Annotated in this window: 99 protein-coding genes and 6 pseudogenes; 20 read left to right on the top strand and 85 right to left on the bottom strand. The window is 54.3% G+C overall.

Translation table 11 applies throughout. The features are described from left to right. On the top strand, positions 1 to 1,187 hold a 1,187-nt coding region (locus C816_RS20255; protein ID WP_016324278.1), incomplete at its 5' end, for an ABC transporter permease. 186 nt (positions 1,188 to 1,373) lie between these two features. Further along, positions 1,374 to 2,144 carry a response regulator gene (locus tag C816_RS20250; protein WP_016324277.1) on the top strand — a complete coding sequence of 257 codons (771 nt, stop codon included), beginning with the start codon at positions 1,374 to 1,376 and terminating at the stop codon, positions 2,142 to 2,144. Positions 2,145 to 2,151: 7 nt separating this feature from the next. On the opposite strand, the gene C816_RS24650 is transcribed toward C816_RS20250, so the two are convergent. Beyond that, a complete protein-coding gene (locus C816_RS24650; protein WP_207636965.1) occupies positions 2,152 to 2,325 on the bottom strand; it encodes a hypothetical protein in 174 nt (57 codons plus the stop codon). A 298-nt stretch (positions 2,326 to 2,623) separates the two neighbouring features. On the opposite strand from C816_RS24650, the gene C816_RS20240 reads away from it, so the two are divergent. The 4 genes from C816_RS20240 (at position 2,624) to C816_RS20230 (ending at position 7,190) form a co-directional block, all read left to right on the top strand. Then, a complete protein-coding gene (locus C816_RS20240) occupies positions 2,624 to 3,094 on the top strand; it encodes a sigma factor-like helix-turn-helix DNA-binding protein (protein WP_002578907.1) in 471 nt (156 codons plus the stop codon). Between the two features lie 501 nt (positions 3,095 to 3,595). After that, positions 3,596 to 3,769, top strand: a complete 174-nt coding sequence (locus C816_RS24395; RefSeq protein WP_002578908.1) for a hypothetical protein — start codon at positions 3,596 to 3,598, stop codon at positions 3,767 to 3,769. 135 nt (positions 3,770 to 3,904) lie between these two features. After that, positions 3,905 to 5,569 (top strand): recombinase family protein, encoded by a 1,665-nt coding sequence (locus C816_RS20235; RefSeq protein WP_002578909.1) that lies wholly within the window; start codon positions 3,905 to 3,907, stop codon positions 5,567 to 5,569. Beyond that, positions 5,553 to 7,190, top strand: coding sequence for a recombinase family protein (locus C816_RS20230; protein ID WP_016324276.1), 1,638 nt, complete (start codon positions 5,553 to 5,555; stop codon positions 7,188 to 7,190). The genes C816_RS20235 and C816_RS20230 overlap by 17 nt, the downstream gene beginning before the upstream one ends. A gap of 140 nt (positions 7,191 to 7,330) precedes the next feature. Here the strand turns inward: C816_RS20230 and C816_RS20225 are convergent. The 3 genes and pseudogenes from C816_RS20225 to C816_RS20215 form a co-directional block, all read right to left on the bottom strand. Next, positions 7,331 to 7,738 (bottom strand): annotated as a pseudogene (locus C816_RS20225) (recombinase family protein); the annotation flags it as partial. 51 nt (positions 7,739 to 7,789) lie between these two features. Next, a complete protein-coding gene (locus C816_RS22160; protein WP_016324274.1) occupies positions 7,790 to 15,568 on the bottom strand; it encodes a DUF6908 domain-containing protein in 7,779 nt (2,592 codons plus the stop codon). A 74-nt stretch (positions 15,569 to 15,642) separates the two neighbouring features. Continuing rightward, positions 15,643 to 16,008 carry a TnpV protein gene (locus C816_RS20215; RefSeq protein ID WP_016324273.1) on the bottom strand — a complete coding sequence of 122 codons (366 nt, stop codon included), beginning with the start codon at positions 16,006 to 16,008 and terminating at the stop codon, positions 15,643 to 15,645. Between C816_RS20215 and C816_RS20210 the strand changes: the two genes are divergently transcribed. Continuing rightward, the gene (locus C816_RS20210; RefSeq protein ID WP_040656262.1) at positions 16,007 to 16,798 is read left to right on the top strand and encodes a hypothetical protein; all 792 of its coding nucleotides are present in this window, start codon (positions 16,007 to 16,009) and stop codon (positions 16,796 to 16,798) included. The genes C816_RS20215 and C816_RS20210 overlap by 2 nt on opposite strands. Before the next feature lie 158 nt (positions 16,799 to 16,956). Here the strand turns inward: C816_RS20210 and C816_RS20205 are convergent, their stop codons facing one another. The 30 genes and pseudogenes from C816_RS20205 to C816_RS20075 all read right to left on the bottom strand — a co-directional run bounded on the left by C816_RS20205 (position 16,957) and on the right by C816_RS20075 (position 42,700). Beyond that, positions 16,957 to 17,235 (bottom strand): hypothetical protein, encoded by a 279-nt coding sequence (locus tag C816_RS20205; RefSeq protein WP_016324272.1) that lies wholly within the window; start codon positions 17,233 to 17,235, stop codon positions 16,957 to 16,959. A gap of 4 nt (positions 17,236 to 17,239) precedes the next feature. Next, on the bottom strand, positions 17,240 to 17,650 hold the full coding sequence (locus C816_RS23190; RefSeq protein ID WP_016324271.1) for a DUF4316 domain-containing protein: 411 nt from the start codon (positions 17,648 to 17,650) through the stop codon (positions 17,240 to 17,242). Between the two features lie 4 nt (positions 17,651 to 17,654). After that, positions 17,655 to 18,056 carry a helix-turn-helix domain-containing protein gene (locus tag C816_RS20195; protein ID WP_016324270.1) on the bottom strand — a complete coding sequence of 134 codons (402 nt, stop codon included), beginning with the start codon at positions 18,054 to 18,056 and terminating at the stop codon, positions 17,655 to 17,657. Positions 18,057 to 18,058: 2 nt separating this feature from the next. Next, positions 18,059 to 20,179, bottom strand: coding sequence for a DNA topoisomerase 3 (locus tag C816_RS20190; protein WP_016324269.1), 2,121 nt, complete (start codon positions 20,177 to 20,179; stop codon positions 18,059 to 18,061). Next, a complete protein-coding gene (locus tag C816_RS20185; RefSeq protein ID WP_242832295.1) occupies positions 20,176 to 20,628 on the bottom strand; it encodes a sugar-phospahte nucleotidyltransferase in 453 nt (150 codons plus the stop codon). Before C816_RS20185 ends, C816_RS20190 begins: the two co-directional genes overlap by 4 nt. Positions 20,629 to 20,699: 71 nt before the next feature. Continuing rightward, complete coding sequence (locus C816_RS24390; RefSeq protein WP_016324267.1) at positions 20,700 to 20,876, bottom strand: hypothetical protein; 177 nt, start codon at positions 20,874 to 20,876, stop codon at positions 20,700 to 20,702. Beyond that, positions 20,873 to 22,102, bottom strand: a complete 1,230-nt coding sequence (locus C816_RS22150) for a DUF4366 domain-containing protein (protein WP_016324266.1) — start codon at positions 22,100 to 22,102, stop codon at positions 20,873 to 20,875. The genes C816_RS24390 and C816_RS22150 overlap by 4 nt, the downstream gene beginning before the upstream one ends. A gap of 4 nt (positions 22,103 to 22,106) precedes the next feature. Beyond that, on the bottom strand, positions 22,107 to 22,352 hold the full coding sequence (locus C816_RS20175) for a DUF4315 family protein (protein WP_016324265.1): 246 nt from the start codon (positions 22,350 to 22,352) through the stop codon (positions 22,107 to 22,109). Further along, positions 22,345 to 23,253, bottom strand: a complete 909-nt coding sequence (locus C816_RS20170) for a radical SAM protein (RefSeq protein WP_016324264.1) — start codon at positions 23,251 to 23,253, stop codon at positions 22,345 to 22,347. Before C816_RS20170 ends, C816_RS20175 begins: the two co-directional genes overlap by 8 nt. 31 nt (positions 23,254 to 23,284) lie before the next feature. Beyond that, entirely contained in the window at positions 23,285 to 24,043 is a 759-nt protein-coding gene (locus tag C816_RS25770; RefSeq protein WP_371254435.1) for a peptidoglycan DD-metalloendopeptidase family protein, read from the bottom strand. 261 nt (positions 24,044 to 24,304) lie between these two features. Next, positions 24,305 to 25,000, bottom strand: a pseudogene (locus C816_RS25765) (CD1108 family mobile element protein); the annotation flags it as partial. A gap of 1,472 nt (positions 25,001 to 26,472) precedes the next feature. Beyond that, complete coding sequence (locus C816_RS20160; RefSeq protein WP_051147126.1) at positions 26,473 to 27,270, bottom strand: DUF6674 family protein; 798 nt, start codon at positions 27,268 to 27,270, stop codon at positions 26,473 to 26,475. A gap of 24 nt (positions 27,271 to 27,294) precedes the next feature. Beyond that, positions 27,295 to 29,775 (bottom strand): VirB4-like conjugal transfer ATPase, CD1110 family, encoded by a 2,481-nt coding sequence (locus C816_RS20155; RefSeq protein ID WP_016324261.1) that lies wholly within the window; start codon positions 29,773 to 29,775, stop codon positions 27,295 to 27,297. Further along, on the bottom strand, positions 29,702 to 30,121 hold the full coding sequence (locus C816_RS20150) for a PrgI family protein (protein ID WP_040656260.1): 420 nt from the start codon (positions 30,119 to 30,121) through the stop codon (positions 29,702 to 29,704). The genes C816_RS20155 and C816_RS20150 overlap by 74 nt, the downstream gene beginning before the upstream one ends. After that, the gene (locus C816_RS20145) at positions 30,122 to 30,931 is read right to left on the bottom strand and encodes a DUF3848 domain-containing protein (protein WP_016324260.1); all 810 of its coding nucleotides are present in this window, start codon (positions 30,929 to 30,931) and stop codon (positions 30,122 to 30,124) included. Between the two features lie 15 nt (positions 30,932 to 30,946). Then, positions 30,947 to 31,387, bottom strand: a complete 441-nt coding sequence (locus C816_RS20140) for an XF1762 family protein (protein ID WP_016324259.1) — start codon at positions 31,385 to 31,387, stop codon at positions 30,947 to 30,949. Position 31,388: 1 nt separating this feature from the next. Then, positions 31,389 to 31,808 carry a SpoVG family protein gene (locus C816_RS20135; RefSeq protein ID WP_016324258.1) on the bottom strand — a complete coding sequence of 140 codons (420 nt, stop codon included), beginning with the start codon at positions 31,806 to 31,808 and terminating at the stop codon, positions 31,389 to 31,391. A 21-nt stretch (positions 31,809 to 31,829) separates the two neighbouring features. Beyond that, positions 31,830 to 32,426 carry a VirB6/TrbL-like conjugal transfer protein, CD1112 family gene (locus C816_RS20130; RefSeq protein ID WP_256378442.1) on the bottom strand — a complete coding sequence of 199 codons (597 nt, stop codon included), beginning with the start codon at positions 32,424 to 32,426 and terminating at the stop codon, positions 31,830 to 31,832. Between the two features lie 90 nt (positions 32,427 to 32,516). Then, a complete protein-coding gene (locus C816_RS20125; protein WP_016324256.1) occupies positions 32,517 to 34,436 on the bottom strand; it encodes a recombinase family protein in 1,920 nt (639 codons plus the stop codon). A 90-nt stretch (positions 34,437 to 34,526) separates the two neighbouring features. Further along, the gene (locus tag C816_RS20120; protein ID WP_016324255.1) at positions 34,527 to 34,706 is read right to left on the bottom strand and encodes a transposon-encoded TnpW family protein; all 180 of its coding nucleotides are present in this window, start codon (positions 34,704 to 34,706) and stop codon (positions 34,527 to 34,529) included. Positions 34,707 to 34,718: 12 nt separating this feature from the next. Then, on the bottom strand, positions 34,719 to 35,585 hold the full coding sequence (locus C816_RS20115; protein WP_016324254.1) for an ATP-binding protein: 867 nt from the start codon (positions 35,583 to 35,585) through the stop codon (positions 34,719 to 34,721). After that, positions 35,582 to 36,334: a phage replisome organizer N-terminal domain-containing protein gene (locus tag C816_RS20110; protein ID WP_016324253.1), complete on the bottom strand. Its 753-nt coding sequence runs from the start codon at positions 36,332 to 36,334 to the stop codon at positions 35,582 to 35,584. The genes C816_RS20115 and C816_RS20110 overlap by 4 nt, the downstream gene beginning before the upstream one ends. Positions 36,335 to 36,449: 115 nt before the next feature. Continuing rightward, the gene (locus C816_RS23185; protein WP_081646443.1) at positions 36,450 to 36,812 is read right to left on the bottom strand and encodes a cysteine-rich VLP domain-containing protein; all 363 of its coding nucleotides are present in this window, start codon (positions 36,810 to 36,812) and stop codon (positions 36,450 to 36,452) included. 8 nt (positions 36,813 to 36,820) lie between these two features. Further along, the gene (locus C816_RS20105; protein WP_016324251.1) at positions 36,821 to 37,162 is read right to left on the bottom strand and encodes a hypothetical protein; all 342 of its coding nucleotides are present in this window, start codon (positions 37,160 to 37,162) and stop codon (positions 36,821 to 36,823) included. Then, a complete protein-coding gene (locus tag C816_RS20100) occupies positions 37,152 to 38,000 on the bottom strand; it encodes a ParB N-terminal domain-containing protein (protein WP_242832294.1) in 849 nt (282 codons plus the stop codon). Before C816_RS20100 ends, C816_RS20105 begins: the two co-directional genes overlap by 11 nt. A gap of 17 nt (positions 38,001 to 38,017) precedes the next feature. Continuing rightward, complete coding sequence (locus C816_RS20095; RefSeq protein ID WP_016324249.1) at positions 38,018 to 38,338, bottom strand: DeoR family transcriptional regulator; 321 nt, start codon at positions 38,336 to 38,338, stop codon at positions 38,018 to 38,020. A 32-nt stretch (positions 38,339 to 38,370) separates the two neighbouring features. Next, positions 38,371 to 39,783 carry a MobQ family relaxase gene (gene mobQ, locus C816_RS20090; protein ID WP_242832298.1) on the bottom strand — a complete coding sequence of 471 codons (1,413 nt, stop codon included), beginning with the start codon at positions 39,781 to 39,783 and terminating at the stop codon, positions 38,371 to 38,373. Between the two features lie 234 nt (positions 39,784 to 40,017). Further along, positions 40,018 to 40,299 (bottom strand): DUF3847 domain-containing protein, encoded by a 282-nt coding sequence (locus C816_RS20085; RefSeq protein ID WP_016324247.1) that lies wholly within the window; start codon positions 40,297 to 40,299, stop codon positions 40,018 to 40,020. A gap of 221 nt (positions 40,300 to 40,520) precedes the next feature. Beyond that, positions 40,521 to 41,267, bottom strand: coding sequence for a winged helix family transcriptional regulator (locus C816_RS22145; protein ID WP_016324246.1), 747 nt, complete (start codon positions 41,265 to 41,267; stop codon positions 40,521 to 40,523). A 101-nt stretch (positions 41,268 to 41,368) separates the two neighbouring features. Continuing rightward, entirely contained in the window at positions 41,369 to 42,700 is a 1,332-nt protein-coding gene (locus C816_RS20075) for an MATE family efflux transporter (protein WP_016324245.1), read from the bottom strand. 88 nt (positions 42,701 to 42,788) lie between these two features. Here C816_RS20075 and C816_RS20070 point away from each other — a divergent pair, with 88 nt between their 5' ends. Continuing rightward, positions 42,789 to 43,610, top strand: coding sequence for a MerR family transcriptional regulator (locus tag C816_RS20070; protein WP_016324244.1), 822 nt, complete (start codon positions 42,789 to 42,791; stop codon positions 43,608 to 43,610). Between the two features lie 83 nt (positions 43,611 to 43,693). Here C816_RS20070 and C816_RS20065 read toward each other — a convergent pair whose 3' ends face one another. The 15 genes and pseudogenes from C816_RS20065 to C816_RS20005 form a co-directional block, all read right to left on the bottom strand. Continuing rightward, a complete protein-coding gene (locus tag C816_RS20065; RefSeq protein ID WP_016324243.1) occupies positions 43,694 to 44,053 on the bottom strand; it encodes a TnpV protein in 360 nt (119 codons plus the stop codon). 99 nt (positions 44,054 to 44,152) lie between these two features. Further along, a pseudogene (locus C816_RS20060) lies at positions 44,153 to 44,431 on the bottom strand (VirB6/TrbL-like conjugal transfer protein, CD1112 family); the annotation flags it as partial. Positions 44,432 to 44,444: 13 nt separating this feature from the next. Further along, positions 44,445 to 44,540, bottom strand: a pseudogene (locus C816_RS20055) (Maff2 family mobile element protein); the annotation flags it as partial. A gap of 79 nt (positions 44,541 to 44,619) precedes the next feature. After that, positions 44,620 to 46,242, bottom strand: a complete 1,623-nt coding sequence (locus tag C816_RS20050) for a recombinase family protein (protein WP_016324241.1) — start codon at positions 46,240 to 46,242, stop codon at positions 44,620 to 44,622. 133 nt (positions 46,243 to 46,375) lie between these two features. Next, positions 46,376 to 46,573: a transposon-encoded TnpW family protein gene (locus C816_RS20045; protein WP_016324240.1), complete on the bottom strand. Its 198-nt coding sequence runs from the start codon at positions 46,571 to 46,573 to the stop codon at positions 46,376 to 46,378. Further along, positions 46,570 to 47,421: an ATP-binding protein gene (locus tag C816_RS20040; RefSeq protein ID WP_016324239.1), complete on the bottom strand. Its 852-nt coding sequence runs from the start codon at positions 47,419 to 47,421 to the stop codon at positions 46,570 to 46,572. Before C816_RS20040 ends, C816_RS20045 begins: the two co-directional genes overlap by 4 nt. Before the next feature lie 63 nt (positions 47,422 to 47,484). After that, the gene (locus C816_RS20035) at positions 47,485 to 48,249 is read right to left on the bottom strand and encodes a phage replisome organizer N-terminal domain-containing protein (RefSeq protein WP_016308249.1); all 765 of its coding nucleotides are present in this window, start codon (positions 48,247 to 48,249) and stop codon (positions 47,485 to 47,487) included. Positions 48,250 to 48,363: 114 nt separating this feature from the next. Beyond that, on the bottom strand, positions 48,364 to 48,750 hold the full coding sequence (locus C816_RS20030; protein WP_016324238.1) for a cysteine-rich VLP domain-containing protein: 387 nt from the start codon (positions 48,748 to 48,750) through the stop codon (positions 48,364 to 48,366). Then, positions 48,740 to 50,371 (bottom strand): relaxase/mobilization nuclease domain-containing protein, encoded by a 1,632-nt coding sequence (locus C816_RS20025; RefSeq protein WP_016324237.1) that lies wholly within the window; start codon positions 50,369 to 50,371, stop codon positions 48,740 to 48,742. The genes C816_RS20030 and C816_RS20025 overlap by 11 nt, the downstream gene beginning before the upstream one ends. Next, complete coding sequence (locus C816_RS20020) at positions 50,343 to 50,738, bottom strand: plasmid mobilization protein (RefSeq protein WP_016324236.1); 396 nt, start codon at positions 50,736 to 50,738, stop codon at positions 50,343 to 50,345. The genes C816_RS20025 and C816_RS20020 overlap by 29 nt, the downstream gene beginning before the upstream one ends. A gap of 144 nt (positions 50,739 to 50,882) precedes the next feature. Beyond that, positions 50,883 to 51,137, bottom strand: coding sequence for a hypothetical protein (locus C816_RS24050; protein ID WP_022741168.1), 255 nt, complete (start codon positions 51,135 to 51,137; stop codon positions 50,883 to 50,885). A gap of 186 nt (positions 51,138 to 51,323) precedes the next feature. After that, a complete protein-coding gene (locus tag C816_RS23180) occupies positions 51,324 to 51,743 on the bottom strand; it encodes a pyridoxamine 5'-phosphate oxidase family protein (protein WP_196803672.1) in 420 nt (139 codons plus the stop codon). Between the two features lie 79 nt (positions 51,744 to 51,822). Then, positions 51,823 to 52,035 (bottom strand): helix-turn-helix domain-containing protein, encoded by a 213-nt coding sequence (locus tag C816_RS20015; RefSeq protein WP_016324235.1) that lies wholly within the window; start codon positions 52,033 to 52,035, stop codon positions 51,823 to 51,825. Then, complete coding sequence (locus tag C816_RS20010; protein WP_016324234.1) at positions 52,007 to 52,465, bottom strand: RNA polymerase sigma factor; 459 nt, start codon at positions 52,463 to 52,465, stop codon at positions 52,007 to 52,009. The genes C816_RS20015 and C816_RS20010 overlap by 29 nt, the downstream gene beginning before the upstream one ends. Before the next feature lie 136 nt (positions 52,466 to 52,601). Continuing rightward, positions 52,602 to 53,498 carry a cation transporter gene (locus C816_RS20005; protein ID WP_016324233.1) on the bottom strand — a complete coding sequence of 299 codons (897 nt, stop codon included), beginning with the start codon at positions 53,496 to 53,498 and terminating at the stop codon, positions 52,602 to 52,604. A 160-nt stretch (positions 53,499 to 53,658) separates the two neighbouring features. Between C816_RS20005 and C816_RS20000 the strand changes: the two genes are divergently transcribed. Then, complete coding sequence (locus C816_RS20000; protein WP_016292402.1) at positions 53,659 to 54,216, top strand: TetR/AcrR family transcriptional regulator; 558 nt, start codon at positions 53,659 to 53,661, stop codon at positions 54,214 to 54,216. Positions 54,217 to 54,505: 289 nt separating this feature from the next. On the opposite strand, the pseudogene C816_RS23175 reads toward C816_RS20000, so the two are convergent. Further along, positions 54,506 to 54,634, bottom strand: a pseudogene (locus C816_RS23175) (Maff2 family mobile element protein); the annotation flags it as partial. 244 nt (positions 54,635 to 54,878) lie between these two features. Here C816_RS23175 and C816_RS19990 point away from each other — a divergent pair. Then, a complete protein-coding gene (locus C816_RS19990) occupies positions 54,879 to 55,352 on the top strand; it encodes a hypothetical protein (protein WP_051147054.1) in 474 nt (157 codons plus the stop codon). Here the strand turns inward: C816_RS19990 and C816_RS19985 are convergent. From C816_RS19985 to C816_RS19845, 30 genes are all read right to left on the bottom strand, one after another. Beyond that, positions 55,310 to 57,082 carry a VirD4-like conjugal transfer protein, CD1115 family gene (locus C816_RS19985; protein WP_016324230.1) on the bottom strand — a complete coding sequence of 591 codons (1,773 nt, stop codon included), beginning with the start codon at positions 57,080 to 57,082 and terminating at the stop codon, positions 55,310 to 55,312. The genes C816_RS19990 and C816_RS19985 overlap by 43 nt on opposite strands. Further along, positions 57,079 to 57,558, bottom strand: coding sequence for a PcfB family protein (locus tag C816_RS19980; RefSeq protein WP_016321583.1), 480 nt, complete (start codon positions 57,556 to 57,558; stop codon positions 57,079 to 57,081). Before C816_RS19980 ends, C816_RS19985 begins: the two co-directional genes overlap by 4 nt. A gap of 39 nt (positions 57,559 to 57,597) precedes the next feature. Next, entirely contained in the window at positions 57,598 to 58,575 is a 978-nt protein-coding gene (locus tag C816_RS22140) for a hypothetical protein (protein ID WP_016321584.1), read from the bottom strand. 86 nt (positions 58,576 to 58,661) lie between these two features. After that, entirely contained in the window at positions 58,662 to 59,456 is a 795-nt protein-coding gene (locus tag C816_RS19965) for a phosphoadenosine phosphosulfate reductase domain-containing protein (protein ID WP_016324229.1), read from the bottom strand. Between the two features lie 82 nt (positions 59,457 to 59,538). Then, complete coding sequence (locus C816_RS19960; RefSeq protein ID WP_016324228.1) at positions 59,539 to 67,443, bottom strand: SpaA isopeptide-forming pilin-related protein; 7,905 nt, start codon at positions 67,441 to 67,443, stop codon at positions 59,539 to 59,541. Between the two features lie 85 nt (positions 67,444 to 67,528). Beyond that, complete coding sequence (locus tag C816_RS19955; RefSeq protein WP_016324227.1) at positions 67,529 to 68,482, bottom strand: CAP domain-containing protein; 954 nt, start codon at positions 68,480 to 68,482, stop codon at positions 67,529 to 67,531. A gap of 104 nt (positions 68,483 to 68,586) precedes the next feature. Beyond that, complete coding sequence (locus tag C816_RS19950; RefSeq protein ID WP_016324226.1) at positions 68,587 to 69,408, bottom strand: class D sortase; 822 nt, start codon at positions 69,406 to 69,408, stop codon at positions 68,587 to 68,589. Next, positions 69,405 to 70,364, bottom strand: coding sequence for a hypothetical protein (locus C816_RS19945; protein WP_016324225.1), 960 nt, complete (start codon positions 70,362 to 70,364; stop codon positions 69,405 to 69,407). The genes C816_RS19950 and C816_RS19945 overlap by 4 nt, the downstream gene beginning before the upstream one ends. Positions 70,365 to 70,459: 95 nt before the next feature. Continuing rightward, complete coding sequence (locus tag C816_RS19940; RefSeq protein WP_016324224.1) at positions 70,460 to 70,801, bottom strand: DUF3846 domain-containing protein; 342 nt, start codon at positions 70,799 to 70,801, stop codon at positions 70,460 to 70,462. Positions 70,802 to 70,828: 27 nt separating this feature from the next. Continuing rightward, positions 70,829 to 71,854, bottom strand: coding sequence for a DUF6017 domain-containing protein (locus C816_RS19935; protein ID WP_016324223.1), 1,026 nt, complete (start codon positions 71,852 to 71,854; stop codon positions 70,829 to 70,831). A 167-nt stretch (positions 71,855 to 72,021) separates the two neighbouring features. Then, entirely contained in the window at positions 72,022 to 72,468 is a 447-nt protein-coding gene (locus C816_RS19930) for a DUF5348 domain-containing protein (protein ID WP_016324222.1), read from the bottom strand. Between the two features lie 15 nt (positions 72,469 to 72,483). Further along, positions 72,484 to 73,395, bottom strand: a complete 912-nt coding sequence (locus tag C816_RS19925; protein ID WP_016324221.1) for a ParB/RepB/Spo0J family partition protein — start codon at positions 73,393 to 73,395, stop codon at positions 72,484 to 72,486. Further along, complete coding sequence (locus C816_RS19920) at positions 73,392 to 74,177, bottom strand: ParA family protein (protein ID WP_016324220.1); 786 nt, start codon at positions 74,175 to 74,177, stop codon at positions 73,392 to 73,394. The genes C816_RS19925 and C816_RS19920 overlap by 4 nt, the downstream gene beginning before the upstream one ends. Positions 74,178 to 74,214: 37 nt before the next feature. Then, entirely contained in the window at positions 74,215 to 74,487 is a 273-nt protein-coding gene (locus tag C816_RS19915; RefSeq protein WP_016324219.1) for a hypothetical protein, read from the bottom strand. Positions 74,488 to 74,493: 6 nt separating this feature from the next. After that, positions 74,494 to 75,054 carry a recombinase family protein gene (locus C816_RS19910; protein WP_016324218.1) on the bottom strand — a complete coding sequence of 187 codons (561 nt, stop codon included), beginning with the start codon at positions 75,052 to 75,054 and terminating at the stop codon, positions 74,494 to 74,496. Beyond that, the gene (locus tag C816_RS22135; RefSeq protein WP_016324217.1) at positions 75,051 to 75,902 is read right to left on the bottom strand and encodes a recombinase family protein; all 852 of its coding nucleotides are present in this window, start codon (positions 75,900 to 75,902) and stop codon (positions 75,051 to 75,053) included. Before C816_RS22135 ends, C816_RS19910 begins: the two co-directional genes overlap by 4 nt. Then, complete coding sequence (locus C816_RS19900) at positions 75,899 to 77,488, bottom strand: recombinase family protein (RefSeq protein WP_016324216.1); 1,590 nt, start codon at positions 77,486 to 77,488, stop codon at positions 75,899 to 75,901. The genes C816_RS22135 and C816_RS19900 overlap by 4 nt, the downstream gene beginning before the upstream one ends. A gap of 77 nt (positions 77,489 to 77,565) precedes the next feature. Continuing rightward, positions 77,566 to 77,712, bottom strand: coding sequence for a hypothetical protein (locus tag C816_RS24385; RefSeq protein WP_016324215.1), 147 nt, complete (start codon positions 77,710 to 77,712; stop codon positions 77,566 to 77,568). Between the two features lie 19 nt (positions 77,713 to 77,731). Further along, complete coding sequence (locus C816_RS19895; protein ID WP_016324214.1) at positions 77,732 to 78,100, bottom strand: type II toxin-antitoxin system PemK/MazF family toxin; 369 nt, start codon at positions 78,098 to 78,100, stop codon at positions 77,732 to 77,734. 517 nt (positions 78,101 to 78,617) lie between these two features. Then, positions 78,618 to 79,271, bottom strand: a complete 654-nt coding sequence (locus C816_RS19890) for a hypothetical protein (protein WP_242832293.1) — start codon at positions 79,269 to 79,271, stop codon at positions 78,618 to 78,620. A gap of 210 nt (positions 79,272 to 79,481) precedes the next feature. Further along, positions 79,482 to 79,715, bottom strand: a complete 234-nt coding sequence (locus C816_RS19885) for a hypothetical protein (protein WP_016324212.1) — start codon at positions 79,713 to 79,715, stop codon at positions 79,482 to 79,484. A gap of 21 nt (positions 79,716 to 79,736) precedes the next feature. Further along, positions 79,737 to 80,447: an ImmA/IrrE family metallo-endopeptidase gene (locus C816_RS19880; protein ID WP_242832291.1), complete on the bottom strand. Its 711-nt coding sequence runs from the start codon at positions 80,445 to 80,447 to the stop codon at positions 79,737 to 79,739. A 321-nt stretch (positions 80,448 to 80,768) separates the two neighbouring features. Further along, positions 80,769 to 81,521 (bottom strand): leucine-rich repeat domain-containing protein, encoded by a 753-nt coding sequence (locus tag C816_RS19875; protein WP_016324210.1) that lies wholly within the window; start codon positions 81,519 to 81,521, stop codon positions 80,769 to 80,771. A gap of 39 nt (positions 81,522 to 81,560) precedes the next feature. After that, positions 81,561 to 82,691, bottom strand: a complete 1,131-nt coding sequence (locus C816_RS19870) for an amidase domain-containing protein (RefSeq protein ID WP_016324209.1) — start codon at positions 82,689 to 82,691, stop codon at positions 81,561 to 81,563. Positions 82,692 to 82,811: 120 nt separating this feature from the next. Continuing rightward, positions 82,812 to 83,054 carry a hypothetical protein gene (locus C816_RS24645; RefSeq protein ID WP_016324208.1) on the bottom strand — a complete coding sequence of 81 codons (243 nt, stop codon included), beginning with the start codon at positions 83,052 to 83,054 and terminating at the stop codon, positions 82,812 to 82,814. Then, the gene (locus tag C816_RS19865; RefSeq protein ID WP_016324207.1) at positions 83,051 to 83,368 is read right to left on the bottom strand and encodes a hypothetical protein; all 318 of its coding nucleotides are present in this window, start codon (positions 83,366 to 83,368) and stop codon (positions 83,051 to 83,053) included. The genes C816_RS24645 and C816_RS19865 overlap by 4 nt, the downstream gene beginning before the upstream one ends. Before the next feature lie 200 nt (positions 83,369 to 83,568). Next, positions 83,569 to 84,153, bottom strand: coding sequence for a hypothetical protein (locus tag C816_RS25255; protein ID WP_016324205.1), 585 nt, complete (start codon positions 84,151 to 84,153; stop codon positions 83,569 to 83,571). Positions 84,154 to 84,318: 165 nt separating this feature from the next. Further along, a complete protein-coding gene (locus tag C816_RS19855; RefSeq protein ID WP_016324204.1) occupies positions 84,319 to 85,566 on the bottom strand; it encodes a hypothetical protein in 1,248 nt (415 codons plus the stop codon). 152 nt (positions 85,567 to 85,718) lie between these two features. Beyond that, positions 85,719 to 86,474, bottom strand: a complete 756-nt coding sequence (locus tag C816_RS19850; RefSeq protein ID WP_016324203.1) for a hypothetical protein — start codon at positions 86,472 to 86,474, stop codon at positions 85,719 to 85,721. Between the two features lie 30 nt (positions 86,475 to 86,504). After that, positions 86,505 to 87,065 carry a hypothetical protein gene (locus C816_RS19845; RefSeq protein ID WP_016324202.1) on the bottom strand — a complete coding sequence of 187 codons (561 nt, stop codon included), beginning with the start codon at positions 87,063 to 87,065 and terminating at the stop codon, positions 86,505 to 86,507. Between the two features lie 337 nt (positions 87,066 to 87,402). On the opposite strand from C816_RS19845, the gene C816_RS19840 reads away from it, so the two are divergent. From C816_RS19840 to C816_RS19830, 3 genes are read left to right on the top strand one after another with little or no spacing between them, the layout of a single operon-like run. Further along, a complete protein-coding gene (locus C816_RS19840; protein WP_016324201.1) occupies positions 87,403 to 87,774 on the top strand; it encodes a PadR family transcriptional regulator in 372 nt (123 codons plus the stop codon). After that, on the top strand, positions 87,764 to 88,219 hold the full coding sequence (locus C816_RS19835) for a hypothetical protein (RefSeq protein WP_016324200.1): 456 nt from the start codon (positions 87,764 to 87,766) through the stop codon (positions 88,217 to 88,219). The genes C816_RS19840 and C816_RS19835 overlap by 11 nt, the downstream gene beginning before the upstream one ends. Positions 88,220 to 88,221: 2 nt before the next feature. Then, on the top strand, positions 88,222 to 88,656 hold the full coding sequence (locus C816_RS19830) for a hypothetical protein (protein ID WP_016324199.1): 435 nt from the start codon (positions 88,222 to 88,224) through the stop codon (positions 88,654 to 88,656). 296 nt (positions 88,657 to 88,952) lie between these two features. On the opposite strand, the gene C816_RS19825 is transcribed toward C816_RS19830, so the two are convergent. Together C816_RS19825 and C816_RS19820 are read right to left on the bottom strand one after the other, a co-directional pair. Beyond that, positions 88,953 to 89,486, bottom strand: coding sequence for a hypothetical protein (locus C816_RS19825; RefSeq protein WP_016324198.1), 534 nt, complete (start codon positions 89,484 to 89,486; stop codon positions 88,953 to 88,955). A 12-nt stretch (positions 89,487 to 89,498) separates the two neighbouring features. Continuing rightward, positions 89,499 to 90,389: a hypothetical protein gene (locus C816_RS19820; protein WP_016324197.1), complete on the bottom strand. Its 891-nt coding sequence runs from the start codon at positions 90,387 to 90,389 to the stop codon at positions 89,499 to 89,501. Between the two features lie 92 nt (positions 90,390 to 90,481). Here C816_RS19820 and C816_RS23170 point away from each other — a divergent pair, with 92 nt between their 5' ends. The 3 genes from C816_RS23170 to C816_RS25760 all read left to right on the top strand — a co-directional run bounded on the left by C816_RS23170 (position 90,482) and on the right by C816_RS25760 (position 91,592). Further along, positions 90,482 to 90,688, top strand: a complete 207-nt coding sequence (locus C816_RS23170) for a helix-turn-helix domain-containing protein (protein ID WP_334306237.1) — start codon at positions 90,482 to 90,484, stop codon at positions 90,686 to 90,688. A 151-nt stretch (positions 90,689 to 90,839) separates the two neighbouring features. Next, positions 90,840 to 91,169: a helix-turn-helix domain-containing protein gene (locus C816_RS19815; RefSeq protein ID WP_016324196.1), complete on the top strand. Its 330-nt coding sequence runs from the start codon at positions 90,840 to 90,842 to the stop codon at positions 91,167 to 91,169. Positions 91,170 to 91,361: 192 nt separating this feature from the next. After that, complete coding sequence (locus tag C816_RS25760; protein ID WP_040656367.1) at positions 91,362 to 91,592, top strand: helix-turn-helix domain-containing protein; 231 nt, start codon at positions 91,362 to 91,364, stop codon at positions 91,590 to 91,592. Positions 91,593 to 91,645: 53 nt separating this feature from the next. Here C816_RS25760 and C816_RS19805 read toward each other — a convergent pair whose 3' ends face one another. Next, positions 91,646 to 92,782, bottom strand: coding sequence for a DUF4317 domain-containing protein (locus C816_RS19805; protein WP_016324195.1), 1,137 nt, complete (start codon positions 92,780 to 92,782; stop codon positions 91,646 to 91,648). A 312-nt stretch (positions 92,783 to 93,094) separates the two neighbouring features. Here C816_RS19805 and C816_RS19800 point away from each other — a divergent pair, with 312 nt between their 5' ends. From C816_RS19800 to eis, 4 genes are all read left to right on the top strand, one after another. Next, positions 93,095 to 93,535 (top strand): hypothetical protein, encoded by a 441-nt coding sequence (locus tag C816_RS19800; protein ID WP_016324194.1) that lies wholly within the window; start codon positions 93,095 to 93,097, stop codon positions 93,533 to 93,535. A 21-nt stretch (positions 93,536 to 93,556) separates the two neighbouring features. Then, a complete protein-coding gene (locus C816_RS25250) occupies positions 93,557 to 94,735 on the top strand; it encodes an ATP-dependent DNA helicase (RefSeq protein ID WP_242832290.1) in 1,179 nt (392 codons plus the stop codon). After that, a complete protein-coding gene (locus tag C816_RS25245; protein ID WP_242832288.1) occupies positions 94,617 to 95,708 on the top strand; it encodes an ATP-dependent DNA helicase in 1,092 nt (363 codons plus the stop codon). Before C816_RS25250 ends, C816_RS25245 begins: the two co-directional genes overlap by 119 nt. A 115-nt stretch (positions 95,709 to 95,823) precedes the next feature. Next, positions 95,824 to 97,104 (top strand): GNAT family N-acetyltransferase, encoded by a 1,281-nt coding sequence (eis, locus tag C816_RS19790; protein WP_016324191.1) that lies wholly within the window; start codon positions 95,824 to 95,826, stop codon positions 97,102 to 97,104. Between the two features lie 133 nt (positions 97,105 to 97,237). Here the strand turns inward: eis and C816_RS19785 are convergent, their stop codons facing one another. After that, the gene (locus C816_RS19785) at positions 97,238 to 97,492 is read right to left on the bottom strand and encodes a helix-turn-helix domain-containing protein (RefSeq protein ID WP_016324190.1); all 255 of its coding nucleotides are present in this window, start codon (positions 97,490 to 97,492) and stop codon (positions 97,238 to 97,240) included. Beyond that, positions 97,492 to 99,021 (bottom strand): annotated as a pseudogene (locus C816_RS19780) (type IV secretory system conjugative DNA transfer family protein); the annotation flags it as partial. The gene C816_RS19785 and the pseudogene C816_RS19780, both read right to left, overlap by 1 nt. Positions 99,022 to 99,272: the final 251 nt, after the last annotated feature.

Below are 99,272 nucleotides of genomic sequence, written 5' to 3'. Positions count from 1 at the left end.
CTGTTTCAATGGGAATTGCGAATTTTAAGCGTGACCGCAAAAAGACAATCTCTATTATAGCGTCTTTGAGTTTGGGTGGAATTATCCTGCTTGTGGTATCCTCCATTGTTTTGCTGCGTTCCCCAGAGGCGCTTGCAAGACAATATTTCCCGGACGGTGACTATAAAATTTATTTGGATTCTAAGTTGACGGAACAAGAAGTTATGGCAGCAGGAAATCCACTGAATGAGGAACTCAAACAGGAAATTTTGTCTATTGACGGTGTAACCGATGTGATTGCAAAAAGGCAAAGCCTTCATATAAATTATAACGTCAACGGAATTGAATATGGTGGTATGTGTGATATACTGACTGATCAAAATTATTCTAAGGTTGAAGCTTCATTGATAGAGGGCACTATGCCGACGGATACACACAGCATCCTAATTGATTCGGCAACAAGTAACCGTGAACATATAGGTGTCGGAGAAACAGCTGAACTTATCTCCGGGAAATCAACCATTCCGGTTACTATATCCGGGGTGTTTAACAATAATCTGGATAATGGACATGGAACACATCACTTTGACGGTGTATTGGAATTTGCACCGGAAGCATTGTTCCATGAGCTGCACCCGGAAATCACCTCTTTCGATTATTCATGGAGCATTGTAAGTGATCCCCAAAAAGCGGATCATGTGAGGGATGAATTAAAAAATATTATATCCGCTCATACGGATATTGCATTAGATGATATTAACACTGTAATTGAGTATGAAAAAAATATAAATTCTTTTGTATTTGGCAGTATGGAGGTACTTTCATGGCTGGTATTCCTCTTTGGCGTTATCAACCTAATTAACACGACCCTCTCTAATCAAATGTCCAGAAAACAGGAAAACAGTGTTTTGCGTTCCATCGGACTGACCCAAAAGCAGCTATGTAAAATGAATATCTGCGAGGGGCTGTGCTATGCATTCTTTGCAACATTGGCGACGCTGATCGTTGGGCTTCCGGCTTCCATCTTTGCTTGCAGCAAATTTAGTGTAGGAGCTTTTGCCGGAAAAGTAGTGCCTTACAAATTCCCGGTTTTGGAAATGGGTCTGTTCATTCTGGTATTGTTCGGAATGGAGCTGATTTTGTCTGTATGGACAGTCCGCAGACAGAAAAAACAATCTCTGATTGAACAAATGCGGGCGATGGAATAATAGTATGGGATCGGCGGGGCGGCGTGTGCTGCTCCGCCTTTTTCGTCTTTTCTCAAAAAAATTTTTGAAATGTCCGAGCGTTGTAACAATTCAGCCTGTTTTTTTTCAAAATCAAAGGCACCTCGGACATTTGTGTAACATTTGTAGTTTATGCTTGTGGTAAATCAATATTGGGGGTGAGGACACATGAAAAAGATACTGCTGATCGACGACAGCGACACCTATACATGGTGTCTGCAAAAATACTTACAGCACCGGGGCTACCCGGTGAAAACGGCTTGTACACTGAAAGAAGCGCGGGCCGCCATCCAAGAGGAAATGCCGCTGGTGGTCTGCTGTAATCTCGACCTGCCGGACGGTTCCGGCATGGACTTTCTGGACGAGGTGCGGGCCGCAGATAAGGAGCTGCCTTTTATTCTGGCGTCCTGCTATGACAAGGACGACTACGAACAAGAGGCTATGCGCCGGGGCGCGACGCTGTGCATGGACAAAATGAAAGGACTGCTGCTGCAAGATAAGCTGGTGGAATACGCCTACCGGCAGTTATCCGGCGAACCAGATTCAACTTTTCATAAGCTGCTCTTTGTCCATGCGGAAGATACCAGCGCCGGAGTGCTGCGGGCTGCTATGCTGCAAAAGGGCCTTGACCTGATTCTGGTTTCCTCGATTGGGGAGGCCAAGTGCCGGATTTTTGAGGATGAGGAAATAGACCTGATCTTGTGCGATCTGGAACTGCCGGATGGCACAGCAATGGAGCTGTTTCATACGCTGCGGCGGGTGGCAGGGATGTTCCAAATGAAGAATCCCCCTGTCCGGCTTCTGCCGTTCTTTATCCTCACCGAGAACAACGACCTTGCCACGGAATATGAATACCGGCATGAGGGCGTGAACGACTATATAACCGCCCCGGTAAATATCCCGGAGCTGGCCCGGCGGGTTCTGTTCTTTGTGGAATGAAACGAGCCTACATATCCAAACATCTGCCTCCACAGCGGGGAAAAGAAAAAAACCGCTGACGGGCAGAGGATTTCTTGCGCTTTCCTGTATCATTGACGGATACGGCGGTTTTGAGTAGATCAAGGCCGCCGTTTCTTTTTGCTAAAAAGCAGACCTCCAGATGACCCTCAGCAATCAGCATGGGCGGTGTATAGGAGGATACCGCCATGTCTGCAATATTCATTTGTAATAGCTATGACATATATCAATTAAAAAAAGCATAGGCCCTCCTCCGGGATATTATAGTTATCTATCAGTATTATCAATCCATATAAATCAGCATAATCATGGTGTTTTTTGTTGCGCCAGTTTCTCATTGCGAGAAGCTGGCGTTTCTTATTGTCGATTTTTAGGAAAACCTCCCGATGTGTACCGCTGCCGGTCCCCACCTCCATTCGATTCACCCGTCAACCACGCCTGAATCGAAATGGAGGAAAACTATGGGATTTCACTATGGATATGAGAAAAGGAAGTTTGATGCAGAATGGACCCGGCTGGAACAGGAATACCGCGCAGCCGGTATGGACGATAGGCAGATCGCGGCCATGAAGGAATATGACTGGACCTGGTTTTGCAGCCAGCGGACCTATCAGAACCGCGTACAGGCCCTTCCCAGCGAACAGTGTGAGGACGAGAGCGAGCAGTCCTGCCTGTTCCGAAAATTTGAATCCCTGTCCTGCACCTGGGACACCGGCGATGTGGATTCCCGGCGGTTTGGCTGGCTGTCCTCCCTGGAGGATGAACTGCTGTACCGGCGGCTCTGCAAATTGCCGGAGGACGATCTGGAACTGCTGACCCTGCTCATTGTGGACGGATACCGGCAGGCCGATGTCGCAAGGCTGTGGAACTGTTCCCGGAGTGCAATCACACAGCGAATAAATAAAATCAAGATTTTTTTGAAAAAGGCTTAACAAATCGCCTTTCCCAATGCCTACACATTGAAGGGACAAGTCCTCTTGCCCCTCATTGCAGCTTGACAACTGAATATACGGCATAACAGGTACATAACCCGTATCGAAGCGGAAAAGGCGCGCCGCCAGGACGGTTGCTTGCAGGAGGTGATGACAGACAGGCAATCCGAGCGATCTACGTCCAGCCTTAAACCCGGAGATGGCGTTCCGGGCGCGATGATGGTGCGGGGGCTTAAAGATACTTCCTCACGGCCCGCCAAAGACTTGGGGGGAACCCTGCGGCGCACGAGTAAAACGGCACTGCGGAGTTATGACAGCTCTGCCGGGAGCGGCCTGTTATGTCCCCATCGTCAGGGGGCGTGGCAAATATGACGAACCATCCAAACAGAATTGCAGCAGCCGTACCGGACGGTATCCAGCGGCAACCGCCGCCCTTATCTTTCGATACGGCTGCTTTTTAACCATAGAGTAAAAACAATTTTTGAACGGAGGTGCGTCTTTATGACCAAACAGACAACCCCGACAAGCTCCTACAAAGAGGTGCGGATCGGGAAAACCATTTATCGCGTCACCAGCTTTTTTTCGGGAGAAAAGGACCTGGGAAAGACGCTGGAACAGCTGGCAGTCAGACGCGCCATGTCGGAAGCCATTCCAGCTGCCAGCGGTTCCAAATAACAGAAAGCCTCGCGGCCTGCCGTATCATTGCGCGGCGGTGGATTCTCCGGTAAGATATTCATGCAGGGTAAAACCTGCGGAGCCATTTTGCCGCACGAGGTATGGATTCTGAGATGGTCGGGAGGTAAAACAAAGATGATGGATACAACATACAACGTGGGCATCTACTGCCGGTTAAGTAACGACGATGAACGTGATGGGGAATCGGTCAGCATTGAGAACCAGAAATTGCTGCTTCAAAACTATGTCAGGCAGCGCGGCTGGAATGAGGTCGATGTCTATATCGACGACGGATACTCCGGCACGAACTTCAACCGCCCAGGCGTCAGGCGGTTAATCGAGGACGCAAAGGCCAAGCGGATCAATGTGATTCTGGTGAAGGACCTTTCCCGTTTTGGCCGCAACTACATCGAATTTGGGCAATATACGGATTACCTGTTCCCCTCTCTTGGATGCCGGTTCATCGCGCTGAACAACGGCATTGACACCATGAGTGACAACGGAAGCACCGATGTCATGTGCTTTTTGAACTTATTTAATGAGTTTTACAGCCGGGACACCAGCAAGAAGGTCAAGGCGGTCAAGAGGGCCTGTGCCGAAAACGGAAAATTCATGGGAACCTACCCCGCCTATGGCTACCGGCGCGACCCGCTGGATAAGCACCATCTGGTGATTGACGAGGAAACCGCGCCGGTTGTCCGCCGTATCTTTGAGATGCGGGCATCAGGCATGGGATTTCACGCCATCGCGGTGGCGCTCAATGAAGAAGGGATTCAGCCGCCCGGTGTGCTGTACTACCAGCGCAAGGGCCAGAGCGACCCCCGCAGGGTCAACCACAAGTGGGCCGACCAGACGGTAAAAAACATGGTCCGCAACGAGGTCTACATCGGGAACATGGTACAGGGCAAAAGCGGCACACTCTCCTATAAATCCCGCAAGCTCGTCAATAAATCGGAGGACGAGTGGATTCGGGTGGAGGGGACCCACGAGGCCATTATTTCGCGGGAACTGTGGGATACCGTAGCCAGTATCGGCAAAAAGAAGGTGCGGAAAAGCGCCCCGTCCGATGGCTGCAAGAGCATCTTCACCGGACTTGTGTACTGCGCCGACTGCGGTTTCAAAATGCGGAACCACATCGAAAAATTCACCTATAAGGATGGCAGGCCGGGACGGTACAGCTCTTTCATCTGCGGCAACTACTCCCGCAGCGGAAGGGGCGCGTGTACCATCCACACCATCTATGAAACGGTGCTGACCCAGCTGGTATTGGAGGACATCCGGGAAAAGGCCCGCTTTGCGGAATATGACCCGGACCGGCTGATGGGCGAGATTCTCCGGCTGAAGGAGAAGGAATCCCACACCCGGCTTTTCTCCTATGAGCAGGAATTAAAATCCTCCTTAGCCCGTATTTCCGATTTGGAGCGCCTGATGCAGAATCTCTACGAGGACAAATGCACCGGCTCCATCCCGCAGACGGTATTTCAGACCCTGATGCAGAAATATGAAGCGGAACGGGCAGAAAAGGCGGAGGCAGTCCCGGAACTGGAAAGGAAAGTCCGGGCGCACCTGGAAAACCAGGTGGATACCGACCGCTGGCTGGAAATTATCCGGCGCTATACCGAAATCTCGGAACTGGACGAAACCATTCTCTTTGAACTGGTAGACCGGATCGAGGTTGGCGATACCCAGAAGGTCAACGGGCAGCGGATTTGTGAGGTCAAGGTCTACTACCGCTATGTCGGGAATGTGGACGGGGCGCTGGCACAGGAAAGGGGGCAGGATTATGGCGAAGCAATATAAAGTCGGTATCTACTGCCGCCTGAGTGTGGATGACGCCTCCAATTCCGCAAAAGCGAAGGGCTATATCCCCAGCGATGAATCGGTGAGCATTGAGAACCAATATGAAATCCTCTCCAAATTCGTCATGCTCAACGGCTGGATCGAGGTCAAGACCTATCAGGACGATGGGTACAGCGGCGGCAATTTTCAGCGGCCCGGATTTTTGGAAATGCTGGAGGACGCAAGGCATGGCCTGATTAACCTGATTCTGGTAAAGGACCTTTCCCGTTTAGGCAGGGATTTTGTGGAGGTGGGCCGTTATACGGATGTCATTTTCCCCTCCCTCGGATGCCGGTTCGTATCGGTTCTGGACTGCCTGGACAGCGAGGGGGACAACACCGATATGCTGCACTTCCGCAGTCTGATGAATGACTACCATCTCAAGGACCTGTCCAGCAAGGTCAAGTCGGTGCTTCATGCCAAGAAGAAAAGCGGCCAGTATCTTGCCGCCTACGCTCCCTACGGATACCGCAAGAGCGAGGAGGACAGACACAAGCTGGTCATTGACGGGGAATCCGCCGCTGTTGTGCGGCAGATATTCCAGATGCGTCAGTCCGGCATGGCCTATGGGAAAATCGCTGCTGCTTTGAATGAGAAAGGGATTCTCCCTCCCCGCTGGTACTGGGCGGTCCATTACGGAAATGGCAGCTGCAAGTATTCCCGGTTGTGGGCTTACGCAACCGTCCGAAGCCTTCTGAACGATGATGTTTATGCCGGTACGCTCACACAGAATTGCACCGGTTCCCGTTCCTATAAGGATAAGACCATGATAAGGAAACCGGAATCGGAATGGATTTCCCATGAGGGCGCGCACGAGGCAATTATCGGGCCGGAGCTGTGGGAGGCTGTCCAGAAAATCAATCAGGCGGCGAAACAGATTTCCGCTAACAATACGCCGCCCCAAGCATCTCTGTTTACCGGAAAGCTGGTCTGCGCGGACTGCGGGCATCCTCTGGTTGCCGCCCGCGAAACACAGCGCCGGAAAAATGGCACTGTCAAGCACTATACTTCTTATTTCTGCTCCCGGTTTGCCACTACCGGGCACAGCATCTGCTCCTGGCACCGGATTTTTGAGATCAGCTTGAAAAACCTGGTGCTGAGTGAAATCCGGGCGCATGGAAAAGCGGTAGCAGCCGATGAAGCTGCTGTACTGGATAAGCTGAAACAGCATATACAATCCGCAAGCGCCGCACAACCGGAGGACAGCCGACAGGAAATCAGCCGTTTGCGGCGGCGTTTGGAGGAGCTGGAAGGGATAACCGCAAAACTTTATGAAGATAAGGTGAGCGGGGCAATCAGCGGCGATTCCTTCTCGGTTCTGATTCAAAAGAACGAGCAGGAACGCATCCAGAAATCGGAACGCGTGGACAGTCTGTTAGCCGGGGAACGAAAAGCCCAGCAGGACATCGCCAATATCCACCAGTGGGCCGGAACCATACGGCAGTATCTGGACTTGCAGGAACTGAACCGGGAAATCATTGAAGAACTGATTGACCGCATTGAAGTTGGAGAACGAACCATCATAGACGGTCAAAGACACCAGGACATTAAAATCTACTACCGTTTTGTTGGGCTGGTGTGATCGGGCAAAAAAAGCACCTGACCGCATCAGCAGCCAGACGGAAACATTCTGTAACAGCAGCGATATTTGATTGTTGCACACTGATTTGTCGAATTGGAGAGAAATTAGCAGTTTACCCCTCCCAAATGCCTCGTGTTCTTCATTATATTCAAAAACGGGGCAAAATCGTTCTCAGAGGTGCTATTACTGTCAATGCCGTTGTTTATGGCAATAAAGCGCACATCTTTCTGAGGGAGCAGGATTTCCGTATAAAATCCTACTTGCAGGTAATTTCTTCCAAACCTGCTCATGTCTTTTACGATAATCGTGCCGATGTTCCCGGCCTCCGCTTCGGCTATCATTTCCATGAAGCCAGGACGGTTGAAATTAACTCCAGAATAACCGTCATCCGTAAAATGGCGAATGGCGGTGAAGCCATTTTTACGGGCGTAATCCTCCAGATATTTCTTTTGATTGGTGATTGAATTTGACTCCCCAACCAGGTCATCATCTCTTGAAAGGCGCTCGTAAAGGGCTGTAATCCTCGCTTTTCCTGCCTTTTTTGACATTTTTTACACCTCCGTTTCTGTATGTAGATTTTCAGTTTAGAGAAGTTAGTTTTACCGTCTGGAAAAAGTATATCCCTCCGGCTTCAGCTCCATAGCCGTGACCTTCTCGCCAAAATCCGCCGCCCAGTTGTCAAAATGGCGGTGTCCGTTTTCCACCAGCGTGTCGAACTGGAGGTAGCGCATCATGGTATATAACTCTACCATACTGTTGGAGATCGGGGTCCCCGTGGCGAAAGTAATACCACGCCCGCCGGTGATTTCGTCCATGTAGCGGCATTTGCCGTACATATCGCTGGACTTCTGCGCGTCCGTTTGAGCAATGCCCGCCACACGGCTCATTTTGGTGTGGAGGAACAAATTTTTGAACGAATGTGCTTCATCCACAAACAGACGGTCTACGCCCAGTTCCTCAAACGTCACCACATTGTCCTTTTTCTCCTTCGCCGCCAGCTTTTCCAGTTTAGCCTCCAGATTTTTCTTGGTTTTTTCCATCTGCTTGACGGTAAAGTGGTCGCCATCTTCCTCTTTCGCGCTCTCAATCGCGGTTATAATTTCGTCAATCTGGTCCCGGATGACGGCGCTCTGCCGTTCGGGAGAGAGAGGAATCTTCTCAAACTGGCTGTGGCCGATGATAACAGCGTCATAGTCTCCGGTGGCGATCCGGGCGCAGAACTTCTTGCGGCGGTGGGGTTCAAAGTCCTTCTTGGTGGCCACCAGCACCTTCGCGCCGGGATACAGGCGCAAAAAATCGCCGCCCCACTGTTCCGTCAGGTGGTTAGGGACGACGAATAGGGATTTCTGGCACAGGCCCAGGCGTTTGCTCTCCATGGCGGCGGCAACCATTTCAAAGGTCTTGCCCGCGCCGACACAGTGAGCCAGCAGCGTATTCTTGCCATAGAGGATATGGGCCACGGCGTTTTGCTGGTGGGGCCGCAGTGAAATTTCCGGGTTCATGCCCGCAAAGCGGATATGGGAGCCGTCGTACTCACGGGGCCGGGTCGCGTTGAAGATCGAATTGTACCTCCGGCACAGCGCCTCCCGGCGCTCCGGGTCCTTGAAAATCCACTCCTTGAACGCCTCGCAGATCGCCTCCTGCTTCTGCTGGGCAAACGTGGTTTCTTCCTCGTTGAGAACGCGGGTTTCCTCGCCGCCTATCCATTTTTTATCGAATACCCGCACGTCCCGCTGGTTCAGCGCGGCCTCAAAAAGCTCATAGGCGTTGACGCGCTTGGTGCCGTAGGTAGTGTGGACACGGACATTATCCCGGCTGTCCTCGTTCTTTCCTTGGACCCGCCACTCGCCGGAGGAATCGGAATAACGGAGCTGAATCTTCTTCTCACGCAGACGTTCCGATGTTCCCAGCAGCTCAAACATGAACTGCTGGTAAATCTCCGGGTCAATCCAGGACGCGCCCACCCGGACGCTGATCTCCGTGGCGGTCAGGTCCTTGGGCTGTACCTGTTCCAGCTTCTCCACGTTGACGGCGAACTGCGGGTTATCCTCTGCGGCGGCACGGGCCTGAGCCAGTTTCACCCGGACATTGCCGGAGAGGTATTCGTCCGCCGCCTGCCAGCCCCGTGACCAGTTTTCGCCGCCCCCGGCAAAATCAAAGGGGCCGGTGGCGGGGTCCTTGAAGATAATGCCCTTCAAATCCTCCACGATCTGCGGAATTTTCTCAGGTCCGCCCATCAGCCCCGCCATATACTCCAGGTCCACGCGGGCCTTCTCGCCAATGGATACCGCCAGGGCCTCCACCGCCGTGTCCACGCTGGTGACGGCCTGCCGGTTCTGGATGGTGCGCTTGGTGAACATATCCGCCTTGCGCTCCAAATTTCCTTCATCGTCCAGCACTTCCAGGGAACACAGAAGCGGGTAGGAGGAATCCTGTTCAAAGGCCCTCCTGTTGCCCAGGCTGCTCAACAGGCCGTGTTTTTTCGTGAAAGCGTCATAAAAGCGGTTGAGCTTGGCCTGCTCCGCCTTGATTACATCGTCCCCGGCGTTTTCCAACTGCAAATCAATGAGCTTCCGGGCACAGTCCCGAATGGCGATCATGCCCATGGCCCGTTCCGTGGGGGTCTTGCCCAAGTCCACGGACTTCATGCGGGAATTTTCGCGGAAATACAGCTTTCCATCCGAGAGCGCGTAGCTGAAATTCCGCACAGAGGGATCGGCGGGAATGGATTCCAGCTCCCCCTCCTGTTCCGGTTCAATCTCCAGCAGCTCCCGGTCAGGCGGGGCAAGGTTCTGAATGGCCCCGGCAAGCTGCCGGGAGAGGTCCGCCCCGGCAATGGGCGCAACGGTGTAATCCTGCCTGCCGTACTGCGTATTCTCCGAGGTGGCCGTGCCCAGCACCATATCCGGGTGTTCCAGAAAATAGCTGTTGATCTTGAATCCATCTTCATTTTCACCCACCTGCACCCATCCCGGCTGCTCAATGGCGGGGCGGTCCCGCTTTTGCAGGAAAATAATATCGGACACCACTTCGGTCCCGGCGTTGGCCTTGAAAGCGTTGTTGGGCAGACGGATCGCGCCCAGCAGGTCAGCCCGCTCCGCCAGATACTTCCGCACGGTGGAATCCTTGGAATCCATGGTGTAGCGGCTGGTGACAAAGGCCACGATGCCGCCCGGACGTACCTGGTCCAGCGCCTTGGCAAAGAAATAGTTGTGAATGTTGAAGCCCAGCTTGTTATAGGCGGGGTCGTTGACGTGGTACTGACCAAAGGGCACGTTGCCCATGGCCAGATCATAGAAGTCCTTCCGGTCTGTCTGTTCAAAACCGGCAAGGGTAATATCGGCGTTCTGATAAAGCTGTCGGGCAATGCGCCCGGTCAGATCGTCCAGCTCTACGCCGTACAGCTTCGCCGACGCCAGAGAATCCGGCAGGAGGCCGAAAAAGTTGCCGATGCCCATGGACGGTTCCAGCACGGTCCCCGGCTGGAAATTCATATTCTCCACCGCCTGATACATGGCCTTGATGACCGTGGGGCTGGTATAGTGGGCGTTGAGGACCGTGGCACAGGCGGATTTGTATTCCTCCGGGGTCAGCAGTTCCTTCAGCTCGGCGTATTCTTTCGCCCACTTGGGGTCATTCTGGTCAAACGCCCCGGCAATGCCGCCCCAGCCAACATAGCGGGAGAGAATCTCCTGTTCTTCCGGCGTGGCAAGGCGGCTCTCCGCCTCGATCTGCTTCAAGGTACGGATAGCCGCCACATTGTACTGATATTTCGTTTTTTCGCCGCCAACACCCAGGTTATCATCGGTGATCTGGAAATTATGACGTTCCCGGCGCGGCTGGCGGGAAGCTGGCGGAGGGGGCGGAACCACCTGCCCACCGTCAATCTCCACCTGTTCCGGCTCCGGTTCGGGGGGAGGCGGGGGAGGTACGGAATCATCCACGCCCAAAACGGCGGCGCGTGCTTTGGCAACAAGGTCCCGCACGGCTTGGATGGACCGCTGGAGATAGGAATAGGCCGTATCCAGAATTTTCAGGCGGACAACATCATGCTCCGCGTCTATGCTGTGGATTTTTACGCGCTGTCCGTTCACCGTCAGTTCCATGCCTATGGGGATTTCATCAGCGGCCTCCATCCGTTGACGGTGTGCCGCCACCTCCGCAATGGTGTATTCCTCTCTTCGCTGGGCTTCCTCTATAAATTCCCGGACAAAGGGAATCGGCTCTGAGCGGAAAATGGGAAACCAGCCCTTCATATCCAAGTCCAGCAGACTGACGGTCCCCGCCTGGAAGTCCACGCTGTCGATCTTCATGCGCCGCCCGTCCATGGTCAGCTCCATGCCCAGGGGGATGAACTCCGCCGCGCTCCGCTCCTTGATGATCTCATAGGGCGCGTCCGGGCCGCGTTCGGGGTCGGGCTGGGCCAGAACCACACTATGACCATGTTCCAGCAGGTCCGTCAATGCGGACTGCCAGCCCAGGGAGGTTCCGGTGACAAAGGTGCTGCCCAGGCCGGGAATATCCCGCGTCAGCAGGTCCTTCCCCATGGCGGGGGCCGCTGCTTCGGCGTCCTTCCCGTAGAACAGCATATAGTCCCCCACTTGGACGCCAACGAGCTTGTCCGGGTATCGGGCCTTCAAGTCCAGATATTCGTCAACATTGGGCGTGAGATTGGGTTCAGACTGGACAGCGGCAGGGGTTTCCGGCTGCTCCGGCGCACCTACCCCGGTTGGTTCCGGCACTGTCTCCGGCGCGGGGGGTATCTCTACACCGGCCTCCGCTTGTTCCGGCTCCGAACGGTCCGCAGCGGGGACAGCCCGCGCCCAATCCGGTGCGTCCGGGCTGTCGGCATACCGTTCCGGCGCAAGGCGCGGGTCCGTAATCACGTCCTGATAACGGCGCTCCATGAGGTCCTCTACCAGCCACTCCCGGAACATCGGGAGAGAATGGAACGCGGCAAGAATGTCGGGATAAGCCCTCGCCGCCTCCATGAGATCGGGCATTTCAGCATTCAGCGTGTCCGCCGCTTCATTGTAATCCAGATCACGGTCCCGCAGATATTGGGAAAGGCTGCTGTTCCCGATTGCCCGGTCCAGTATTTTCAATGCCGTTTCATAGAGCGTAACCGGAGTGACCACCCACTCTGCGGAAGTCTCCGGGGGAACCGCCCGCCCGGTGACGCGGTGGATATTCGCCAGATAATTCTCCGCGCTGCCCCGCTCTACGAATTGGAGCGTTTGGGTTCCTTCCGCATAGAAGCGTTCCAGTGCATTGTCATAAATACCAAAGGGGCCGTTTCCCCAAAGGCGGACAATTTCAAACCGTTCCGGGGAATCCATAGAGACGGGTGCTTTTGCGGCCTGCTCCGGCTGGGACTGGGAGATTGTGGAATAGGTTTCGCTGATAATCTCCTGATGGAGCCGGTTACGGAAAGCGGTATTATCATAATACTGCTTCAACAGCGGTGTCTCATTGATCGCCAGCACCGCCCGCTTGATTGCCTCGTTACCCTCCAAACGGGCAAGGTCCTGGTCGGAATTGGCGCAGGCGTTTTGATACGCCGTATCCGCCAGAACCATATTTTTGACTATGGGCGTGTAATGCTCATATATCTGCCTGACAGTAGGATTATCGCCTAAACTGTCATTTTCCACCGCCCTGCCGTCCTGGTCAAAGGTCAGGCGCACGTCCTCGCCGTCCCGGACCATGACGGCCTCCCGCTTGTGGTAGCCCTGCTCACTGATATTCTTCAGCCATTGTTGGGCAAAGGTGTTCAAATCCCGGTGCAGCTTGGGAATCCACTTACCGGGTTCCGGGTAGACCTCCTGATAAATCTGAATAGAGCCGTCCTGCCGGAAGGTCAGCGGTTCCATGGTTCCCTTCTCCCGGTCCACCCGGAAGGTCATTTCCGGGTCGCGCATGAAGTCGCCGTTCTGCGTATAGGTATGGCTGACGGCGATCACGTCCGTGTCAATCCATTCCAGGTGGAGGGGCATCATAGCCCCGCCGTCCTCGCCTGCCTCCATGCGCAGATAGCGGTACTCACCGCTGGCGATTTCCGGGAACAGCTTCACAAAATTGCGGTAATTCAGCTCCACCTTGGTCCGTCCGGGCTTTTGGGGCTTGGTAGTGGCGTAACTTGCCGCCACCGCCTTTTCCAGTTCCGCCCTCAGTTTTGCGATCAGATTTTCAACCGCGTCCCGGTCCGCCGCCGGGAAGCTGAATGTAACTTCGCCGTTCTCATGGTTAAACTGCGCGGCACTGATTTCATTGGTCTGCATGAGCCTTGCCAGAAGCGGCGCTTCTTCCGCAGTTACCGTGGTCTGATAGTTGCGCTCGGCAACGGTAGTTTTCCAGCCCTGTTCACCGCTGTCTTGAATCGCCTGTTCCTGCCGGGAGAGCAAGGTGCTGGACCGACGCTCCCCGGTCTGCGCCTCAACGGGCGCAAGGGTCACAGAATGAAATTCCCGCAGCTTTTCAACATACTGCTCCACCGCATGGGCGGGGATGCCGCACATCTCCACACGCCCGACACCGGCGATGGGCCGGGTAGTCAGGCTGAGGTCCAGCAGGGCAGCGGCGGTTTTGGCATCCTCACCGAACATCTCAAAGAAATCGCCCACTTGAAACAGCACGATATTGTGGGGATTTGCCTCTTTGATCTCCTTGTAGCCATCCCACCACGGAGAGCGGGAGGTTTCCTCATGCTCTGCCGCCTGGGGAGGGGCAGAGGGTTCCGGTTCCAGCGGGGCGGGCGCTGCCGGGGAGAACAAGCTGAATTGGCCGCTCTGGTCCTCCTGGGCCGGGGTGCGCCGCTTGTTCGCCAGGGCACGGGCCGCAGCCGCCAGCCGGTCCCCGGAAGCAGGCGGGGCCTCGGAAGTTGTGCGTTGGGGCGCGGGGGCTTTTCGCTTGACCTCTTTTGCCACCTGCTTCTTCTGGCGCTCCGCCTGCAAAACAGCTTCCGGCAGAGGTTCATACAGAGAATATTCACCCCGCGTGAACGTCTCCATATCCCGCAGGGCGGGGATCATCCGCCGGTACTCCGGGCTGTCCGGGGAAACAGCAGCCATAATGGTGAACATTTCGCCGTACAGTTTAGAGTGTTTTTTGGAATCATCAGCTTCCAGAATGGCCCGGATTTTCTTCACGGCGGCGTCCATATCATTGCTGGGGGGATTGGTTCGGTTGGGGTCCATACTGTAAAAATGATAAATCCTCCGGGCAAGGGTTACTTTCTCATAGGCCGGAAGGTACGCCTTTTCCTGATCGTTGAGGTACTGCCCGCTGTCAATCAAGGCTCGGACACGCTTTTGCACCTGGTTCCAGTTCAGCGTGACCGTATCATAGCCCTTATAGCCGGATTCCTCATCCGAACGGGTGAAACGGATTCCCTTGGTGCCATAGTTCTCGTCATAGCCGGTATAGCAGCGTCCACCTTCGCCATAGCTGCTTTTCAGAAAATCAGCGCACTCTTTGGCGTTGTGGCCCTGGACAAAATAGGAGTATATTTGCAGCTTGCTCTCGGCAATGCTGGGGCCTCCGGTCAGCAGGCGGGTGATCTCGTCCTCCGTGATGAAGCTGGCCTTTGCCGGGGCGAACCCCTCTACCGCCTTATATTGCTCTTTTACCGCAGATAAACGGTCGATACTTGTGAGCAGGTAAACCGGGTCATGAATTTTATGAAAGCGCAGGAGGTTCGAGTTAAATCTGTACTTATCCAGAAATGCGTCCACTTCCCGCCAAATTTGCTGCCGGTGAACCGGGAGCTTCAGCAGTTCAGAAATCTCCTTTGTATCGTCCGGGAAACCTTTACCCAAGAAGTGCTGAGAAATGATGGGCATAAGGTTCAGTTCCTTTGCACTGTCGCTGAAATCCTGGCGGAGATACCACAGTTTCTCCGCCAGTTCCCGCACTTCGTTGTCGGGAGCTGCGTCAATTTTATCCTGCGTAGCAAATGTTCCATCCCGCAGGAGGTTGGAGGTCATAGCGGCGGCGCTCACCCAGGATATGAGTGTGCTGCCAGGGCCAAATGCAGACCGTCCCGGCGCGATGCGGAAGCCCTCGCTGTTAAACCACAGAGAATATTCCTGCCCGCCAATGGTAACGCCCTTGCCGCCCTCCCCAAACTCCTTTTTCATAAAAGAGGCAGCATCGGAGCCGGTGGGACCCTTCTGGAAAAATGCTACAATACGCTCAATGCTGTGCTTCTCGTTGCCGCCGCAGGTGAGGGTGCGGCCAATGACCGCAGACTGCACCTGACCGGAAGGAGTAGACGTATGCTGCTGGGTTGTCCGCCGGTCCTCCTCCTGGGCTTCGGCAATACTTTCAATCTGTTCCTCCACCGTGGGGAACAGGGAGAACAGCGAGAGGTCCGGCAACCCAGGGGTAGGCGGTTCCTCCGCAGACGCAGAAGCGGCGGGCTGTTCGCCCGCCGTCTCCTGCTGTTCCTGATTTACTTGTAGACGATCTCCGCCAGCACGATCTCCTCCGCCTGGGCCGTGAAGCTGTTCACCGCCTGGACCCATCCCATCTGATCGCGGGCCTTCATCGCCTCGTCCACGCCGTTCTGCTTCTTCAAGTCGGCCACCATCCGGTCCACCTGCTCCCTCGCCTGCCGGTCGATCTCCCGCAGGTGCGGGTACAGCCGCCCCGTCAGCAGCATGGAGGTGTGCGTCCCTGGGTGGTGTTCCTCCAGAAATGTCTCCCGCAGCATCCCGTACTTGTCCAGGGGCATTTCCTCCCGTTCGTCCGCTCCGTCCACTTCCAGGTCGGGAATCAGGTAATCGCCCGCCTGCTTGTAAGTCAGTTCCATCGTCATGGATAACGCTCCTTTCTTCACTTTCGCGCTTTACAGTGTTAAATTCTTCCTTGGCCTTAGTATAGTCGATCACAGGCGATTTTGCAAGAGGTTTTTCAATATTTTTTTCTTTATTTTTCGCCTGTTCCCGGTCATAGGTCTTGACGGCGCGCCCGATTTCTTCCAGAAGGTCCAGGGAGACTTTGCTGGCGGCGCTGCCCAAATGGTGAAGGACGGCGGGGGTGGAGAACTCGACAATGCCCGCAAGGTCCTCGTTCTCCAAATACTCGCTGGGGTCCAGGCCGCAGCGGGTCAGGAGGGTGTACTGGACGCTGGCGGTCAGAAGGTTTTTATAGCGTACTTCCAGATTGAGGTCGTCCAGTTCCTCCAAAAAGCTGTCCCGCACGTCATAGCGCAGGTCCTCCAAGTGGTCCCGGTAAACCTCGCTCACGGCGCGTTTCGCCTGCTCCATGAGCGTCCAGCCAATGTCACTTTCCTCCGTGGGTCCATACTGCCGTTCCAGCGCCTCCGCAACAGCGCCGGATTTTTCCGCCGTCATTTCCCACAGGTAGGGTGTTTTTGCCCCACGAACGGGCCGGGTGTCCGCTACGTCGTAGACATACCGCAGTTTGGGCTTGCCCCGCGCATCTTTTGTAATCAGGGCAATCCCCGTGGACCGGGCCTTGACCCAGCGGCGCATGGTATTGTTCCACAGCTCCATCTCCGCACAGGCGGTAGCGTCCGGGCGCTGCGCGTAGATCAGCAGTTGCTCATCAAAACGGTATTTATAGAGCCGGGAGGCCGTCGTTAAATACTGTTTCCAGCTCTCCACATCCTGCGTGACGGCATGGGCGGTCCGAGCGGCCAATTCCGATGTTAATTTTACTGTGCTTGCCATAAAACCTCCTTATTTCAGTATAGAAAGGCCCGGAGGGGGATAAATCATCCCACTCCGGGCGGTTTGGACGGTCAGCCGTCCTTTTGCTTGTTCTGATTCATTCTGTCCAGCACGGCCCTCTGCGCCGGGGAGAGGACACGGGGCGGCGTTACCCGCAGCCACTTCTTGGGCAGTTCAAAGGTCAGCCCGCCCCAGGCGTTGGCGGCGGTCTGGCGTACCTGCGCCGGGTGGGTCTGGCACAGCTCCAAAAGCTGATGCTTCAAAGCCTCGTTGTGGGTGTAGATGCTGGCTGTGCGTTCCGCCTCGTTAAAATTGATGACCGTCTCCTTCTCAATATTGGTCAGCCGCATGGCGTCACCTCTCCGGGTCCCGGTTGGGGGGAGCGGCCCCGCCCTGGGACTTCCCGGCTTCCTCCTGGCACTGGCGCAGATTATCCAGGACAGAGGGCGGCTTGGGGGCTTCATTGTTGATGATGCCGTCAATCTGGTTGTAGTTGCCCTCCACGCTCATTTCAGCCGCCGCCAAATGGTTCGGCTTCACCTCCTGGGGGACCTTTACTTCATATGCGGGCTTGAATTGCTCCACCTCCCTGTAAAGCGCCTGACGGCGCGCGTCATTGATAAGCCCTAACTGCTGGGCCATATCCAGGGAACCGATATAGGTCCAATACCATGCCAACTGAGCTTCGGGGCGGGCGTTTTCCTTGGTAATCTCGCGGATCGTCTCACTTTTCAGCCCCGCAATAACCTGTTCCACATCACGCATAGGCTCAACCCCCGCTGTTCTCGGCAATCGCCAGCAGATCGTCGTACACGGCGTTGATGGTGGCGATCACGGCGCAGACGGCATCGTCCACCGCTGTCAGCACTTCCTCGCTCTCGGAGCCAGCCAGCTCCAGCAGGGCCTCCACCGTCTCCGGGGACAGACCCAGCTTGACGGCCAGATCATCCGCATTGGGGACGCCGCCGTCCGCTTCCAGGAACCAGTCGTAGGGCATACCGAAGTAGTGGGTGATCTCCCGAAGCTGGTAGGCGTTGGGGGTGCTGATACCGTTGAGCCAGCGGTTGACCGTGGGCACGGACACGCCCAGGTGACGGGCCAGCTCCCCGCGCTCCACGCCGCTGGCAGACAGAATCGCCTTCAAACGGCGGTCAAAAATATTATTATTCATTCTCATTTTCCTTTCTTTTCGGTAGATTTGTTGTCAAATTCCAGCTTGAAGCGGACAAATTTGCCGCCGTCATCGTTTAGGACAACGGTGGCGTCATAGAAAACGCCCTTCTTCTCGGAAAACAGGCCGGTGACAGCCGCACGCCCGGTTTTCAAGAGAGAAGCGGCGATTTTCTTAGTCAGCTCCTTGCGCTTGCTGGTAAAGAAGCGGTCATTCTTCCACAGAGCAAAGCCGCAGGAGGGGGTATCGTGGTAGCCCTCGCAGTAAAAGCTCTTTTTGCCCTCCACCACGTTTTTACCGCAGCGGGGGCATTTGCCAATTCCCGCCCGCCCGGACTCGGAGAGCGGGGACGGGGCCACAGCCACATTCCGGTAGGACCGGACCAGCCCGGTGAGCATGGCGGTGATCCCGGCCATGAAGTCCTCCGGGGCCAGCTCGCCCCGTTCCACGGCCCCCAGCCGGTCCTCCCACTCCGCTGTCAGTTTGGCGGCTTTGAGCTGGTCGGGCATGGCCCAGGACAGTGCTAGTCCCTTCTCCGTGGGAAGAAGCTGTTTTTTCTTCCGTTCCACAAAGCCGGATTTCACCAGCTTTTCAATGGTGGCGGCGCGGGTGGCGGGTGTGCCCAGCCCGGTCCGTTCCACGTCTTCCAGTTTGGCGAAGTCGTCTGCGCTGGCGTTTTCCATTGCGGGGAGCAGGGTGTCCTCGGTGAATCGTGCCGGGGGAGATGTAGTGCCCTGCTTCAACAGAGCGTCCGCACCCTCCAACCGCTGACCATCGGACAGCACCGGGAGAGATGGGGCCGGTTCCTCGGCTTTCTGCTTCAGCGTGGAAAGGAACGCCTTTTCGGTCCCCTTCCAGCCCGCCGCCGCCACTGTGCGGCCCTTGGTCATAAAAGAAGTGCCGCCACAGTCCAGCGTGACGGCAGTCTCCGCATAGGTATGGGGTTCGCCCACGGCGCACAGCAGCCGGACGGCAATCATGTAGAGGATGTTCCGCTCCCCGGTGGGCAGGGCGGCAAGGTCAGCACCGGCGATCTCCGCCGTGGGAATGACGGCGTGGTGGTCGGTCACTTTGCTGCTGTCTACCACTTGGGCAGCGTGTACCGGGAGGGGCTGGCCCACCATGAAGGACAGCGCACCTGCCACGGTGGCGCAGAGAGCGGGCAGGCCCTCCGCCATATCCTCGGTCAGATAGCGGCTGTCCGTTCGGGGGTAGGTTGCCAGCCGCTTTTCGTAGAGGGATTGGAGGTAGTCAAGGGCCTGCTGGGCGGTGTAGTCAAAAAGGCGGTTGGCCTCCCGCTGAAGGGTTGTCAGGTCGTAGAGCTTCGGTGGCCGCTCAGTCTTGTCCTTCCTGGTGACGGACTGGACCACGGCGGTCTTGCCCAGGCAGGCGGAGCGCAGCTTTTCCGCGTCCGTCTTGGAATTGAATTTGCCGCTGGAGGCCCGGATGCCCTGTGCGTCCAGCTCCACGGTGTAAAATTTTTCCTTCTTGAAATGCTCAATCGCCGCTTCCCGTTCCGCCAGCAGCGTGAGTGTGGGGGTCAGCACCCGGCCCACGTTCAGCGTCTTACCTTTATATAATGTAGTAAAAAGGCGAGTGCCGTTGATACCGATGAGCCAATCCGCCTTGGCGCGGCAGAGGGCGGCGGCGTAGAGGTTATCGTACTTCCGGCCGTCTGCCAGATTGTCAAAGCCCTTGCGGATAGCGGATTCCTCCATAGAGGAAATCCAAAGCCGCTTGACCGGCTTCGTGCATTTGCAGAGGTCATAGGTCAGCCGGAAGATCAATTCGCCCTCCCGCCCCGCGTCGGTGGCGCAGATCACCGTGTCCACATCATCCCGGCTCATAAGCTGGCGCAGGATGTTGAACTGCTTCCTGGTATCCGGCAGCACTTGGAACTGCCACGGCTGGGGGATGATGGGGAGATCGTCATAGGCCCACTTGGAGTAGCGGGGGTCGTAAGCGTCAGCCGGAGCCAGCTCTACCAGATGGCCCACACACCAGCTCACCAGCCAGCCGCCGCCCTCCATGTACCCGTCCTTCCGGCTCGTTGCCCCCAGCACCTTCGACAAAGACATTGCAACGCTGGGTTTTTCTGAAATCACTAACCGCGTTCGTATCACTCCTTTTCCTGTCTGTCCAGATATTCAAATTCCAACTGATTTTCGCATATCCCGCTGCAAAGATAGCCGCTCTGAAAGGGTACGCCCTGGCGCGGCTGTCTCCCTTCGGTCATGTACGCCACCCTCGGACTGAGCCAGAGCATTTCCACCCGGCGCTCCTTGAACATCTGGAACCGCTTCTGGCTGTCAAAAATGCCCTGGAAGTTGATAAGCATGGCAAAGGGCTTTCCAATGGCATAAAGCCGTTCCAGCACTTCATTTTTCAAGCTGTACGGCGGGTTGCTGATGATATAGTCGCAGTCCGGCGTGTCTGTCTGAAAGAAGTCCTGCCCGGTCTGGATATGCCCGTAGATCACCCGGAACCCATTGCGGAAGAATACCTTCACATACGCGCTGTCCGCCGTATCAAAGGGGCACCATATCACGGCTCCCGGTCTGAGACGCTTCATAATGGGATAGACCGCATAGGAGGGCGTGAAATATTCGTCCCGTTTGCGGAACTGATATTGTATTTGCGCCATCACTTCTTCCGCAGCAGGTCCCGGTAGCACACGCCCAGACAGGGCGCGTCCCGGCGGTAGGGACAGCCGTGGCAGGGGTGAGTGGGCGGAAGGGCGGGAGGTCCGTGGACCTCCCGCCGCTCCGTGGGAACCTGCTGCATCATTTTCTCATAGGGGCTGTCGGTGAAACGGGTCATTCATCGTCCTCCGGTTCCTCGTAGCCGTAGCCCTCCGGGTACTCCGGTTCCTCCGGTTCGTCACGGGGGACACGCCGGGGGGCGGGTTCCAGATCATCCTCGTTGACGGTTTCCTCATCCCCGCCGGTCAGCTCGTCAAAGTCCTCCGCATCGTCCAAGTCGTGCTTGGGCTTCCAGATTTTCAGATAGTACCCAGCGCCACCCACGGCCAGGGCCGCGATCACCACCAGAATCATGGCGCTGGAACCGTCCTTCTCAGGCTTTTCCGGCTCCGGGTCGGTATCCGGGTCCACAGCGGGGGCCTTGCCGGTACAGTCCATCATGGTCAGGACGCAGACGGGACAATCGGTGTTGACCTCGCCGGGGGCGCACTTGTCCTTGCAGGTGCAGACCGGCTCCGGGTCGGGGATAGCGGACACGTTGTTGCCCTCCGGTTTTTTATCCTTCTCCGCCAGGGCCAGCAGATCGGACTCCGTGACGGCGTTGAGGAAATAGACGTTCTCGCTATCCCGCTGTTTGTCGATTACCAGATAAAAGGTATTGTTGCTGGGGGTGGTGAAGGTGAAAAATTCCTTGCTGTCCTGGTCCGTCACATTGTCCACCAATGTGCCCTGCCCGTCCGGGGTCAGCGCGGTGGGCAGACGGGGTGTAGTGTCCGGCTTCTCCTGGGGGTCCGTGCTGGAGGAAGCGGGTGCTTTAAGAGGTGTGGCCGTGGGCTTTGTGGCAGTATTGGTTTCCGCTTGATTGGGGCTGGGGGCCTTATCCGCTTTCCCTCCATCGCCCTTGACTGCGGGGTTATCCACCATCACATTGGTCATGAAAATATGTGTACCCTGGGCAAAGCAGTCCATGTAGCACATCTTTTCATAGATACTGCCGTCGTTTCCTGTGACGCGGATGGTAACGGGGCAATTATCTGTAATGGTGATGCGCCCGGTGTAGCGGTCCTCCCACCGTTCCAGATTGCCGGTCACATCCTGCCACTCACCATCCAGGCCAACCTTGATTTTGGCGCTGGCAAATCCGTTTCCAGCAGTATCTGTGATGCAGTAGCCCACATCCGCGCTTCCGCTGGTACGGTTGGGGGGCTTGGTAATCTCTACTTTGATGCCGGACGGCTCCACCTCTGCGGCATAGGCCGCGCCCATCATGGAAAATGCCGCCCCCAGGCACAAAAACACGCACAGCAGCAGAGCTACCATGCGCCGCAGGGATTTTGTTTTCATAGGTTCAATTCTCCTTTCCAGAATTGGTTGTGGACGGCGCATTTGCCGCCCGGATCATATCCAGCACGGCCCGCAGGTCCTCCGGCGCGGAGATCATACCGCGCACAGCCTGGATGATTTCAAGGTTTTCCTGCTCGGTGATCTGCCGCTCAATGTCCCGGACGCGGGCCTGCCACTCGCTGGCCTTCTCCTTCGCCCGGATAAGATCAGCTTTCAGATTATCAAGTTTCGTTTCCTTCGGCTTACGCACGGTGAACACCTCCCATCCTGCCGGGGATATAGTTGGCAAAATTGTGGACAGTGTGGAAAATCCGCTTGTTGTTCACCCACCGCTGGAGCTGGCGGGTAATGGGCGGGGCGCTGGGCCGGTCATAGACCATCACATAGGGATCATAGCCCATGCCCCGCAAGGTTTCCACCCGGTAGAGGTCCTGCTCATGGGTGCTGCCGTAGTTGGTCAGGACGTAGACGCGCCGCCTGCGGTCGCTCTTGATGTTGGTCAGCTCCAGGAAGCGGCGGAAGTGGGGGGTCAGGTCAATATCGGGGTCGTCCCAGGCAAAATGCACCGCCTTAGTCCTCACCCGGTTCAGCAAAGCCACGTTCTCCGGGGTGATGAGCCGAATGTCCAGCCCTTGGGAGAAGTCTACATAGGCGCGGCTCTCCGTAAGCTGCAAAATCAGCTTTTCATGGTCAGGGCAGGCCAGCAGATTGGCGTCCAGCAGATTGATCTCCTTCTGGCCGTCCCAAAATTCGGAGAGGTCCGCCACCTGGACGCTCTGCCGCCCTTCCTTCCCGGAAACGATGCAAAACCCACATTGACGGGGACAACCCCGGCTGAGAAAGCCGTAAGCAGTACCGGAAAACTGCGGATAAATGCTGTAATCGGGATAAGTATGCTCCACCTCGTCCGGGAGGTTGGGGCCGGGACCGTAGCCCGTGCCGCCGCAGACCACCTCGTCCGCGTTGGTGACGGTAATGGTGTCCTGGGAGTAGGTATCGGTGAACACCCGGCTTTTGTAAACCCGGTTATACAGGCCCTCCGGGGTCCACCACTCCACATGATCGCCCCGCGCCTTGTGGTAGGCGGACAGCTTCATCAGGCACAGGTTGGGAAAGTTATGGGAATCAATATCGCATAAACCGATTCTCATATATCACGCTCCTTCAAAAATGTTGTAAAAATCAGGGCAGACGGCCCATTCCATAGTATTTTGACTGCCAATAATTGCTGTTGATATTGGCATAGGAAATGGGGTCCCCACAGTGAATCATCTGCCCGTTGCCCACATAGATGCCCACATGGGTCACGCCGTTGGGGTTCGGCGCGTCATAGGTGTGCCAGAAGAAAATGAGATCACCGGGCTGGGCGTTCGCCATGGATACAGGGGTGCAGATGTTATAGAGGCCCTGCGCCCCCAGCCGCCCTACATCCCATCCGCTGTGATTGATAACCCAGCTCACAAAGCCAGAGCAATCAAAGGATGTGCTGGGACTGCTGCCGCCCCAAACGTAGGGATAGCCAAGATATTTCTCAGCTTCGGCCAGCATTGCAGCAAATGTGTCGTTGGTGGGCGGCTCTCCGGGGTAGTCCGGGATGACAGGTCCGCCCGGTACGCCGGGAATGGCCCCAGCAGTTGAGCCGTCATAGCCGGTGTCCACGAAATAGTAGGGGTTCAGGTACTTGCCGTCCAGCATGATCTCCAGATGGAGATGCGGCCCGGTGCTGTTGCCGGTACTGCCCACGGCGGCGATCACGTCCCCCCGCTTGACCTCCTGGCCTGCGCTGACGGAGAGGCTGGAACAGTGGGCATACCGGGATTGATAGCCCTTTTCGTCCTCGATCACCACGCACAGTCCGTAGCTGCCAGCGTCCCCGGCAGAGATCACCCGCCCGTCATGGATTGCCTTGATGGGGGTCCCCTGAGCCACGGCAATGTCCACGCCCCGGTGCAGGTTCTTCTCCCCGCTGATGGGGTGGACCCGGTAGCCGTAGCTGCTGGAGACGTACCCCAGCCACGGGAAGTCAAAGGGGTTCCCATACGCCTGCCGGTTGCCGAGGGTCTGCTGGTACACGTTGTAGCGGTCCGCCTGCTCACCGGCGGACAGGCTTCCGGCGATAATGCCGGAGAGGGGCCGGACGGTCAGGGTGGTTTGCAGAACATACCAATCATAGGGGTTGCTGTTGCCGTCATAGCGGGTTTCCACAATGACCTCCCGCGTAAGGGTGTACTGCTCCCCGAACAGCCGCGCAAGCTCCGCCTGGACCTGCTCAAAGGTAAAGGCGTTAAACATGGTGGAGAGGTAGCCCATCAGCTCATAGGGGTTGTGGCTGATCTCCCCGATGTTGTAGCGGTATTCGTCATAGCCGGGGTAATTTTCCTCCGTTTTGTCAATGTCTATCTGCAAATCCGTCTCCATTTCCGTGTAGTAAAGGTCCGAATTGCAAATATCCTGCTCATTCGCTATATAGGACGCTGAAATATAGGAGGACTGGAAGCCGGAGAGCATGGCGGTACAGGAGGTCATGCCAGCGGAGAAGAACACCACCACCATAGCCAGCATTGCCACCACCAGCAGCAGAGATTTTCGTGCCGCTACATACTGCTGGACCGCCCGGACGATCTGCCCGGTGGCGTGGACCACGTTTTGGGTGAAGTGCGCCGTCTGCTTGGCCTCATGCGCGGCCTGGGCATACTTCCGCTTGATCTTCTGCTTCTGTATCCACTTGGCGAGGGCATTTTTGCGCCGCAGCTCCGGGTTGTCCCGGAGGGCAGTCTGCCATGCCAGCTTGACATTTTCCTTTGCCACCCGCTGCTCCGCTTGGCGCAGGGCGCGGTAGGGCTTGGAGCGGCGGCGGTTTCTCTGCCAGCGCAGGGCACGGCCCACACCCTGCTCCATAAATAATTCGCTTTTGTGGGTGGCCTCCAACGCTACATTGTCACGCTCCGATTCATGGATTTTGCCGTGGAGCTTCATCACCGCCGCCGTCTTTGCCATGCCACCGGCGCGGGCGGGCAGAGAGGGTGGTCTATATTCCGGCAAAACCTCCTGCTCAAAGTGGAGACGGCGGCGGGTCCTGCCCGTCTCAACCTCCACCTCCGGCTGGAAGGATAACCGGCGCTTGGTGGGAAGATGCTCCCGCGCCTGTTCCACCTGACCCTCCGCACGTTCTACCCGGCGCACGGCCTTTTGATAGTTCCGGCTGGGCGGCTGGGCGTCCTCCTTGGGCGCGGGGGCTTGGGACGAAGTATCACCAGCCTTGGGCGGCGGGTCCTCAAATTGCAGCCGCTTCCGCTCTGAAGAAATGGGCGCGGCGGAGTGGGCGGCTAACTTTGCCGCCTGCCGTTTCTGATACGCTCCACGATCATCCGGCACAGCGGACAGCTCCGGGGCCTTGGGTTCCGGCTGGGGGCTGTCCCGCTGGCGGGTGTCCGCCTCACCGTCAGTAGAAACAGACGGTTCCTCCTGCTGACCGTCCTCCGGCTGGGCGTGGGCGGCATCTGCGGCATGGTCCATCACCTGCCGCTTCTTTACCGCCCGTTTTGCATCAGCAGACGGTTCAGCGTCAGGGGTCTGGGCTGATTCCTTTGTATCCTCAAAATGAAGCCGTCTGCCACCATCGTCCATAAGGCGGGAGGGACGCTGTTCACCGGGGGCCGCAGGCTGGGCGGCATCCGGGGCAAACCGCCGCGCCTGCCGTTTTTTCATTCTGGCTTTGGTATCTGCTGGCGGCTCACCATCTGAAACAGGCCGTTCGCCCTCCGCATCCTTGAATTGCAGCCGCCCACCGCCCTCTACCGGACGGGGCGGACGCTTCACCGGGGGCTTCTGTCCCTTGCCGGGAGGCCGGTTCTGCATGGGGGCGTCACCAGCGCCGCGCATGGGCTGGCCGTCCAGAGATCGGGCGGCATCCGGGGATAGCTTCGCCGCCTGCCGCTGCTTGGATTTTTTACGATTGTTCCGTCTGCGCCGTCTCCGGGAGGTTGGCGGCGGGGGCGGCGGGTCCTCGCTGGTGACGGGAGCAGCCATCATGGGCGCGTCCGCCGCCATCCGCATGGAGGAAACCTCCGGGACAGGAGTATCCGGTACGCTGACCGGCTCCTGGGCGGCGTAGACCGCTTCCTCCGCTGTCTGCTGGACGGGCCGGGGCTGTTTCCGCCGTTTCTTGCCAGGGGAAACGGAATCGCCGCCGCTCCGCTGAACCGCGCGGTGGCCCGCCGCCTGTTCCTGGGGACGGGCCGGACCGAAGGATACATCCGCCGTCCGCTGGCTGACGCGCTTTTCCTCACCAGTAGCCATGTTCTGCTCCACCAGACCGTCCCGGCCCAGCTTCTGCACCGTTTTCGCCCTGGACTGGAACCGTTTGCCGCTCATAGAGCCGCCTCCGGGGCCTTATGCTCTTTATCCTGCGCGGGGGCGGGCTGGGCAGCGGCTTCCGCCCGTTTCTCCGCCAATGCCTGCCGGATGGAGGGCTTTTTCTCCGCCTGACGCTCCGTCCGCGCCTCCCGTGCGGCCTCCGCCGACAGCTCCAAACTCTCCATCCCGCCGATAGCGGCAAGGGTGGCGTTGTTCATGCCGGACAGCAGCTTTTGTGTGGTCCGCATGGGGGCCAGCACCACGGACTGAAAACGCCCCTCCTGCCCGCCGTCCACCGTCTGCGCCTCCTTGCCGGTCAGGGTACGTCCGGCGTTCTTCAAATGACCGCCCACGCTCCGCAGCTCATGGCCGATGCTCTCCACCTTTTCAATGTTCTGCTTCGTGTCAGCAATCATGCCACTGATCTTCTCCTGCAAGGATTCCAGCACATTTTTGACTTCAATGGCGGACACGGCCTTATCCAATGCGGTCACACCCGCCTCCTTGAAGTTTTCCACAGCATTTTTGGCGCAATCCGTGATTCTCTCCCGCAGATCATCCAGTGCCTCCCGCGCCTGCTCTACCTTGTGCCCCAGGGCTTCCACCATTCGGCCAATGGCCTTTTTCGCCGGGGATTCCTGGGCCTGGGCAAGCTGCTGGCGGACCTCCTGCAATTCCTGGGATACAGCCTCGAATTGCCGGGTCATGCCGTCCATGTAGAACATCAGGAGAGACAAATCCTGCGCCTGCCCCTGCCGGTTGTTTTCCTCCAGCAGCTTCATAAACTGCTGAATCGTCTCATTACTCTGCAATGGGTCTATGGGTCAGCACCTCCTTTACTGCGCCGCAAGGTCCTCCAAGCGGGTGGTCATGATTTCATAGAGTTCCGTATCCTTCGGGAAATGGTCCACAAAGGGGATAATGACGCTCCCGAAGAACAAAAGCCCCTCGCCAGCGTTGGAGTTGGTCACATAGCCAAGCTGGTGAGGGGAGATATTGAGCTGCTTCGCCAGGATTTGCCGGTCGCCGCCCGCCTGATTGAGCATATACACAAAATCGGAGTTTTCAAAAATGTTCTCAATTTCGCGGGAAGAAAGCAAATCCTTGACGTTTTGGGTAATTCCGGTGGGGATCCCGCCCCATTTTCTGAACCGTTTCCAAATCTCCACCGTGTAGGCGGCGGTCTGTTCCTCGCGGAGAAGCAGGTGCATTTCGTCAATGTAGAGGCGGGTGGACTTGTGGGCTTCCCGGTTCTCGCTGACCCGGCCCCACACCTGGTCCTGGACCACCTGCATACCGAACTTTTTAAGCTGTTTCCCCAGCTTTTTAATGACGTAGCACACGATCCGGCTGTTGATTTTCACGTTGGTCCGGTGGTTGAATACGTTCAGACTGCCGGAAACGTAAATTTCCAGCGCCGTGGCAAGCCGCTGGGCCTCCGGTTCCGGCTGCTGGCAGAGCAGCGCGTGGAGGTCCCCCAGCACCGGCATTTTCTCAGGCCGGGGGTCTTGCAGGTACTCCCGGTAGACCATATGGACGCAGCGGTCCACCACCGTTTTCTCCACCGGCTCCAACCCGGCCTTGCCGCCCACAATCAGCTCCATGAGGGAGAGGATGAAGTCGCTTTTCAGCGTCAGGGGGTTATCATCCTCCGAGTAGTTGAGGGTTATGTCCATGGGGTTGATGTACTGGTCGGAGGTGGGGGAAATGTCAATCACCTGCCCGCCCAGCCGCCGCACCAGGGGCGAATACTCGTCCTCTGGGTCTATGATGGCAATATCGTCCTTGGTAATCAGGAAAGCGTTGGTGATCTCCCTCTTGGCGGAGAAGGACTTGCCGCTGCCGGGGGTTCCGAGGATCAGGCCGTTGGGGTTTTTAAGTTTCTTGCGGTCTGCCATGATTAAGTTGTTGGAAAGGGCGTTTAAGCCGTAATAGAGGGCTTCACCCTGCATGAAAAGTTCCTGTGTGGTAAAGGGCACGAATATGGCTGTGCTGCTGGTGGTGAGGCCCCGCTGAATGGCGATCTGGTTGAGGCCCAGGGGGAGGGAGGACATTAGGCCCTGTTCCTGCTGGTAGTCCAGCCGCCGCAGGGCGCAGTTGTACTTTTGAGCGATGCCCGCCGCCTGGAATACGTTGTTTTCCAGCTTCTGCCGCGTCTCCGCCGTGTTCATCACCAGCATGGTGACGAGAAACATCCGCTCATTCCGGCTCTGCAAATCTTCCAGCAGCGTCTTGGCCTCCGCGCCGTAGGTGGCGAGGTCAGAGGGGATGATGTCCATATCGTATCCGGTTCTGACTGCTTTTTTCTGCTCCTCAATGGTCATTTTCTGCAAATCGGTGATCTTCCGCTTCACATTTTTGATGGCGGCGCTCTGGTCGATGGACTGGATATGCAGCGTGACCACCATGCTGCTTTCCAGGTCCAGGAAGTCCGCCAGCATCCGGTCGGTCAGCTCCGGGGCCAGGATTTGCAGGAAGGACATTGCCCCGTAGGTCCTGCCGATCTGGAACATCCGGCCATTCTTGAAGGTGAAGCTGTCCGGGGCAATGAAGTCCTTGCTGGAAAGGCCGGTTTTATAGATGGCGTCCCAGGCAAAGCGGAACTTCTGGTTGTCCGCCGGGTGGAACATCTTATGAAGGACGGCCAGCCGCTCATAGCCATTGAGGGAGTGCGCCCGGACCCCCAGGGTTTTGAAGTTAGCCAGCACGTCCGCCTCGATGCGTTCCAGCCGGGGCTTGGCCTCCTTCAGACTGTCCGCCTCCACGCCGAAGGTGATGTACTTGGTCTTGGTCAGGCCGTTGTTCCCCTTGGAGAGCTGGCCTTGCAGCATATCCGAATATTCCTCCCGGATGGAGTTGAAGGCGTCCGCCTGATCGGGGATATGGATGGACTGGCGCTGTTCTTCCATATCGGCGGGTTGGTTGAGGAAGGAGAACTGGACGCGGATGGAGCTGTCAAAGTAGTTGAGAAAATCGCACCAGTTCTCAAAGATCAGGTTCTTATCCTCGTTTTGCGCGAGCTGGTAGTTAATGTCGTAGAATTGTACCTGCTTGGTGAAGAACCGCTCCGACACCACGCAGATACCGTCCCGGCACATCTCCCGGTAGGGGATGGTCTGCTGGGCGGTGCGGGGGATTTTGCCGTCTCGCTTGGCCTTCTGGACGGAAGCGGACAGCCGCCGCTTCTGGCGGCTGGTGAGCTTGGCGTCAGGGGTCAGGCGGATGGTGTCCCGCAGGTCGGCCTTATCTTTTTTGTGCTGTCTTTTTGCCGCTTGCAGATTTTTTGCTTGCTTTTCCTGCTTTTTTTGCAATAGCATGAACCTCCTTTTCATGATGATTCAGCCGCTCCATGGCGGCATACAGATTGTCGGTCTGGTACGGGCGGACCTTGGGGGCGAGGAACTGTGCCCGGATGAAGTGGCCCAGCACCTTCTCCAAGGGCTGTCCATCCTTCTCGTAGATGCCGAACAGGAAGAAGGGCAGCATGAGGCCGATCATCAGCAGAGCCGCCGCCTCGTTGCCAAGATTGTTCCGGGTGAGCATATAGGTAGGTACGCCAATCAGACCGCCCGCGCCGAAGCATATGAGCTGCCGCTGGGTCAGATTGAACGCCACCTTCGTCTTTACTCTGGCGAGGTCTTTCGGGACAGGGACAAAGGGCATTTACCGCACCTCCCGATCTTTCGGTTTTGCGGCGGGCTGGTCGCCGGGGACGGGTTTTGCCGCGAGCTGGGCCTTAATGGAGGGCTTCTTCTCCGTCTGTTTCTGCATAGCGTCCATTTCCTTCCGTGTCTGTGTAACGAAGATGCTTAAAACACCAGGATGGCTTGTGATGAGATAGTCTCGGTGACGGCTCACGGTATCAAACATGGGGACAGTTGCCGCCCACGCCTGATTGCCGCTGGAAACACGGGGATCGTTCCTTATACCTTGAAGGGTAGCAGCCAGTACATGACTTACACGTTCCGCACCAAACACCGCCAGTACGCCCTTTGTGTCAGCATGGAGACTCATTCCATCAAAGCCCTCCCCAATTGCCGTCTCAATAGCATCCCGGCAGGCAACATTCGTTTCCAGGGAGGCGAGGAAAGCGTCCAACTCTCCATGCTCCCTGGCATATTCGCCGGTGTGCGGATAAATCGGGATAATGGGGGCAGTTTCCCGCTGGGCCTCCATTAGACTTTCGGCCCTATCCTCAATACACTCCCGGATATTGTCCATGTGACCCGTCTCCATATCCCGGAAGTCCTTGTAAATATCCGCCAGAGGGCAGGGGGATTCCAGCAACGCTGCCGCCTGGGGTGCGGGGAGGTCCTGCACCTCCAACGACATCAGAATATCCTCCCGCATGGCGTACTCATAGGCATGGTTCAGGGCTTCCTCCGCTGTCATGCCCAACAGCCCGTGCTTGAACCGCTCCTGTTCCGCCGCCATCTTATCATATAGTGCCTGATTCAATTTTTCTGCGTCCATGAACGTCTCCTTCCTTTATAATAATTTCTCATACCGCAATTTCATCTGCGGCGGGCAGAGGTCCACAGCGGGACAGCGTTTGCCGGTCCAGCGTTTTCCCCCTGCCTGCCCCATACACGTCCAGCCCGCTGCCCGGATACTGGCTCCGGCCTCCGTGTCCAACGTGTAGGTGATGATCTTGCGGTAGCCGATAGCCTTTGCCGCCCTCGCCGCCGCAGAGTACAGCATACTGCAAGCGTTTTTCTCGCCCGTGGTACAGAGCCGGGTCACTTCCAGCGTCAGGCCATTGTCCAGATAGCGGCTCACGGGACGGCCCACAATGGCAACGCCCACCAGCCGTCCCTCTGCCGCACAGCCAATGGAAAACTTGTGGCCGGTGACGGGCTTATGGTGGCGGTGGTGGGCGGCTACAAAAGCATTGGCTTCTTTCAGGGAAACAGGGATCAGGGACAGCACGTTACCGCTCCCCCTTGTCCGCCGCCCGCTGAGGGGCGGGGGCAGGCCGATCCGCTGCCTCCTTTGCGGCTTCTTTCAGCGCACCGCGCACGGAGGGGGGGCGCTCCTGCTCCACTGCTTTCTCATACGCACTCAAAACAGCGGTGTTCAAAGCCTGCCGCATTTCCTTGGTGGTGGGACAGCAGATGGGGTGGTATTTATCGTCCTGCCCCTTGGTGCTGGGCATAGAGACATACGGCCCCTTCTCCGTGTTGTAGATGCGGATGTTGTTGACGGCGAACACGCCGCCCAGGTTCACGCTGGCGAAGCCCAGCAGCTTGCCATGGTCCTTGTCCGGGTCCTTGGGCAGATAGATTTTCACGTCCACACCAGGGACGGAAGGGGCTTCCGCACCAGCTTCCGGCGCTCTGTTCTCGCTCAAATTGCAATCCTCCTTCTCATTTTAATGTGCATTGAAAATAGACCGGCTGACCGCGCCGGTTTTGAACAGGGAGAAGCACAGCAGCACCGTGTACCCGGCGCATTGCCAGATAGCAACATGAATACTGCCGCCGGTGGTGATCTGCCCGATCAGAACGGCATAAATCGCCACGCAGATCATGATAAAAAAGCCTTGCAGCCCTAGGGCCACGAGTCCTCGCAGGTAGTTGTTGCCCATCTGCCCCCACTCCCGGTTGGTCATGGTGGCGAAGGGAATCGCGCCGATGGAGCAATAGATGTAAATTTCTATCATCCGGCCCACCAGCACAAGCATAATGCAGAAGGACAGAATAGGCATGGTGAGTTTCAGCAGCATGGTTTCCACCAGCAGTCCGAACAACTCACCCAGCTCCATGGCCTCCAACTGCGTAGACACGTCCCCTATCACCGCAGCAAAGTCAAGACTGGTGGTGCCGGTGATAATCCCGGCGCTCTGCTGTACCACGTTCTGGCCCATCTCAAAGATTGCCATGGTAATATCAAAGGTGTGGGTGACGAGGTACACGGCGACAAACGCCTTGAGAATCCATTTGTAGATGGCGAAGGTTTCAAAGTCCAGTGCGTTTTGTCAAGTATGTTTTTCAAATAAACGCAAAAACCGGACACAGCGAATTGCTCACTGTGTCCGGTTGGGTTGCTAAATGTTCAGTTATGCGGCCCGAATCAAGTATAACAGTTGATTTTTGAGGTCAACCCGGTCAACATCAAAGCCAGCGTTGTAAATCACATTGGAGATCGGGCGGTTGCCGCCAGGATACCAATAGGAGTAGAATTTGAACGCCGATTTGCAGAGGGGCTTTCCGATCACCCGCTCAACGTCTGCGAAAGAGAGGGTAACGCTGTTCTCCGTCTGCTGGGAAAGGTACTCGCCCAGCGGGGCAAAGCTGGTATTCACGGCCACATACCGCTCCTGGGGCGGTTCTGCGGCAGCGGGGGCTTCGTCCTCCGGCTCGGTGGGCAGTTCCACCAGCCCGATGAAGTTGAAATAAACATCAACCCTCTGCTTACGCTTGTATCGGCCTACACTCACACGCTCATGGACAACGACCTTCTCCACAAACTCATTGAGCATGGGCGTGGTCAACTCGTCAAAGCTGGTGTAGCGGTCAACCAAGGCCATAAACTTGTCCACCCTGCCAGTCTGCTCCTGCATCGTTTCCATTTCAGCGGCCAGACGCTTCAACTCGCTTTCAAGCTGCTCCTGTTCCGCTTCATACTGCTGGGAAAGTTTCAGAAATCGCTTGTCTGTCAGTTTACCCGCAACGTGATCCTCATAGGTGCGCTGAATTAGCACATCCAGTTCATCATATCGCCGTTGCCCGTCTGTCAGGGCTTTCCGGCTCTCCTTCATTTGCTGTGTCTGGCGGTCAGAGGTCGTGTCCATTACCAACCGTTCAAAGGCTTCTCGATTGGCTTTGGCATACTCTGAAATAGAGCGCAGAGCCGACAGAATCAAGTCCCGCACAACCTCGGTGCGGATAAAGTGCATGGTGCAATCGCTGGTACGTTTGCGATAGCTGGAACAGGCATAGGAATCTCTGAAATGCCCCTTGCCATTGTCCCCACGCTCGTTATACAGTCTCGCTCCGCAATCGGCGCAGTAGAGAAGTCCAGTCAGCGGATTGGCTTCTCCCAGGCTGGTAGGGCGGCGTCCGGTTTTGCGCAGCTTTTGCGCCGTCTGAAAAGTTTCCTCGTCAATGATCGGTGCTTGGGTGTTCTCAAAAATCACCCAGCTATCCTTGGGGGTGAGATGCCGCCGCTTATCCCGAAAGCTGGTCTTTTCCGTCTTAAAATTGACGGTATGGCCCATGTATTCCATGCGGTTGAGGATGTAGGAAACGGTAGTCCCCCACCAGCGGCAGGGGTCGGCAAAATCGCTGTTGCGCCGGTTTCCTGCGCCGCGCTCCGCAAGATAGGCAGACGGGCAGAGGATGCGTTCTCTTTCCAGAATTGTGGCAATCTCATAAGGGCCTTTGCCATTGATGGTCATACGGAAGATACGCCGGACGATCTCGGCAGCTTCATCGTCAATAACCCACTTCTCCGGATCGTCCGGGTCTTTCTTGTAGCCGTAGAGCGGGTGAACGGCAGTATGCTTTCCAGCCATGCCCTGGGCGCGTTTGATGGCCCGAACTTTCTTGCTGGTGTCTCTTGCGAACCACTCGTTCATGATGTTCAAAAACGGGGTAAAATCCGTTTCCTGCTGGTTTTCACTGTCGATTCCGTTATTAACTGCGATAAAGCGGACACCCTTCTGAGGGAAGAAAATTTCTGTATAAAATCCAACCTTCAGATAGTCACGGCCCAGCCGGGACATATCCTTGACAATGACGGTTCCGATTTTCCCGGCTTCAATCTCGGACAGCATTTCCTGGAAACCCGGACGTTGGAAATTTGTTCCAGAGAATCCGTCATCTACAAAAAAGCGGATATTCCGAAAACCATGGTCAGCAGCATACTTGGAAATCAGTTCCTTTTGATGAATAATGGAGTTACTGTCACCTTGTAATTCATCGTCGCGCGACAATCTGGTGTAGATTGCGGTGTCCTTTTCTGGCTGTCTTGTCATAATGCGCCATCCTTTCGAGACAGCCAGCTCATTTGCGGCAACACCAATATATCACAAAATCTGCGTGATGCCAACTGCCTTTTGCAATTTTTACTGGCTATCCGCAATTTGATTCTTGATAAGGCGGCAGATTTTATCATTCATGCTCTCCTTGCTCTGCTCATTGAAGCAGATATGCACCTCATAGGTGGTGTGGCCGATACGCTTCTCCAATGTCCGCTTGGCCTGCGGGGTGGATGTGGTAGGGGTAACTGCTTTCATTTTTGCCATAGGCTGCTCCTTTCAATTTTTTTGATTATCAGGTGACACGATACGCCGCGCCGCCGCTTTGGTGCTGGCGGCATTGTCCTCCCGGAAGTTCTTCCCGGCAAAGAGGATAGGGGCGCAGCGTTCTAAAATCCGGTCATAGATACGGGCATGGGCCAGATCGGGCGGGTGCTTCAATTCGTCCAGCTTCAGATTGGTGGTCACGATCAGCGGCTTTTTACAGCGGTATCGGCTGTCGATGATGGAAAACATCTGCTCAAGGGCATACTCGGTGTTGCGCTCCGCGCCCAGGTCGTCTATAATCAAGAGGTCATAGTCTCCCAGGCTGTTCAGAAATGCCGTCCTGTCCTCTCCGAACGTCCCGCACAGGCGGGCCAGGATGGTGGGGAAGTTGGTCATGAGTACAGGTACGTCCCGTTCCAAAAGCGCGTTCGCTATGCACCCGGCCAGGAAGGATTTGCCCGTACCAACGTCACCGAACAGCAACAGGCCGATGTTCTTCTTGAACGCTTGGGGCCAGTGATTGACATAGGCGTGGGCTTTCGCCATAACAGGTTTCTCGCCGTTGTCATGGGCGAATGTGTAGCCGTAGAGGTAGCGGTCTTGAAGTCCCTGGGCCTTACGCCGCCTGATACGCTCCATGCGCTGGCGGCGTTCCTCGGCTTCTCTGCGGCGGCGTTCTTTCTCCTGCTGGCAAGGGCAGACACACCGGGGAGCGATATAGCCGCCAAAGGGGGAGCGAATGACAGTCTGCCGGGGTGCGCCGCACTTCCGGCAATGGACAAGCCCATCAGCCGGGGCTATGTACTCGCCCTCTCCCAGTTTCATGGCAGCAGTGGTCTTGTCGATGACGGCTCGGATTTCCTCGGTCAGTTCCATCATACGGTGTCCTCCTCGCTGACGCTATAATCCCGGTCACGGGCAGGGGGGGCGGCCTTGCGGCGGTCATCCGCTATCCAACGGCGAATGGTGGCGGCATGGCTCCGGTACTGTTTGCCCGTGGATGCCATGTACTCGGACAATCTTTCGATGTACTCCTGCCAGACGGTAGGAAAGTCGGCTTGCAGTTCGGACAGTTCACCAGCAGACAGAAAAACATTTTGGTAACGGCCCAACGTGCGGGCGCGTTCCCCCTCTCTATTCTCTATACTCTTATCTCTATACTCTTTATCTCTAATCTCTAATATAGGGGGACATTTGTCCACCGGGTCTATGGGTGGACAAATGTCCACTTTGCCGGAGGGCAGCAGTTTTTGACGCTGCAACCGGCTCCGTTCCCGCTTCTTCCGCTCCCCCTCGGTGGAGGACTGACCAATTAGCAGTTGAATGTCGGCCATGTAGAAAGCGCCGTCTGTCAGGACTTCCACAAGGCCAAATTCCATGAACACCTTGATTGCCCTCTCCACGCTGCCGATCTGGTGCCGGGTGAAGGTGGCGATGGTCTGGACGGTGTGGGGAAGATGCTCGTTGAGCATGAGGATTCCGCCGCTTTTCAGTGACATAAGGTACATTTTCAGCAGCAGATTCGAGTACAACAGGCCGTCCGGCATACTTTCCAGCACAACCATTGTCTCGCTGTTGTAGAAGTTTTCTTTCAGTTTGAGATAGTAAAATCTCCTGTTTTCAGCCATAGGGTAAAAACTCCTTTGTAGAATCGCCGTTGTAGGCTCTCTGAGGGCCTTCCGGGGTGTCAGATAGGGAATGTATCAGGCCCCTATTGACAGCACCCCGGAAAACCTTGAAAAATCATGGTTTTTTAGGGCCTAAATGCGTAGAATCGTAGTAACGTTTGCGCTGGCGTTCCGCTTCTTTCCTTCTACGGGCAGTAACAGCGCAATCAGGACAGTATTTCGCCCGGTTGGATTTCGGCAGATAGTAACCGCCACAGAGTACACATTTCCTCCGGTCTGCCCGGTGGAGCAGGGCGGCGCACAAGCCAGCGTCCAGGGGCAGGACGGCGGCGCGGAACCATTTGCAGATCAGCGAGTAGGTAATACTCTGTGGGCAGATACATTCCTCGCCACCGTCCAGAAGCAGACAATTCCCACAATCATAGTTGCAGCAGCTATGTACCAGTCTGCGGGCGGTGCGGTACTGCTGATAGTTCATGTGGACAATCACGGCACGTTTTCTCCTGCGGGTAACTTGATGTAAATGTGATAGGGAGTGTGGAGGGCGATCAGTTCCTTCTCCACCAGCCCAACGTCCTCCAACTCCCGCAGGGACTGTGCCACAGTGCTGGGAGTGCGGTCGATGATCGCCGCAATGGTCTTGTTGTAGAACGCCAGATACCGCCGCCCGCGCCGGTCGGTCTGAACCATATCCGAATTGAACGTCATATCCAGCATGATCGCGTAGACCTCTTTCGCCGTCAGCCGGATATTCATGCCCAACAGGAACCGGGGATACGCCATGTAGGGCGGCAGGGTGGAGCCGCTGGTAATATAGTCAGTTTTCATGTTCCTTCTCCATTTCGTGTCGGATTTCATGTACTTCCTCAAAAAGTTCCTTGATTGCTTCCGTGATGGAATATGCGCTATTGCCCAGTTCGTCAAATTGAGACATTGACATTCTGGCGAAAACATCTGCCCGGTGATGAAGGGCTTTGATGTCGGAAACATAGCGGGAGCATAGGAGCTTAAACTCGCGCAGCGCATCTTCACCGTCCGCCATCCTCTGCCGCTTCGGTGTTGGCGGGGCTATGGTCAGAACGGCAGCGGCCTCCGCCTGCTGGTCAGGGGGCAGTCTGGAAATTTTCAGCGCATCCCCTTTGGTGATTTTATCGCCAGCGTCCCGGATGGTTTTCTTGGCCTCCGGGGTCAGATTGGCGGCGGTCTGGACAAGCCGCTCCACGGTGCGTTTGCTGATTCCCAGCTTATCGGCGGTATCCTCCGAAAAGGGCTTTGCCGCTAAAACCGTCAAATTGTCGTTTTTAGCTGTCTGGCCGTTGCGCTGGCCCTGGCGTGTCTCCGGGTGGATGGCTTCATAGAGTTCTTTCCGGCGCAGAAGCAAGTCGCCCAACTCCCGGTGGGACAGCCCCGCCCGAACAAAGTTCTCGTCAATTTCTGCCAACTCCGCTTGCAGGCCGTCCGCATCGCTGACGGTACACTCAATCTCCGTCCAGCCCAGCAGCTTCGCAGCCTCCAATCGGTGCAGGCCAGCAATAAGCGTGTTGTCCTGGGTGACGGTGATGGGATTCATCAGGCCCACGGCGGCAATGCTCCGGGCCAGTTCCTCCACGTTCCTCTGCTGGGTGTCCCGCCGCCCTGGGTTGATTTTGATTTCGCTAATTTTCATTTGCATGGTAATTGTCCTCAATGCGAAAATACGGTAATAATGCGGTTGAGCATTTCACGGTCGGAGCCGTCCAGCGATTCCGCCAGCCTGCGGAGGAAAGTGATCTCCGCAGAGTTCAACGCCCTGCGGTCAAGGTGGAACCACTCTGCCACTCTGACCCCGCCGTGATTGCCCCTCACCGTTTCGAGGGGATAGGAGCAGGTCAGCACCACAATGTCCCGGCGAATCGTGCCGGTGCTGACGTTAAATTCATGTGACAGGTTTCTGTAAGTATCCTGCCGCCGGAGACACAGCGTCTCCAAAATCTTCTGGCGGCGTTCCCATGGGGTCATATCCATAATTGCAAAATCCTTTCGTAAAAATCGTAGTGTTATCGTTCGGTTTCCCTCTGCTGGCGCTGGCCCTCATGGGCCAGACGGTCAGCGGCCTTGCGGAGTGATTCAACAGCTTTGATTTCATCCCGCATAGCCCGCATTTTCTGATAGTCTGCGTCTTTCTGCATGGTCAATTTTGCGGCTTCGGCCCGCCACGCTTTGGGCGTGATCGCTTCGCCGGATTCTTTCAGCGATTTCAGAAAAACGGAGACAGCATCGAATAACGCTAACTCGTCTCTGTGCTTCTGCTGGTACTGCTCCCGCCTGCCCGGTTTCACCTTGTCCAGCTTTTGACGGATGGGCTTGTACTTCTCGTACTGCGCCCACATTTCCAGCCGTTCATCCAGGACAGCAAGACGGCGTTCCGCACTGACAATCTGCCCACGGAGATTGTAATAATCTTTGTTCATAGCAGAGACTTTTTCATAAAGTTCCTGCATGGAATTGATGCCGTTAGACTGCAAGAAAGCGAGTAGCTTTGCATTGTCTTGAAGGGCCTTAATCTTGCCGGAACGGGAACGGGCTTTGTTGCTGTTGACCTTGGCCTGGGCTTCATAAAGCCGGGCCATAAGGCTACTGCCATCTTGGGGCTGTTTGGTCCCAGCCTGCTCTTTCGTCCAGTTATAAATCCGGGTGATGCGGGCTTTGATCTCCTTCAGCAGTTTGTTGTCTGCGGCAATCTGGCGGTTAATGTCTCCCTTCTCCGTAGCGATGCCCCGCCGCTCCATCTGACTGGCGGCAACGCCCATGTGGATGGAAGGGATTTTATCAACACCCTGCCGCTTGTAACTGCGGTGGTCGATGCGCTCCGGTCTGCCAGCAGCTTCTAAAGCCCGGTTCGCATAAGCGGCCCACGCCGCCCGCCACTTCTCGGCGTTCTCTCGATTGTTCCAGTCGGTGGTGTCCTCCCGGTGATTCTTCCAGCCACCTTTACCATCCGGGATGCGGTTGCCTTGGCTGTCCAGATCGTAAACCTTCCGGCACTTCGGCCCCCAGCGTCCGTCTGGTTTCAGCGGGCGAATGGTCAGCATGATATGAGCGTGAGGGTTGCCGTCACCCTTGTCATGGAGCGCAAAGTCAGCGCACATTCCCTCTGCTACAAAATTGTCTTTGACAAATGACCGAACAAGTGCCAACTGCTCCGCTCTGGACAGTTCCACGGGAAGGGCAACTTCGATTTCACGGGCAAGCTGGGCGTCGCTGGACTTCTCGATTTCCTCTACGGAGTTCCAAAGCGTGGAACGGTCTTGAAACTCCGGCGGGGCGTGGGCGGGGAGCATGATTTCCGTATGGACAACGCCGGGCTTGTGCGTGTAGTCATGGGTCTTGCCGTCCCACTCATTTGTCAGTTTCTCGCCGCTCCGGTAGGCGGCAGCAGCGACAGCCGAACGGCCTACGCTCCGCTTGATGATTTGAATGGGACAGTGAAAAATTGCTATGTGGTTTTCCTCCTTCCTCCACAGTCAACAGCGGGGGATAACAGGCCAGCGGAAACAGAACAGACACAAAGCGGATGTTTCGTTTTTGCTGGCGCACAAGGGGTTTGGGGAAGGTACTTCCCCATCGCGTCCGCAGGACGCAACAGCCCCCGGCAGGGCGCACGACACCGGAACGGTGTATAAGTGCGCCGTTAAGAACGGACTTTAGTTTGTGGGGGCGATTTTTTGCGCCTTTTCCGCCGTTTCCTCTGCTCCCGGCAGACGGGAAAGGTCAATCAGAAACGCCTTGAGCGATTCGCCGTCCATGCTGGCGGTGAAGGGAAACACGCCCTCCATGATCGCGCCATGCACAATCAGGCGGTGGTTCCGAGCGTGGCGTTCTGCATCCCTCTGCTTGTTCAGCAAAATCTTTACCTGGTTCTCGTATTGGGCGGCTTCCTTTTTTGCTTCGTCACGTTGCTTCAACAGGGATTCTTTTTTATCCATTGACATTGCTCCATTTCTGTAAAATTGATTTGAGAGAAAAAGTGGAAAACAGGATTTAATCAGGCAACAGTGACTTTCATGTCGAACAAAAAATGACCGCTATCCCGTTTCTTGGGATAGCGGTCATTCGCTGCTTGTTCAAAATTGGAGGCGGTGTCCTCATGTGAATACTCCTTTCCTGTATGATGGAAGTATTCTACAATACAAGCCCTACAGAACTCCTACAAAAGTCCTACAGAACTACTACAATCATCGCAAGTTTCGTCACGATACGCAGTAAAGCGGTAACCAATACGGGGAATCGTTTCGATGTAACAAGGATTCGATATGTCTGGTTCAATGCCCTTTCGTAAAAGAGCAATCGGGCCAGAAACACCCCGGTTATAGCTGCCCTCCATTTCCCATGCGTGTTCACATATCTGCTCTGCGGTCAGCACGATTTTGGGGTTTTGCATAAAGTATAGCAACAAAGAAAATTCGCGGGGACGGAGATCTACAGATCGTCCTTGAACCATTACAATGCGTCGTGCTGGGTCTATGAAAATATCACCTACTTGGAAGGGAGATATTTCAGCTCCACCGGGATCTCTGTAATGATTATATTCTGTGTAACGCCGCAGTTGAGCGTAAGCTAAATCTGCTATCATGGAGTAGGGCCATTTTCCAGAAACACACATATCCGCTCCAAGTTCTATCATTCCCTTCATATCTTTTTCTGGTGTGTCCGAGATGATAATGACTGGCACAAAACTGATACGCCGTATTCCTATCAACCAGTCCGTTTGCTGGATGCTTCGTAGATATTCCAGGTTAACCATCAGCAAATGAAAAGGCTGGTGACTTAACATCTGGCCTGCCGCATGAACTGTGGGGGACATAATAAAGCGCAGACGGTATTGGACTATCAGCTTTTTCAAATTAGAAAATAACTCATCGGGTATTCCGATAGTCAATACACTGTACTCCATTCAAATCTCCTTTAGGATAGCTACAGAAAAGCGACGGATAAACTTTTGTGCTTCTCGCTTATATTTAAGTTGCGGTTTTCTGCGTTCAAGACGGTACCCCCTTAGTATTGATACCGCTTCCGATATTTCACGAGCATTAACACCGATAATACCATCGCCATCGTCTCTGCTACTGGTGTAGCCAGCCAGATGCCAGTTACACCCAAAACTGCGGGAAGAATCAGCATGGTAATCAGCATGAATACAAAGGAGCGAGAGAAGGCGAGGATTGCGGAGACAATACCGTTGGACAATGCGGTAAACATCCCGCTGGCAAAGATATTAAAACCGATAAAGAACAACGCCAGGGTACAGATTCGATTTCCAGTGATAGCCAGATCGTAGACTGGATTATCCGGTCGGGCAAAAATAGATACCAGGGGCTTTGTTGCGGCAAAGGACGCTGCCACTGTCACAAGAGAAATGACAGCAATCACTTTCAGACTGGTGGAAACCAGCTTTTTTAGCTTCCCGTAGTTCTCCTCACCATAGTAGTAACTGAGCATAGGAGCGATGCCATAGGAATACCCCGTGTAAAGGGAACTTGCGAATACCAGTATATATGTGATGATGGTCACGGCGGCAACTCCATCTTCACCAACATAATAGAGCATGGCCCCATTGATCATCATTGTAATGATTCCCATGACCAAAGTGGTCGCCATTTCTGAGCATCCGTTTGTAGCTGCACTTGCAAGAACCCTTAATCGGAAAGCGGGCCTTGTAAAGTGAAGGAGGCTTTGTTTGTTTCCGGACACAACCAGACCTACAACGGCAGTCACAGAGTAGCCCAGGCCCGTGGCGATGGCCGCACCGCCGATTCCCATGTCCAAAAGGCCGATAAATACATAGTCAAGCACGATGTTCAGTACGCCACCTGTCACGGAACAAATCAGGGACAGGGTTGCTTTTTCAGAGGCGATCATATACAGAGCAAAATTGTTCATCAGCAGGATTGGGATTGTAAAGAGAAGATAGCGGCTGAGATACGAGGTACAATAGCCTGCGACCTCCGGGGACAGCCCCATGCTCCCAAAAATAGTTTCCATCAGAGAGTACCCAAGCACCGTCATGACCAGGCCAACAACCACATTCACTAAAATCAAGAACGTGAAATCTTCCCTTGCCTCTTTTTGCTTTTGCTCCCCCATCTTTTTCATGATGACCGCACTTCCGCCAGTTGCCAGCATAGTGGAAATTGCTGTAATCACTTGAATCACAGGGGCTGTCAGATTGATTGCAGACAGTGCGGTTGTACCGATCAGATTTGATACAAACAGGCCGTCAACCATAGTGTAAAAAGACATAAAGACAGCCATTGCAATGGTGGGGACTGCGAATTTGAGGATGTTCCCCAACGTAACCGGCTTGTTATAGGCGTTTTCATTTTCCATTATTTTTCTCCTTTTTTCTTGTGTTTCTCCGGCATATGCGATATAATAACCCGTACAGTAACTGTACAGTCAAGAGGTATTTTGAAAAATGGAGAAAAATAAAAAATTGCTCACAATCGGTCAATTTGCGTCCCTGCATAGCATAAACAAAAAAACTCTGATGTGGTATGATGAAATTGGCCTTTTCCATCCAGCGTTTATCCATCCCCAAAATGGATACAGGTATTATAGCTACGAGCAAAGTCCTGTTTTGGAAACAATTCTGCTGCTACGGGAGCTGAATTTGCCAATTAGCGAAATTCAGGATTTTATGAAAAAACGTTGCGCCTCCAGCATGGAGCAGCTTATGCAAGAGAAAATTGAAGATATAGACCGCAATATAGCCCATCTAAAGGCACTGCGGAAAACGTTGTCCTACCATTGCCAGAATATGCAGACATTATTGACAATGGATTTATCGAAAATCGGTATTGTGCAGAAAAAGGCGCGCAGTTTAGTTACCGTGGACATCAATCGAAACACTACGTTCGATAAACAAGTGGAGATAATTTCAGCCGAAAGGAAAAAGTACCAATTATGCAACTTGCATGATTTTTCTTATGGGACAATGATTACGGTAGATAGCCTGAAAAATGGAAGATTCGAGGATTATTCTAAACTTTTTGTTGAAATTCCGTCTCCCACAAAAAGCGATGAATTACACATCCAACCAGCCGGGAATTATGTGCGGGCGTTTTATAGAGACGCGGCGGAAAGCCCTGAGCTGTGTTACCAAAGGATATTTGATTATGTTAAAGAACATGGTCTTGTTTTATCAGGATTCTCTTATGAAGCCATTATCAATATAAACGTAATCGACCAGATTGAGGACTCTATCGTGCAGATTGAAATACCTGTAAAATCAAAATGAATCATTTAGAGCAGACAATAAGAGGTCGCTACTCAAAATAAGCAACGACCTTTTATTGTTAAAATTGTGAAATTCAGAGGATTTCAAATATATATCAGTTCTGTGAAAATAATTTCTTCGGCCCTGGCCCTGCAATTATTTACCAACCCTAACCACGCCATCTGGTTGCGAGCTTTCAGTTCCTCAGTTACGCCAGCGGCCTCCATCATCTGCGGCAGCATCTTGTCCATCCTAATTTCTGCCAGCCGCTCGATTGTGGTCAGGTGATCGTCCAGTCTGCCGCTGTTCACCAAGGACGCCCACAGCGCGGGCCGATGCTCCCGGATGTACTCTCGGCGCAGATCGCCGTACTTGCCATAGAATTTCTCTGCTTCTGGTTCGGGGTCAAGTAGCAGATTGGGGATGTAGTAGTCTCCAACTCTCGTATAAGTCAATTCAGCCATTTCCCTCATTCCTTTCACCAGTCATATCATTCTGCCGCAAATGAGCTGACTGTACGTTGTATTTGATGCATTTGAAATACATCGCTTACAGCATACATCGTCGTGGAAGTTATTCTTCTCCATGAGCATACTGATAAGCTCGTAGCACAGGACAAAGGTGATAATCATCCCGGCTATCGGAACCACCACGTTATCACTCAAATTGCGGATCATGGAGAAAACCCCGGCGTTCCATGCCGCCGGGGTCGTCCCCACGTTTGCCGCAACTTCCCCGACCTCGCTGTTGATCTGGTCAAACATCCCGTCCAGGTTGCCCATGATGCAGTCCCGGAGGATGCCCTTGATCCAGTCTGTGATTATGTCGAGGATGTTCAGCATTGGCTACGCCCTCTTAGCCGAACAGGTTCGCCAGCAGGGGGATGAGCTGCATACCGATCAGGGCCACACCGCCGCCCGCCATGAGCTGTTTCATGCCCTGACTTTTTGCTTATGTGAGATAAAGAAGTAAAAGAAGTGTAAAAAATTTTGCCGTTCCCTGTCCGGCTGACTGCCGGACGGGTCGGGCTTTAGTCGGGCAACTCTACCTTGCCGACAAAAGAGTAATAGATTTCGATTTCCTGTCTGCGGAGCTTCCCCCGGCGTTTCCCGTCAAGGGCTTCCGATTCGTGGATTACGATTTTCTCCACAAACTCCCGTAACAGGGTAGGGGTGAGTTCCTCAAAGCTGGTGTACTTGCGTACCACTTTCATAAACTTTTCAGCGTTCGCCGTGGCTTCCAGCGTCCTTGAAAGCTCGCCCTGCAGAACGGCGGCACGTTCTTTCAGTTCCTTTTGCTCGGCTTCGTAGTCTGCCGACAGTTCCGTGAAACGCTCGTCCGATATGCGCCCGGTCACGCTGTCCTCATACAGCCGCTTGAAGATAGCGGAGAGTTCCGCAATCCGCTTTTCTGCCGCTTCCAGTTCTTTCTTCTTGGCGGCGTTCCGGCGTTTGCTCCCGTCCTCGGTCTGCTCGGTCAACAGCTTCATAAACCGGGCTTCGTGCTTGGCGGCATAGCTGGTGACTTTCCGTAGGTTCTCGGTCACTCCCTCGGTCAACAGGTCGGTGCGGATAAAGTGCGCCGTACAGTCTGCCGTGCGCTTCTTGTAGCTGCCGCATATGTAGCAGTCCTGTTTCCGCTTGTCCGTCTGATACCTCTGCTGATACATGACGCTGCCGCAATCCGCACAAAACAGTATGCCGGAGAACAAGCCCACTTCATCATAGCGGTTAGGGCGTTTGCGCTGCTTGCGTAGCTCCTGCACACGCTCCCATGTGTCACGGTCTATGATTGGTTCGTGGTGGTTCTCAAATACCGCCTGTTTCTCCACGGGATTTTCTACACTGTGCTTTACCTTGTAGGACACTTTCTCGGTCTTGAAGTTCACAAGGCAGCCCGTGTACTCCCGGTTTTCAAGGATATGCGCCACGGTGTTAGTCGCCCACTTGCACTCATAGCCGGGGTGGTAGCGGCGTGTGCTTCCCGTCCGGCGGTATTCCAGCGTTCCCGGCGTAGGTGTCTGCTGCACCGTAAGCATACGGGCTATCTTGGTCGGTCCGTTCCCGGCAAGGCAAAGGCTGTATATCTGCTTCACCACGGGGGCGGCTTCCTCGTCAATGATGAAATTTTCGTCCTCGTCCATGAGGTAGCCGTACACGGGCTTGCTTGTGACAGGCTTCCCGCTCATGCCTTTTGAGCGTTTTACCGCCCGGATTTTCTTGCTCGTATCTCTCACCAGCCATTCGTTAAAAATGTTACGCAAGGGGGCAAAATCGTTGTCGCCCTGTGCGCTGTCAACGCCGTCATTGATGGCAATGAAACGGACGTTTTTCTGTGGGAAAATCATTTCCGTGTACATTCCCACTTGAAGATAGTTTCGCCCTAACCGTGACATATCCTTGACTATGACTGTACCAACAAGCCCCGCTTCAATGTCGGCAAGCATGGACTGGAAGCCGGGTCTTTGGAAATTTGCCCCGGAATAACCGTCGTCCGTGTACCATTTCAGATTTGAAAAGCCGTTCTGTTTTGCGTAGTTTTCAAGGATTCGCTTCTGGTTGCTTATGGAATTGGATTCCCCGGAAAGCTCGTCCTCATGGGATAATCTCGGATAAAGGGCGGTGATAAGTGTTGTGGTGGTCTGTCTTGACATAGATTCCTCCGTTTCCGACAGCCAGCCCACTATTCCGTATGTCTATTATACCATAGGGCGGGGCTGGCTGTACAGTCCTTTTTGCTACTTTATGGCACATAATGTCGAATAAACTTTAGCAAGGAATGTCACTTTATATGGCGTGGGCGGCTTTCCCTCCGGCTGCGCTTTCCGCTTCCAGCACTTTCATCATCTTGTCGGCGGCGGTGGCGGTAGTGTCCTGCTTGAAATAGCCGGAAACCACAAGGACGGTATTCCCCCGGCGTACCTCGGTCACGCAATCCGGGCGGCGGGCGGTAGTGGCGGTGCTTCTGTTGGGGGTGTCGGTCATAGGCTCTCCTTTCTGTTCAGCAGCGTTTTAAGCTGCTCCATTTTCTCCCTTGCTTTGGCTTTTCTGAAATTCTCCCCGGTAATACAGACAGGGGAACACATTTCAATAAGGCGGTCATAAATCCGGGCGTGGGGCGTGTCCTCCGGGTTCTGCAATTCTTCCAGCGTCAAATTTGTGGTGACTATCAGCGGCTTTCTGCTGCGGTATCGGCTGTCAACCACGTTGTAAACCTGTTCAAGCCCGTATTCCGTGCCACGCTCCATGCCGAAATCGTCAAGGATAAGCAGAGGGAAGCTGCAAAGGCGGGATATGTATTCGTTCCTGTCCTTGTAGCTGGCGGCAAGGTCATTGAGGATAAGGGCAAAATTCGTCATGCACACGGAAACCTCTTTCTCCATGAGGGCATTGGCGATACACCCGGCAAAATAGCTCTTGCCTGTGCCGACTTCTCCCCACAAAATCATTCCGTGGTTTCCGTCCTTTATCTGCTCCCATTGTTCCACATAGGCACGGGCTTTCACCATTTGGGGGCATTTGCCGTTGTCATTCCCAAACGTCCACTCCCGCATAGCCGGGTCTGTGAAGCCCTTTCTTTTCAGCCGTTCCACTTCCTCCCGGTGCTTGTGTTCCCGGTCTGCGGCTTCCAGCGTTTCCCGGCGTTTCCGCTGGCAGTCACATTCTTTGGGGTGACGGTCACGCCCGAAAAGCGTCTTACCCTCCGGGAAGTAGGCTTCTTTGGGCTGGCGGCATTTCCCGCAGTATAAAAGCCCGTCCTCGCCTATGTAGTCCTCCGGCTCTGTTTCCTGTGCCGTGGCAAGCCGGAAAATAGCGTTATCGTAATCACACATAAAATCGTTCCTCCTTGTTCGTGGTCTTTTACGCCCTGTTTACAGGGCGTTGTGTCTATGCTGTCAAAGGCTCTCGCCCTCTTTGTAGGAATAATCGGGGATTCCCTTTTTCGGCTTCCCCTTTGCCCTGTCATCAGCCGCCCAACGCCGGATAGTGGCGGCATGGTTCTTGTATTTCTTCCCGCTGGAAGCGATATAGCCGGATAAGCGGTCTATGTAATACTCCCATTTGCCGGGAAGTTCCTCTTGCAGCTCTGCAAGCTCTCTTTCTGACAGGAATACATTTTCATATCTGCCAAAAGGGGCGGGGGCTGTCTGTCCTGTTTTTATCTCTCCCTCTCTCTTTATCTCTAACTCTATATCTATCTCTTTCTCTATCTCTATCTCTGGTGGACAAATGTCCGCCCCATATGGTGGACGTTTGTCCGCCACGGCTTCCGGCAAGGCTTTCTGTTCCTGCAAAGCCCGCCTTGCCCGGCGTTTGCGCTCCCCCTCGGTAGAGGACTGACCGATTAAGAGTTCAATGTTGCTCATGTATAAAGCCCCGTTCTGCAAGGGTTCTACAAGCCCCAGCTTCATAAAAATCTGCAAAGCCCTCTCCACTGTGCCGACTTGCTGGCGGGTGATTGTGGCTATCATCTGTGCGGTGTAGGGGATATTTTCGGCAAGTTGGAGCTTTCCACCGTTTTTCAGTGATTTTAGGTACAGCTTCAAGAGAATGTTTGAGTAGAGCATACCGTCCTGCATACTTTCCAGCAGCACGATAGCGTCCTCGTCAAAATAGCTCTCTTTCAGCTTTAGGTAGTAATATTTGCGGTTGTCTGCCATTCGTTCCTCCTTTGGTCTGTTCTGTGGCTTCTGTTACGCAATTAAAGCGGCTTTTGTGGGGGTAAAGGATAAATGTACCGCCTACCCGTTGAGGGCGGTCAAAAAAGCCTTGATTTACGGGCTTCTTTCATAGCCTAAATGCGTAGAAAGGTGGTATCTTTTCCGCTGTCGCTCGGCTTCTTTCCTGCGGCGCACTTTTGCGGCACAATCCGGGCAGTATTTCCCCCGGTTTGACTTGGGGAGAAAATACCCGCCGCACTCGGTACAGCGTTTCCTGTCTGCCCGGTGCAAAAGGGCGGCTTCCAGTTTCCCGTCCAGCGGCAGCACGGCGGCAATGAACCAGCGGCAGAGAAGCGAATAGCTGATACTCTGCACACACACGCAAGGCTCGCCGTTATCCAGCAAGATACAGTTGCCGTTATCGTAGTTACAGCACTCATGCACAAGCCGACACGCCGCCCGGTACTGGCGGTAGTCCATGTAGGGGCGTTTACCGTTCATTCTCCCGCCCCTTTCCCCGTTCCGGCTCACGTCTTAAAATCTGCCCGATATTGCCCTTGACGGTCTGCAATTCCCGGACGTTCCCTTTCTTCTCCCGGTACTCGTTGTAAAGGGCGTTTTTCTCTTTAGTAAGCTGCTCAATCTCGGTCTGTAATGCTTTGGACGCTGGCAGCTTGGAGATTCCCTGTGCCTTGAAATACCGGGCGGCAGATTCGGAAATGATAAATTCGCTTTCGTGCTGCTCCCGGTAGGCTCTCCGGGCTTTCTCTGTTTTCTGCGCCCGCAATCCGTCACGGGCTGGCTTGGTCTTGATATAGGCTAATAGCTGCTTCTGCAAGTCTTTTTTCTCCCGTAAAGTGCTTTCCACGGCTTTCAGTTTCCCGGTGGTTTCATGCAAGCCCGCACTGGCGGCGGCAAGGGCGGCTTCCAGTTCTTCCGGGGAAGAAAAGCCGGATTCCCCGTAAATACTTATGGTCGCCGCCATTTGCTTTAGGTTGTGGACAGCCGCCCAGCGGTCATATCCTATGCCCTTGCCCTCGGCTCGCTTGGCTTCCCGGTCTACCATGCGCTGTACTCCGTCATTCTTCGGGGCGTTTATGGCGGCTTTGTTACGCTGTAAACGGTCTTTTATGCTGCGGGGGTATTCCTGTTTGGGTAAGGGCTTTTCGGCGGCTCTTGTGGCGTTCTGTGCGTTTTGGGAGAGTGCTTCCAGTACGGCGGCACGGTCAAAATCATCACCCAGCTTCCGGGCGGTGATTGGCTTTGTCCTGTCCGGCGTGAGATACGATAACCTCCCCCGGCTTTCCTTGACGGTCACTCCCTGTTGTAACAGCTTCCCGGAGAAGTCCTCAAAAGAGGTAGCAGAGGACAGGGCGGTGCGGATCGTGCGCCGCAGCTTCTCTTTGTCGGTTTCAAATTTCGTAAGTTTGGGCGGCTCACCTGCGGCGGCAAGGGAAGCGTTCTCTTTATCCAGTGCGGCTTGTCCTTTCCGCTTCGCCCAATACTCACGCTCGGTAATGCGGTTCTTGCTCCCGTTGAGTAAATCAATCTGATAGAGGTTTTCCCTGTGGCACATCTCCATGACTTCCGCTTTGAAATACTCCATAACTGCGTCCGTACAGCGGTGCTTACAGCCCTCCCTTGTGTCGGCTGGTCTTTCCATGTAGGGCAGCAAGGGTACTTCCTCAATCCGCAATGAATTGATTACGATATGCACATGAATGTTGCCGCTGTGGTTATGCCCGTCCGGGTGGGTGCATACCAACGCTTGGTGTCCGGGGAAATGCGCCTTGCAAAATTCCTCGCCCAATGCTTGCGCCCGGTCTACGGTCAAGCCGTTGTCCTGTGCGTCACGGGGGTCAAAACTGATAATGTAATGGTGGCTTTTCACGTCCTCCCGCTTTTGGTTCTTGCCGTATTTCAGATTGGAGCGCATACACGCTATGGCGAAATCTTCCCCGCCGCAATTAAGGGAAGATATGCGGAAATCATCACGGGGGATAAGCCGCCCATTTTTATCAAGGGTGGGCTTCATGGTAAACTCGTCATGCTCAAAGGTTAGGTATTGCTCGGCAGCTCCATAGTCGGCATTTTTAGAGCTGATATGTTTGAACGTTGCCAACGGCTTCACCTACTTTCTGCAAGACTTCAAACTTCAAGGCGGCAAGCTCTGCTGCGGCGGCTCGCACTTCTTGGGAGAGGGCGTTATAAGGTGCGCCGTACTCGTTCAGACAGCGGGCAATCTGATTCAAGTTGCCGCCGATTTTCCCGTACTCGGCTGTGAGTTTTCCCACAACAGAGAGTAATTCATCATTGACCGGGGAAACGGTAATGACCGGGCATATCCTTGACTTGGTAAGGGCTTGCCGGATAAACTCGGCTTGGCTCATTTTGCAGAGGGTGACACGCTCGGAAAACTCGGCGTATTCTTCCTCGGTCAAGCGTGTTTTGATTACCCGGTGGCGGTGGGGCGTGTTGTATCTTTTCATGGCTGTGAACCTCCTTTCATGGGTGGATTTTTTCAAGCGGCGTAAGCCGCAAAAAGGCGGGCTTGGGGTGGCAACCCCAACAAGATTCCCGCAGGACAAAATGAGCCGGTAGGCGAAATTTGGTACTGTGGTAGAATCTTGCTCTTAAAAAGTGTCGGTTTCCTCTGTGCTGGCTTCTGTCAATACTTTTAGTGCCGCAAGCGGGGATTTTGCCAAAGCTGCGGCGATATTTCTCCCCCTACTACCTACAACACCACGCAAAGCAAAAATGACGGAGATTTGCGGAAATTTCTTCACTTTCCTTTCAGTTCCCACACCACCGAAAATTGAAAACTGCCAAACAAAACAGGTGGGATTTTCCTTTGCCTGCCCTCCACGGACAGCTTGCGGATTTGCCAAACAAGAGAGAGAATTTCTTTCAGTCCCCCTTGCACGGTATAATACTGACAATTTTTCAAAATGCCAAAAATGGACGCAAAAAAACAGGAAACCTTTTCTTGATTTCCTGTCTTGGTGTGCCGTTCTATGTAGCGGCGGTTATTCAGTTTTTAGCTGGCTATAATTCCACAAACTGGAATTTAGTAACTACTTAATATCAAAATTTTCTGTTTTCAAATCACAATAATATCTACCACTTGTAGCAGTAAACTTTAAAACACAATAATCTGGGTCAGTTACACCTTTTTTGTAAAACATTGTATCGCCCTTTTTCCAAATCATGTTTTTAGTTTCTTGGTCTGTTAAGACTTCCATTTTACCTTTTAACATAACACCAACATATTTAATTAATCCTTTGTGATAGAAGTAAATACTAGCACTTGAATTATCTTTATATTGTTTTACTCTCATAGATGAAGTATTAGTAGAAAAGTAAAACTCTTTTAGCCCTATTCTTTTACGGGGTTTTAGCATTGCTTTCATATTAGGACAATTTTCATCATCAATAGAGCATATAAAACTAACTTTTTGTTTATCAATAAAATTTTCTATTTTCCTTAAATCCATAATATTTTAACTCACTTTCAAATTCTGATTTGTCGTTGCTTTATTATATATCCGTTTTTCAAAAAATGAAAGCGATTTCTTATACTTTCTGTTCATCAAAGCGGAACTTAAACAGGGCAGTGACAAGCCGCTGTTTTATGCTGTCCTCGGTATCCCTGTCTATATGCCCGTTTTCAATGGCGGCGATTCGGATTTGCTTGCTGTAATGCCGTAAAACCTCGTCCACGGCTTCCGGCTCTCCGTTGGTCGCCCGGACAATCGTTTCATAGGGCAAAAGGTTCGGATTCCCCATGTGAAAGCACCTCCATTTTTCTTTGCAGGAGTTTTAATGTCCTGCGAATTTGATACCCGGTCGTACTCCGGCAGCGTCCGTACATTTTCCCGATTTCCTGTTGTGTATACTCCCCGAAAAAGTAAAGGAATATGATTTCCCGGTTTTTCTGTGGTAGGGATAACAGGGCGGCGGCAAGCTCTCCATTGGTGAGGATAACTGTCTGACCACATACCGTTATAGGGTGTTCTTCGTAGGGTGCTTCAAAATATTCGTCTGTTGTGCCTAAAGGGTAAAACTTTTCTTCTGTGAGGTATTCAAGGGATATTTCTTTTTGCCGCTGTCTGCTTCTGTCACGCCATGCGTTGAGTGCTGCATAACGTATGACGGTCTTGCAAAAGCCGTTGAACGTATACATGATGTGTTCCCTGTATGCTTCTGTGCAAGGCATAGATGATTCCCCCTTTCTCCCACATGGGGCGGTGCATGGTTTACGGTTGCTTGTTTATAATTCAAAGGAGCGACAACTTTATGCGTAGGTCTTAACTCGTTTCGCTCCTTTAATTATCTTCTCCCGGTATCACATATTACCATTCACAAAAAACAATTTCAGCATTTTCGTAAATAGGACATATATCTTTCAAGATATTCCTTTTGACAGTTTGTATTTTTTTATAATCAATGTTATTGGTAATATAAATGCAAACTTTTATGTGCATACCAATTTTATATATGTCACATTTTTGCAATGTCATAATACCGCTAAGATTCTTTTCTACAAATTGGAAAACTGTTCTTTTTAGTTCCTGATTCGTTGTCAACCCTCCTGACAATTCGCGGAAAGAAGATATGAAAACACTTATCGGTTCTTTTATTGCAGGCAAGACTATAATTGTCGTAATAAAAAAATCTCCAGTATAATGAAGGAAACCCAAACTTCCGTTAATATCTATCAGTTTTATCAAGAACGCAGACAGTGCTACGCCCAAAGATAATATGCCGTCGATAAGATTTCCTTTCGATTCTGTTGCTAAAAGTGTACTGGAATCATTAGTTTTACGGCTCTGGCTTCTGTTAAAAAAAGACAGCCCAAAACATATGATACACATAAGTATCTCATAAGGAATTACAGGTTCAATCATCAAAGGGGTTCCAACGCCATATGCAAAATACCCCCATGCTGCTTTTGCAGTACGAGCAACAGAAGAAAACAGTAGCACCAATGTTAATAAAGTTCTAAAAATAGAATATAATGGCTCTAAAAAATAAAGACCGTCCGGGTAATTCTTTGTCTTTTTATTACTAATTTTTGAAATTTCCAATGCTGCCAAACAAGAGCAAGAAGCAATCATTGAAAAGGAACAGTCTAAAAACAGAGCTTGAATATTTGTTATCGAAAAAATCCAAAATCCACCTATTGCCATTATTAAGTTTACAATGCAGCTTACTATTAGTGATTTGCGTTCAATTTGTTTTTGTGTCATGGTTACCTCCATTGCCTTGGAATTTTATAGTATTCAGATTGACATATCCGTACAACGAGCAGTATACTATAACATGTGTCGTTTTTCTATCTTCAATTTTATCTATAATTGTTGCCTAAACGACACTGCCGCTCGAAACTGTTGTTTAAAGGAGAAAACTATGAATAAACATGATAGGCGGGTCAAAAAGACAATAAAAGCATTACAGTCTGCTCTTGCTGACGCAATGCTTGATAAGGAACTTCAAAAAATTACAGTACAGGAATTAGTCAACAAGGCAGACATACATAGAGCTACTTTTTATTCGCACTACCATGATGTGTATGACTTATATGAGCAAATGGAACATGACGCTATATCTGAGTTCACTAAATTTATTAACGATAATCCAGCAGGTCATTACGAAAATATTTATAATTCCATTATTGATTATATTTATGAAAATCCTGCCCTAAGCCGCTTGCTTTTTTTCGGAAAGGGAATTGACCACAAATTTCAAGAGCATATGTATGACATCATAGAAGAAAAATATCTTGAAATATGGATGCAAGAAGAAAATATATCTTCCGTTTCAGAAGAAATGCTCTATATGGCGACATATCATATTCAAGGCTGCCTCTCAATAATCTCACTTTGGATTAAGAATAATTTTTCTACCCCAAAGGAAAAAATAATCCAGCTTATTTATTCTATTGACGCAAGTTGGAATATGCCATAAAAGAAATAATCTGTGTGGAGATAAAGAGGGATTCCGTAGTAGTCGGCACTGTGTGTAATGTGCATAACTTGCTGTCTTATGGAGTTGTGGGAAAGTCTGTTTGCAGAATGTGGGAAAGCTGCCCTTTAGCTTTTCCATGTTCTGTGAATGGACTTTTCCATGACGGAATAGCAAGTTATACACATTTCCACGGTGCTTGTCTTTTGGTCTTTGGTTTCTTTGGTTCGGAATAGTGTGGTGCTGGCGGTCTATCTCTTGTTTTCGGTTGCTTGCTTCTTTACCGTACATGAGCATTCGCGCCGGGGTTGTCGTTGCCGTACCCCTCCAGCAGGTTAATGACACCCCACACGCCCAGGCCAGCGCCGAGGGCAATTACCAGAACCTTCAAAGTGTCGATAGCAGAAGTGAAAAATTCCATTAAAATACCTCCATAATTGTTGCAAAAATCTTGTTTGAAAGTGTCAGCGGGAAAACTTCCCGGAAATATGAAACGCCGCCGACTGATGGTGTCAGTCAGCGGCGCTACCGGGCCGGGAACGTGGCTTTTGAGTAACAGCGATCAAAAGCAGCTTGTCCGGCTAGACGGTCAAAGGTTGTGCCAGCCTTTACAAATACCCGTTTCTGTCGTATAATGCAGACAACACAGATAAATGGGGTTCTCCATGAATAATAGAGATTTGACTGGCAAGGTAAACTCAGCCATGTACCGGCAATGCCGGGACCGGGGCTTTGCGGCTCCGGTGGATGTGCTGATGGAAATAGGCTATTTGTCCAAAAAGGACTATGAAAACTGGCGGTATGGGCGCGTCTCCTACTTGGAGCGCGTCTGTACGGCCAATTTAAGCAAGCTGTCTACCGTCATGCACCAGATGCGGGTGTATGCGAAAAAGGCGGGGTTAAAGCCGTCTTTCTGCTACTATAAACGGTGGGGCGTAAAGAAAAAGGGCGGTCAGGGGCATAAGCCGGTGATCCCCCTTCGGTTCAGCAAGAGCGGCGATCCAGAGATTGAGCGGTGGTATGCCACGCACTTCGTTGATACAAAGCGGGTTAGCCAGCTAAAGGCGGCGGCATTGGAGAGAGTGGAGCCGCCCCGTCAGGAGGGGGAATCCCCGGAGGACGGAGCTTCCATTTCGTAGCACTCGAAAACATCATCCGGCTTCACTGTCAGCCTGCGGGCCAGGAACTTCGCAATATCAAAGTAATTCTTCTTGCTGGAATCCAGCAGATACTTGTACTGCGGGTGCTTGGTAATGTCAAACTTGTCGGAGAAGAACGGCCTTACGCCCTGCACCTGCAAGATGCACTTGCCGCCGTCCATCACCGCGAGTTCGTCCACGTCCATGAGCGCCCTGCCTAATTTCTGGTAGTTGACGCCCATACTCCGCTGGCTTCCTCTGGTATCGGACGTGTTATAGCTGTCTATTGTGGCTTTCCCTAAAGTTTCAGAAATCTCCTTTAAGGTGCTTCTTTCCTTGCCTCCGAGGAACAAAACGCAGGAACAGTTGCCGATAATTGTCTCCGCATGGTCCTTGTAGACCGCCTTGAGCTGGCTCTGCGTCTGCACTACGATGTGGGCGGAAATTTCGCGGGAGCGGATCACGCTGATGAGGTGCTGGAAGTTGGGAATCTTCTGGTTGGCGAACTCGTCCAGAAGGCAGGTGACGTGGGTTTTCAATGCGCCGCCGTTCTCTAAAGCCTTGTCGCACAGGACGTTGAACATCTGCGTGTAGACCATGGCTGAGATGAAATTGAAGGTCATATCCGTATCGGAGACGATGCAGAACAGCGCCGTTTTCCGGTCCCCAATCTTGTCCAGCTCCAGGTCGTCGCCCTCCATGAGCTGACGGACCTCTTTAATGTCAAAGGGAGCCATCCGAGCGCCGCAGGAAATCAGGATTGACTTAGCTGTTTTGCCCGCTGCCATTTTGTATTTGACATACTGCCGGACGGCAAAGTGTTCGGGGTCACGCTGTTGCAACTGTTCAAACATCAAATCCACGGCATTTTTGAAGTTTTCATCATCTTCCCGCACTTCTGAGGCGTTTAACATTTCCAGCAGTGTGGTCATGTTTTTTTCTTCCTCCGGGGCTTCGTACCAGATGTAGGCTATCAACGCCTGATAGTACAGGGCTTCGGCCTTCGCCCAGAAGTCTTCACCGCCTTTGCTGTCCTCGCCCTTGGTGTTTTCCATGATGCAGTTGACCAGCTTCAGAATGTCGTTCTCGCAGTAGATGTACTTGAACGGGTTATATCTCATGGATTGCTTGAAATTGATGGTGTTTAACACTCTGATTTCATACCCGCCTCGCTGCAACATTTTTCCACATTCTTCCAAAACTGTACCTTTCGGGTCCGTGACAATATAGGTGGCGTTCATCTGCATGAGGTTTGGTTTAATGTGAAATCGTGTCTTTCCAGAGCCAGAACCACCAATAACCAGAACATTTTTGTTGATATTGTATTTAGGAATCTTGTTGCGGCCCACCATGACGCGCTCTGTCTGCGTCAGGAGTATGTTCTGGTCAAATTTTGGATTTATGAACGGGCGTATATCGTCCGCTGTTCCCCAACGTGCTGTCCCGTACTCGACCCCGTGGCGGTATTTTTTGGCATTTTTGGCCTTGATGTAGACTGCCGCCCGGATGCAGGCCGCGCCGATCAGCCCCACAAGAAGGTCCTGGGGGTGGAAGCTGGGGAGGGGGTTGCTGGATATGATTTCCCCCAGGCCGGAGATCGCCCCCATGCCCTTTGCCACCATATCTGCGCCAGCGGCCAGCCGGTAGCCCTCGCCCACACGGTTGAAGAACCAGAAGATGAGTGCATAGGGGAAGTTGAGAATCAGGAATTTTTTTAAGTCAAATTTCACAGTCCACGCTCCCCTCTGTCCCGGTCCTTGACGGTATCCTGGGCCATGCTTCTTGCAACCTCCTTGAAGTGGGCGAGCTGCCGCCGGACAGAGGGCTTCTCCGGGGCCTTGCGGCGTATGGTCTTGGCGGTGTACTCGGCAAAGGCGGCTTTCATGGCGTCATCATCCCGTGCCTTGAAAAAGACGTAGTATTCACCCTTCTCCGGGTTCTTTTTTAGAGCAAAATCCACGCCATATTTTTTCGCCACACTTTCAAATGACTTGATATTTTTAGCGGTAATATCAATGCTTTTCACGCCCGTCCCCTGGCCCACAAGCTGCTTCACGCTCTGTTTGCCATGGTGGATTTTCGGGTTTTGGGACTGCGCCAGATACTTCCGTATCGCCCATTTGAGCAGATCGGCGGTCAGTCTGCCGCCGGTCTTGCCCACCTTGATTGCCAGGGCAACGGATTTATCCCGCACTTCGTCCTGCATAGTGATCTGCCTCCTTCCTGCAAGCGGCGGCGGGCGGGGTCAGCGAGCCTCGCCGCCCTTGGGATGTTCTGACGGGGGCGGGCGCTGACCCGCTTCCCGCATTTTTTCGTGGAGCTGGCCGCGCAGAGAGGGCTTTACCGAATCAGATATTGCGGCAGGCTCCCGTCCACTCTGGACCTCTCCAATCTGTACCGGGTCCGCTTTTATCAAAGCGCCGTCCCGCAAAAGAAAGCCCTGTGTCTGGATCGCCTCCAAGGTATCTCCCGTTACCTCGCCGTACAGCTTCAGGTCGGTGTCCACCAGCATTTGCAATGTGGCCTGCACTTCGGCGGAAATAGCCTGTCTCTGTTCCGGCGCAGCAAAATACCGCAGGACTGCGGCCTCCTTGCCCGCCTCCACAATCGCCTCTCCCACCTGAGCGTTCATATCAAACAGTTCAGCCACATCAGACCGCCATTGGGTCGCGACAAATTTCAGGGGGTTTTCCATTCGGAGTAAAATTTCAGCATTACCCGGCTCAAATTTGAAGTATTTCTTCATAAAATTGTGCGCTCCCTGCATGGCGGAGATTTCTGCACTCATGGCAATGATCTCCATCTTGTCCATGCCCAGCAGCTCCGCCCGAAAGTCAGACATATTCCGGTCCAGCCGGTCTTTCAGGGATTGGATTTGATCCACCTTCTGCTGGACATAGCCAGCCGGGTTCACCAGTGGGAATCGCTCATACGCCTTGATCGCATAGAGTATGTCGCAGATGGGAAACTCCCATGGGTGGTCCTGTTCTTTCCAGCACTCCAGCGCCACGGTCAGCGGGTCAGTAAATTGCAGCAGGGCTGTTACTTCATCGGCCAGAAAGTCATGTTCCTCCTTCAAATAGTAGTGAATTTTAGACAAGTTTTGCAGCCGGTACACATCTTCAATGTCCGGCCCGCCCTCTTTTGTGCCGACAGCGGCAGCGTGGTCCAGCAGGCATTTGTCGATCACTTTCATCAGCGGACGCTTTATTTCATAGTTCATAAGGGCCTGCCTCCTTTTCGTAATTTTGTGTTATATGAGCGGGAAAAATCAAGGTGGGACTACCCGATGGCGGAGAAGGTGATGTGTCACTTGCGCCCTGCCTTTTCCTCACGGGCAAAGCGTTCCTCCAGCCGTTCCACGCTCCAATCTTTCTTGAACTGTCCCAGAGGGCCGGGGCCGAACATAGCCCGTGCCCGGTTGTCCATCTCCCGCAGCCGCGCCCACAGCTCCGGGTGATGGGTCCGCAGTTTCCGCAGCTCGTCAATCCGTTGCAAGGGACAGCACCAGCAGGAAGCACGGCGGTAGATTTCGTACAGCCCGCCAAAATCAAAGCCCCGGCTATAACAAATCTGCAACGCCTGGGCTTCGGTGATCTTCCACTCTACCAGGGGATAGCGGTTCTGCGGATCATCTTTACATCGGTGGGCCTCGTCAGCGGCGATTCCAATATAGTGCAGGGCGTTCTTCCCCTTTTCCTGCTTCAGCCGGTTGGCCTCTTTCCGAATCAGGTGTGTTTTGCGCTGTCCAGTACACCAGCGTACCCTCATACCGGGCCAGCCATAGCCCGTCAAAGGCTGACCTTTCGCGATACGGCGCTCAATAGCCCGTTTTTGCTGCTGGGGAATCTCAAACATCATCCACTCGAAGCTGTGGGGATGGCGCAAAGTGGTGATATGGATGCCACGCTCCCGAAAAAGCAAACTGTCCAGTTTGGCAATATGTTCCTCCATTTCAGGAAATTCCATGCCGGTATCCGCATAGAGTACGCAGTCAATGGGCATTCCCTTCTCAATCATCAGGAGCAAAACGCACGAACTATCTTTTCCACCGCTCAGGCTGACAGCGTGATAAAAGTTGCCGTTTTCGTTTGTTTTCGTCAATTAAACCTCCTTAGACGCAAAAAGAAGCCCCGGAAGGAACAAGTCCTTCCGGGGCAAACGAATGATGTGTGGTTAATTGGAGTTAATAGCCCGTCCGGGGCAGTGTGGTGGATTTCCCGTAGATGTTCGTCACCCAGCGGGACACCGCCTGAATCCACTCGCCATTGTAAACGCCGCCTACATCAGCCTTATTTACAAAGGCTCCGGCAGGCAGGCCGGAACGGGCGGTGCAATAGATGTAGGGCTTTTCCACCTGGGCGAAGCCAGCGGGGGCCTGACCAAACACAAACATGATCTCGGTCACTCGCTCATTGGAGGCCAGCCCCAGGGCAACAGGAGACGCAGCCAGGGTGTAATTCCGGCTGGTGGACAGGTTATCCGCCAATGTCTGATATTCGCCGCCGTTGACCCGGTAAACGATCTTGTAATTGCCAGGGCGGTTATAGGTTCCGGTAACAACGGTATCCAGCCGCACCTCCGCAGGCAGGGTGTCCCTCCAATAGAAGCTGTCCAGACGGACATTGGAGCTGTTAGCGATGCCAGAGAACACATAGCGCACCGGCTGTCCGCCCATGACCTCCTTGGGACCGGTCTTAGTGATGGATACGCCGGTGGTCAATGCCTTGTTGGTCACTTCAAAGCGCACGATCTGGCCCTCATGCTCCAAATAAGCAGTGAGAACCGTATCGTTCACACCATAATTTGCGGGAGCCTTGACCTCCCGAATGGTGTAGCGGCCCAGGGGCAGGGGCTTGGACGCCGCCAGACCACGGCTGTCGGTTTTGATGGTATCCACCAGATTGCTGGCCTTATCGTAAATCTCGAACACGGCCCCCTCCAGCAGCGTCCCCTCCGGCAGACCGTTGGTGGGGTTGTAATCAGCGGATTTTTTTACGATCTGAATCTGCGCCGTAATGGGCGTATTCTTCCACTCCACCAGCGTGGTCTCTCCGGCAGTGACATACACGGTTTTCATCTGCGTATCGGGGATATAGCCCTCGTTTTCCAGCTCCCGCAGGTAGTAACGGCCGGAGGTGGTCAAGTTTTCAATGTAGACGTACCCGCTGTTGTCGGAAGTGTACTGGCCCATGGGGGTGTTAGCGCTGTCGTACAGCAGGAATGTTACCCCTTGGATGCCCTTCCCGGTCACGCTGTCGGTCTTATGAATCAAAATGCCGCTGAAAGCCTTGTTGGTAATGGTGACGGTTGTGGCTTTGCCGTCCTGGATGGTGAAGTAGGTGGGGGTAGCGTCCAACTCAAAACCCTTCGCCGCCTCGATCTCCACAGCGTAGTAGTCTCCGGCATCCAGGTCCAGATGGGCGCGGCCCTGCTTATCGGTGGTAATGGTATCCACCAGCGCACCGTCCATCTTCCTGATCTCAAAGGACACGCCGGGGATGCGCTTGGATTTGTCGCTCTCGGAAACCTTGATAAGCTCCAGTCCGCCCTCGGCCTTGTTGAAGAAGGTGAGACTCTGCGCGTTCCCCTGCTTGATGAGGATGGACTGCGGTGTGGTATCCAGCACATAGCCGCTGGCGGTCTTGGTTTCCTTGGCGGTGATGGTTGTGCCGGGGGTCAGATCGGTGAGAACAATGCGCCCGTTCCTATCGGTGATATACTCGCCGTTGTTCGGCCCCATAACCGCACCAGAGCTGTCGGTGACGAGGAAGGTCACACCCTGGATGGGATCGGTGGTGCCGTCCACATACTTCTGGATGGTGAGGGTTTGCTGGGGAGCGTTGTAGAAGGTGAGGGTCTGCGTGTCCTCCGGGCGCACTTCCACCGTCTGCGTCCGGGTGGCCTCGTCAATGGTGTAGCCGGGAATCGTCCTGGTTTCCTTGACCACGATAGTACCCACTACGCCGGAAATTCGGATTTCTCCGTTGGCATTGGTGGTATACAGGCCATTGCTGGACAAGTGGCCGTTGGCGGTGTCCACATAGCCGCCGCCAGCATAGGTCAGCTCAAATTCCACACCGGACAGCGGCTGCTTGGTGACGGAATCCAGCTTGCGGATTACCAGCCCACCAGCTCTCTTGTTCCAAAAGGTCAAAGACTGCGCTTCGCCTTCCTTAATGGCGATACTCTGGGGCTGGCCGTCCAGGATAAATCCATCCACCGTCTTGGTTTCTTTAGCGGTGATGGTTGTGCCGGGTGTAAGGCCGGAGATCACAATGCGCCCGTCATTATCCGTGGTATAATAGCCATTGTTCGGCCCCACCACAGCGCCAGTGCTGTCCGTTACCAGAAACTCCACGCCAGCGAGAGGTTCATTCCTGCTGCCATCAATATACTTCTGAATTGTCAGGGTATTGGCAGGAATGTTGTAAAAGGTGAGCGTCTGTGTCTCCTGCGGATTGACCGTAACGGTCTGGCTCTCCCGGCCCGGTTCAATCGTATATCCAGACAAAGGCCGGGTTTCCTTGACTATGACTGTACCTACGATGCCAGAAATATGGATTTCGCCGTGGTCATCGGTGGTGTAAAGCCCCTTGCTGGATAGGTGCCCGTTATCGGTGTCCACATAGCCGCCGCCAGCATAGGTCAGCTCAAATTCCACACCTGCCAGCGGTTTCCCGGTCTGCTTATCCAGTTTCCGAATAATGAGAGAACCAGCGGGCTTGTTCCAGAAGGTCAGGTTCTGCGCCTTACCAGCTTCAATCCTGATGCTCTGGGGCCGTCCGTCCAGAACGTAGCCGTCCACCGTCTTGACTTCCTGTGCGGTGATAGTAGTGCCGGGTTCCAGCCCTTCCAGCACGATTTCACCGGCATTGTTGGTGTAGTAGATGCCTCCATCGGGGTTCAGAGGCTTGCCGGAGCCATCCACTACCTTAAAGGCCACGCCAGCCAAAGGCTCATTGGCGGTGCCCTCGATATATTTATGGATAGTCAACGTCATTTTCGGGTCGTTCTCGAAAGTAAGGTCATTGCCGCCAGAGCTACCGCCGCTGCTGCCAGAGCCGTTTCCGCTTCCGCCATTGACAATACTGTTTCCAGAACCGTTTTTGACAATGATGGTCTTGGGCGTGGTATCCAGCACGTATCCATCGGGGACTCTGCTCTCCGTGACAACAACGGTGCTGCCGGGAACGAGGCCCGTCACAACAACGGTGCCGTCCTTCCCCGTGACATAGCGGCCAATGATGTTCCCGTTGCCGTCCTTCACGGTAAACTCCGTATTGGGCACGGGCTTTCCGGTCACGGAGTCCAGCTTGGTCAGGGTCAGGCTGCAAAGAGGCTCATTCAAAAAAACAAGGGTCTGTGTGTCCTCCGGGTTGACGGTGACGGTCTGGGTCTGGGTGGACTGGTCGATCACATAGCCGGGAGCCGCCTTGACCTCCTTGGCAACAATAGTCCCGGTCACGCCGGAAACGCGGATTTCTCCCTTGTCGTCCGTGGTGTACAGGCCGTTGCTGGAGAGGTGGCCGTTGGCGTTATCAACAAAGCCGCCGCCCGTATAAGTGAGCTGGAACTGCGCCCCGGCGATCAGATTGCCGGAAACACTGTCCTTTTTCTGGATGACCAGCGTACCAGCCCGCTTGTTCCAGAAGGTGAGCTGCTGCACCTGTCCGGCCTTAATGAGAATGTCCTGGGGAGTGCCATCGAGGACATATCCCTCCACAGTCTTGATTTCACGGGCAATCACGGTAGTTCCCGGCTCAATGCCGCCCAGAACGATCTCACCAGCCTTATCGGTGTAGTAGGTTCCGTCGTCCGGGCCAACAGCGGCCCCGGAGCCGTCCACCACCTTGAAGCACACGCCGGAAAGCGGTTCATTTTCAGTGCCTTCAATGAACTTGCGGATAATCAGGGTGGTGGCGGGTTCGTTGTCAAAAATCAGGCTGTTGGCAACGCCGGTGCGGACAACGATATTTTTCGGGGTTTCATCCTTGATATAGCCGGTGGGGGCCTTGCTCTCGGACACTACAATGGTGGCGTTGGGGGCCAGCCCGGAGACTGTCGCTGTTCCGTCCGTCCCGGTGATATACCGGCCATTGTTGGGGCCGATGGCCCGGCCCTCGCTGTCCCGGACCAGGAACTCCGCCCCTTTCAGCGGCTTCTTGGTCACAGCGTCCCGTTTGAGGATGGTCAACGTGCAGAGGGGGTCATCGTAAAAGCGGAGGGTCTGCGTATCCCCGGCATTGACCACCACAGTCTGCGGGGTGGGGTCCGCCTGATAATTGTCCGGGGCCTTTACCTCGGACACTACATAGGTTCCGGGGAGCAGCTTGGACAGGACGATCTGGCCGCTGCGGTCGGTGGTGTACAGGCCGTTGCTGCTGGTCAGGCCCTCATTGTCCGGGGTCAGCTCCCCGTTGGCGTTGGTGATTCTGAATTGAGCGCCGGAGAGGGGCAGTTTCGTTACGCTGTCGTACTTCTCCACGATCAGCCCGCCCTTGGGGGTGTTGGTGATAATGATAGTCTGCGTATCGCCGTTGGCCCCAATGACCACGTTGGTGCTGGGGCTGTCCATGACATACCCTGCCGGGGCCTTGGTTTCCGTCACCACATAGGCCCCCGGTGCGAGGTTGGTAACGCGGATTTCGCCGTTGCTGTCGGTCACAAAGAGGCCGTTCTGCGTCAATGTGGACGTGCCGATCACACCGTCCAGACCAACCTCACAGCCTGCGGCGGTAGCCACCCGGAACTCCGCGCCGGGGAGGGGCTGGCCGGTCTGACTGTCCCGCTTCTGGATAATCATGGAGCCTTTCGGCTGATTCTTAAAAGCAAGGGTGACAGTACGGCCCTCCTTGATCTGTACGGTCTGGCTCTGGGTGTCGATGATAAAACCGGCAGGGGCGCGGGTTTCCGTAACTACCACGCTCTTGCCGGGTTTCAGGCCGGGGATGCGGATTTCGCCGTTTTCATCGGTGCGGTAAATGCCGTTGCTGTCCCCGATCAGACTACCGTCCGCGTACATGATTTTGAACTCGGCATCCTGGAGTGTAATGCTGGGGTTGACGGAGCATACCTTTCTGACAAGCAAAATCCCGTCCGGGGCGTTGTCAAAGCGGACGGTAATGACACTCTGCTCCCCGCTGTCGGCCAGAAACACCGTCTCGGAGGCATTGATGATGGAATACCCGTCAGCCGGGTCTACCTCCTCCACCACATAGGTTCCACTTTGCAGCCCCGTCCAGATGGCGGTGCCGTTCTTCCCGGTCACTTTCTGCCCGATGACAGTGCCGCCCGTGCCGGAAGTGCCGCCCAGATAGCGGAGCTGGAAGGTGCATCCCGGCAGAGCCTCGTGGGTCACGCTGTCGTACTTTTCCACAATAATTCCATTCAGCGGCTCATTCTGGAAGGTCAGGGTCTTACTCTCGCCGCCGTGGATAATGACCTTTTGCGTGGTGGGTTCCTTCATCTGAAAGCCGGGGGCGGGGGCCACCTCGGTCACGGTGTACTCGCCGGGGTACATCTTCTTTCCCTGTTCATGCACCTTGATTTCGCCCCTGGCATCGGTGAAAATATACCCGTAGTCGATGGAGCCGGGGGCCTCCGCCGCCTCGCCGTTGCTGGTGTAGGTGACGTGGAACTTGGCCCCCTCAATAGGAGCGCCCGCCACGCTGTCCTCCTTAAAAATGGTCAGCTCCGGGGCCTTGTGGTTGCGGAAAACCAGCGTCTTTTCATCGCCTGGGTGCAAGGAAATTGTCTGCACACGGTCTTTATCCTTATCCGGCAGATAATAGGGCGCGGGTACAGATTTCTCCGTCACCTCATATGTGCCGGGGGCAACCCGCAGGGTAGCCTTGCCGTCCTCGCCGGTAGTCCAATCGTCCTGATAGTCCCCGTTGATAGCTTTTACGGTGAACACAGTGCCGGGGACAGGCTTACCACTGTCAGCGTCAACCTTGGAGATCGTCAGCTCCGGCTTTTTAAGATTCTCAAAAATGACTTCCTTCTCATCGCCGCCATTCAAGCTGATGGTCTGGGTTGGCTCATCACTGATACAGTACGGCTCCGGGACAGACTTCTCCGTTACGCGATAACTGCCGGGAGCAACCCGCAGCTCCACGGAGCCGCTGGCCTCGGTGGTAACTTCGTGGCGGTAATCGCCGTCAATGGCTTCCAGCAGAAACACCGTACCGGGGATGGGATTGCCCGTACCCTTTTCAATTTTGGTAATTTTCAAAAGAGGCTGTTTGAAATTATCAAAAATCAGCTCCTTATTGTCACCAGCCTCCAGCCAAATGGTCTGCGTGGGTTCATCCCCCACCACATAGGGGGCGGGAACGGACTTCTCAACCACTTCATAGCTGTCCACGGGGATATTGGAGAGGACGGCCCTGCCGTCTGCGCCGGTAGTCACATCGTTGTGGTAGCCGTAGTGGATGCCCTTGATCTCAAAATGGGTATTGGGGATCACATCTCCAGTCTGCGCGTCCCGTTTCAGAATCGTCAGGTTGGGGAGCCGCTTGTCGGAGGCTGTCACGGTGACGGTGCCGCCGCCGTTGATAGTGGCCTGATCCACATGGGCGATGACCGGCTCTGTGAGGGTGGCGTAGGGAGCCGGGGCACTCACCTCCACAAAAGCGTACATTCCCTCGGTCACATCGGTGACGGTAATGGAGCCGTCCGCTTTGGTGGCCTCCGTGCCGACAATCTGGCCGTCCTTGATGATGTTGAACACCGCGCCGGGGAGGGGATTGTCGCTGTCATCCAGTTTGATAAGTTTTACCTTTACCTTGGCGTCATTTTCAAACACCAGGGCAATGTCGCTCTTGCCGTCCCAGCGGAAGGACTGCTTAGTCTTATTCACATCGGGGCTTTTGGTGTAGCCCTCCGGGGGTGTCACTTCCTCGGCGGTGTAGCTGCCAATGGGCATATCCTTCCAGGGAACGTCGGTCAGATAGCCGCCCTCGCCGGTGATGAAGGTTCCAGTAAAATCATTGTCCACGCCCTCAATTTTAATGACCGCCCCGGCGAGGCCCTTGGTGGGGTCATCCGCGTCCACCTTGCGGATACTGCCCTCGCCGGTGATTTCGGGGCTGTCGGCAAAGGTGACGGTTACGGTGTTATTGCCATTGCTGGGCAGGACCACATACTGCGGGCCAGCGTTGTCGATCTCATAGCCCTCCGGGGCCTCCAATTCAGTCACGGCGTAAGTGCCCGCTTCCAGGGCGGACAAGGTATAGGTTCCGCCGCTACCCGTTACGATCTCCTTGGAGTAGGTGCCGTTTTCAGAAGTCACCTTAAATCTCGCTCCGGGCAGGCCCTTGTTGGGATTGGTGCTGTCTACCTTCTTGACAGTGAGATCATACTTCTCACGGGTGATATTCAGTTCCCCAATCATAATGGCCTGTACGTCGCTGGCCGGATGATAGTTAGAGCCGGGGCCAGTGTAAGCGTACTCATAGACGGCGCAATCGCCCCATACGCCCTGCGCCCCCAGGTCGAGGATATACTGGGCGCGGTCACGGAACGATCTGCCGTCCATCGTATCGTCAATGCTGGTATAGCTGGTATGCTCCAGATTGTTATAGACGTACAGCAGTTCCTCGGCGCAAGCGGTCACGGGGTCTGCCAGCAGACCGGCCTTGTAGCGCCAGACAATCGCCTGCACCCAGGCGTTCATCGTCCATGTGTAGTCGCTGTCCCACACATCATCCACGTTCAGGGCGTGGGCTTGATCGGTAAATACGCCGGTAGAGTGGGCGTAGAAAAAGGCCATCATGGTCTTAACGGTGGGATCGGAAATGGACTGGGGATTACCCCACGTGTGGCCCTCCAGGGACCAGCCCATGCCCTTGCCTTTCTCGGCGCAGAAGCCCATGGTACTCTTTCCATTAAGCCCAAAGTGCATCTGGTGGAGATGGCAGGTGCCCAGAGCCGGGGATTCATATTTGACCCCGTTATGAGTACAGTCGTCCATCTTGATGGAGCTGGGGCTTGCCGCCAGCGCCGTGGCAGGCAGCAAGCCCAAGATACACACCAGCACCAACAGCATAGCCGTTATGCGGGTGAGGGAGAACCGGATTTTTTTCATATGTTAAAAAACTCCTTTCCATTTTGCGGTATAAGAAAAGGCCCTTCAGCATGGGGCTGAAAGACCTTTCCATATCCGTATTCAGTTATTCGTAGGGATTGTGGGTGTTCGGTCTGCCAACGATCATATAACAGTAGGTTGCGCCGCCGCTTTCAGTCACACCCACGCCAATACCGTCACAGTCTGGCTTTATCATGGTTTCAAAGTGTCCTGAAGAATTAAGCCAGTTTTCGTGGGCGTGTTGGGCTGCATCCTCTGCGGCAACACCAGTGAATACCGTCAGGTTTATGCCAAAACCGTAAGGATAGCCGCTGTCAATCACAGCTTCGCATTCCTCCTGGGTGTGGTGCCAGGAATACCGCTGATCCGAGAGGGCTTGTGCGGCGTCCATCAGGGCCTCGTTGACTGGCAGCTCCGCCACGCCGTTGGCCTTGCGGGTCTGATTGATAAGCTGAATCAATTCCTGGCGAATCTCCATGTTGTCCGCCAGGGCGGAGCTGGTTTCACCGGCAGGAGAGGATGGACCGTCCGCTTCCACGGTAATTGTCACGCTCCCTGTCCGCCCGTCCGGGGCGGTCACGGTGATGGTGGCCTTACCAGGAGCCTGCGTCTTGGCCGTCCAGTAGCCCAGCACATTTTCTACACGCACAATGGCGGGGTCGCTGGAGACTGCGGTACAGCCCGGTTCCGAAACGATCAGGCCGCTCCCTTCCCCCGCTTTCAAGGTGGTCCCCTTGTAGCTGCTCACCCGAATGGAATCCGTCTGTGCCGGGGCTGTGCCGGTGTATGGCGCGTCGCTGTCAATCTGAACGCCGTCCTGCCAGTATACGTTGAAGCCCACCGCCTGTCCAATGTCCCGCAGCTTCACATAATTGTTGCCGCCAATGCTGTATGCGGTCATCTGAACCTGCTGGCCGTCCACGTAGATGGGCTGGACAGATAATTCCGCTATGACCCCTGCGGCATAGGCGGTCCCACCGCCGAACAGCACCGCTCCAACCAGCATACCCATTACGAAAGTGAAATACCTGTTTTTCATTTTGACGCCTCCATTTCTGTCTATCCGGGAGTTAGCAACATCTAACCAAGTATATCATAGCAGAAATGGAAATATTTGTCAAGCGGTTTTGCGAAAGTTTTTCCTTAACTTTCGATGCCTTTCACGCACCAGCGGTATTCCCGCTCATTCCTCACACAAGTATAGAGGGTGATCTGGTTGTCGCTGGTGGAGGCGGTGCCGCTGTTGTCCGTCTCGCTGACCTTCTCCACGCTGGTGACAGAGTAGGTGCGGGTCCCCTCCTTGGTGGTGAGGGTGATGCTGTCCCCGATGCTCAGCGTATGGATTTTCCCGAAATAGGAGTTGGTGCCCCGGTTGTGAGCGGCCAGACAGACGTTGCCATTCCAAATGCTAGTGTCGGTGAAATGGCCCACGCCCTTGGTCAACGCCGCGCTGTCCGTTCCCTGGACGATCTTGGCGGTAAGGCCAATAGCGGGAATATGCAGACTGCCCAGGGTTCCGTCCGTATAGTAGCTGTCCTGGGTCACATCCGTATAGCCAACGCCGCCGCTCCCCGTCCAGGTGCTGGTGGAAAAGCTGTGATCGGGGAGGTTGGGCAGAGCGGAGCCGTCCACGCTGGGCAGGGTGGTGTAGTCCACATTCCCCAAGCTGTTGACCAGCCCGCCGTCCATGCCGCCGGGGGCAAGGTTGGGGGTCAGGTACTCGCCGGAGTTGGGGAGGTAGCTGGTGGGCGTTCCGAAACCGGGCGGCATCCGGGCGGCGGTCTTGCTCCGGTTCGTGTTCTGATCTTCTTCCTCCCGGTGAATGACCTCCTGGGAGGTGGGCTTGCCGAACAGATAATCGTCCGCTCCATCAAAGTCGTACTCCAGGGCGCTGGCCGGGGAGACGAACAATGTCACCAGCAGAGACGAAATAAGCAGGGCCTTCAAATAGGTTCGCAGCTTCAAGTGTCTGATCTCCTTTCTCTCATTTTCATCACGCTCCACCCGCCAGCGGCCAAAAGTGCGGCAATGCCGCCTGCACAGCCGAGTACGGAGAGCATTGTAGAGGGTGCGGGGCCGCTCTGGGGCGCAGGGGGCATCTCCTGAGACGTATCCGCCCCGGTCAGGCCGCTGTCCTGGGGCGCGTTGGTTTTCGTATCGTGATAGGGCACATCCGTACAGCCGAAGATGGCGGTATAGGTCACGATCTCGCAGTTGGTTTTGGCAACCTCGCCGGTGTAGTCCGCTGTGACGGTGTAGCCGGTGGCATAGCGGCTGGTGACGGAGCCGGTATAGCTGGCGGTGGCGGTATAGCGCACCACCACATCCTCACCCTCCATATTCGTGGAATCGGACCACTTCACATCCGCCAGCGTCAGCGTCCTGCCGCCCTCTGTCACCGTCTTGGGAACCAGGGACAGGTCCGCGTCGGACAGGTTGGGATAGGTCCGGCTGGCGGAGAGGTTCCGGGTGGAGGTCTTGTAGCCCTTGACCTCCGCCTGGACGCTGTTGTAGTCCAGCTTCAGCATTCCGGCATAGCCGTCCTCCGTCTCCGCCTCGATCTCCGGGGCAAGCTGCTTCAAAATCTCCCCCAGATCGCCGGTGGCGCTGTCCGTGGTGACGGTCTTGGTCAGGGGCTGGGTATCCACGCCGATCTCATCCTTCCGGGTCATTTCCATCAGGTGGAAGGTTCTGCCGTATTCCTCAAAATCCTCTGTGGGAATACCGGCGGGATCGTCTGAACGGGAAAGCTGATAGACCTTGCGGATGCGGGGCTGGTCAAAGTCCCCGGCGGTGTAGGATTCCACTTCCACCGGATAGTAGCAGGCGGCGGAGCGGTCCGCAGCCAGGGCGGGGGGCGAGGCCGCGCACAGAAGCAGCGCGGCAGTACACAGCAACGTGACGATTCGCTGTATTTTCATAACGATCAGTCTCCTTTCTGAATTTTGTGTGATTGCAGTTTGAGCCGCTATGTACTAAGGCGGGACCCGCAGGCGGCGGAGCAGGTGGCGGTGGGTCAATCCTTATCCCCTCCCTCCGGGCCGGACGTGGCGAAATAGGCTTCAAATTCCTGCCGCTGGGCGGGGGTCAGGGAGGTGAAGCGTTCCCCCTCAAAGCCGCACAGCAGGAAGGTCCCGGCGATGAAGTCCCCGCTGTCCATGGGATTCTCCCGGTTGGGCATGAGCTTCATGTGCTTGCCCTCGCTGTTGCAAATCAGCATGACCCGCTGGGGCAGGTAGCACCCGGCCTCGATAGGCCCGCCCACAATCTGCTGAAAGGCTTCCAGCGTGTCCTCCACCTGGGCGGGGCGGGGAGCCTCGCCGGGTTCTACCACCAGAATGTCGATTTTGTTTGCCATACAGAAATCCTCCTTCGTCTGTCCGGTTTATATTCCAGCCGCTTCCTGGGCCAGATCGTGGCTGACCAGGGATGCGTAATACTGGCTGATGGTCGTGGGCGCGTTGTAGAGCGCCGCCAGGGTGTACGCCTTGATGTTCTTCACCAGCGTGGTGTTCTGGCTCAGGCTGTCCAGAACATAGGCGATATGCTCATGGGTGAGCTTCAGGAACCGGCTTTTGACCACGCCGGTGGGCATTTCCTCTCCGGCGATACGGATGAAGTCCCGCCGGGAACAGCAGACCTCCACCATAAGCTCCACATAGCCCTCCAGCGTGTCCGCGTCGTAGGGATGCTCGGTTAGGAGCAGGTCAAAGTCGATATTTTCCTGAATCAGCTCTCTGTATCTGTCCATCTCATCCATCCTCATCCGGCTCTTGGGCCGACCAGAAGGGGGAGAGGTGGACGGCGCGGGGGTAGGGGGAAGGATGGATGGGTCAGTATCGTTCAGATCAGTATTTTTCTTTTCAGTCTTATTAGGAGCGGAAAAATCGCAGTCAAGACCGCGTGTTTCCAGCGGTGCAGACTGCGGAATTTCCGCAGTCAAGAGTGCGGCGCTGTCCAGCGGTCTTGACCGCTGATTTTCCGCAGTCTGGGGAGCCGGAGGCGGCGGGGTCTGTCCCGGCTTCTGGGGCTGGCCGGGTTCCGGGGGCAGGACGAAGTTCTTGACGTAAATCCGCGTGGGCCGTCCCTGGCCCTGCTTCTTCCGCTCGATCAGGCCAATGCCGTCCTTGTCCAGCTCTCGGAACAGCTTTGTGGCCTTGTCCTTGCCGCAGCCCATGAGGTTCATAGCGTCCTCCTGGGTGAAGTAGATGTAGACACGCCCATCGCTGTCCATCCAGCCGTTTTTGATGGACAGCCCCATACGGTCCAGTAGCAGGCCGTAGAGGACCTTGGCCTCAATAGAAACGCTCTTGTAGCGGGGGTCTGTCAGCAGGGTCTTGGGGATGCGGTAAAAGCTGTACTGGTCCGCTTCGGTCCCGTAATAGTAGTCCAGGTTCAGATTTGACGGCATAGTGATTGCCTCCTTTGTGATGTGCGGAAAAACAAAAAAGCGCCCTGGTGACTGTTGATAGTCACCAGGGCGCTCATGCTTCTGCCGCTTGTCATTTTGGCCGTAAACGCAAAAAAGCCCACCCGCAACTGAATTTTAGTCAGTTGCGGATGGGCTTGTCTGATTGATTATGCTGCCGATCTCACACGGACACACAGCCCGTTCATGGGGAGGCCCTTGTACCCAACGAGGTAATAATCCTCTCCGTTGTGCTCCACAACGGTCCGGGTCCAGTAGGGAACATCGTGGTATTCGTCCGTCACCAGGGCTTCAACTGTGCTTCGGCAGTCGTAGAAGTGACCTTTGGCGGTCCGATATTTCCCAGCGGACCCTTTCCGTAGGGTGCTGACCTCGGTGATGGGCTGGGTCAGATAGGAAATGTACTCCTGCACATCCGCCAGCCGGTCCGTGATACGCCGCAATTCCTCCAGGAGAAGGAGCTGCTCGCCATCAGCAAAATCAATGTCGAGGCCGCTCAAATCATCATAGTCCGGGTAGGTAGAGAATTTGAGAAACTGCGCAATGCGCTGGTTCAGCTTGACAGCCTCTGAAAGCACCATTTGTAAATCAGCCATGTTAAGACCCCTTTCCTATAAATGTTGAATTTTCCACGTTTCCAACAAAGACACGATCACTTCCTCCATTTGCTGGGCGGTGTAGGTCTGCGGAAAGTATTGGCGCAGCCTCGTTTGCTTTAAAACTACCTGTACAGCGGCGGGATGTTCCGCTTTCAAAAGGGCTTCAATGACGGTGGGGGTCAGGGTGCCGTCCTTGCTGTGCTGCTTGATCTTTACAAGTTGGCCTTTGCTTGGAATCAGATTCAGCTTGTCCATCACCGATACAAGGTTCGTCTGTTCCTGCGCTGTCAGAGCGGAAATATAGTCGGCGGCTGTGCTGAACGACAGTTTATCTTCGTCCACCAAGACCAACAGGGGCGGGATCAGCTTCGTCAAAGCTATGTACCGAGTAATTGCCAAGCCACAGCTTTCTCCTGCTTCCAGTGCAATCCTTTCTCGCGCTGGTAACTTTGGAACGCCGCGTTCTAAAGTGAGATCACGCCGTTGACCCTGATGCTTCAAGGCTTCCAGTTTCATTTTATAGGCAAAGGCTTTTTCGCTAGGCAGGATTTTCTCCCGCTGGAGGTTGCTGTCCACCATGATAATAGTCGCTTCGTCATCATCCAGTGTCCGAACGAGTACCGGCATGGTGGCCTTACCCGCCAGCTCACTCCCCCGCTTGCGCCGGTGGCCCGCTATGATCTCATAGCCGCCCTCTTGCCGGGGGCGGACGATACCGGGAGAGAGAACGCCGCTTCGTGCGATACTCTCCACTGTTTTCTGCATCGCTTCATCATCCCGTACCTGGAAGGGATGATTTTTGAAAGGGAACAGCTCTGACAGAGGGACCTCCTGCACCAGATTATCGTTGACCTCTGCCGGTCCACTTGTCTGAAACAAAGCGTCATAACCGGTCAACTGTATCTTGCTGGCGCTGCTTTTCATGCCAGAACCTCCCGCGTCAACGCGGCATACGCAGCGGAGACTTTACCGGCAGGGTCATGGAGGTAGATACTCCGGCCCTCCGCACTGGTTTCTGCCGCTCGGATGGATAGAGGGATAATGCTGTCAAATATCCGCACACCGCTGCCGTAGGCGTTTCTCAGCAGCTCCACGATCTCGCGGGAGTAGTTGGTCCGCATATCCGCCATGGTTATGAGAATACCCGCAATATCCAAACGGGGGTTGATTTTCCGCTTCACATTTGATATGGTGTGGATAAGCTGTTCGAGGCCCTTGATGGAGAGATAGTGCGCCTGCATGGGAATGACTACTTCGTCAGCAGCGGCTAAGGCATTGATGGTAAGCATACCCAGGGACGGGCAGCAGTCCAGCAGAATCACATCGTACTGTTCCCGGACACTGTTCAGAAATTCGCGCAGAATTGTCTCACGGCTCATGGTGTTCACCAGCGTGACCTCCAGACCGGACAACTCAATGTTGGCGGGAAGAAGATCTACGCCCTCTGCCTGATGGATGATACCCATTCCGGGAAGTACAGGCTTGTCCGTAATGATAAATCCCAGCACATCGGCAAGGGTCCCTTCAAGCTGGTCCGGGTGCTGATAGCCCAGGCTGGCGGTAAGCGAACCTTGGGGGTCTACGTCCACCAGGAGGACCTTCTTGCCTTCCCGTGCCAGCCCGATTCCCAAATTGACCGTTGTTACAGTTTTTCCAACTCCGCCTTTCTGGTTGCAGATTGCCGTGATTTTGGCTTTTTTGCTCATTTTGGCCTCCTTCTATGTTCATAGAATAAAAACAGGACTAAACCAGTGCGCCCCTTGCTGTGGGGTGTTTCTGATTTAGTCCTATTTTAACAGGCCCGTCCGCGAAGATCCCCGCCATGGTCCACTGGGGATTGGTCATGATCTTGTCGGTGTAATAGGTCTGCTGGGCCTCGTAGCTGGTAAGCTGCTCCTCGTCATCCGTGGATACCCGGCAGTAGGCTGCGACGCGCAGCTGGCGTTGGACGGTCCTGGAGCGGGCCAGTTCCGGCTTGGGTGGGATGACGATGACTCTGGGCATGGTTTCTGTCATATGCTATCACTCCATCCTGACAATAATCGTTTTTTCCGGACGCCCAGGAAAGCGGATTGTTTTCTTCCATGTCCCCTTTCTGGGGCTGCTTGTGATCACGTGGTGGAAGCGGCAGGTACAGATACCGCAGGGGCCATGTGATATGGACTCACTTTCTGCCCTGGCGATGGCGCCCATTATGGAGATGTACAAGCCGGAGTCGGGGTCTGACGTGTTTACAGCTTCTTTCTCGAAGACCACTGCAACACCCAGCTCCCGCAGTTCCTGGACAGTCTTCAAGCAGTCACTGGCGTTGCGGGCGAACCGGGAGATGGTTTTGACGAGTATGAGGTCGATTTTTCCCTGCCTGCACTTGCGAAGCATTTTCTGGAATTCCGGGCGTTTAGAGCGGCAGTCGCCGGTATCTGCGAAGATGCCTGCCATGATCCAGTCGGGATTGGCACTGATCCGTTCAGTGTAATGCGCCTTCTGTGCTTCGAGAATGGATGCCTGGTCCTCGCCGTTAGCGATCCGACAGTAGGCGGCTACGCGGAGCTGTGGTCTGGTGCTGGGGATGGTTTTTGTCATGTGTGATCACTCCCTTTTATGATTTGTCCGTTTTTGAGCTTCAAGCTGACCTCCCCATTGGGTAAGATCAGGATGGCGGAGGTAATTTGACGGAGCAGAACGGTATCCAATCCACCGCTCTGCTCCGTCGTGCTCAATATGTATTGTATCCGTATGGTCTCGTAGTCATCGGAGCTAAGAGTGTTGAATCGGGCGGCTGCCAGCGAGACTGCTTTTGTCCTGGCGGTTGATTCATTGAACTCCTCCGTGTGAATTGCTGAATCAAAGTCCTTTTCCGATTGGTCCAGGAGACTTTGAGCGTGATTCTCCTGATGAGGCGGCGCCTGCACCATATTGCGATCACTCCTGATTGCTGAGACAATGTGTGTCAATGCGCTGATTGTATCCGGCATAACCGCGTCAGCGGATATGCCGCCGCATGAGGGACAGTTCCATCGGGCCCACCCATGCTTATTTGCACTGAGTGCCAATGTACCGCCGCAGACAGCGCATCTGGAAAGCATCCGGACTGCTTTTGCTTGCCCGCTCGTATCAGTCGGGACCCCTGTGGCAGGTTTTGCGCTGACTGCGTGTCGGTATTCCTCAGCGGACAGAATTGCCGGATAGGACGCATTGCCTGTGTAGAGTTCATTGCTGAGGATTCGCGCCACCATGTTTTTGTTCCAGGACCTGCTTGACTCGCTGTAAGGAACTGTTTGGGCGTTCAGGCCGTCCATGATCTGGCGGTACGACATGCCGCGAATATATGCGGCGTAAATCTCCCTGACAATGGAAGCCTCTGCCGCTTTGACGCAGATGATTCCCCGCCGCATTTCATACCCGAAGGGCAGCTTCCGGTTTGCCATCATCTCACGCTCCTCTCTACACGCTCGGTCAGCTCCAGCCCGTTTTTCAGGCGGAACCGCAGGATATTGCCAGAGTCCGCTGTAATTCCATCTACCAGATCCGTGAGGATCTCGCCGTCGAAGGCCGGCAGGAACTCCGGCAGGGTTTCCAGTGTTTCCATCAGCTCCCGCGTTCGGGGAATGGTATCGTCATGGTCCGCTCCGAGGATGCGTTCTTTCTCCAGCTTCGCGGCCCGGAGCTGATGGGCCAGATCATTGCTTCTGGATATAAAAATATCAGGATCGACGAGGCCGCATTTGTTCATGTCGGCCAACATTCGATCCTGATCGTTGATATCGGATATTCTCTTGTTCAATTCAATGATGTCCATGCTCCACAGCATCCGCCGTTCCCGGATGGATTGGAGGTCAGAGATCATCTGCTTGAGGATCGGCTCCCCATGGAGCCGGAGCTTGTGGTAGATCCGCAGGAATGCGGTGTGGATCTCCTCCTCTGCGATTTGTTCCATGAGGCAATTGGTTTTATCCTTATAGTGCTTCCGGCAGACCCAATAGGTTTTTTGATTGCAGACTTTTCGTTTGAACGGTGTGCCGCAGATTCCACAGGTGATTTTGAGAGCCAGCGGATCACGCTCATGTCTTGGCATTGTGAACGACCGTTTGTCCAGCAGCTCCCTCACGGCGTTGAAGGTTTCACGGTCAATGATCGGCGGGTGACTTTGAGGCATGTAATATTGCTCCCGCTCTCCATGATTCATTTTCTTTTTATACGGAAGCGTATCTGTGGTGTACCGTTTTTGGAGCAGCGCGTCCCCAACATATCTCTCATTTCGGAGAATATAGGAGATGGAGGAATGCTGCCAATATTCTTTTCCGTCCCTCGTAGGGATTCCAAGCGTGGTGACATGAGCCGCGATCTCATCCTTGCTCTGTCCGGCAAGGTATTGGTCGAAGATCATGCGGACGATCTCTGCCTCCGGCTCATATACTTCCAGCATCCCATTTTTCAGATGATAGCCGAAGGGTGCCTTGCAGGTGATGAATTTTCCGCTTTTCATGCGGTGTTGATAGCTCCAGCGCATATTGCCGGAGATGCTCTCGCTTTCCTTCTGTGCGATGGCGGAGAACATGGCGGTGAGCAGTTCGCCGGTCATTTCCGAGGTGTCGATACCCTGCTCCTCAAAGCAGACGCCCACGCCGATGGCTTTCAGCGCCCGGATCGTCTTCAGGCAGTCAACGGCGTTGCGCGCGAAGCGGGAGATGGACTTGACCAGGATCTTGTCCACACGCCCTCTGCGGCAGTCCCCAAGGAGCCGCTGAAAGTCCGGGCGCTTCTCTGCGGAGGTGCCGGAAATACCCGCATCGGCGTAGATGTCCGTCATAGTCCAGTTGTCCTTGCTGTTGATGAGCGTGGTGTAGTAGTTCAGCTGGGCGGCGAAAGAGTTCATTTGGTCGCTGGAGTCGGAGCTGACCCGGCAGTAGGCGGCAACACGGAGCTTCTGCGCCTCCGGCCTTTGAGCGGCCTCTATGACAATGACTTTCTTCTGTTCCAGCGCAAGGGTTCCGTCGGTCTGCTGTCTTCTGCTCATGGTTCACACCTCCTCCTGTCAGCAACACACAATACCACACTGTCCGTTCAAAAGCTATTGAAACAGAGTGGTGAAACTCAACAAAAAATGATGTCCGCACCTGTGGCCCGTGCGATCCTGGCGGCGATCTTCTCCAGCTCCGTCTCAGTGAAGCCCTGCCCTGCCAGCAGACGGAGCAGATTCCGGATTCCGCAGTAATCAATATTGACATTTTTCGCCTGCATATAAGATTCCTCCTACTGTTTATGTATTTTCAAGCCCTACGCTGATGGCCAGCGCGTCGTTCACTTCCTGCATTTTATCCGCGCCGACATTGCCCATATACGCACTCAGGCGGGATCTGTCCAGTGTCCGCAGCTGTTCCAACAGGACAGTGGAGTCCTGGAACAGACCGCAGGCGGCGCCTTTCAGCCGCACATGAGTGGGTTGATATTTGCCCTTGAAGTGTCCCGTGATTGCGGCGGCGATCAATGTGGGACTGTGCCGGTTTCCGGTGTTGTTCTGGATAATCAGAACGGGCCGGATACCGCCCTGTTCTGAGCCGGTGACTGGCGAGAGATTGGCAATATAAATATCGCCGCGCTGGATCAGTTTTGTCCTATGTTTGTTCATAGTATGTTTCCCTCTGATCTCAATGGGGCCGCTCCGCTTTGAGCGCAAAGACATGCTAGTCATTTGCATTTGGGAGCGGCCCCACAGTTTTTCTTGTTTCTATTTGCCGGCTCTATTCGACACTACTTCCCGAGCCCTGGGCGGCGGTCTGGAACTGCGCTGGCGCGCATCACGGGTATCTCACCCCTCCGAGGATCTCTCCGAGCCGCCCCCATTGCTTGTGTCTGTGGCTGGGCGGGAGTATCATTGTGTTCTGACGGAGTCGTTGCGAAACAGCTTGCCACGGCTGTTTTCGTCTGGATGGGGACCGCTGGGCACCTTATTTGGCCGTCTTTTATACGGACTTTGTCCGCACAGGTGGTCTTGGCGCATCCGACTGATCGCTTTCCCGTTTTCAGGCGGGTCCGTCAGGGAACGTATTCCAGTCGCCGGATATGACCGCGAGACGCGGTGTTTTTCAAAGTGCAGAGAGAGGAAACAGTTTGTCCTCTCGCTATATAATTGGGCGTGGCAAGTCTCAAAGCGAAACACCTCCCAAAAACTTTTTTACAAAATCCTCAAATTGACGCTTATATTTGCGGATCACCTGTGGGGAGACCCCATATTTTCGGGAGAGGACCTCCGTACAGGCTCTCTTTTCTCCGTTCAGATACAGCCCCAGCAGATCTGCCGCCCAGGGTCTCCATGCCGCCAGGGCTTCTTTCAGTTCCTCCATCAGCACAGAATCACAGACCTTAGATTCAAGCTGCGTTTGATCTGGGAGCTGCTCCAAGCGGGCCATGGTACGATCCATACCGGAAAACGGTGCATCCAGGGAAGATACATGAAAGTTCTTCCCTGCCTCCCGGTTTCGTCTGGCCGCGGAACGCTCTTTATCCCATTGGCTATACTCGCTGGCGGAGACCTCGATTACCATGCAGTCCATGTCATTCTCATCAGCTATATAGTCGCGGATGAAATAACGCTGCCGCTCTGGGGGAAGTCCATCGTTCTCGCGTATTGCGGACCGCCATTCGGCGGAAGATACGTCGGAAAGGCGTGTGCTGCCGTCAGGCTGTACCTGGTTGATCAGGTATGTAATTTTCATTGCTGTGATCTCCAATCTCAAAGTTTTTGGGGGAAGATTTTTGAGATTGGTGGTCACGGGTATTGCGCCGCCCAGGGCTGCCAATAAAAAATGCTCATCCGATTCCTTTCAGGAGTCGGATGAGCATAAAAAGAACCGCTTGATTTGCTGACCTTCCTTTGCCACGCTGGTATCACCCTGCTCTATTCAGAACAGAGGTCAAAAACCAAGCGGCACATGGGAAGTCAACGCATCAAGCGGCTCCGGGGCACAAATCTTGTTTGGACATTATGCAGTTGTCAGGAAATTCCCGTTTTAAGTCAACCGGAACGCAATCGGCGGGAAAAAGACGCTCTCCCCGCAGTTGGGGCATTTCGTGTAGGTCCCGCTGTGAGTTCCACGGCACAGGACTTCTATCTTATGGTCGCAGAAAGGGCACAGCCGTGCAATCTGTATGGTGCTGGAATAAGTTTTCTTTAATGCCTCCTGCTCCGCGGCGGCCAGGGCGTAGCGGGTGGGATTTTTCTCTTTTACATTGATTTTTGGCATAATAGTCCTCCTTTGCACGTTTTAGAGTTCTCCTTCTTCCGGGTAAATATCGGCAAGGGCATAGGGGTTCCGAAGATAATCCGCACGCAGAAGACCGAGCCGCTTGAGGCGTATGGAGAGGGCGGTCTTTGATACGCCCATGTAATCAGCCATTTCAACGAAACGGTCGTAATCGGAACGGGCAAATACCCGGTTCAACATCAGCGGCCTTCCATAAAGCCCAAATGCCTCCAGATTGCTCCGCACCATGTCCGCCGGCATCAGAACGAACGATGTTAGGATATTGGTGCGCCACTCCTCCCAGTAGCCACCATCTGCGGCGGGTGAAGATTTGCAGTAATGGATTTGCCGCCGTGAGGTATAGCCTGCGTACTCCTTTGGAAACAGCATTTGGAAGATCTGGTGGCACCCTTCATGAGTCAGCGTAAAATGATACCGCCCCTGGTTGGCTCCACCGGCAATCAGACTGCTATCGACCAGCAACGTTTTGCCATCCAGAAAGAAATACTCTGGGTGATCTGGATTGTCATAGATGTGGACACCGACCTCACCACAGGAGGTGAGTCCCAAAATGTTGCCATTGGCGGAGAGCACATGATATTCGATGGACAGGCCGAGCAGATCCCTTACCAGCAGCTCTGGTTGAACCATGCTTACTTGCCGGCCTGCCAGGGAAGGCAGTTTCCTATATGCGGTGATTACACGACGGGCGATACTCTCAATTTCCCTCACAGATAAATACGGCACTCAACACCTCCATGTTTTCCTCAAAGCGACTAGCTGACTGCCGATACTCGATTGTTTCATGCGATCCACGATTTAGACTATTAGAACGCTTGCTTGTATCAAAATAGAACATATGTTCTTATCCGAGATTATACTTTAGTTACCACAATATGTCAAGGCTATAAAGAAAAAACATGTTTCATTTCATACATGGCCTTTAAGTTTTGTATACAAAATGATAATCGAATTGCGAGGCCGGAAACCGTATGATACCGGTTTCCGGCCTCTTTGAGAATAGGACAGGCACTGATGTGAATTGAAATGCGATTAGTCAACAGGTAAAAACTGAATGCCGTTTTCTCTGGCGTATGTTTCCGCATAACTCCCTTTCGGCGCGAAAATTGTCAGTTTTTCGCAGTTCTTAAAGGCGTCTTCTCCAATCTTGGTAACGCTGGCAGGGATTAAGATTTTTTCCAAATCCGTGCAGTTGGCGAATGCGCCGATGTTGATGAAAGAGACGGTATCCGGAATTGCAATTTCCTCCAGGCCGCACCGCTCAAAGGCGCCGCCGTCAATGAAGGTTACATTTTTACCAAAGCTGACCTGCTTCAAGCTGGTGCACCCGATAAACGTCTCTGACGGAACATAGGTAAATCCGTCTCCGATGGACGCAGAAACCAATGAATCATGATCCCCAAAAGCGGAATAGGGCAGATCAATGATTCCATTTCCAATCAAGACTTTCGTGATAGATTGCACGGTTTCGTCATGGTATTCCTTTTCCCAGGAAGCTTCCGGCAGCACACCGCTGCCGCTGATGGTCAGGACTCCGTCCTCCAGCGTCCAGGTGGCCGTCCCAGTCTCTGGAATCTCCGACAGGGCTGGGTCTACCGGAAGTACCATCGGCGCGGTCTCCGCCGGCTCCTCCTGGACCGGATCGCCGGTGATCTGGATCTGAACGCTGTTGTTAGGCAGGTCCATCTCCCCGGCCCCGCCGGATTGCGGAATTTCCCCAAGTCCACCACATCCTGTCAGGGTTGCAGCCAACACCAGCGGCAGCAAAAATGAAAAACGCCTCATAGAGTTCCCTCCTGTTAGTAATGCCAGATGCGAAAATAGTTACGGATTGACCCAGACGCCGCCATAGGAATCATAGTAGGGAACATAATAGTCTTTATACCCAATGAAAGAAACTGGCCTGGAACTCCGGCAGTTGGTATGTGCGCAGAAAGTCACGGTTGAGAAATCGTTTTGGTCGATTAGTCCAACATGCCCTGCATTGCTGCCATTAGATTTCAGCTGATTGATAATACTGCCGGCAAATGCCTTGTTAACGTTGGTCGTTCTAAAGAACAGATCGTTTTTCGTGATATACTGCCGGAGACCCGCACCATTATTTCCTGTCGTGTTCCAGTAGGAGCTGTAAGGATACCACTGGCTGTCACGGATAAGGCCGCCGTTTTCCAGACACTGGGAGACAAAATTCGCGCAATCGTTCCCGTCAAAAAATTCATATCTTCCATTGTGACAGGAGGGGTGGTCAGTGCTGATTCCTTCATCGCATGAAAACCATCGTGCGTAATTTCTTGCGGCGATACGGTTGTAGTCCAAAATGGCAGAATTCCGGGTTGTCTCCCTGGCAGCCATCATACTTGCGCTGTTTACAGCCTCCGTTACCAGTGCGGAGCCGGTTTCCTGCTGATCAGCGGCGCTCCTGGGAGCAATTCCCTCCAGAGGGCCATATTCCTCTTCGCCGATGCCACAGTCGACCCCAATCGTTTCATATGTGATAACATCGCCCAGGGACGCTGAGGCAGGCATAGCAGCAGGAATGGTCACACGGAGCGTAACGTTTGTGTCCTGTTCAACGCCGATATAGTTTTCCTCCATATCAGCAATTCGGGCTGCAATGTATTCCTCGGCAGCCTGAATTTCGGCCGGGTCCTCCAGCTGATTCTTTGCCTCCACCATGCCAATGATAGCGGGAATCTCCAATGCGCTTGCTGCCTTCAATGTTCTCTTAAAAGATGTTTCGACCATATAGACAGTATTTCCGTACTCATCTGTGGTCTGATCCAGCAGATATGCGGACGCATCAGTGATTGCATAAACGTTGGTATAGAGTCCGGTGACCTCCTCCAGAGCGCGGTCAACAACCACTTCTTCGGGAGAGAAGGAAGCCATAGCGGAAAGGGAAAGAATCGTTGCGGCTGCCAGCAGCATAGCTATAATTTTATTCATTCTTTTCATAACAACTCCCCACCTATCTATGAATTTTGGTTTTATGCCAAAGCAAAGTGCCGGATTGTTTTTTTATGATACAGAAACTGCCGGACCTGCAATTTAAACAGGCCGGCAGTTTCAATATTTTTACCAGCAGGTGCTCTCAAAAGTACCGTAACCGGGCGTGCTGTTCGTGCTGGCGCGCACCGAGATAAGGGTGGGGTTGCCAGCCGCAACATCTTCCGGGGTATTCTCAATCCTTGCGAGGCTGCCAACCCGCATATTCGGGAATACGCCAACAGAGACGCCCAGGAACATATTGGAGTATCCAACCGTGCATGTCCGCGTTGCGGCATCCAGATCTGTAACGGTTGTCTGGAGCTCGTTCATGAAGTAGAACACGTCAAAGCTGGGGTATTCTGTGAGGAAGAAGGATTTTTCAGATATACCTGATTGACCCGGGTCGTTTCTTCCGGCTGCATCCGGGCAGCACCGGCTGCTGCCGGGGCATTGCTAACGTCCACAGCAGGCAGGTCCCAGCCGGGAAACAGCTCGGAGAAATGGGGCACTTCGGTCTCGGTCCCATCAGGCGCAGTGTAATAGCCTCTGTATCCGTCGGCAACCCAGCACTGGCTGTTGATGATGACCTCGCGGGCGTCCAGGATAGCCTCCCGCATTGCCGCAGGAGCGGCGTCCACATCCATATACGCAATTTCCCTGGCTTTTGCAATTTGGGTTTACGCGGGGTCTGCCGCCATAGCGGAAGCGGAAATGCAGAACACGGTAGCGACGGCAAGCACAAGCGATGTCAGTCTTTTGAGTTTCATTGTAAAACCTCCTGTATTTATTTGTGTAACTTTACGGTTTTGGGCGCTTCCAATAAGCGTATCGAAATTTGAGCGTTTTAGGCTTTGGGGAGGTCCCAGCCGGGGAAGAGCTCGGAAAAGTGGGGGAGGGATACCTCATTGCCGTCCGGGTCCACCTGGGAGGCGGTGTAACCATCGGCCACCCATGCGGTGTTGTTGATGATGAGCGCACGGGCCTCCAGGATCTTTGCCCGCATTTCCTCTGAGGCGCTGTCCAGGTCCTGATAGGCGATCTTCCTGGCCTCCGCCAGCCGTCCCTCCAGCTCCGTCTCATAACTGGACAGTGCGCCGGCAGCCGCAGGCTGCTTCCCAAGGAGGACGGTTTTCGTGGCGGAGTCGTAGCCGATCTCCACGCCCAGTAGCTCGCTGACGGCCCGGATGGGCAGGTAGTTGGTCTTGCCTCCAGCGGCGTCGGTAAAGAGGATGGTGCCGGGGACCTTCTGCCCGTTGGCGGCGGTGATATCCTGCCCGGCGGTAATCTTCGTCTCCCCGCCCAGAGCAACGTTGGAAAAGTTATAGGACACTTTCCCGGAAGCGGCCAATGCGGTGTTCAGGCAGCCAGCCACCAAAAGGACGGTCAAAACCCCTCCTAAAAATGAAGAGAAATTTTTGATGTTTTTCATGCAATACTCCTTAAATATCGTACCTGCATACGGTTGGGATGAAATTCTGCCTGGAACGTACCCCTTCCGCTCTTACCGCTGTGGGTATGGCTGCCCCCTATTGGTGAGGACAGCCACACGCACAACCTGTGAACGCTGGAACATCTCCCGCCGGGATTGACCTTGTCATTTTGGCGAAACGCTCTCGGCCATACGGATCATCGTGTCCCGGTCAAAGGGAGCCTCAAGACGGAAGTTAATCTTCGTCTCCGGGTCCGTCCAGAGAAGGGTCCCCAACTGATCGGCAGAGGTGCTGACTGCGGTCACGGTCCCGCTGACGGAGGCGGTGTTGCTCCGGGCATCGGGATCCCCCGGCCAGTATTGGGCCTGGGCGCCGTTGACCTTCACGCTCTCCGGCTTGGTACTCTTGGGGCCAAACAGCGCCTCCCGGGAGTAGGTCCAGTAGAACATGTCGGTGCTCGTAGGAGGACCCTGGGTCACCTTGGCCCAGGTCTCCGCCACGGCGGCGGACATGGTCAGGCCGCCCTCCGGGTCCAGCGTGAACCCCTCCGGCGTCCAGCCGAATGTCAGGGCGGGCAGGGACTCGTCCTTCACATCCTTCACACTGGCCGCGATCTTCTCATAAGTGGCCTGGTCCTGGGTGCCCCGGAGCCAGAAGAGGTTTCCGGCGGCATCCTCCCAGACCAGAACTGTAACGTCCTCATGGATCTGGTAAAAGTCCGCGGGACGGCTCTGAACAACGGCATCCCGCCGCAGAGCCGCGGTATCGAGCCCAACCCCGAAGTTAAAGCCCCGGGAGCGGTTGGTGGGACGGTAGCAGGTGAACGTGATCTTGCTCCCGGAGGTCTCGTCCTTCACATAGGTCCAGGTGAGGGAGTCGTTGCGAACGCCCTCCCTCCCAACGCCTGCGCCCAGGAGCAGATAGCCCTCCGGCAGCCAGGTGGGCCGAAGCGTGGGGAGGGCATCGTAGTCCCGCACCTCCTTGGGCCTGGGCCAGGCGTAGTAGATGCCGCCGTTTGTGGGATCCAGCTCCCGCTGCCACTGGCGGCCGGAGACGGTCTCCGCCGTGGACGCCGGTTCTGCCGGCTCCGCCGCCGGCTGGCCGCCCAGGAGGATGGTCTTTGTGGCGGAGTCGTAGCCAATCTCCACCCCCAGCAGCTCACTGACGGCCCGGATGGGCAGGTAGTTGGTCTTGCCGCCCGCGGCATCGGTGAAGAGGATGGTGCCGGGGACCTTCTGCCCATTGGCGGCGGTGATGTCCGCTCCGGCGGTGATCTTTGTCTCCCCGCCCAGAGCAACGTTGGCGAAGTTGTAGCTCACCTTGCCGCTGGCCGCCAGGGCCGTGGTACACAGAGTCAGCAGCAGCACCGCTGAGGCAAATCCAGTAAAAAAAGATGGTATCTGTTTTTTCATAGTGCTTTTCCTCTCTGTTCCGGCGGGAAAGTCCTCCTACGCCGTTCTATTGAGCAAACGGAGGAGGCACAAAAAATATCCCATATTTTTTATAGAACTTTTTTATGCGCTCCTCCGTGCGGGCCGCTGCGACCTGATATGGCAGGAGCGGCTTACTCGTACTGCTTCAAAGAGACCGTAATGTCGCTCTCCGCGACGCCCTCGTCATAGACGCCCAGGGACAGGGTGCTCTCCAGTTCCTTGGCGTCATCCGCGATGTAGAACGCCCTGGTCAGCGTTTCGCCGGGAGCAATACGCACAGAGGCAAACGTGTCAAATCCGCCCAGAGTGCGGGCCCGGCCCGCGTTGGAAATCTGTGTGGTAGAGCCGTTGTTGGTAACAGTAAGCACAATATAATTTCCATTGCTCGGATAAAAGGTGCCGCCCGTGGAATAGCCGCAGGTGGTCTGCACTCTGGTATTATCCTGGAGCACTCCCGTCAGGGTCTTTCCGGCAGCCTTGTCCGGGTCAATTTCCGTGAACGGCCCATGGACGGTATTCTGCGACCCCGCCTCGGGCGGCGTTGTGCCAATGGTGAGCTTTTGATCCGCGCTGCGGTCCTGACCGAAATTAACCCGGTTTTTCTGGGCGTCCCAGTTTATATCAACATTCAGGAGCTCGGAGATCTGGCGGACGGAAAGATAGTTGGTCTTGCCTCCGGCATTGTCAACATAGGTGATGACAGAGGGCACCTGCTGGCCGTTGGGGGCCGTGTAGCTCTCACCGGCACGGACATGGTCCTCCCCGAACAGGGAGATGCCCGCCCGGTTGAACTCCACCTGCCCGCCGGCGGCCGACGCGCCTCCCGCCAGAGAGCAGATCAGAAGCATCACAGCCATGCCCGCGGCAAATGTTCCAAACCGCTTCATAGTAAAACCTCCATGGTCTGTCTTGATAAATTACCGCCAGTACTGATAGATGGAGATAGAGAACCAAATTCTCCCTCCAACAGGCGTAAAGGTTGACTTAATAGGCGTGTAGATGCCGGTAGACTCCTCCGCATACACCTCCGGAGTGATGCTCTGCCCGGGGGCAACCGTGACATTAGCCGGCTTCTCGTTTCCCACCTGCAATGAAAATGTAAACTCGGAACTCTGCTCTTTGCTATAATTACTAATATCGTAGTGCAGCGTATCTCCGTAAGAGGCATTGCACCTCGTGGTATAGGTCCAAGGCGATGTATATTGGTATTCTTCCGCTTTGAGGAAGTAGTACCTGCCGCCGATCTGGAACCCACGGGTAAGTGCCTCCTGCAAAAGGGCCTGTCTCTCAGCCTCTCTCTGCGCTGGAGTCCGCGTGTCCTCTTTGATGGTAATGGTATAACCGCCAACGGTGTACGAATCTCCCACCTCCAGCCATACGGCATCGTCGGCGGGCTCGGCGGCAAAGCAGGGGACGGCCAGGGCCAGGCTCATGACCAGCGTCAGCAGCAGGGCGGTCAGTTTCTTCATCTTCTTCATAATACGAACTCCTCTCATTTGTCATGTGGTTTTGGGTATTGGGTTTTCTTTGCGGCGCTCCCGCCCTCCGGCGGCGGGGCGCCTGTTCACTTCTGCATGGGACCCACCCCTTTCTCTCTGTGAGCCTTGTGGCTCTCTCTGGCTATACGTTACCATTCCGGAAATTATTTGTCAACAATAATTTTTGTCTTATAGAAATTTTAATTCAAAACAAAAACGAATAAATAGATAAAAAAATTGCTATCATAATTTTTGTGAAAAAAGTATATTGACGGAGCGGGAATTTTTGCTATAATTTTTTTCAGTTAAAGGAAAGATCAGACATTGGAGGTGGGCGATGTCGCCACCGAGAAGCAGTTCCTCCCAGGGCATGGAGGAAAACCTAAAAAAAGCCGTCATCGAAATGCTGGTGATGTTGCTGCTAAATGAGGAGGATATGCACTCCGCCCAGATTACCCAGACCCTGGAGGAACGGGCGGACGAGTCGCTGAACCTCTCCTTCCCCTACGCCTTGCTGTACCGCCTCATTGAGTGCGGATACATCCGGGAGGCGTACAAAAAAACCGCCCCTGATGGGCGGAGGCGGCAGTATTTCCAGATTACGGAGGAGGGCCGGGCCCATCTGTCCGTCCTGCTGGCCACTTACCGGCGGTTCAGCGAGAATATGGAACGGCTTATGAAAGGAGGTGAGAAGAGAGATGGAGAATAAAGCGGCCGGGCAATATCTCGCCCGTGTGAAGCGCACCTTGGTCTGCGACAAAACCGACCGTTGCCGGCTGCTGGAGCGGTGCGCGGCCATGATTGACGTTTTCCAGCAGGAGAACCCGGGAGCGGGTTATGATGGCCTTGTGGCCGCTTTCGGTGAGCCTGACGCCTTCGTCTCTGAACTGCTGTCAGGTCTGGATGAGGCCACGGTGAAGGCTGCCCGAAAACGGCGGCGTTTGATCCGCTGGGGGGCAGCGGTGGCCATTATCGCCGTACCGGTGGTTATCTCGGTTTTTTGGTACATACAATATCAAAAATCAATGCTTGTTAATGATTTTGCGACTATTGTCATGGAAAATCCATATGAAATTACACAAGATGAATTTGATAACAGGTTAGAGAACACCCCAGAAGAAAGACATTCCGATAATTTATATAAAGGAGAATGAACATGAAAAAGGTATGTACGCTCTTTTGTTTGGTTATGGTAATCCTGTCCATGGTCAGCACCTCAGCACTTGCTGTCGAGCCTGCGGAAAACGTCATTGACTTGGGCGATGGCTTCTATGCAGTTGAAACCATTACAAGTGCTTCGATGGAGCGATCCACTGATACGGTTAGAGGGAGCAAGACTGGCAAACTTTATTACAACTCTACTCTGATTGGATCTGCGACCATCTCTGCCTCTTTTGATATCTCTGGTTCTACCGTTAGAGCTACGAAAGCCACGATTGATGGTGAGGGATACAACGGAGCGCTATTTCTTGATGGAAAAACTACTTGCGATGATGAAATTGTCAATGGTTGGGCGTCCTTCAAGTATAACGGCGTACAGAAAATCCTTTACCTCTCCATCTCCTGCACCGCCGATGGTACGCTCGAATAAAATATACATACCCGCAGCAGCAGCGGCCCCTTTCCCTGCTCCTGGGAAAGGGGCCGCTACTATCCCCGAATCAGCTGTTAGCCTTTCCCATCAAAAATAATTTGGAGTGATAGGGGTGCAGGTAACGGTATTCCCCGGAATACATACGCTCCAGGGCGGTACGAATGTATTACGCCAATTTAGCCGGCGCCTATCTGAGCTGGCTGTTCGGTTTATGAGATCAGGCTGTGCGTGAGTTCCTGCTGTAATAGAAAAAACCCGCCTCTTGATTTCAGCGTTCAAGAGGCGGGTTTTTCTTAATTGTATAATTTTTTTAGCTGCTCATCAGGCATTTTATATCCTGCCCGTTTCAGAAGCATGAACATCAATTCAAACCCATACAGAAAGAAAAATTTCCTGGAGTCATTGATCCGCTCGATCCTCTCTGCAAACTGGCCGGCGCACTCAGTTCGTTCCTCTTGCGGCAGCTGCTCCACAAAGCGGCGGCAGATCAGATCAAGAGCCTCCTTTTTCTCCCTGAAACCAGGGACACATTCCAAACCGGCCAGTTGAACAGCCTGTCCTGTAAGAGTACCGGCGGCAGCCAAGAGTCCCTGCGCATAGAAGTAATCATTGATCGGTTCCTCATAGTCGAGAAAGGCGTTATATATTTCATCTGTATATTGGGCATAGACCCACTTCCCAAGCGTTCCCATGTGTTCGAGCCAACGGAGATAACTTTCGTGGCCGGTCCTATAGCCAGGAGAGCAGGACTTCCGAAATTCCTGGACCTCCGAGGACGCCTCGCTCAGCAGGCTGCTGATATAGTCTTCCGTTACAATGTGTTCCATAAAGCGTCTCCTTTATAAAAAATTGAAAAACTGAGTTCCCACACCTGGCGTCAGTACAATCATATTCTCCAATGAACTCCGGAGTTCAGTCTCGATTCCAAACGTCAGCAGCAGCATACCAAAGCAATCGTTTTTTCCCTGCTGTTCCCGCATATTGTAAGCCGCGGCATACTCGGGAAAACTTCTCCAGACGGCGTTCATCAGTGCTTGCCTGTCAATCAGGCTCCAGTCCCACTGGTCATTGCCCCGCACCAGTTCCAAGAGAGGGAGGCAGATATCATCTCCGCGGAAAAAGATGTATCCTATGGTCTGATCGAGGCCGTGTTCCCTGTCATATTCGGTTGTTTCCGAAAGGTCCAGGACGGCTTTCGAGAAGTCATCGCGGATTACACAGCAGACAGCCAGAGTCGATACGCATTGGTCAGTTTCGATCCAGTAAACGCCATTGTGGATGGTCTTGTGGCGGGCCGTGTATCCCCATGGCGTCAGGGATGGCACGGGGTAAGTCCCGAAATACTCCGGGCAGACCTCCATGCCAAAGGCTGAGGCGGTGCGCAGGCTGTCGAACTCCCCCAGGGGGAGTTTGTTTTTTGTACGGTACCGCAGGATCTCGTATTCAATAACCATCCAATGGCAATCTCCGCTCTCGCGCTCAAACAGTCGGAGTTCCGGATGTTCAGACACCGGCTTTCCATATTGGCGGGCCTCTTTGCTGATGTGGGCATCCTCTGTGACAATATAGAGCCATACGTTGGTTAAATGATCCTCCGGCGGCGCGATGCGGAGATAATAGATGCCCGGGCATTTTATCTCCGCCCGCTCAACCGGACCGTATTCCTGTTCAAGGCCATGCAGGTCAAAGGGGAGGTCTGCGGGAGCAATCCAGTCTTTTTCTCTATCCATTTTCTCTCCTTATTTTTGTCGCTCCATATTGTGAATATGTCCACAATACCAAGGCAGAATGAACCCACCTATAATAAAATCATCTCATTATAATGCGGGTGATTTCTATCATTGATTATAGTCCTTTGTGGGAGACAATGCAGAAAAGGCAAGTTACGCAATATCAATTGCTGCAAAAGGGAATCGACAATAAAACACTTGACGCGTTGAGGAAAAATAAAAACATTACCCTTCTCACGTTAGAGAAGCTGTGTAATATTATTGGCTGTTCTCCCAACGATGTCGTATGTTTTAAGTGAGATTGTCAGAGGTTTTCTGACAATCTCATTTTCTATTCCTATCTATTGTAACATATAATACGGTGTATTGCTACTAAAATATATATGAATATGTATCTGTTTTGCGTTTCGGAATTGGGGGTTACACTACTATTAAAGGTGGTGTAACGCCATGCCTAGAGAATTGAAAACCATCAATGTGGAAATCGGAGCCAGAATCAAGGAAAACCGAAAAGCGCAGAAGCTAACCCGCGAACAGTTGGCGGAGTTGTCCGGCTACAGCACCAATTTCATTCAGGAAGTGGAGCGCGGCCGTTCCGGATTATCTTCTGAATCGATACGGGCTTTTTCCGTGGCGCTTAAAATCTCGGCGGATACGCTGCTGTTTGGAGAGACGCCAGAGGGGTTTGAATATATTATTCAAAAACTGAAAACCGTACCGCCTCAGAAGCTAGATCATGTCGTCCGAATTTTAGAGGAAGCGATTGAGTGCGCTTTATAATCACGCAAGAGAAATCCCCAGGTTGCAGGCCGGGAATTTATGCCATTCTCCCGATACAAACCGGACAGGGAACCCGTTAATCTCTACGTCCGCTACCGGGATAATGACTCTGATATGCTGTTGGTCTTAAATTTGATCAGTCGGTTGTCGCGGAAGCAGGATTGAGCCTGTCAGGCTACGGGAGAGATTTAGATGGATGCAGCAGGATTGGGGAACCGCATACATGAAGTCCGCAGACGAGCCGGGATCAGCTCAGACAAGTTAGCGGAACTGTGCGATGTTGGAGCAGTGCATATCCGAAAAATAGAGTCCGGCTCAAAAGTCCCCAGCATTCAGCTATTTACGAGAATCTGCAATGCCCTGCAAATTTCACCGCACTATCTGCTGCAGGATAGTCTGAATGGGGAGATTACGCAGGGCTAAGATGTCTTTAATATATCAAAGCTCCCCGGCCAGTACAGGCCGGGGAGCTTGCGTTATTGTCCTTCCGCGAACCGGACGGGGAGTCCGTTGATCTCCACGTCCTCCTCCACAGGAATCAGGATGTATTTTTTCCCATCAATCACCCTGGTCTCCACCAGGTAGCTGCACGCCGGGTCCACGGACACCGTGGCCTGGGCGGTGCGGAGCTCAAACTTCTTATCGTCAATCAGGTTGGCGGGACTCAGCGCCGTATCCGCGCCGAACCGCTCGTCGCAGCTGTCCTTGAATGCATCCACCTTCTCCTGTGAGACGCCGCAGTCCCGCAGGATTCCGCCGATGTCCTTCGCCGTCACCGCCAGGGGCTCCGGGTCCTTGCTCTCCTTGTGCTGGGCGATCCGCTCCGCCAAACGCTCGTGAACCGTCCGGGCCACCTCCACGCTGCACGTCTCCTCCAGGGCGGACAGGGCCTCCTGGAACGCCTCCCGCTGCTCCGCCGCAGACATGGGCGGCTCTGTGTGAAACACGGCATCGATGAACTCCTGGTGGAGCTCATCCGGCTTGCGGGAGTAAAAGAGGGCGTTGTAGATGTTGGCCGTCCGGTTGTCAAAGGCCGGGAAGAGGAAGCCCAGCTCCGGCGGGCAGACCGTCTGCCCCACGGTGTAGTGGAACTCATTGTCGCCGGGGAAATACCCCAGCTCCGCCCTGCCCGCCTTCACCGGGCAGACGCAGCAGACAATATAGGTGAACACCTCGTCTGAGGCGTCCGCCTGGGTCTCGCCGTCTTTGCCCCGGCGGGGCACATCGTAGGCATCGCAGGCCAGGAGAAGGAGATAGCTGTCGTCCCCCATGTCCAGGCTGCCGATGACCTTTTGGTAAAAAGCGTTCCGTGCCTCCCGGTCTTTCAGACCGCTGGCGCGCAGGGCGGAGAGGAGGCGGTGCTCCTCGCTGTCCGCCACCTGCTGGGTGGAAAACACGATGTCGATGAGGTTTTTCCCCAGGGCGCCGGAGAGGGCCTTTTTCAAAAGGTCCAGATACTTCTCCGCCTCCTCCTGGGGCATGGCGCCCAGGGATTCGTCCAGGTCGGAGACGATCTTCCTTGCGCTGTTGACAAAGCAGCCGTAGACCCGGCTGACGGCGCTTTTCTCAGGCCGCCAGCGGCGGCGCAGTTCGCTGATTTCTCTTTGGTTCATGAATTACCTCTCTGTTCTTTGGTCTCGCCTTGCATGGCTGATGGATGCGCTTTTCCATTGTAGATGAAATGAGGGGAAAGTGCAATACAGTTCATCGCAAAGGGCATCTAATCTGAAAGGTCCATAGGCTTTCTCATGGGCAAGGGGACGATCTGTCAGAGGTGGAGCGGGACAGGACTCACCGGTATCAGGCCCAGGCATTGCAAAGCTGTACGGAACATGGTATAGTTTTACTGCTTTAACACATTCGCTTTCTTGAGTCCCTATGTCTTTACCTGCTTTCCGACAGTTATACGTGGAGGGAATGATATTATGCCGAGAGAGATATGGAATGAACTATTTCGCCCGCCATATGATATTATTCAGATTTTGATGATCACACTGATCGTGCTATTGGGCCTGTATACTTGCAGCATGATTATCTGGTCCTTCCGCTGCCATTCTGAGAAACAAAAAATCAGGCGGTTCTTCTCCGCGCACAAGTCAACCACTGGGGTAATTATAAAGTATGATGCGGCTGATGGAGATAAATATATCACAGTGTCCTCAGCTGTGCCAGGACAGGCGGGTCCTTTTGTTCCGCATGTCCATGAAACCGCAGATCAATATACAGTTATTTTAGAATGTCATACCGGTGACGCGCATTTCTATGCGGAGTATCAAATACCTCTGAGCGATTATAAGGAAGAAAAAGAAGGAGAAACCGTCCGTATTAAAGATAGCTGGAGACCGATAGGCTATGAGGAAATCTAGCATAACAATAATCCCGCCCTTTTGAAACTATTAATCAAGCATAACGTTATAACTGCTTTTGGGGATTCAGCTGGCCACATCACATGGGATGTGCATCCGAGGGTATGTATCTTAGGGGGCGCTCTTTTGGATTGCTTCAAGTGGAACACATTTGCTTCTCGTAAGAACCGGGTTCGAGAGCGGGCGGAACAGATCTATAAAATAAGCGAACGGGTCTCGTCATTCTTTTGGGATGCTGATGGACGGCCCGATTTTGAGGAGCGGGAAGGGCAGCAGGACATGGCCTTTGAGATTCTTGACGCCCTCAAAAAGGATCAGCACATCCTGGTTGAGGCCGGGGTGGGAATCGGGAAATCTTACGCCTATCTCGTTCCGCTCCTGCTGTATAATCATTACACCGGGAAACCGGCGGTGATTGCCACCTCTACGATTGCCTTGCAGGAGCAGCTGTTAAACGATGCCGCAGCCCTGCAGGAATTGCTGGAAACACAGTGTAAGGTCACACTGGCCAAAGGACAGACGAACTATCTCTGCCGGAGACGGGCAGACGAGTATCTGGCCCGTCCGGACGCGGAGATGGCGGACGCGCTGCGGGAGCTGATCGGCAAAGGCTGTCAGGACCGGGCAGACTTTCCGGGTGATTTGCCGTCCGGCGTATGGGACCGGCTCTGCATCCTGCGCTATGGTCACTCGTGTTGGAATTGCCACCACCCCTGCGCGTACCGCAGGATGCGGGAGGATATTCGGTTTACAGACGGAATCGTCATCTGCAACCAGGATTTTTTGACCGCCCATCTTCAGAAGCTGTTCAGAGGGCAGGATGGCCTGATCAACAAAACCGTGGAGGTGGTGGTGATTGATGAGGCGCACAATCTGGAGGGCAAGGTGCGAAGCGCCACAACGGAACGTATCAGCCAAAGCGGGCTTTTGAAAATGATCAAAGAGGCGCAGAACGATGTCATGCCAACAGAACAGCCCTATATTCAAAAGGACCTTGATACGGCGCAAAGAGCCGTCCGCGCTTTTTTTCCAATGCCTGCAGCGGCAGATGCAGCGTCAGATCGCGGATTCGGCACAGGATATGAAATACGCGGAACGGTTCTTCTTCCATGCCGATTCCGAGGCCCTCCCGCTGCTGTCGGGCATGGCGGAGGCGCTGGACAGCCTTTCGGAGAACATCCAGGTTTACTCATCCTTTGACCTGCGGCGAGGCGGCAGGTACTCCGGCGCGGACGATTTCTATGCAAAGGCGGAGGAGTTTTCCGACATGGTCTCTGACCTGGGCAGCAGCCTGCTTTGGATCGAGAAGCGCGGGAACAGCGCGGAGCTGGTCTACTGTCCCGAGAACACCCGGGACATCATCAGTAATCTGTATTTCCGTGGGGATGTCTGCACCATCCTGACGTCCGCGACCTTGACAAACGCCGCCCAGGGCAGCTTTCCGGAGCGGTATGCCTATTTTATCAGCAATACGGGCTTCCCTCTGGATGAGAGCGGCTTTTTGTCTGAGCCGAAGCCGTCTCCGTTTCCATACGATGAACATGCCATGGTCTATTACTGTGATGATCTGCCGCATCCGCGGGAGGATCATGGCGCCTTTATTCAGCGGGGTGTGGAGAGACTGATTGAGATTTTGGAGATCTCCGGCGGAAAGGCGCTGGTGCTGTTCACGGCGAAGACTGATCTTGAAGAAGTCTGCGCACTCCTCTTGCAGAGGAATCTGCCATATAAAATACTGATACAGCAGCCGGGAGCATCCCAGGACCAGGTGCTCTCCGAGTTTCGGAACAATGTGGATTCCGTCCTTCTCGGGACCGGCGCATATTGGGAGGGGATTGACATACGGGGCAAGAGCCTTTCAAACCTTGTGATCTTCCGCCTGCCGTTTCCGGTGCCGGACCCCATCATTGAGCATAAGGTGTCCCTGGCGAAGGACGGCCTGATGGATGTCCGGGTACCGGAGATGATTATCAAGCTGAAACAGGGGATCGGGCGGCTGATCCGGAGCTTTTCCGATAAGGGCATTGTCTCTATCATCGATCCCCGGCTGCGGGATCAGCCGAAGGAACGCTATCATGACGCGGTATGGGCGTCGATCCCGATCCATAACCGGACAACCAGTCTCGCGGAGCTTCGGGGATTCTATCATTCACTCATGGATGAAGCAAATTAAGACGGTAAACGCATGGTCATATCTTGAAAATACTCGAGTGATTGTACATCGTTTCATAACCTGTCCATGCAGGGAACAAGCCATCATCACATAAAGAGCGGAGGAATGCATCGTTATGGGCATGGAGAACCCCTGTCAAACGCGGAAGATCCGGCCGCTGGCGGAAGCGGATATCGAGGCGTATCTGGACATCTATTTGAATTCCTATCCGGCGTACAAAACACTGGACGCGGAGTGCAGGCAGTACTACCGGGAAAAGCACCTGCTGGAGCTGCGGGAGGACCGGCTGGTGAAGACGGTGGGCCTCTTCGAGGACGGCGTACTCATCGCCACCATGAAGCTCATCCTGTTCTCCATGAATTACTTTGGAAGGATGCAGCCGGCCTGCGGACTCATGGCGCTGGAGGTGCATCCGCTGCACAAGAAACAGGGCGCGGCTCTGGAGATGGTCCGCTATTTTGAAGACTACGCCAGGGAAAACGGCGCGCTTTTGACACTGCTGCTTCCCTTCCGGATCGGCTTTTACCGCCGGATGGGATACGGCTTCGCGGGAAAGCTGTACGAATACCGCCTGCCCACCGCGGTGCTCCCCGCCCCGGAGCGTGAGACACGAAAACATCTGCGCCTCATGCAGCCGGAGGACTTTGACGAGGCGCTAGCCTGCTATAACCGGTTCGCGGCGAAAAACCACGGCATGGTTGAAAAGCATGAGGAGGAGATCCGCGGGGCGCGGGGAGATATCCAGGTGCGCCGCATCGGGTATTACGATGACGGCGGGATGTTATTGGGCTATGCCGCCTTCCGCTTTGAGAGCGCCAGTGAGACCAACTATACCCAGAACCGGCTCTCCGTGGAGGAATTGGTATATGAAAACGGCGCCGTACTGCGGGCGCTGCTGGGTGCGCTGAAATTACAGGAGGACCTTGCGCAGACTGTGGTCCTCCGCACCGGCGAGGAGGATTTCCACCACCTGTTACACGACCCGCAGGACGTATCAAAGCGGTATATTGACTTCGGCTTTTTGCAGACCAACGTGTCGGCGGTGGGGACGATGTTCAAGATCGTCGATGTGCGGGATTTTGTTGAAAAGACAGCCTACCGTCCATTCCCCGCAGGGAGGTTGGCGGCGGAGTTCCGTTACTATGACGAGATGGGACATCGGGACGAATGCATCTGCATCCGCTTTGCGGACGGATGCTGGGCGATTGTGAAGGACGGCGCGGCGGCGGATGTGACTGTGACGTGCGGGCAGGGAGACCTAGCATCGCTGCTCATGGGCTCCTGTGAGCTGGAGGGGATGATCCGGCTGGGAGCGGTCTCCGCATACGGCAAGGCCCAGGAACTCTCCCGGCTGCTGCATTGCAGTCAAAAGCCCTGGCTGAATTCGGATTATTGAGGGTCCTGTTTTTTCTTTCTCTGTCCTAAAGTTTTCCCTAAAGTGGGCACTTCTGGGTGGTCCACCAGCGGCCCATCCTCGGTTCTCCGCCAGGGCGCAATACCCCCCTGGCGGAGAACTTATTTTTTTCGCACTACTTCAGCCGGTATAAATTTGAGCTGAGACTCCCGTTTTCCCGGAAGCGCCGCTCCTTGGAGATCAGCTCCGCTTTGCACAGATCATCCAAGGCCCGTTTGACGGTAGAGCGGGAGAGCCTCAGCTCAGCCGCAATCGTCCGTATCCCCGGCCAGCACTTGCCCTCGCTGTCGGCGTGGTCTCTGAGGTACATATAAACCGCCCTGGCCCGATGGCTGAGGTCGGACTGGTAGATCTTCTCAAAGTATCCCATTACTCCTGCCCCCCATCTGTACGGATGACCACAGGGGGAGGCGGCTCCCGCCTGGTGCGTCTGGCCTGGGCATAGGATGCTCCACCACTGGCGGCTAAAGTTTTCGGAGGGACCGGGGGAGCGGGAGGGGTATCGCTCTCCGCCGGCTGCGCGTGGTGGCAGCGGAAGATGGCCTGCTCCAGCTCCTGTTTGCTGGCATAGGCCACGGTCCGTGCGGCCCGCTCCGGCAGCAGATACGGATCACCGAAGGAGATGCCCCAGTCCAGGAAGAGCCTGAGCCGTGTCTGCATGGGATGGGTCCCCGTCTTCATAACAATAAACTGCCCTTTGGGGATGGACTTCAGTTCATCCGGGGACATGAGCGCCCGCTCTGTCATTTGCAGGGTCTGGGATTTGTCCTTTCCGGTGCTGATGTAGCCGGAGAGGACTGTCCGGCTCCCCAGAGCCTTGGACAACACCTCGGCGGTCTGGGAATTGGGGGCGAAGCCGCCAAAAATCGTGTCCTGGACGTTATCTTGGATGATCTCCGCTCCCTCTTTTCCATAGTTTTTCTCCAACTGGGCAAGGCTTTGAATAATTGGCACAAGGGTCAGCTTGCGCGACCGGCCCGCACTGAACAACGGCAGGATGTCAAAGGCGGGCATGGTGCCCAGCTCATCGCAGAACAGCACCACCCGGTTGGGCAGCTTGCCGCCGTTCTCGTCCGCCACAGAGAATAACTCACGGGAGAGCGTCTGGATCATCAGGCCGGCCATGAAGTTCTTACTGGGGTCTTCTTCCGGCAGGACGAGGAAGATGGCGGACTTCCGGGAGGCAAAGGCCTCCGCATCAATTGCGCTGTCGAAGCACAACACCTGCTCCAGCTCAGAGTCCAGGAAGGCGTTCAGGCGGGACAGCACCGTGGACATGACCGAGGCCATGGCCTGTTCCGCCGAGTTGAGGGCGGCGCCGGCAAACCACCGGGCCTTGTGGGTGTCGGGGAGCGTGTCCATCATGACCTGGAAGCCATTCTTGCCCTTGGCGGTCTTGCTGGGCGCCAACAGATCCTGCACCAGCTTGAACACGCTGACGATGTGCCGCCGCTCCTGGGGAGCCTCCTCGGTAGGCGGCAGATACTCTGCCAGCAGGAGGACCACCGCTGTGAGCAGTCCCTCTGCGGCATCGTAAAAAAACGAATTTTGCCCGTAGTTTGAGGAATCTCCCTCCGGATTTATGATGGTTTTCGCTAAGATTTTAGCGTACTTCTCCGCCTTGGCTCTCGCCGCCAGATTGGACGGTTGTTCCCGGCAGATGTCCATGTAGCGGTTGATGAGCGTGAGGAGGTTGTACCCGTCTGAGCGGGTTGGATTGCGCAGGTCGATTACCGCCACCTTGTAGCCGTAGTGCTGTAAGGCCACGGCGCCATAGTTCCGGGCGAGGTCGCCTTTGGTGTCAAGGGCCAGGAAACTCATCCCGCTGGCGCAGGCGTACTCCATGTTGGGGTACAGGAAAAACGCTGTTTTACCTACACCGGACGCGCCGATCATCAGATAGCGATAGGTAATCCGCCGCTTTTACTGCCCTCATGAGAGAGCAGCAGTCAGAGCGGATTTTCCCCCGCTTCGCACCGTGCATGCGACTTTCACCGCACACGGCGCTCCATCAATGCAGATTGATTGTTGCGTGTATGTGAAATAACCAGTTTTTCCCTATAACCGATGATTTTATTTTGAGCTTTTACATCAAATTGGTTAATATCATAGTTGGGGTCATTTACCGCCATAAAGCATTTCTTATGGAG

Source organism: Oscillibacter sp. 1-3 (genome assembly GCF_000403435.2).
Classification (GTDB): Bacteria; Bacillota; Clostridia; order Oscillospirales; family Oscillospiraceae; genus Oscillibacter.
Note: the sequence above shows the minus strand (reverse complement) of the source record. Positions and strands in the feature narration are given on the sequence as shown.

What these genes read in the sequence shown, in the direction of transcription:
- C816_RS20205 (WP_016324272.1), bottom strand. Translation starts at nt 17,235, where the DNA reads ATGCGGCTGACCAATATTGAGAAGGAGACGGTCATCAATTTTAACGAG.
- C816_RS23180 (WP_196803672.1), bottom strand. Translation starts at nt 51,743, where the DNA reads ATGGATTTAAGGAAAATAGAAAATTTTATTGATAAACAAAAAGTTAGT.
- C816_RS20120 (WP_016324255.1), bottom strand. Translation starts at nt 34,706, where the DNA reads ATGGCAAAAATGAAAGCAGTTACCCCTACCACATCCACCCCGCAGGCC.
- C816_RS20110 (WP_016324253.1), bottom strand. Translation starts at nt 36,334, where the DNA reads ATGGCTGAAAACAGGAGATTTTACTATCTCAAACTGAAAGAAAACTTC.
- C816_RS23170 (WP_334306237.1), top strand. Translation starts at nt 90,482, where the DNA reads ATGCGGGTGATTTCTATCATTGATTATAGTCCTTTGTGGGAGACAATG.
- C816_RS19915 (WP_016324219.1), bottom strand. Translation starts at nt 74,487, where the DNA reads ATGACAGAAACCATGCCCAGAGTCATCGTCATCCCACCCAAGCCGGAA.
- C816_RS19825 (WP_016324198.1), bottom strand. Translation starts at nt 89,486, where the DNA reads ATGGAACACATTGTAACGGAAGACTATATCAGCAGCCTGCTGAGCGAG.
- C816_RS22140 (WP_016321584.1), bottom strand. Translation starts at nt 58,575, where the DNA reads ATGAACTATGAAATAAAGCGTCCGCTGATGAAAGTGATCGACAAATGC.
- C816_RS19875 (WP_016324210.1), bottom strand. Translation starts at nt 81,521, where the DNA reads ATGAGGCGTTTTTCATTTTTGCTGCCGCTGGTGTTGGCTGCAACCCTG.
- C816_RS20045 (WP_016324240.1), bottom strand. Translation starts at nt 46,573, where the DNA reads ATGACCGACACCCCCAACAGAAGCACCGCCACTACCGCCCGCCGCCCG.
- C816_RS19835 (WP_016324200.1), top strand. Translation starts at nt 87,764, where the DNA reads ATGGAGAATAAAGCGGCCGGGCAATATCTCGCCCGTGTGAAGCGCACC.
- C816_RS19930 (WP_016324222.1), bottom strand. Translation starts at nt 72,468, where the DNA reads ATGGCTGATTTACAAATGGTGCTTTCAGAGGCTGTCAAGCTGAACCAG.
- C816_RS20010 (WP_016324234.1), bottom strand. Translation starts at nt 52,465, where the DNA reads ATGCCTTGCACAGAAGCATACAGGGAACACATCATGTATACGTTCAAC.
- C816_RS22145 (WP_016324246.1), bottom strand. Translation starts at nt 41,267, where the DNA reads ATGGAGTACAGTGTATTGACTATCGGAATACCCGATGAGTTATTTTCT.
- C816_RS20100 (WP_242832294.1), bottom strand. Translation starts at nt 38,000, where the DNA reads ATGAAAATTAGCGAAATCAAAATCAACCCAGGGCGGCGGGACACCCAG.
- C816_RS20085 (WP_016324247.1), bottom strand. Translation starts at nt 40,299, where the DNA reads ATGGATAAAAAAGAATCCCTGTTGAAGCAACGTGACGAAGCAAAAAAG.
- C816_RS20185 (WP_242832295.1), bottom strand. Translation starts at nt 20,628, where the DNA reads ATGAAGCGTCTCAGACCGGGAGCCGTGATATGGTGCCCCTTTGATACG.
- C816_RS19815 (WP_016324196.1), top strand. Translation starts at nt 90,840, where the DNA reads ATGCCTAGAGAATTGAAAACCATCAATGTGGAAATCGGAGCCAGAATC.
- C816_RS20230 (WP_016324276.1), top strand. Translation starts at nt 5,553, where the DNA reads ATGGCGAAGCAATATAAAGTCGGTATCTACTGCCGCCTGAGTGTGGAT.
- C816_RS25245 (WP_242832288.1), top strand. Translation starts at nt 94,617, where the DNA reads ATGAAATACGCGGAACGGTTCTTCTTCCATGCCGATTCCGAGGCCCTC.
- C816_RS20195 (WP_016324270.1), bottom strand. Translation starts at nt 18,056, where the DNA reads ATGAATAATAATATTTTTGACCGCCGTTTGAAGGCGATTCTGTCTGCC.
- C816_RS20115 (WP_016324254.1), bottom strand. Translation starts at nt 35,585, where the DNA reads ATGATGGAACTGACCGAGGAAATCCGAGCCGTCATCGACAAGACCACT.
- C816_RS20150 (WP_040656260.1), bottom strand. Translation starts at nt 30,121, where the DNA reads ATGCCCTTTGTCCCTGTCCCGAAAGACCTCGCCAGAGTAAAGACGAAG.
- C816_RS19925 (WP_016324221.1), bottom strand. Translation starts at nt 73,395, where the DNA reads ATGAAAAGCAGCGCCAGCAAGATACAGTTGACCGGTTATGACGCTTTG.
- C816_RS19910 (WP_016324218.1), bottom strand. Translation starts at nt 75,054, where the DNA reads ATGACAAAAACCATCCCCAGCACCAGACCACAGCTCCGCGTAGCCGCC.
- C816_RS20210 (WP_040656262.1), top strand. Translation starts at nt 16,007, where the DNA reads ATGGATAACGCTCCTTTCTTCACTTTCGCGCTTTACAGTGTTAAATTC.
- C816_RS19885 (WP_016324212.1), bottom strand. Translation starts at nt 79,715, where the DNA reads ATGCCAAAAATCAATGTAAAAGAGAAAAATCCCACCCGCTACGCCCTG.
- C816_RS24390 (WP_016324267.1), bottom strand. Translation starts at nt 20,876, where the DNA reads ATGACCCGTTTCACCGACAGCCCCTATGAGAAAATGATGCAGCAGGTT.
- C816_RS19990 (WP_051147054.1), top strand. Translation starts at nt 54,879, where the DNA reads ATGAATAATAGAGATTTGACTGGCAAGGTAAACTCAGCCATGTACCGG.
- C816_RS20050 (WP_016324241.1), bottom strand. Translation starts at nt 46,242, where the DNA reads ATGTCAAGACAGACCACCACAACACTTATCACCGCCCTTTATCCGAGA.
- C816_RS20215 (WP_016324273.1), bottom strand. Translation starts at nt 16,008, where the DNA reads ATGACGATGGAACTGACTTACAAGCAGGCGGGCGATTACCTGATTCCC.
- C816_RS19855 (WP_016324204.1), bottom strand. Translation starts at nt 85,566, where the DNA reads ATGAAAAAACAGATACCATCTTTTTTTACTGGATTTGCCTCAGCGGTG.
- C816_RS20035 (WP_016308249.1), bottom strand. Translation starts at nt 48,249, where the DNA reads ATGGCAGACAACCGCAAATATTACTACCTAAAGCTGAAAGAGAGCTAT.
- C816_RS19800 (WP_016324194.1), top strand. Translation starts at nt 93,095, where the DNA reads ATGCCGAGAGAGATATGGAATGAACTATTTCGCCCGCCATATGATATT.
- C816_RS19980 (WP_016321583.1), bottom strand. Translation starts at nt 57,558, where the DNA reads ATGCAGGACGAAGTGCGGGATAAATCCGTTGCCCTGGCAATCAAGGTG.
- eis (WP_016324191.1), top strand. Translation starts at nt 95,824, where the DNA reads ATGGGCATGGAGAACCCCTGTCAAACGCGGAAGATCCGGCCGCTGGCG.
- C816_RS20020 (WP_016324236.1), bottom strand. Translation starts at nt 50,738, where the DNA reads ATGAAAAGATACAACACGCCCCACCGCCACCGGGTAATCAAAACACGC.
- C816_RS25760 (WP_040656367.1), top strand. Translation starts at nt 91,362, where the DNA reads ATGGATGCAGCAGGATTGGGGAACCGCATACATGAAGTCCGCAGACGA.
- C816_RS22135 (WP_016324217.1), bottom strand. Translation starts at nt 75,902, where the DNA reads ATGATGGCAAACCGGAAGCTGCCCTTCGGGTATGAAATGCGGCGGGGA.
- C816_RS20240 (WP_002578907.1), top strand. Translation starts at nt 2,624, where the DNA reads ATGGGATTTCACTATGGATATGAGAAAAGGAAGTTTGATGCAGAATGG.
- C816_RS19850 (WP_016324203.1), bottom strand. Translation starts at nt 86,474, where the DNA reads ATGAAGCGGTTTGGAACATTTGCCGCGGGCATGGCTGTGATGCTTCTG.
- C816_RS20250 (WP_016324277.1), top strand. Translation starts at nt 1,374, where the DNA reads ATGAAAAAGATACTGCTGATCGACGACAGCGACACCTATACATGGTGT.
- C816_RS20070 (WP_016324244.1), top strand. Translation starts at nt 42,789, where the DNA reads ATGGAGAAAAATAAAAAATTGCTCACAATCGGTCAATTTGCGTCCCTG.
- C816_RS19945 (WP_016324225.1), bottom strand. Translation starts at nt 70,364, where the DNA reads ATGAAAATACAGCGAATCGTCACGTTGCTGTGTACTGCCGCGCTGCTT.
- C816_RS20095 (WP_016324249.1), bottom strand. Translation starts at nt 38,338, where the DNA reads ATGGATATGACCCCATGGGAACGCCGCCAGAAGATTTTGGAGACGCTG.
- C816_RS23185 (WP_081646443.1), bottom strand. Translation starts at nt 36,812, where the DNA reads ATGAACTATCAGCAGTACCGCACCGCCCGCAGACTGGTACATAGCTGC.
- C816_RS19870 (WP_016324209.1), bottom strand. Translation starts at nt 82,691, where the DNA reads ATGAAAAGAATGAATAAAATTATAGCTATGCTGCTGGCAGCCGCAACG.
- C816_RS20030 (WP_016324238.1), bottom strand. Translation starts at nt 48,750, where the DNA reads ATGAACGGTAAACGCCCCTACATGGACTACCGCCAGTACCGGGCGGCG.
- C816_RS19840 (WP_016324201.1), top strand. Translation starts at nt 87,403, where the DNA reads ATGTCGCCACCGAGAAGCAGTTCCTCCCAGGGCATGGAGGAAAACCTA.
- C816_RS20145 (WP_016324260.1), bottom strand. Translation starts at nt 30,931, where the DNA reads ATGGACGCAGAAAAATTGAATCAGGCACTATATGATAAGATGGCGGCG.
- C816_RS19895 (WP_016324214.1), bottom strand. Translation starts at nt 78,100, where the DNA reads ATGAACAAACATAGGACAAAACTGATCCAGCGCGGCGATATTTATATT.
- C816_RS24395 (WP_002578908.1), top strand. Translation starts at nt 3,596, where the DNA reads ATGACCAAACAGACAACCCCGACAAGCTCCTACAAAGAGGTGCGGATC.
- C816_RS19830 (WP_016324199.1), top strand. Translation starts at nt 88,222, where the DNA reads ATGAAAAAGGTATGTACGCTCTTTTGTTTGGTTATGGTAATCCTGTCC.
- C816_RS20170 (WP_016324264.1), bottom strand. Translation starts at nt 23,253, where the DNA reads ATGAGAATCGGTTTATGCGATATTGATTCCCATAACTTTCCCAACCTG.
- C816_RS20065 (WP_016324243.1), bottom strand. Translation starts at nt 44,053, where the DNA reads ATGGCTGAATTGACTTATACGAGAGTTGGAGACTACTACATCCCCAAT.
- C816_RS20125 (WP_016324256.1), bottom strand. Translation starts at nt 34,436, where the DNA reads ATGACAAGACAGCCAGAAAAGGACACCGCAATCTACACCAGATTGTCG.
- C816_RS19960 (WP_016324228.1), bottom strand. Translation starts at nt 67,443, where the DNA reads ATGAAAAAAATCCGGTTCTCCCTCACCCGCATAACGGCTATGCTGTTG.
- C816_RS19865 (WP_016324207.1), bottom strand. Translation starts at nt 83,368, where the DNA reads ATGGATGTGGACGCCGCTCCTGCGGCAATGCGGGAGGCTATCCTGGAC.
- C816_RS24650 (WP_207636965.1), bottom strand. Translation starts at nt 2,325, where the DNA reads ATGCTGATTGCTGAGGGTCATCTGGAGGTCTGCTTTTTAGCAAAAAGA.
- C816_RS20015 (WP_016324235.1), bottom strand. Translation starts at nt 52,035, where the DNA reads ATGGGGAATCCGAACCTTTTGCCCTATGAAACGATTGTCCGGGCGACC.
- C816_RS23190 (WP_016324271.1), bottom strand. Translation starts at nt 17,650, where the DNA reads ATGCGTGATGTGGAACAGGTTATTGCGGGGCTGAAAAGTGAGACGATC.
- C816_RS20155 (WP_016324261.1), bottom strand. Translation starts at nt 29,775, where the DNA reads ATGCTATTGCAAAAAAAGCAGGAAAAGCAAGCAAAAAATCTGCAAGCG.
- C816_RS19900 (WP_016324216.1), bottom strand. Translation starts at nt 77,488, where the DNA reads ATGAGCAGAAGACAGCAGACCGACGGAACCCTTGCGCTGGAACAGAAG.
- C816_RS20005 (WP_016324233.1), bottom strand. Translation starts at nt 53,498, where the DNA reads ATGACACAAAAACAAATTGAACGCAAATCACTAATAGTAAGCTGCATT.
- C816_RS20105 (WP_016324251.1), bottom strand. Translation starts at nt 37,162, where the DNA reads ATGAAAACTGACTATATTACCAGCGGCTCCACCCTGCCGCCCTACATG.
- C816_RS25255 (WP_016324205.1), bottom strand. Translation starts at nt 84,153, where the DNA reads ATGAAAAACATCAAAAATTTCTCTTCATTTTTAGGAGGGGTTTTGACC.
- C816_RS24385 (WP_016324215.1), bottom strand. Translation starts at nt 77,712, where the DNA reads ATGCAGGCGAAAAATGTCAATATTGATTACTGCGGAATCCGGAATCTG.
- C816_RS19820 (WP_016324197.1), bottom strand. Translation starts at nt 90,389, where the DNA reads ATGGATAGAGAAAAAGACTGGATTGCTCCCGCAGACCTCCCCTTTGAC.
- C816_RS19805 (WP_016324195.1), bottom strand. Translation starts at nt 92,782, where the DNA reads ATGAACCAAAGAGAAATCAGCGAACTGCGCCGCCGCTGGCGGCCTGAG.
- C816_RS19920 (WP_016324220.1), bottom strand. Translation starts at nt 74,177, where the DNA reads ATGAGCAAAAAAGCCAAAATCACGGCAATCTGCAACCAGAAAGGCGGA.
- C816_RS19940 (WP_016324224.1), bottom strand. Translation starts at nt 70,801, where the DNA reads ATGGCAAACAAAATCGACATTCTGGTGGTAGAACCCGGCGAGGCTCCC.
- C816_RS22150 (WP_016324266.1), bottom strand. Translation starts at nt 22,102, where the DNA reads ATGAAAACAAAATCCCTGCGGCGCATGGTAGCTCTGCTGCTGTGCGTG.
- C816_RS24645 (WP_016324208.1), bottom strand. Translation starts at nt 83,054, where the DNA reads ATGAACGAGCTCCAGACAACCGTTACAGATCTGGATGCCGCAACGCGG.
- C816_RS19955 (WP_016324227.1), bottom strand. Translation starts at nt 68,482, where the DNA reads ATGAAAAACAGGTATTTCACTTTCGTAATGGGTATGCTGGTTGGAGCG.
- C816_RS20000 (WP_016292402.1), top strand. Translation starts at nt 53,659, where the DNA reads ATGAATAAACATGATAGGCGGGTCAAAAAGACAATAAAAGCATTACAG.
- C816_RS20040 (WP_016324239.1), bottom strand. Translation starts at nt 47,421, where the DNA reads ATGTGTGATTACGATAACGCTATTTTCCGGCTTGCCACGGCACAGGAA.
- C816_RS19935 (WP_016324223.1), bottom strand. Translation starts at nt 71,854, where the DNA reads ATGCCGTCAAATCTGAACCTGGACTACTATTACGGGACCGAAGCGGAC.
- C816_RS19785 (WP_016324190.1), bottom strand. Translation starts at nt 97,492, where the DNA reads ATGGGATACTTTGAGAAGATCTACCAGTCCGACCTCAGCCATCGGGCC.
- C816_RS20235 (WP_002578909.1), top strand. Translation starts at nt 3,905, where the DNA reads ATGATGGATACAACATACAACGTGGGCATCTACTGCCGGTTAAGTAAC.
- C816_RS20075 (WP_016324245.1), bottom strand. Translation starts at nt 42,700, where the DNA reads ATGGAAAATGAAAACGCCTATAACAAGCCGGTTACGTTGGGGAACATC.
- C816_RS19845 (WP_016324202.1), bottom strand. Translation starts at nt 87,065, where the DNA reads ATGAAGAAGATGAAGAAACTGACCGCCCTGCTGCTGACGCTGGTCATG.